Annotated in this window: 109 protein-coding genes, 1 tRNA gene, 1 other RNA gene and 1 pseudogene (1 of these 112 cut by a window edge); 53 read left to right on the plus strand and 59 right to left on the minus strand. The window is 60.0% G+C overall.

All coding sequences use genetic code 11. The features are described 5' to 3' along the window. Positions 1-51: 51 nt before the first annotated feature. Together smc and Q1A51_RS12680 are read right to left on the minus strand one after the other, a co-directional pair. Positions 52-3,507, minus strand: a complete 3,456-nt coding sequence (gene smc, locus Q1A51_RS12675; RefSeq protein ID WP_299599761.1) for a chromosome segregation protein SMC — start codon at positions 3,505-3,507, stop codon at positions 52-54. 128 nt (positions 3,508-3,635) lie between these two features. Further along, on the minus strand, positions 3,636-4,040 hold the full coding sequence (locus Q1A51_RS12680) for a hypothetical protein (protein ID WP_299599762.1): 405 nt from the start codon (positions 4,038-4,040) through the stop codon (positions 3,636-3,638). Between the two features lie 250 nt (positions 4,041-4,290). Here Q1A51_RS12680 and Q1A51_RS12685 point away from each other — a divergent pair, with 250 nt between their 5' ends. Next, the gene (locus tag Q1A51_RS12685; RefSeq protein ID WP_299599763.1) at positions 4,291-5,058 is read left to right on the plus strand and encodes an FCD domain-containing protein; all 768 of its coding nucleotides are present in this window, start codon (positions 4,291-4,293) and stop codon (positions 5,056-5,058) included. A 145-nt stretch (positions 5,059-5,203) separates the two neighbouring features. On the opposite strand, the gene Q1A51_RS12690 is transcribed toward Q1A51_RS12685, so the two are convergent. The 6 genes from Q1A51_RS12690 to Q1A51_RS12715 form a co-directional block, all read right to left on the minus strand. Next, complete coding sequence (locus Q1A51_RS12690) at positions 5,204-5,779, minus strand: F0F1 ATP synthase subunit B (RefSeq protein ID WP_299599764.1); 576 nt, start codon at positions 5,777-5,779, stop codon at positions 5,204-5,206. A gap of 4 nt (positions 5,780-5,783) precedes the next feature. Further along, positions 5,784-6,320, minus strand: a complete 537-nt coding sequence (locus Q1A51_RS12695) for a F0F1 ATP synthase subunit B' (RefSeq protein WP_299208164.1) — start codon at positions 6,318-6,320, stop codon at positions 5,784-5,786. 111 nt (positions 6,321-6,431) lie between these two features. After that, the gene (locus Q1A51_RS12700) at positions 6,432-6,656 is read right to left on the minus strand and encodes a F0F1 ATP synthase subunit C (RefSeq protein WP_015496525.1); all 225 of its coding nucleotides are present in this window, start codon (positions 6,654-6,656) and stop codon (positions 6,432-6,434) included. Between the two features lie 62 nt (positions 6,657-6,718). After that, complete coding sequence (locus Q1A51_RS12705; protein WP_299599765.1) at positions 6,719-7,477, minus strand: F0F1 ATP synthase subunit A; 759 nt, start codon at positions 7,475-7,477, stop codon at positions 6,719-6,721. A 15-nt stretch (positions 7,478-7,492) separates the two neighbouring features. Continuing rightward, positions 7,493-7,828, minus strand: a complete 336-nt coding sequence (locus tag Q1A51_RS12710) for an AtpZ/AtpI family protein (protein ID WP_299208162.1) — start codon at positions 7,826-7,828, stop codon at positions 7,493-7,495. A gap of 186 nt (positions 7,829-8,014) precedes the next feature. Continuing rightward, positions 8,015-8,917: a LysR family transcriptional regulator gene (locus Q1A51_RS12715; RefSeq protein ID WP_299599766.1), complete on the minus strand. Its 903-nt coding sequence runs from the start codon at positions 8,915-8,917 to the stop codon at positions 8,015-8,017. Positions 8,918-9,081: 164 nt separating this feature from the next. Between Q1A51_RS12715 and Q1A51_RS12720 the strand changes: the two genes are divergently transcribed. Genes Q1A51_RS12720 through Q1A51_RS12730 form a run of 3 tightly spaced genes read left to right on the plus strand, consistent with a single transcriptional unit; the run spans position 9,082 to position 10,579 of the window. Further along, a complete protein-coding gene (locus Q1A51_RS12720) occupies positions 9,082-9,234 on the plus strand; it encodes a hypothetical protein (RefSeq protein ID WP_299671365.1) in 153 nt (50 codons plus the stop codon). A 38-nt stretch (positions 9,235-9,272) separates the two neighbouring features. Next, positions 9,273-9,608 (plus strand): metalloregulator ArsR/SmtB family transcription factor, encoded by a 336-nt coding sequence (locus Q1A51_RS12725; protein WP_189368186.1) that lies wholly within the window; start codon positions 9,273-9,275, stop codon positions 9,606-9,608. Between the two features lie 50 nt (positions 9,609-9,658). Beyond that, positions 9,659-10,579 carry a glycosyltransferase family 61 protein gene (locus Q1A51_RS12730; RefSeq protein ID WP_299599768.1) on the plus strand — a complete coding sequence of 307 codons (921 nt, stop codon included), beginning with the start codon at positions 9,659-9,661 and terminating at the stop codon, positions 10,577-10,579. On the opposite strand, the gene Q1A51_RS12735 is transcribed toward Q1A51_RS12730, so the two are convergent. Beyond that, entirely contained in the window at positions 10,576-11,463 is an 888-nt protein-coding gene (locus Q1A51_RS12735; protein WP_299601049.1) for a DMT family transporter, read from the minus strand. The two genes, Q1A51_RS12730 and Q1A51_RS12735, sit on opposite strands and share 4 nt — an antisense overlap. Beyond that, positions 11,460-12,341, minus strand: coding sequence for a LysR family transcriptional regulator (locus Q1A51_RS12740; protein WP_299599769.1), 882 nt, complete (start codon positions 12,339-12,341; stop codon positions 11,460-11,462). The genes Q1A51_RS12735 and Q1A51_RS12740 overlap by 4 nt, the downstream gene beginning before the upstream one ends. Before the next feature lie 122 nt (positions 12,342-12,463). Here Q1A51_RS12740 and Q1A51_RS12745 point away from each other — a divergent pair, with 122 nt between their 5' ends. Both Q1A51_RS12745 and Q1A51_RS12750 read left to right on the plus strand, forming a co-directional pair. After that, positions 12,464-13,036: an NAD(P)H-dependent oxidoreductase gene (locus Q1A51_RS12745; RefSeq protein ID WP_299599770.1), complete on the plus strand. Its 573-nt coding sequence runs from the start codon at positions 12,464-12,466 to the stop codon at positions 13,034-13,036. 97 nt (positions 13,037-13,133) lie between these two features. Continuing rightward, complete coding sequence (locus tag Q1A51_RS12750; protein WP_299599771.1) at positions 13,134-13,598, plus strand: hypothetical protein; 465 nt, start codon at positions 13,134-13,136, stop codon at positions 13,596-13,598. On the opposite strand, the gene Q1A51_RS12755 is transcribed toward Q1A51_RS12750, so the two are convergent. Then, on the minus strand, positions 13,595-14,155 hold the full coding sequence (locus Q1A51_RS12755; protein WP_299599772.1) for a DinB family protein: 561 nt from the start codon (positions 14,153-14,155) through the stop codon (positions 13,595-13,597). The two genes, Q1A51_RS12750 and Q1A51_RS12755, sit on opposite strands and share 4 nt — an antisense overlap. Positions 14,156-14,270: 115 nt before the next feature. Here Q1A51_RS12755 and Q1A51_RS12760 point away from each other — a divergent pair, with 115 nt between their 5' ends. Then, a complete protein-coding gene (locus tag Q1A51_RS12760) occupies positions 14,271-14,669 on the plus strand; it encodes a c-type cytochrome (protein ID WP_299208144.1) in 399 nt (132 codons plus the stop codon). Positions 14,670-14,880: 211 nt separating this feature from the next. Here the strand turns inward: Q1A51_RS12760 and Q1A51_RS12765 are convergent, their stop codons facing one another. Genes Q1A51_RS12765 through Q1A51_RS12785 form a run of 5 tightly spaced genes read right to left on the minus strand, consistent with a single transcriptional unit; the run spans position 14,881 to position 22,469 of the window. Then, positions 14,881-16,989, minus strand: a complete 2,109-nt coding sequence (locus Q1A51_RS12765) for a phosphotransferase (RefSeq protein ID WP_299599773.1) — start codon at positions 16,987-16,989, stop codon at positions 14,881-14,883. A gap of 16 nt (positions 16,990-17,005) precedes the next feature. Further along, positions 17,006-18,796, minus strand: coding sequence for an ABC transporter ATP-binding protein (locus tag Q1A51_RS12770; RefSeq protein WP_299599774.1), 1,791 nt, complete (start codon positions 18,794-18,796; stop codon positions 17,006-17,008). Then, entirely contained in the window at positions 18,793-19,941 is a 1,149-nt protein-coding gene (locus Q1A51_RS12775; protein ID WP_299599775.1) for a glycosyltransferase family 4 protein, read from the minus strand. The genes Q1A51_RS12770 and Q1A51_RS12775 overlap by 4 nt, the downstream gene beginning before the upstream one ends. Next, on the minus strand, positions 19,941-21,182 hold the full coding sequence (locus tag Q1A51_RS12780) for a glycosyltransferase (protein ID WP_299599776.1): 1,242 nt from the start codon (positions 21,180-21,182) through the stop codon (positions 19,941-19,943). The genes Q1A51_RS12775 and Q1A51_RS12780 overlap by 1 nt, the downstream gene beginning before the upstream one ends. 30 nt (positions 21,183-21,212) lie before the next feature. Continuing rightward, positions 21,213-22,469 (minus strand): hypothetical protein, encoded by a 1,257-nt coding sequence (locus Q1A51_RS12785; protein WP_299599777.1) that lies wholly within the window; start codon positions 22,467-22,469, stop codon positions 21,213-21,215. Between the two features lie 287 nt (positions 22,470-22,756). Between Q1A51_RS12785 and Q1A51_RS12790 the strand changes: the two genes are divergently transcribed. The 12 genes from Q1A51_RS12790 to bluB all read left to right on the plus strand — a co-directional run bounded on the left by Q1A51_RS12790 (position 22,757) and on the right by bluB (position 31,321). Continuing rightward, complete coding sequence (locus Q1A51_RS12790; protein ID WP_299599778.1) at positions 22,757-24,373, plus strand: HAMP domain-containing sensor histidine kinase; 1,617 nt, start codon at positions 22,757-22,759, stop codon at positions 24,371-24,373. After that, positions 24,370-25,086, plus strand: coding sequence for a response regulator transcription factor (locus Q1A51_RS12795; protein WP_299599779.1), 717 nt, complete (start codon positions 24,370-24,372; stop codon positions 25,084-25,086). Before Q1A51_RS12790 ends, Q1A51_RS12795 begins: the two co-directional genes overlap by 4 nt. Positions 25,087-25,402: 316 nt before the next feature. After that, positions 25,403-26,902, plus strand: a complete 1,500-nt coding sequence (ffh, locus tag Q1A51_RS12800; protein WP_299599780.1) for a signal recognition particle protein — start codon at positions 25,403-25,405, stop codon at positions 26,900-26,902. Next, on the plus strand, positions 26,899-27,231 hold the full coding sequence (locus tag Q1A51_RS12805; RefSeq protein ID WP_299208125.1) for an NIPSNAP family protein: 333 nt from the start codon (positions 26,899-26,901) through the stop codon (positions 27,229-27,231). Before ffh ends, Q1A51_RS12805 begins: the two co-directional genes overlap by 4 nt. After that, positions 27,228-27,740, plus strand: coding sequence for a GNAT family N-acetyltransferase (locus Q1A51_RS12810; RefSeq protein ID WP_299599781.1), 513 nt, complete (start codon positions 27,228-27,230; stop codon positions 27,738-27,740). Before Q1A51_RS12805 ends, Q1A51_RS12810 begins: the two co-directional genes overlap by 4 nt. Next, positions 27,737-28,258 (plus strand): GNAT family N-acetyltransferase, encoded by a 522-nt coding sequence (locus Q1A51_RS12815; RefSeq protein ID WP_299599782.1) that lies wholly within the window; start codon positions 27,737-27,739, stop codon positions 28,256-28,258. The genes Q1A51_RS12810 and Q1A51_RS12815 overlap by 4 nt, the downstream gene beginning before the upstream one ends. After that, a complete protein-coding gene (locus tag Q1A51_RS12820) occupies positions 28,255-28,782 on the plus strand; it encodes a GNAT family N-acetyltransferase (RefSeq protein WP_299599783.1) in 528 nt (175 codons plus the stop codon). The genes Q1A51_RS12815 and Q1A51_RS12820 overlap by 4 nt, the downstream gene beginning before the upstream one ends. Beyond that, the gene (locus tag Q1A51_RS12825) at positions 28,779-29,342 is read left to right on the plus strand and encodes a GNAT family N-acetyltransferase (protein WP_299208118.1); all 564 of its coding nucleotides are present in this window, start codon (positions 28,779-28,781) and stop codon (positions 29,340-29,342) included. The genes Q1A51_RS12820 and Q1A51_RS12825 overlap by 4 nt, the downstream gene beginning before the upstream one ends. Further along, complete coding sequence (locus tag Q1A51_RS12830; protein WP_299599784.1) at positions 29,342-29,944, plus strand: GNAT family N-acetyltransferase; 603 nt, start codon at positions 29,342-29,344, stop codon at positions 29,942-29,944. The genes Q1A51_RS12825 and Q1A51_RS12830 overlap by 1 nt, the downstream gene beginning before the upstream one ends. Beyond that, positions 29,937-30,233 (plus strand): chorismate mutase, encoded by a 297-nt coding sequence (locus tag Q1A51_RS12835; RefSeq protein WP_299208114.1) that lies wholly within the window; start codon positions 29,937-29,939, stop codon positions 30,231-30,233. Before Q1A51_RS12830 ends, Q1A51_RS12835 begins: the two co-directional genes overlap by 8 nt. Positions 30,234-30,274: 41 nt before the next feature. Beyond that, positions 30,275-30,679: a 30S ribosomal protein S16 gene (gene rpsP / locus Q1A51_RS12840; RefSeq protein WP_299208112.1), complete on the plus strand. Its 405-nt coding sequence runs from the start codon at positions 30,275-30,277 to the stop codon at positions 30,677-30,679. A 15-nt stretch (positions 30,680-30,694) separates the two neighbouring features. Then, a complete protein-coding gene (gene bluB / locus Q1A51_RS12845) occupies positions 30,695-31,321 on the plus strand; it encodes a 5,6-dimethylbenzimidazole synthase (RefSeq protein WP_299599785.1) in 627 nt (208 codons plus the stop codon). Here the strand turns inward: bluB and Q1A51_RS12850 are convergent. Together Q1A51_RS12850 and Q1A51_RS12855 are read right to left on the minus strand one after the other, a co-directional pair. Beyond that, the gene (locus Q1A51_RS12850; protein ID WP_299208108.1) at positions 31,318-31,635 is read right to left on the minus strand and encodes a multidrug efflux SMR transporter; all 318 of its coding nucleotides are present in this window, start codon (positions 31,633-31,635) and stop codon (positions 31,318-31,320) included. The genes bluB and Q1A51_RS12850 overlap by 4 nt on opposite strands. A gap of 117 nt (positions 31,636-31,752) precedes the next feature. Beyond that, a complete protein-coding gene (locus tag Q1A51_RS12855; RefSeq protein WP_299599786.1) occupies positions 31,753-32,214 on the minus strand; it encodes a GNAT family N-acetyltransferase in 462 nt (153 codons plus the stop codon). A 302-nt stretch (positions 32,215-32,516) separates the two neighbouring features. Here Q1A51_RS12855 and Q1A51_RS12860 point away from each other — a divergent pair, with 302 nt between their 5' ends. From Q1A51_RS12860 to Q1A51_RS12890, 7 genes are all read left to right on the plus strand, one after another. Next, positions 32,517-32,654, plus strand: a complete 138-nt coding sequence (locus Q1A51_RS12860) for a hypothetical protein (protein WP_299592388.1) — start codon at positions 32,517-32,519, stop codon at positions 32,652-32,654. Continuing rightward, a complete protein-coding gene (rimM, locus tag Q1A51_RS12865; RefSeq protein ID WP_299599787.1) occupies positions 32,647-33,153 on the plus strand; it encodes a ribosome maturation factor RimM in 507 nt (168 codons plus the stop codon). Before Q1A51_RS12860 ends, rimM begins: the two co-directional genes overlap by 8 nt. Before the next feature lie 44 nt (positions 33,154-33,197). Beyond that, positions 33,198-33,989, plus strand: coding sequence for a tRNA (guanosine(37)-N1)-methyltransferase TrmD (gene trmD, locus Q1A51_RS12870; RefSeq protein WP_299599788.1), 792 nt, complete (start codon positions 33,198-33,200; stop codon positions 33,987-33,989). 93 nt (positions 33,990-34,082) lie between these two features. Next, entirely contained in the window at positions 34,083-34,463 is a 381-nt protein-coding gene (locus Q1A51_RS12875) for a hypothetical protein (protein WP_299599789.1), read from the plus strand. Between the two features lie 231 nt (positions 34,464-34,694). Continuing rightward, positions 34,695-35,084 carry a 50S ribosomal protein L19 gene (gene rplS / locus Q1A51_RS12880; RefSeq protein ID WP_189368162.1) on the plus strand — a complete coding sequence of 130 codons (390 nt, stop codon included), beginning with the start codon at positions 34,695-34,697 and terminating at the stop codon, positions 35,082-35,084. Then, positions 35,081-35,302 (plus strand): 50S ribosomal protein L31, encoded by a 222-nt coding sequence (gene rpmE / locus Q1A51_RS12885; RefSeq protein WP_189368161.1) that lies wholly within the window; start codon positions 35,081-35,083, stop codon positions 35,300-35,302. The genes rplS and rpmE overlap by 4 nt, the downstream gene beginning before the upstream one ends. 125 nt (positions 35,303-35,427) lie before the next feature. Continuing rightward, positions 35,428-35,814, plus strand: coding sequence for a hypothetical protein (locus Q1A51_RS12890; protein ID WP_299599790.1), 387 nt, complete (start codon positions 35,428-35,430; stop codon positions 35,812-35,814). Here the strand turns inward: Q1A51_RS12890 and Q1A51_RS12895 are convergent. From Q1A51_RS12895 to edd, 4 genes are all read right to left on the minus strand, one after another. After that, positions 35,811-37,103, minus strand: a complete 1,293-nt coding sequence (locus tag Q1A51_RS12895) for a PQQ-dependent sugar dehydrogenase (protein WP_299599791.1) — start codon at positions 37,101-37,103, stop codon at positions 35,811-35,813. The two genes, Q1A51_RS12890 and Q1A51_RS12895, sit on opposite strands and share 4 nt — an antisense overlap. 162 nt (positions 37,104-37,265) lie before the next feature. Continuing rightward, positions 37,266-37,631, minus strand: a complete 366-nt coding sequence (locus tag Q1A51_RS12900) for a c-type cytochrome (protein ID WP_299208087.1) — start codon at positions 37,629-37,631, stop codon at positions 37,266-37,268. Between the two features lie 283 nt (positions 37,632-37,914). Beyond that, positions 37,915-38,559 (minus strand): bifunctional 4-hydroxy-2-oxoglutarate aldolase/2-dehydro-3-deoxy-phosphogluconate aldolase, encoded by a 645-nt coding sequence (gene eda, locus Q1A51_RS12905; protein WP_299599792.1) that lies wholly within the window; start codon positions 38,557-38,559, stop codon positions 37,915-37,917. Next, positions 38,560-40,374 carry a phosphogluconate dehydratase gene (gene edd, locus Q1A51_RS12910; protein ID WP_299599793.1) on the minus strand — a complete coding sequence of 605 codons (1,815 nt, stop codon included), beginning with the start codon at positions 40,372-40,374 and terminating at the stop codon, positions 38,560-38,562. It abuts the gene before it with no gap. Between the two features lie 192 nt (positions 40,375-40,566). Between edd and Q1A51_RS12915 the strand changes: the two genes are divergently transcribed. Further along, entirely contained in the window at positions 40,567-41,376 is an 810-nt protein-coding gene (locus Q1A51_RS12915; protein WP_299599794.1) for a division plane positioning ATPase MipZ, read from the plus strand. A 2-nt stretch (positions 41,377-41,378) separates the two neighbouring features. Here the strand turns inward: Q1A51_RS12915 and Q1A51_RS12920 are convergent, their stop codons facing one another. Then, positions 41,379-41,816: a MarR family transcriptional regulator gene (locus tag Q1A51_RS12920; protein WP_299599795.1), complete on the minus strand. Its 438-nt coding sequence runs from the start codon at positions 41,814-41,816 to the stop codon at positions 41,379-41,381. A 68-nt stretch (positions 41,817-41,884) separates the two neighbouring features. Between Q1A51_RS12920 and hmgA the strand changes: the two genes are divergently transcribed. The 5 genes from hmgA to Q1A51_RS12945 all read left to right on the plus strand — a co-directional run bounded on the left by hmgA (position 41,885) and on the right by Q1A51_RS12945 (position 48,668). Beyond that, positions 41,885-43,240 carry a homogentisate 1,2-dioxygenase gene (hmgA, locus tag Q1A51_RS12925; protein WP_299599796.1) on the plus strand — a complete coding sequence of 452 codons (1,356 nt, stop codon included), beginning with the start codon at positions 41,885-41,887 and terminating at the stop codon, positions 43,238-43,240. A 202-nt stretch (positions 43,241-43,442) separates the two neighbouring features. Further along, entirely contained in the window at positions 43,443-44,699 is a 1,257-nt protein-coding gene (gene fahA, locus Q1A51_RS12930) for a fumarylacetoacetase (RefSeq protein ID WP_299599797.1), read from the plus strand. 73 nt (positions 44,700-44,772) lie between these two features. Continuing rightward, the gene (locus tag Q1A51_RS12935; RefSeq protein WP_299599798.1) at positions 44,773-44,994 is read left to right on the plus strand and encodes a hypothetical protein; all 222 of its coding nucleotides are present in this window, start codon (positions 44,773-44,775) and stop codon (positions 44,992-44,994) included. A gap of 451 nt (positions 44,995-45,445) precedes the next feature. Beyond that, entirely contained in the window at positions 45,446-46,624 is a 1,179-nt protein-coding gene (locus tag Q1A51_RS12940) for an amidohydrolase family protein (RefSeq protein ID WP_299599799.1), read from the plus strand. A gap of 376 nt (positions 46,625-47,000) precedes the next feature. Beyond that, the gene (locus tag Q1A51_RS12945) at positions 47,001-48,668 is read left to right on the plus strand and encodes an ABC transporter substrate-binding protein (protein WP_299599800.1); all 1,668 of its coding nucleotides are present in this window, start codon (positions 47,001-47,003) and stop codon (positions 48,666-48,668) included. A gap of 125 nt (positions 48,669-48,793) precedes the next feature. On the opposite strand, the gene Q1A51_RS12950 is transcribed toward Q1A51_RS12945, so the two are convergent. The 17 genes from Q1A51_RS12950 to Q1A51_RS13030 all read right to left on the minus strand — a co-directional run bounded on the left by Q1A51_RS12950 (position 48,794) and on the right by Q1A51_RS13030 (position 66,658). Next, positions 48,794-49,261, minus strand: coding sequence for a 3-hydroxyacyl-CoA dehydrogenase family protein (locus tag Q1A51_RS12950; RefSeq protein WP_299599801.1), 468 nt, complete (start codon positions 49,259-49,261; stop codon positions 48,794-48,796). Further along, the gene (locus tag Q1A51_RS12955) at positions 49,258-50,109 is read right to left on the minus strand and encodes a helix-turn-helix transcriptional regulator (protein WP_299599802.1); all 852 of its coding nucleotides are present in this window, start codon (positions 50,107-50,109) and stop codon (positions 49,258-49,260) included. Before Q1A51_RS12955 ends, Q1A51_RS12950 begins: the two co-directional genes overlap by 4 nt. Positions 50,110-50,208: 99 nt before the next feature. Then, positions 50,209-50,631 carry a thioesterase family protein gene (locus tag Q1A51_RS12960; protein WP_299599803.1) on the minus strand — a complete coding sequence of 141 codons (423 nt, stop codon included), beginning with the start codon at positions 50,629-50,631 and terminating at the stop codon, positions 50,209-50,211. Further along, on the minus strand, positions 50,628-51,089 hold the full coding sequence (locus Q1A51_RS12965) for a flavodoxin domain-containing protein (protein WP_299599804.1): 462 nt from the start codon (positions 51,087-51,089) through the stop codon (positions 50,628-50,630). Before Q1A51_RS12965 ends, Q1A51_RS12960 begins: the two co-directional genes overlap by 4 nt. Before the next feature lie 10 nt (positions 51,090-51,099). Next, positions 51,100-51,276, minus strand: a complete 177-nt coding sequence (locus Q1A51_RS12970) for a hypothetical protein (RefSeq protein ID WP_299555185.1) — start codon at positions 51,274-51,276, stop codon at positions 51,100-51,102. An 11-nt stretch (positions 51,277-51,287) separates the two neighbouring features. Beyond that, positions 51,288-52,736: a benzoyl-CoA 2,3-epoxidase subunit BoxB gene (boxB, locus tag Q1A51_RS12975; RefSeq protein WP_299599805.1), complete on the minus strand. Its 1,449-nt coding sequence runs from the start codon at positions 52,734-52,736 to the stop codon at positions 51,288-51,290. A gap of 51 nt (positions 52,737-52,787) precedes the next feature. Next, positions 52,788-54,446 (minus strand): 2,3-epoxybenzoyl-CoA dihydrolase, encoded by a 1,659-nt coding sequence (gene boxC / locus Q1A51_RS12980; protein WP_299599806.1) that lies wholly within the window; start codon positions 54,444-54,446, stop codon positions 52,788-52,790. A 99-nt stretch (positions 54,447-54,545) separates the two neighbouring features. After that, a complete protein-coding gene (locus tag Q1A51_RS12985) occupies positions 54,546-55,355 on the minus strand; it encodes an alpha/beta hydrolase (protein ID WP_299599807.1) in 810 nt (269 codons plus the stop codon). After that, positions 55,355-56,881, minus strand: a complete 1,527-nt coding sequence (locus tag Q1A51_RS12990; RefSeq protein WP_299599808.1) for a benzoate-CoA ligase family protein — start codon at positions 56,879-56,881, stop codon at positions 55,355-55,357. Before Q1A51_RS12990 ends, Q1A51_RS12985 begins: the two co-directional genes overlap by 1 nt. Positions 56,882-56,966: 85 nt before the next feature. Then, the gene (locus Q1A51_RS12995; RefSeq protein ID WP_299599809.1) at positions 56,967-57,839 is read right to left on the minus strand and encodes an amidohydrolase family protein; all 873 of its coding nucleotides are present in this window, start codon (positions 57,837-57,839) and stop codon (positions 56,967-56,969) included. After that, complete coding sequence (locus Q1A51_RS13000) at positions 57,836-59,608, minus strand: feruloyl-CoA synthase (RefSeq protein WP_299599810.1); 1,773 nt, start codon at positions 59,606-59,608, stop codon at positions 57,836-57,838. Before Q1A51_RS13000 ends, Q1A51_RS12995 begins: the two co-directional genes overlap by 4 nt. Next, on the minus strand, positions 59,605-60,063 hold the full coding sequence (locus Q1A51_RS13005) for a MarR family transcriptional regulator (RefSeq protein WP_299599811.1): 459 nt from the start codon (positions 60,061-60,063) through the stop codon (positions 59,605-59,607). Before Q1A51_RS13005 ends, Q1A51_RS13000 begins: the two co-directional genes overlap by 4 nt. After that, positions 60,063-60,824, minus strand: coding sequence for a crotonase/enoyl-CoA hydratase family protein (locus tag Q1A51_RS13010; RefSeq protein ID WP_299599812.1), 762 nt, complete (start codon positions 60,822-60,824; stop codon positions 60,063-60,065). Before Q1A51_RS13010 ends, Q1A51_RS13005 begins: the two co-directional genes overlap by 1 nt. Before the next feature lie 256 nt (positions 60,825-61,080). Further along, entirely contained in the window at positions 61,081-62,397 is a 1,317-nt protein-coding gene (locus Q1A51_RS13015) for a TRAP transporter large permease (protein WP_299601051.1), read from the minus strand. Positions 62,398-62,439: 42 nt separating this feature from the next. Continuing rightward, a complete protein-coding gene (locus Q1A51_RS13020; protein WP_299599813.1) occupies positions 62,440-63,006 on the minus strand; it encodes a TRAP transporter small permease subunit in 567 nt (188 codons plus the stop codon). Between the two features lie 73 nt (positions 63,007-63,079). Then, complete coding sequence (locus Q1A51_RS13025) at positions 63,080-64,087, minus strand: TRAP transporter substrate-binding protein (RefSeq protein ID WP_299601055.1); 1,008 nt, start codon at positions 64,085-64,087, stop codon at positions 63,080-63,082. Positions 64,088-64,243: 156 nt separating this feature from the next. Continuing rightward, positions 64,244-66,658, minus strand: coding sequence for an FAD-dependent oxidoreductase (locus Q1A51_RS13030; protein WP_299599814.1), 2,415 nt, complete (start codon positions 66,656-66,658; stop codon positions 64,244-64,246). 161 nt (positions 66,659-66,819) lie between these two features. Here Q1A51_RS13030 and Q1A51_RS13035 point away from each other — a divergent pair, with 161 nt between their 5' ends. Together Q1A51_RS13035 and Q1A51_RS13040 are read left to right on the plus strand one after the other, a co-directional pair. Continuing rightward, positions 66,820-68,343 carry a trimethylamine methyltransferase family protein gene (locus Q1A51_RS13035; RefSeq protein WP_299599815.1) on the plus strand — a complete coding sequence of 508 codons (1,524 nt, stop codon included), beginning with the start codon at positions 66,820-66,822 and terminating at the stop codon, positions 68,341-68,343. Between the two features lie 10 nt (positions 68,344-68,353). Then, positions 68,354-68,749, plus strand: a complete 396-nt coding sequence (locus tag Q1A51_RS13040) for an ACT domain-containing protein (RefSeq protein ID WP_299599816.1) — start codon at positions 68,354-68,356, stop codon at positions 68,747-68,749. A 461-nt stretch (positions 68,750-69,210) separates the two neighbouring features. On the opposite strand, the gene Q1A51_RS13045 is transcribed toward Q1A51_RS13040, so the two are convergent. Then, positions 69,211-71,553 (minus strand): calcium-binding protein, encoded by a 2,343-nt coding sequence (locus tag Q1A51_RS13045; protein ID WP_299599817.1) that lies wholly within the window; start codon positions 71,551-71,553, stop codon positions 69,211-69,213. 333 nt (positions 71,554-71,886) lie between these two features. Between Q1A51_RS13045 and Q1A51_RS13050 the strand changes: the two genes are divergently transcribed. The 7 genes from Q1A51_RS13050 to Q1A51_RS13080 all read left to right on the plus strand — a co-directional run bounded on the left by Q1A51_RS13050 (position 71,887) and on the right by Q1A51_RS13080 (position 83,519). Next, positions 71,887-72,408, plus strand: a complete 522-nt coding sequence (locus Q1A51_RS13050; RefSeq protein WP_299599818.1) for a hypothetical protein — start codon at positions 71,887-71,889, stop codon at positions 72,406-72,408. After that, positions 72,405-73,301 carry a DMT family transporter gene (locus tag Q1A51_RS13055; RefSeq protein ID WP_299599819.1) on the plus strand — a complete coding sequence of 299 codons (897 nt, stop codon included), beginning with the start codon at positions 72,405-72,407 and terminating at the stop codon, positions 73,299-73,301. The genes Q1A51_RS13050 and Q1A51_RS13055 overlap by 4 nt, the downstream gene beginning before the upstream one ends. Before the next feature lie 305 nt (positions 73,302-73,606). Further along, positions 73,607-73,840 carry a DUF6500 family protein gene (locus tag Q1A51_RS13060; RefSeq protein ID WP_299671370.1) on the plus strand — a complete coding sequence of 78 codons (234 nt, stop codon included), beginning with the start codon at positions 73,607-73,609 and terminating at the stop codon, positions 73,838-73,840. Between the two features lie 427 nt (positions 73,841-74,267). Further along, positions 74,268-76,157 (plus strand): SLC13 family permease, encoded by a 1,890-nt coding sequence (locus Q1A51_RS13065; RefSeq protein WP_299599821.1) that lies wholly within the window; start codon positions 74,268-74,270, stop codon positions 76,155-76,157. Between the two features lie 493 nt (positions 76,158-76,650). Next, positions 76,651-80,361 (plus strand): CHRD domain-containing protein, encoded by a 3,711-nt coding sequence (locus Q1A51_RS13070; RefSeq protein WP_299599822.1) that lies wholly within the window; start codon positions 76,651-76,653, stop codon positions 80,359-80,361. Between the two features lie 63 nt (positions 80,362-80,424). After that, complete coding sequence (locus tag Q1A51_RS13075) at positions 80,425-82,152, plus strand: type I secretion system permease/ATPase (RefSeq protein WP_299599823.1); 1,728 nt, start codon at positions 80,425-80,427, stop codon at positions 82,150-82,152. Beyond that, positions 82,149-83,519 carry an HlyD family type I secretion periplasmic adaptor subunit gene (locus tag Q1A51_RS13080; protein WP_299599824.1) on the plus strand — a complete coding sequence of 457 codons (1,371 nt, stop codon included), beginning with the start codon at positions 82,149-82,151 and terminating at the stop codon, positions 83,517-83,519. Before Q1A51_RS13075 ends, Q1A51_RS13080 begins: the two co-directional genes overlap by 4 nt. 12 nt (positions 83,520-83,531) lie before the next feature. On the opposite strand, the gene Q1A51_RS13085 is transcribed toward Q1A51_RS13080, so the two are convergent. Together Q1A51_RS13085 and Q1A51_RS24340 are read right to left on the minus strand one after the other, a co-directional pair. Then, on the minus strand, positions 83,532-84,242 hold the full coding sequence (locus Q1A51_RS13085; protein WP_299599825.1) for a LysR substrate-binding domain-containing protein: 711 nt from the start codon (positions 84,240-84,242) through the stop codon (positions 83,532-83,534). A gap of 36 nt (positions 84,243-84,278) precedes the next feature. Then, a pseudogene (locus tag Q1A51_RS24340) lies at positions 84,279-84,452 on the minus strand (LysR family transcriptional regulator); the annotation flags it as partial. 480 nt (positions 84,453-84,932) lie between these two features. On the opposite strand from Q1A51_RS24340, the gene Q1A51_RS13090 reads away from it, so the two are divergent. Then, positions 84,933-85,220, plus strand: coding sequence for a hypothetical protein (locus tag Q1A51_RS13090; RefSeq protein WP_299599826.1), 288 nt, complete (start codon positions 84,933-84,935; stop codon positions 85,218-85,220). A gap of 556 nt (positions 85,221-85,776) precedes the next feature. Here the strand turns inward: Q1A51_RS13090 and Q1A51_RS13095 are convergent. Next, positions 85,777-85,853 (minus strand) — tRNA-Met (locus tag Q1A51_RS13095). Positions 85,854-85,900: 47 nt separating this feature from the next. Beyond that, entirely contained in the window at positions 85,901-86,950 is a 1,050-nt protein-coding gene (gene hemE / locus Q1A51_RS13100; RefSeq protein WP_299599827.1) for a uroporphyrinogen decarboxylase, read from the minus strand. A gap of 66 nt (positions 86,951-87,016) precedes the next feature. Between hemE and hemC the strand changes: the two genes are divergently transcribed. Next, positions 87,017-87,973 carry a hydroxymethylbilane synthase gene (gene hemC / locus Q1A51_RS13105; RefSeq protein ID WP_299599828.1) on the plus strand — a complete coding sequence of 319 codons (957 nt, stop codon included), beginning with the start codon at positions 87,017-87,019 and terminating at the stop codon, positions 87,971-87,973. Positions 87,974-88,110: 137 nt separating this feature from the next. Then, the gene (locus tag Q1A51_RS13110; protein WP_299599829.1) at positions 88,111-89,697 is read left to right on the plus strand and encodes an acyl-CoA dehydrogenase family protein; all 1,587 of its coding nucleotides are present in this window, start codon (positions 88,111-88,113) and stop codon (positions 89,695-89,697) included. 215 nt (positions 89,698-89,912) lie between these two features. Here the strand turns inward: Q1A51_RS13110 and hemF are convergent, their stop codons facing one another. The 4 genes from hemF to clpS form a co-directional block, all read right to left on the minus strand. Further along, on the minus strand, positions 89,913-90,806 hold the full coding sequence (hemF, locus tag Q1A51_RS13115) for an oxygen-dependent coproporphyrinogen oxidase (RefSeq protein ID WP_299599830.1): 894 nt from the start codon (positions 90,804-90,806) through the stop codon (positions 89,913-89,915). 66 nt (positions 90,807-90,872) lie between these two features. Beyond that, a complete protein-coding gene (locus Q1A51_RS13120; RefSeq protein WP_299599831.1) occupies positions 90,873-91,676 on the minus strand; it encodes an SDR family oxidoreductase in 804 nt (267 codons plus the stop codon). 4 nt (positions 91,677-91,680) lie between these two features. Continuing rightward, positions 91,681-92,664 carry a methyltransferase gene (locus Q1A51_RS13125; RefSeq protein ID WP_299599832.1) on the minus strand — a complete coding sequence of 328 codons (984 nt, stop codon included), beginning with the start codon at positions 92,662-92,664 and terminating at the stop codon, positions 91,681-91,683. 9 nt (positions 92,665-92,673) lie between these two features. Beyond that, the gene (gene clpS, locus Q1A51_RS13130; protein WP_299208534.1) at positions 92,674-93,027 is read right to left on the minus strand and encodes an ATP-dependent Clp protease adapter ClpS; all 354 of its coding nucleotides are present in this window, start codon (positions 93,025-93,027) and stop codon (positions 92,674-92,676) included. 110 nt (positions 93,028-93,137) lie between these two features. Between clpS and Q1A51_RS13135 the strand changes: the two genes are divergently transcribed. Both Q1A51_RS13135 and Q1A51_RS13140 read left to right on the plus strand, forming a co-directional pair. Then, on the plus strand, positions 93,138-93,836 hold the full coding sequence (locus Q1A51_RS13135) for an HAD family hydrolase (protein WP_299599833.1): 699 nt from the start codon (positions 93,138-93,140) through the stop codon (positions 93,834-93,836). A gap of 207 nt (positions 93,837-94,043) precedes the next feature. Next, positions 94,044-95,489: a D-alanyl-D-alanine carboxypeptidase family protein gene (locus tag Q1A51_RS13140; protein ID WP_299599834.1), complete on the plus strand. Its 1,446-nt coding sequence runs from the start codon at positions 94,044-94,046 to the stop codon at positions 95,487-95,489. Here the strand turns inward: Q1A51_RS13140 and Q1A51_RS13145 are convergent. Then, a complete protein-coding gene (locus tag Q1A51_RS13145) occupies positions 95,486-96,295 on the minus strand; it encodes a M90 family metallopeptidase (RefSeq protein WP_299599835.1) in 810 nt (269 codons plus the stop codon). The genes Q1A51_RS13140 and Q1A51_RS13145 overlap by 4 nt on opposite strands. Then, positions 96,292-97,167 carry a LysR family transcriptional regulator gene (locus tag Q1A51_RS13150; protein ID WP_299599836.1) on the minus strand — a complete coding sequence of 292 codons (876 nt, stop codon included), beginning with the start codon at positions 97,165-97,167 and terminating at the stop codon, positions 96,292-96,294. Before Q1A51_RS13150 ends, Q1A51_RS13145 begins: the two co-directional genes overlap by 4 nt. Positions 97,168-97,392: 225 nt before the next feature. Here Q1A51_RS13150 and Q1A51_RS13155 point away from each other — a divergent pair, with 225 nt between their 5' ends. Beyond that, complete coding sequence (locus Q1A51_RS13155; RefSeq protein ID WP_299599837.1) at positions 97,393-97,629, plus strand: DUF6552 family protein; 237 nt, start codon at positions 97,393-97,395, stop codon at positions 97,627-97,629. 56 nt (positions 97,630-97,685) lie between these two features. Here Q1A51_RS13155 and Q1A51_RS13160 read toward each other — a convergent pair whose 3' ends face one another. The 5 genes from Q1A51_RS13160 to Q1A51_RS13180 all read right to left on the minus strand — a co-directional run bounded on the left by Q1A51_RS13160 (position 97,686) and on the right by Q1A51_RS13180 (position 104,186). Further along, positions 97,686-99,263, minus strand: a complete 1,578-nt coding sequence (locus tag Q1A51_RS13160) for an ABC transporter ATP-binding protein (protein WP_299599838.1) — start codon at positions 99,261-99,263, stop codon at positions 97,686-97,688. Continuing rightward, entirely contained in the window at positions 99,263-100,438 is a 1,176-nt protein-coding gene (locus tag Q1A51_RS13165; protein WP_299601062.1) for an ABC transporter permease, read from the minus strand. Before Q1A51_RS13165 ends, Q1A51_RS13160 begins: the two co-directional genes overlap by 1 nt. Before the next feature lie 5 nt (positions 100,439-100,443). Continuing rightward, positions 100,444-101,535 carry a microcin C ABC transporter permease YejB gene (locus Q1A51_RS13170; protein WP_299599839.1) on the minus strand — a complete coding sequence of 364 codons (1,092 nt, stop codon included), beginning with the start codon at positions 101,533-101,535 and terminating at the stop codon, positions 100,444-100,446. Positions 101,536-101,539: 4 nt separating this feature from the next. Further along, positions 101,540-103,492 (minus strand): extracellular solute-binding protein, encoded by a 1,953-nt coding sequence (locus tag Q1A51_RS13175; protein ID WP_299599840.1) that lies wholly within the window; start codon positions 103,490-103,492, stop codon positions 101,540-101,542. Positions 103,493-103,682: 190 nt separating this feature from the next. Continuing rightward, a complete protein-coding gene (locus Q1A51_RS13180) occupies positions 103,683-104,186 on the minus strand; it encodes a c-type cytochrome (protein WP_299208552.1) in 504 nt (167 codons plus the stop codon). A gap of 138 nt (positions 104,187-104,324) precedes the next feature. On the opposite strand from Q1A51_RS13180, the gene Q1A51_RS13185 reads away from it, so the two are divergent. Beyond that, entirely contained in the window at positions 104,325-105,155 is an 831-nt protein-coding gene (locus Q1A51_RS13185) for a prephenate dehydratase (protein WP_299208554.1), read from the plus strand. A gap of 64 nt (positions 105,156-105,219) precedes the next feature. On the opposite strand, the gene Q1A51_RS13190 is transcribed toward Q1A51_RS13185, so the two are convergent. Further along, positions 105,220-105,687 carry an SRPBCC family protein gene (locus Q1A51_RS13190; RefSeq protein WP_299599841.1) on the minus strand — a complete coding sequence of 156 codons (468 nt, stop codon included), beginning with the start codon at positions 105,685-105,687 and terminating at the stop codon, positions 105,220-105,222. Between the two features lie 36 nt (positions 105,688-105,723). Then, positions 105,724-106,695 carry an NAD(+) diphosphatase gene (gene nudC / locus Q1A51_RS13195; protein ID WP_299599842.1) on the minus strand — a complete coding sequence of 324 codons (972 nt, stop codon included), beginning with the start codon at positions 106,693-106,695 and terminating at the stop codon, positions 105,724-105,726. Positions 106,696-106,844: 149 nt separating this feature from the next. On the opposite strand from nudC, the gene Q1A51_RS13200 reads away from it, so the two are divergent. Together Q1A51_RS13200 and ffs are read left to right on the plus strand one after the other, a co-directional pair. Next, positions 106,845-108,662, plus strand: a complete 1,818-nt coding sequence (locus Q1A51_RS13200) for a 5'-nucleotidase C-terminal domain-containing protein (RefSeq protein WP_299599843.1) — start codon at positions 106,845-106,847, stop codon at positions 108,660-108,662. Positions 108,663-108,712: 50 nt separating this feature from the next. After that, positions 108,713-108,810, plus strand: an RNA gene (ffs, locus tag Q1A51_RS13205) — signal recognition particle sRNA small type. Positions 108,811-108,881: 71 nt separating this feature from the next. On the opposite strand, the gene Q1A51_RS13210 is transcribed toward ffs, so the two are convergent. Next, positions 108,882-109,745 (minus strand): alpha/beta fold hydrolase, encoded by an 864-nt coding sequence (locus Q1A51_RS13210; RefSeq protein ID WP_299599844.1) that lies wholly within the window; start codon positions 109,743-109,745, stop codon positions 108,882-108,884. A gap of 84 nt (positions 109,746-109,829) precedes the next feature. Here Q1A51_RS13210 and Q1A51_RS13215 point away from each other — a divergent pair, with 84 nt between their 5' ends. From Q1A51_RS13215 to Q1A51_RS13225, 3 genes are all read left to right on the plus strand, one after another. Then, positions 109,830-110,378, plus strand: coding sequence for a TetR/AcrR family transcriptional regulator (locus Q1A51_RS13215; RefSeq protein WP_299208564.1), 549 nt, complete (start codon positions 109,830-109,832; stop codon positions 110,376-110,378). A gap of 109 nt (positions 110,379-110,487) precedes the next feature. Further along, on the plus strand, positions 110,488-112,275 hold the full coding sequence (locus Q1A51_RS13220) for a DNA polymerase III subunit gamma/tau (protein WP_299599845.1): 1,788 nt from the start codon (positions 110,488-110,490) through the stop codon (positions 112,273-112,275). Then, positions 112,275-112,504 carry the 5' portion of a hypothetical protein gene (locus Q1A51_RS13225; protein WP_299599846.1) on the plus strand. The gene runs 187 nt beyond the window's last position, so the window shows 230 of its 417 coding nt (coding positions 1-230); it begins with the start codon at positions 112,275-112,277; its stop codon lies beyond the right edge, outside the window. Before Q1A51_RS13220 ends, Q1A51_RS13225 begins: the two co-directional genes overlap by 1 nt.

Here is a 112,504-nt window from a genome sequence, read left to right on the forward strand (position 1 = left end):
AAAAGCGAAAGACCAGTCTGAGTTAAGCGGTTGCACGCACGACTCACCGCCTCACGCAACGAGCGTCTCCGCCTTCTTCAGGTCCACCGACACCAACTGGCTCACGCCCTGCTCGGCCATCGTTACCCCAAATAACCGATCCATCCGCGCCATCGTCACGGCATGGTGCGTGATGATCAGGAACCGCGTATCGGTCCGGCGGCACATCTCGTCCAGCAGGTCGCAGAAACGCGTCACATTCGCGTCGTCCAGCGGCGCGTCCACCTCGTCCAGCACACAGATCGGCGCCGGGTTCGCCAAGAACACGGCAAAGATCAGCGCCATGGCCGTTAGCGTCTGTTCCCCACCCGACAGCAGGCTCAGCGTCGACAGTTTCTTGCCGGGCGGCTGACACATGATCTCAAGGCCCGCCTCAAGCGGGTCCTCGCTTTCGACCATGACCAAATTCGCCTCACCGCCACCAAAAAGGTGGGTAAACAGCAACGAAAAGTTCGAATTCACCTGCTCAAAGGCGGTCAGCAACCGCTCGCGCCCCTCTCGGTTCAGGCTCGCAATGCCGCTGCGCAGGGTCTTGATGGCCTCTTCCAAATCGGCCTTTTCACTGACAAGCGTATCATGCTCTTCCTGCACTTCCTTGGCGTCTTCCTCAGCCCGCAGGTTCACCGCACCCAGCGCATCACGCTGACGCTTCAGGCGCCCCACCTCGGTCTCCAACGCCTCCGCACCCGGCATCTGGTCCGGTGTCACATCCAGCGCGGTCAGCAACTGGTTCGGCGTCATCTGCTGCTCTTCAGCAATCCGCTCGGCGGCATAGGACACGGTCTCGCCCGCCGCCTCTGCCCGCGCCTCGGACCGCGCCCGCGCCTCGCGCGCCTCAGAGGCCAAACGCTCGGCTTCACGCTCGGCAAGCGTCGCATCGCGCAACACGCCCTCACCCTCGGACAACGCGTTGGCGGCCTCTGCCTTGCGGGCCTCGGCCCGCGCAATCTCTTCGCTCAGCGCCTCACGCTTGGCGGCCAACTCGGCAGGCGCCGCCTGCGCCGTCTTCAGATCGGCCTCCGACGTGACCTTTCGGTCCACCAGCTCCGCCGTGCGCCGCTCCGCCGTCTCCAAGCGGTGCTTCCAGCCGCTCACTTCCTTGGTGATCTCTTGCGCGCGCTTCACACGCGCCTCACCCGTGCGGCGCAGATCATCATGGGCCGACCGGCGCGACATCATGGTGATGCGGGCCGCCTCGACGGTCATGCGCAGGTCCTCAACCTCGGCCCGCGCCACCTCCAGATCAGGCAAGTCGGCCAACGCCGTCTCCGCCTCGGACACGCGGGCACGGGCGGCCATCGCATCCTCTTCATGGCGGGTCACCGCAAGACCAAGGGACTCCAACCGCCCCTCGGCCAGGTTGCGATCCGCCTCTGCCCGGCTCAGTGCACGGGCAGCATCCGCCACCATCCGATCAGCCTCACGGCGGGCATGGCGGGCCTGCTTGTCGGCCTCGGTCAACTCGGCCATGCGGGCCGTCAGCGCCTCATGCGCCTGCCGCGCCCCATCTGCGCGGGACGTGGCACGCTCCAGCGACTGCTTCAACTCTTCCAGCCGGTTCAACTGCTGCAAGCGCAAGGCCGCCGCACTCGGCGCATCCTCGGCCCAGGCACGGAACCCATCCCAGCGCCACACATCGCCTTCCTGCGACACGAGCCGCTGACCGGGCTTCAACAAGCGCTGCAAACGGGCCGCATCGTCCGCCTCAACCAACCCGATCTGCGACATCCGACGGACTAGAACATCCGGCACCGACACGTGCTGGGTCAGGGCCGTGACACCGTCCGGCAAGGGCTGATCAGTATCGTACGGGGGCAACACCGCCCACCCCGACGGACCATCTGCATCGACCTCTGGCGCACGCAGATCATCCGCCAAAGCCGCACCAAGCGCCTTTTCGAACCCCTGCTGCACCTGCAAGCGGTCCAGAATCTGACCACCCTCGGCCGTGTCCCGCTCCACCAGCTTGGCCAGCGCACCCGCCTCGGCGCGCAGGGCATTCATCTCGCCCTCGGCCTCGGACCGCTCGGCCCGTGCATCCGCCTCGCGCGACTGGGTCTCGGCCCTTGCTTCCTCGGCTGAAATCAAAGCTGCATCGGCACGTTTAGCCGTGGCCTCGGCCTCGGTCGCGGCAGCCTGTGCAGCCTCGAAATCTACACCCGCCTTGTCCAGCGCCGCCCGGCTGGTCGCCACGGCGGCTCGCGCCTTCTCGGCCTCGGCCTCTGATTTCGCCTCAACCTTACGGCTGTCTTCCAACAAACGCTGGGCAGACCCGTGGCGGGCCGCCAAGCGGGCCACATCCTCGGTCTTGTCAGACTGATCGCCCTCGCGGGCCTGCAAAACCTGCCCGGCCTCGCGCGCCGCCTCGGCGGCCGCGGCCAGCAATCCCTCGTGGCCCTCGCTCGCCTTGGCAATCTCGGCTGCTTCCCACTCAAGTCGTTCGATGGTCTCGCCGGCGTCCTTGTTCAACCCACCTTCGCGTTCGATGTCTCGGGCCAGTTGGGCAATGCGCCCCTCAAGGGTCTCAATCGCCTGCTCTGCCTGATGCTCCTGATCGGACAGCGTGTCGCGCTGGACGGCCAGACGCTGCAACACGGCAGCCGCAATCGCGTCTTCCTCGCGCATGGGGGGCAAGGCATCCTCAGCAGTCTGCCGCGCCTTGGTCGACACCTGCACAGCCCCCTGGGCTTGCGCCGCCGCAGTTGTCCGGCCCTTCAATTCCTCATCCGCAGCCGCGCGCGCATCATCCGCTTCGCGCCAGCGACGATACAGCAACTGCCCCTCGGCCTTGCGCAGACTGTCACCAATCTCGCGATAGCGCGCCGCCTGTCGTGCCTGCCGCGCCAGTTGGGACAACTGCGCCGCCAACTGTTCAATCACATCATCCACGCGGGCGAGGTTCTGTTCTGCACCCTTCAGCTTCAACTCGGCCTCGTGCCGCCGTTGATAGAGGCCCGAAATGCCCGCTGCCTCTTCCAGAATCCGGCGCCGGTTCTTGGGCTTGGCGTTGATCAACTCGGCAATCTGCCCCTGCCGCACCAGCGCTGGCGAATGCGCGCCCGTAGAGGCATCGGCAAACAACATCTGCACATCGCGCGCCCGCACATCCTTGCCGTTGGTCTTGTAGGCGCTGCCCACATCCCGCGTGATCCGGCGCACGATCTCAAGCACATCCTGATCGTTGAACCCCGCCGGGGCCAGACGCTCGGAGTTGTCGATATGCAGGCTGACCTCGGCAAAGTTGCGGGCAGGCCGCGTGGCCGCACCGGCAAAGATCACGTCTTCCATACCGCCGCCACGCATCGCGGTGGGGCGGTTTTCGCCCATCACCCAGCGCAACGCCTCCAGCAGGTTCGACTTGCCGCACCCATTCGGACCCACAACACCGGTCAGCCCATCCGCGATGATCAGATCGGTGGGATCCACAAAGGACTTAAAGCCCGTCAGTCTGAGTTTCGAAAAGCGCAAGCGCGCACCTCTGGCCTGAGTCTCACTGGAGTGGCATCGTGGACGGTGTTCCGCAGCCCTGTCAACGCCAACACCCCAGAATGTGCGGGATGCCGCGGGTTATCCACAAGATATTGCGGTTTGTGACTTCAGATGACGGTGCAATCCACGTCCAAAACGAGTTCATGCGTCGCTGGGCTGACATAGCTGTCCAGCGTGTAACAGCTGTATTCGCCTTGTGGCTTCAGCCGATCAATCGGTGGGCCACCCTTGCCGCAATCCAGGATGCCAGTGGCCAGCGCCTGATCGCCCCGCACTTCCTTGACCTTGCAGCCGCTCACCAACTCCATGGCCTTGGCCGCGCGGTGACGGATCGGGCCAAAGCGGGGGGCGTACTCCATATTCGTGCGCAACGCCTCGGCCAGACGCCCCCGGACACGCACATCAAAGGTTGATCCGTCAACAGTGACCGTCGTGGCGGGCAAGCCGCGAAAATGGGGACTGGGCGTGTTGCAGGCGGCCAACGCCATCAGGAAGGGCAGTATCCAACGCATTTGCGTACATGAGCAGGCCTACGGTTAAGAATGGATTAATGCATGCAGCGTGCGTTGCGTTAATCTCCGCTCCTGCGTCCGTTTGGGGTGTACAGGGGGTGTACGGATGCTGCACGGGGGGTGACACCCTGTTTTGGGCGGTAATCTCCATGAAAACAGGGTAAATGCGGGCACCGACTCAGGGCACATTCACGCAATTGCACCCCCGGGCCATTGGTCATATGATTTTACCAATTCGACCGGAGTCCTCATGCCCTTTCGCCCTGTCCAACCCGACAAACTCTCCGCCGCCGTAATCCGGCAGATCGAGCAATTGATCCTGCGCGGCATCCTGCGGCCCGGCGAACGGCTGCCCCCCGAACGCGAGCTGGCCGAGCGCATGGGCGTCTCCCGCCCCTCTCTGCGTGACGCCATCGGGACCCTGCAGGAAACAGGCCTGTTGGTGGCGAAACCCGGTGCCGGAGTCTATGTGGCCGACGTTCTGGGATCGGCCTTTGCCCCTGCCTTGACCGAACTTTTCGCCCGCCATGACGAGGCGGTCTTCGACTACCTCAGCTTCCGCAGGGACATGGAAGGACTGGCCGCAGAGCGCGCGGCGCGGCTTGCATCAGACACGGATCTGGCGGTCGTGCAGAAGGTGTTCGAAAAGATGGAAGCCGCCCATCCCAAGCGCAACGGAGAGGAAGAGGCGCAGCTTGATGCGCAGTTCCACATGGCGATCATCGAAGCCAGCCACAACGTCATCATGCTCCACATGATGCGGTCGATGTACCAGCTGCTTAGGGACGGTGTGTTCTACAACCGGCAGATCATGTTCAAGCAACGCACGACACGGCAGGCCCTACTGGACCAGCACCGCCAGATCAACGAAGCGCTACAGGGCCGCGAACCCGACACGGCGCGGACGGCTGTGCATGCGCATCTGGACTATGTTGAGCGGGCGCTCCGCGATCAGCAAAAGGCCGAACACAACGAAGAGATCGCCAGACAAAGGCTGGATCACGAAACCGGAATGTAATCCAAAGGACGCGCTGCGCGCGACGATATTTTTTAGGGGCTCTGCCCCGCCGCTCACGCGCCTCCCCGCCGTATTTCCAGTCAGAAGAAACAAAAAACCCCGGTGCATTTGCCCGGGGTTTTCAATTGGTTGCGGTGTCGACCCGTCAGTGCAGACGTGCGTCTACCTCGGCAATGGCGTCGTCGATCAGCTTGTTGCCGTCCGTTGCCGTTATCTGCTTGGCGATCACGTCACGTGCGGCTTGCACAGCGACCACAGCAGCGGTGTCACGCACCTCTTTGACGGCACCAGCTTCGGCAGAAGCAATCTGATCCGTCGCTGCAGCAAGGCGGCGCTCGATGGACACTTTCAGGTCCGCACGCGCTTGTTCGGCGGCAGCTTCCGCGTCCTTCTTGGCCTGCTCGACAATCTTGTCCGCCTGTCCCTGCACCTCCTTCTGCTTACGCTCGTATGACGCCAGCAAAGTCTGTGCTTCTTCACGCAGGGCGCGGGCTTCATTGATCTCGGACTGGATGCCGCTTGCGCGGTCGTCCAGCATTTTCGAGATCATGCCGGGCACCTTGAAATAGAACAGGACAGCGATGAACAGGATGAAGGCAACCAGAACGATGAAGTCCGTGTTGCTCAGCTTCCAGAAATCCGCCGAGAACGGGTTTTTCGATGCGGCCATGGCCGGACCAGCAGCCAGAACGGCCAGCGATGTCAGGGTGAGATAACGCATGATCTTAACCTTTCATCCGGGCTGTGACAGCCGCCGTGATGGATTTGGCATCGGCCTTGCCACCCATGAGGGCCACGATGTCCTTGGCGGCGTCCTTGGCCACCACTTTGACGGCTTCCTGCGCTCCGGCGCGAATGTCGGCAATCGCCTTTTCGCTCTCGGCCGCCTTGGCAGCAATCTCTGCGTCCGCCTTTTCGATGGCGACGTCCAGATCGGCCTGGATGGCCGCCTTGGTTTCACCCGCGATGCGTTGCGCTTCGGCACGTGCGTCGGCCAGTGCCTTGTCATAGGCCGCCTCGGCCGCCTCCGCCTTGGCCTTCAGATCTTCGGCCGCGGCGATGTCATTCGTAATGGTACCCTGCCGTTCGGCAAGGATGGCCGCGATCCGCGGCAGGGCCACGCGCGACAGCACGAAATAGATAACGACGAGGGTCACAAGCAACCAGAACACCTGGTTGTCGAAGGTTCCCACGTTCAGCTGCGGCATACCCGGAGGCGCGCCAAGAGCCACCTCACCTGCAGCGTTTGTATTTTCTGCCATAACAGTCGTTCCCCTGAGGTAGCCCTGCGATCAGGGCCGAATTGCGAGCCATACATCGGGCAGCGTGACTGTATCACGCCGCCCAACCGTAAGGAATGTCGCCAGAGAAGCTTAGACGGCGAACATCAGCAGCAGAGCGACGAGGAACGAGAAGATCCCCAGGGCTTCTGCAAAGGCGATGCCGATGAACAGGGTCGCGGTCTGACCGGCGGCTGCCGATGGGTTGCGCAGAGCGCCAGCGAGGAAGTTGCCAGCGACGTGGCCCACACCGATAGCGGCTGCGCCGGAACCGATTGCTGCCAGGCCTGCGCCGATGTGTGCGAGTTCACCTTCCATGAGAATTCTCCTTACGATTGGAAGTTAGTAGATGTGTCCGGCGGGATCAGCCCCGCCATTCATTAGTGATGCGGGTGCAATGCGTCCTTGAGATACACGCATGTGAGGATTGTGAAGACGTAAGCCTGGATGGCCGACACCAGCACTTCGAGCCCGTAGATCGCCATAACGCCAATGATGGCGACAGGCGCGATAGCTGCGACTTGGGCAAAGCCAGCGAACACTTTCAGAACCGCGTGGCCCGCCATCATGTTGCCAGCAAGACGAATGGAGTGGCTGACGGGACGCACGAAATAAGAAATGATCTCGATCACTGCCAGAACGGGACGTAGCGGCAGCGGCGCGCTGGAAACCCAGAATAGCCCGAGGAACGAAGCGCCGTTTTTGACAAACCCCAGTATGGTGACGGCGAAGAACACACCAAAACCAAGGATTGCGGTGACGGCGATATGCGACGTGGTCGTGAACGACATCGGGATCAGGCCAAGGAAGTTGGCACAGAGGATGAACATGAACAGCGTCATGATGTAGGGAAAATACTTGATCCCGTCCTTGCCGGTCACATCCTCGACCATCTTGTAGACAAAGCCATACATCAGTTCGGCAATGGATTGGCCGCGGCCCGGAACAGTGGCGCGCTTGGACGTGGTCAGAACCATCAGGCCGATGATCGCAAGGATCGCAAGGGCCAGCCACAGCGTCACGTTGGTGATGGTGTACCAATGCACGTCATAGCCACCACCGAACAACGGTTTGACTTCGAACTGATCCATCGGGTGGAATGAAAGGCCACCACCTTCACCGTGCGCTTCGTCTGCCATCCGGCTTTCTCCGTCCTAGCCCCGCGGGGCGTCATCCTTGTCGGCCTCTTCGGCCTCTCGCATGCTCTGAACCTCTTTCGCGCTGCGCATCATTGTTTTGACACCGGCCGCGAAGCCCAGAAAAATAAATATGATCATGAGAAACGGAGAGGTGCCAAACAGTGCGTCCAACCCGTATCCCATGCCAAACCCGATCCCCAGACCGGCCACTAGCTCAATCACCATCCGCCAGGCCAGCTGAGCCTGAGAGTGATGATCCGGTGTGCGAGGTTTCGGGGCGTGCTCTTCCTTAACAGCGTCGATTTTGGCGCTCAGGGCCTTCAGTCGGTCTGCGTCTTCGGGGTCGGTCACGCGCCTTTCATCCCGTCATTTGGTTCGAGGTTTGGATATGGCGCGGGGCGACGCGAGTCAACGCAGGGCGAACGCGCCGAAAATACCACATTACCCTTTGTTTTAATTATATATTCTTCGAATCCCTTCGACGCAGGACAACCCGCCGCACCTTCCGAAACCGGCAAATTGAGCCAATTCCGTCATTCAACCATCTGGTTGATTTTCATCCGAGCGCAGCGCCCGTGTATGATCCAGCAGCCATGTGCGCACGGATCGGACGGCCTTGCGCCGCCCCGCTTGTCCACTGGTCAGCAGATGGAACGCCCCCAGCCGAAATCCGACATCCGACAGGCGCACCAAACGCCCGGATACAACCTCCACAGCCGCACAATCCGCCGACCCCATATAAAGACCGGCACCGTGTATCGCCGCTTCGAACGCAAGCGGCATGCGCGCACGCCACTCCCCCTCGTTGACAAGGGCGGGATCAAACCCGGCAATCGCGCACCATTTCGTCCAGACAAGTTCGTGCCGATCTCTGAACAGTTGATACTGACCCAAATGTTCGACGCGGATGCGATTGTCGGGAACTAGCCCCGGGGCGGCGTAGGGAAACAGCTTTGCATCGCTGATCAAGTCCGATGGCACATCCAGGACGCCCTTGTGGGCAAAGCGGATGGCCATATCCGCCTCGAACCTATCCAAATCCGCCAATTGATCCGAAGCGATCAGACGCAACTCAATCTCCGGCAGATCGTTTTGAAGCTTTCGGAGCAGCGGCGCGATCACCTTGGTTGCGAAAAGCGGTTCACTGTTGACCACCACGCGCCCCGCTGGCGTGTCTGCCAAGCCCTCGGTCGCTTCCGCGATCACATCAAAGGCCGGGCGGATCCGCTGCATGTAATGGCCGCCCTCGGCGGTCAGCGCGACACCGCGGGACACATCCCGGAACAACTGGACCCCCAGCCGCGCCTCCAGACCCCGCACATGGCGGCTGATGGCCGAATGGCTCACGCCCAATTCTTCTGCCGCACGGCTGAAACTTTCGTGGCGGGCGGCCGCTTCAAAGGCGCGCAGCGCGTTTAGCGGAGGCAATGTGCGGGCCATATCGCTCACCTGTGCAAAAACTGCACAAGTGATGTCAGGGAACTCTGTTTGTGGCAATGCCGAAGTTCGGGCAAACTGCAAGCATTCCTCAACACACGAGGCTTCTCATGCTTACCATCCGTCAAAACGCGCTTTTGCGCGCCCTCTCCACTTGTGCGAATTTCATGCAATCCAAGCGCAAGATCAAACCAACCAAGGGCACCGCGTTGCCGCCGATGACTGACCAAATCGCACGCGATATCGGGCTGACACCGCATCAACGCGCGCTCATGTCTCACCGCTGGCCCTCGCGTGAAAGCAGACACCCATATCTCTGATCGCTTCCCCTTGGCCCCGGTGCCCGGTATGACAGGCCATGGCCGATCCGCTAGACACCGTCTTTTCCGCACTCGCCGACCCAACCCGGCGGGCGATCCTGACGATGTTGCTCGAGGATGACATGGCCGTCACCGACGTGGCCGAACCGTTCGAGATGTCGCTTGCTGCGATCTCCAAGCACCTGACGATCCTGACACGCGCCGGGCTGATCCAGCAGGAAAAGCGCGGGCGCGTAAAATGGTGCAAGCTGGACCCCGACGCCATGCGCGGGGCCTCGGTCTGGATGCAGGGCTTCGGCCAGTTCGAACCTGTGAACATGGATGCGTTCGAACGGTTTCTCGCCGCAGAGTTGTCAGAGGGTGACCCGCTCTGACCGATGTCACGACCCAGCTGCCGGATACTCTGCCACCAGCGCGCGTTCGCATGGTGCGGGCCGCGCTTGTCATGCCCAACATGGTCGAGGGTGACGATACCCCGCACGGTGTGTTCGACAGGCGCGGGTCATTCTTGCCCCTGTCACAGGCCCGCCTGTCCCGCGGACGGGTGAGCGCCGCCCCACCTCTGGAACCTGCGGCAGACCATCTGCCGGGCACACATCTCTATGCCGGGTTTGGACACACGCATTTTGGCCACTTCATGCTGGAAAGCCTCGTGCGTCTATGGGCGCTCGATCACCTTGATACCCCACCGGATGGTTTGGTCGTTCCGACGCGCGCGCACATGCATATGGAACCCGTTCTGAGCGGTATTCTGGCCCCCGTTGTTGACCGGTTCTGCGATGGCATCCCGTTGCGCGTCATAAGAACACCGACCCAAATCGACAGGCTGGTCTTGCCGACACCGGGGTTCGGCCATGGCCCCTGGCTGACCGGTACGCCGGAATTCCGCGCATACACGCAGAAGCGATTTGCGCAGATCAAAGTGGACGGCCCCGAGAAACTCTATGTGTCACGCACAGGTTTGAAGCGCGACCACCAGCGCGTTGATCGCGAAGACGAGATCGAGGCAATGATGGAAGAGGCCGGATATTTCGTCTTCCATCCGCAAAAGCACCCGCTCGAAACACAGCTTGGCGTTATCCGCGCCGCACGCAGCATCGTCGGGTCGGACGGATCGGCATTCCACCTTGCGCCATTTGCAATGCGATCAGACGCACGTGCAGCGATCTTCATGCGCCGCAACCGGCGCGAGATGCTGTCTTATCTCTCCACCCAAATGCAAAGCTTTGCAGGCCCGAAACCGGTTGTCATCGACCCGCGCCAACGCCCCCTGACCGGTGAAACACCTGCACCACTCTGCGTAGATACGCTGCGGACAGCCTTGTCCGAGAACGGGTTTCTCTAGGCGCGCTCTTCATCCCTCAACAACAGGGACAAGGCGACGATGGTCAGCCCCACGCCAACCCAAACGACGCCCGGCGGCACGCCATTGCCCAGCGCAACCTCCCACAGGATCACCCAACTGGGCGTGAGGTACGTATAGGCCATGACCTTGGCCGACGGCAGGCGCAGGGTTGCAAATTGCAGCAGTACAAAGGTCGCCGCTGACGCAAAGAGCGACACATAGACAAGGGTCACCCACACAATGCCGGGCAAGTCCGCCCATGGCGTCGCCACCAGATCGCGCCACCCCCATAGCGTCAGCAAAACGGCCCCCGCAATCAGCATGCCAAAGGTGAACACGACCGCGGGCTCCCCCCGGTTCATCTTGCGAACCATCGGCGTATAGATCGCGTGACTGACACAACCGAAGAAATAAATAATCTCGCCGCGCCCGACCTCGAACGCCAACAACGCCGGCAGGTCTGCCCGAAAGATCACCCAAAGCGCGCCCGCCGCCCCGACAGCAAGGGCAAACGCCATGCGGGGTGTCGTGATCTGGCGCAGCAAGACATAGCCAAAGACGCCTGACATGACCGGGGTAAGTGTAAAGACAGCCGCTGCACTGACGGGTGCTGCCGTTTTCAGCCCCTCGAACATCAGCACGAAGTATATGGCAAAAAGCCCGCCCAGCAGCGCGTAGCGCCAAGGTGCCTGCAAGGCCGAACGTGGCACGCCACCCCGCATCACCACGGCCACCCCAATCACCAGGGCCGCGATCCAGAAGCGCGCCGCATTCAGGGCGGCGGGCGCGATTTCATTGGCCGCCATGGCGCCCAACGAAAAGGATCCGGCAACCAGCGCCGAAAACAGCAACATGGCCGCATGGCCGCGCAGTCCCGCGTTCACAGGACGTGCCAATCCTTGGATTTTTCCTTGAGGAAGGTCAGGAACGCCTGAACCTTGTTGGTGCGGTGGAGATCAACATGGGTCACCAGCCACAGCGGTGACGACCAATCCTCGCGCGGGGGAATGATTTCGACCAGATTGGGATTGGCCCGCGCCTCAAGCACAGAAAGGAACCCGATGCCTGCCCCGGCCAGCACCGCCTGTTCAAGCGCGCGCACATCGGTTGAGCGAAAGGTGATATCGTCCTCTGACACCTGGCTGCGCAACCACTTGTGGAACGGCGCGCGGTTGTCGGCAGAGTCGTGACTGACAAAACGGTGCCCCTTGGCCTTCCCAATATCTTCGGGATGTCCGTGTTCCGCGACATAGGCCTTGGTTGCATATATCCCCATCGATTGACGCACAAAGGGCTGAACGACATTGTCCGGCTGATCCGGCGCATTGCCTGCACGGATCGCCACATGCGCCTCACCATATTCAAGGCGGAACAGGCGCTCTCCCGTCAGGTAACGCACAACAACGTCGGGATGCTTGTGCTGGAATTCGGTCAATACGGGCGCCATGCGGGGCGCCATGTTCACCAGCGACGTGACAACCAGCTCACCGGACACTTCGGTCCCGCGCCCCTTGATACGCCCGACAAGCTGACTGAACTGGTCATCGGTGGCCTGCGCCACGCGGAAGAGATCATCGCCCGCCTCGGTCGGGGTGTAGCCGCGGGCATGGCGCTGAAACAGTTTGACGCCCAACCGCCCCTCAAGGGCGTCGATGTGGCGGATGACGGTGGCGTGGTGGACGCCCAGAACCTCGGCCGCCCCGCTCACCGTGCCCATGCGGGCCACTTGATAGGCGGTCTTGATCTCGTCCCAATTGTCCATCGGCCAAAAACTCTTTGTGCAAATCCTAACAGATGCTGTTGAGTTTCAGGAATTGCGTTCGAATTTGCAAGGGCCAATTCTACCGGCACACGACACATACATCCCTTACCAAGGACCCGACCATGACCATCCTGCACATTGACAGCTCCGCCCGCACCCAAGGCTCCGTGACCCGTGACCTGACGGCCGACATCGTCGCGAAACTGGGCGGCGACGTGATCCGCCGCGACCTGACCGAAGCCCTGCCGCACATCAACGAAACATGGGTGAACGCCAACTTCACACCCTCGGATGACCGCGACGCAACACAGCGCGATACACTGGCCCTGTCCGACAGCCTCGTGGAAGAACTGAAAGCCGCGGACACCATCGTCATCGGCGCACCCGTCTATAATTTCGGCGTTCCCGCAGCGCTGAAGGCTTGGATCGACCTGGTTGCCCGTGCCGGATTGACCTTCAAGTACAGTGAGACCGGGCCCGTTGGCCTGCTGGAAGGCAAACGGGCGATCATTGCCGTGGCCACTGGCGGCACACCCGTCGGCAGTGACATCGACTTTGCCACCGGCTACCTGAAACACGTCTTGGGCTTTATCGGCATCCATGATGTCGAAGTGATCGCCGCAGACCGCGTCATGGCCAACGGCGACGCGGCAGTCAAAGACGCCAAGGCCGAGATCGAGAAACTCGCAGCCTGACAAACAGGCATCTGTTACCATCACCCCGCCCCCAAGCATCACTTGCGGGGCGGGCTTACCATTGCGGGCCGCGCTACAGTGCGGATAGCGTCAAGACATGACTGTTCTACGCAACATGCCGACGCAATTGATCCTGGCACATGCGCCGTGGCTGCTTGGCGGTGCGTTGATCATCTGCATCGTCGCCTGCGCAGCGGCAGGCCTTGTTCTGATGGCCGCCGGGGAAACCAGCGGCTTGCTGACTGTGCTGCTGGGCGCAGGTGTGCCGCTGGGGATCTTCGCAATGGCCATCAAGCGCGATCAGGTCATCTTTGACGCGCATGCGGGAACCGTGACCGTCCAGCGCCGCACACTCTTCAAATACAAAAACGCCGTCTACAGACTCGAGGCCGTGCGCCGCGCCGAGGTTGACGATTTCTCGGACACAGCCCGCCCGATCCTGACCTTCCACGATGCCAGCGCCCCCTATCCGCTGGTCGAGGCCTACATGTCCGGCAATGGCCCGCGCCGGTCCGCCACTGCAATCAACGACTGGCTGAAAGCTTATCGGCGCACGGCTTAACGTCCGCCCCAAATGTCAGCGTCGCTGAGACCCATATCGGTCAAGTCCGGCGCGCGGCGCTGCGCGTCGTCGTCCCAAGCCATATAAAACTCGTCCAACTGCGGCGGTGGAACCGGGGTCATACTCAAAAGCGCATGGACCTGACCGCGATGATGAATCTGATGCTGGATCAAGTGTAGAAAAGTACGATCGAACCGCTCCTCCTGAACGCCGCGGTCGCGCGCTATCTGAATCAGGCGCGCAGGGTCCGACAAGGTCGCGTCCTCGGTGACCGCAATCAGGCGGCGATCCACATCACGCTGCGCCGCGCGCAAGATGGACATATCGGGATGCGGCACCTCCTCGACAAAGGCAGCCGGACCGACACAGGCACCTTCCAGCGCCGACACATAGAACAGGTCGACAATCAGGATATGATTGAGCGTGGCAATGATTGACCCGAAGAAAGAAGGAAGGGGCGCCGTCAGCTCATCCGGGTCCAGTGCCGCGCATGCGCGATGCAGACGATAGTTCGACCACGCATTGTTGTAGGCTTGCGGTGCAAAGAGGGGTGTCATCGTGAAATACCCTTTCCAGTTTCGCCTAAGCAGAATCCGTCAAAAATTGATCAAGATCACAGCGCGCTGTCCGTCAGCCCTTATCTTGTGATGCGTACCAGACAGGAGACGGACCATGAAGCAGCTCATCGCCACCTTCGCCCTGATATGCACCGCACCGCTGACCGCACTGGCTCAGGACATAAGCACGGGTGCCACGCTCTACCAGCGCCATTGTGCAACCTGCCACGGAGTCGAAGCAGATGGCAAAGGGCCTATGCGTCCGGCCCTCCTGCTCCAACCGCCGAGCCTGCTTGACCTTGCGGCCCGCAACGATGGCACCTTCCCCATCATACGCGTGGTGTCGCGGATCGACGGGCGCGACCCGCTGGTCAGCCACGGCTCACCCATGCCGGTCTATGGCTGGTACTTCGAAGGCGAGGATACAGCCATCAAGGCCGAGACCGGCCAACCGATCCTGACCAGTCAACCCATCGTTGACCTGATGGCCTATTTGGAAAGCATCCAGGAGTAAGGCAGGTGGCTCGTATCAATGTGCGTGCGGTCTGGGTCCGGTGAGGGCCCAACCCTATTGATACTGCTTTGAGTCCCGATGTCCGGTTTGCGCTGTTATTAGGCCAACGGCAAAAACGTATGTGTTCGGCCTGAAACCTCAGTGATCAAAGTCATTGCCTTGTAAGTCGCATCCGGAGCGCCGCGCGCCCCCGAGACTCCTCGGGTGACGCCTAAGTGCCGTCCGACAGCTTTTTCCGACACAGTGTCCCTATAGCCGAAATTGTGTGTCGGCGTTCCGGAAACCGTGTGGCAATAGCGATATGGCGCGCCAGAGAAATCCAGCGAAACGAACCAATGCGGCGTGGATCCGGCAATGGCGCAGAGAGGCGATACCCGCTCAGAAAGGCATCCTCGAGCGCATCAAAGTGTCCCGCATCGTTGCCGCGCCGCAGGGCAAGCTCATCGAGGTGAGCCAGGAAATTCCCAAGGTCGATTGCGGCATCGCCCTGTGCATAAAGATCCAGATCCACCAACCAGACCGTGTCTGGTCCGACAAGGACCTGGTCGAAGTAGAAATCACGGTGCAACCCGACTTCCGGCGCCGGTGGAAGTCGGGCAAGTCGCGCTTTGGCAAGAGACAGAATATCTTTGTAACCTACTTCTAACAGCGCCTTCTCCAAAACAGCCAATTCATCTGCGTGCGTCCATCGCCGTTCGGTTTGAGCCGGTGTGAGATGCAGCCGGGCGAGCGCACGCCCTGTCCCTCGCATCGCGTTCAAACAATCGCAGTTTGGATCATCCAACATATCGCCAAGCGAGCGGCCGGGAACGACCTGCTGCAGCCACAGCGCCAGGCTGTCCGCTGTGCCTGCCACCGGCGGGACACCGACCCCGTCGCTTCCGTCCAGCCCTGCCGAGCGCAGTTTTGCCTGAATGCGGGGCGCGTAAAGATCGATGCCCTTGGCGCGCACCTTGCCCAACAAGACATTACCGTCCGGCATGTCATATCGGACCAAGGCGCGGCGCCCGGGTTTGAGCCTTGCCAGTGCAACCTCCACGGGCCTTGCGCCCAGAGCAGCGTGCACATGCTCAGGGTCAAGCGCGCTGGACAAACTGGGCAGTGCGCTTGGTGCTTTCGGCATCTGAGACGTCTGACAGAGCTGCTCAACGCGGTCGAGGACACCGCCAAGGTGGCGGTCCCAATCGGGCCTCCGGTCGCGGAACGCTTCGACAGCAAGCGCGAACAGAGCATGCGCGCGATGTGCAATTATACTCTCCCCCTTGGGAAGTGGTCGGACAGCGGCATAGCCTTCAATCAAAGCCCTACGCGCGTCCTCAGTCAGCGGGCCCCCGATCTCGTCGAAGTCAAGCCTTGCCAATGCACTTCCCAGATCGCGCGCCGCGGGACCACACGCGGCGCGGTCCCAATCAAGGATCACGGTGCCGAACGTCTCCCGCACCACCTGATCCGCGGAAAAATCGCCGTGAATCGCCACCATGCCGTCTGCCACCAACGTGGGCAACCGCTCGGCCAGGTACTGTGCCCGTGCTTTTAAGCTGGGTTGAAGATTGCTTATGGCCCGGACCGTTCGGTGCGGCTTGGGGGCGCTCAACCCAGGCAGATTTTTTGGATCACCCGCCGCGTGATGTCTCGCCAGCATTGCCCCCGCCAGGACGAAATCACGGGGTTCGGACAGTGGCGAAAGCACATGACCTTGTGTCCATGCAGTCGCGATTGCCAGGTCGGTCGGCGAGGTTGCGATCACCGCTGGTCCGCCCATGGTCTCGGCATAAACAGCGCCGGCAACAGCGCGGTCGAAGTCTGCCTGCCTTGCGTGCAGCTTCAACACTGCGCGTGACCCCTTTGGTCCATCGGCGCGCAACACGATCCGGCGCCCGGGCTTGTACCTGAGGATCTTGAGCGTGTGGTGGGAAAGCCCAAGACTGTGCAGTAGTTCTGCACGGGACTTTTCGGCAGACAATTTGCGTGCGTTGGGCAAACGCCTTTCCAATGCCAGCGGAACAAACACTGTAAATGCGTCATCGAAATAGACCGCCTTCTGGGCTTTCTTGTTCCACTTTGGGCGGCTTCGGATATCCGGCCAGCGGACAGGCGGGTACGTCATCGCCGCCCAAGCCCCAAGACTGCCGTCCCTAGGGACAAGCCCTGCGACGCAATTCGTCCCCGGTTTGTACTTGAGGTAGCTATGGCGCAGCTCACCCAGTCCGAGTGTTTTGGCGAGGGGCGCGGCGTTCAGAACCGCACCAAGGCCGGGCAAATCTGGATCCTGCGCACACAGGGCTGCATCGACGGGCGACAAGTCAACTGTCCACGGCATAGTTTGTCACTCCGGACTAGCTTGCTTCGGCAGCGGCCAGCCAACCGCCCGCCGCGCGCAACGCGGATGCATCCCCAGTTTCCGCCACTCCGCCGCCCGAGATCGTTGCGATACGGTCAAACCGCGATGCAAGTATGAGGTCGTGGGTGATCAACAGCGTCGTACGCTCTTCAGATACCGCATCAATCGCTGCAATCACCGACGCTGCGCTTTCACGGTCCAGCCCTGTGGTCGGTTCATCAAGGATCAGAACCGGTGTCCGGCGCAAGAAGGCCCGCGCGAGTGACAGACGCTGGCGCTGGCCGCCCGAAAAGGTCGCTCCGCGTTCGGCCAGCATCGTGTCATAACCATCGGGCAACGACATGATGAAGTCATGCAGCACAGCGCGACGTGCGGCGTCTTCGAGCTCTGAGTCATTTGGGTCGCGATCAAGGCCAAGGGCAAGGTTGTCCCGGACTGTCCCTGACATGATCAGGGGGTCCTGCGGCACAAACGCAACCTTGGATCGCAATGATTGCAGCGTGAGATCACGAATGTCTGTGTCATCAAGCGTGATACGCCCGTCCTGCACGTCGTGAAGACGCAAGGCGAGCGCTGCAAGCGTCGACTTGCCCGCGCCCGATGGCCCGATCACCGCGACGCGCTCTCCTTCGTTGACGGTCAGGTTAAGCCCATCAAAAACTTTTGCGCCGTCTTGGTGAGCAAAGTGCACGTTTTCGAAACCGAGTTTGCCGCCCAGATCGGACGGGGCGGGGCGCGCATCGGGCCTGTCGCGCACAGCGTCTTCGCGATCCAGCAGATCGACAACCCGCTCTGCGGCGGCCAAGGCCTTTGCCAGGCGCGCGGCGTACTTCGCGTAGCCTCGGACGGGCCGAAATGTGTGCTTGAGGTAACTGACAAAGATCAACAGATCCCCGGGCGTGATCCGCGCATCAAGAACCTGCAAAGTTCCGTAGTAAAGCACTGCGACAAGGCCCAACCCCGCCAGCACATCGACCGACCGCTCCAACCGTGCGGTAAGGCGCGCGCCCTTGACGCCCTCGCGCATTTCCTTTTCGTTCGCGCCCGAAAACGCCTTGTTCATGTGCTCTTCCAATCCAAGCGTCTGAACAGAAGCGATTCCGGCCAGCGCCTCGGACGACGTGGCAGCCAGGGCCCCCTGCCGCTTGCGTTGCGTCCGGCTGACCTTGCGGATGCGGACAGTCAGCAATCGCGACAGCACCCACAGCAGGGGCAGCGGGGCCAATGCAACAAGGGCCAGCCGCCAGTCGAGCCAGAGCATAACGCCGACCATACCGCCAAAGATCAGGATATTGGCCAGAAGCGGCATGGCCGCTGTGACCATGGCATCCTTCAACATGCCAACATCGCTCACCAGCCGTATGGTCAGATCGCCGGTCCGCGACTTGGTGTGAAATCCGATGGACAAAGACTGAAGATGCCGGAACAGGTCCGCACGCACGCGCGTCAGCATTCGGTTGCCCACTACGGCGAAAACAATCGTTGCAAGATAGTGAAAGCCCGCACGCAGAAGGACAGCAAGCAACAGTCCCCCGGCACACAGCGCAAGCAGCAGCATCGGATCGATCAATGTCGCCGCCGGTGCGTTCGCACCCGGCACGGGGACGACTGCATCAATGACAAATTTGAGCGGCCAAGGTTCGGCCAACCGCATCAAGGTCGACAGGACAAGCGCACAAACCGCGCCACACAAAGCCAACACATGACCGCGCATATACGGGCGAAACCGCCGCAATACGGCGCCAAGCCCGAGGCCCGCTTCCGAGGTTTCAGATGCTTTGCTCATGCCGCCCGCGCTTTGCCATCCAGCGCGCGGGTCAGGATATGATCCGCGGTGGCATCCCATGTGTGATGCGCCAGAACATGGGCACGCGCAGCCTTGCCCATGGCTTGCGCCCAGGGCAAATCAGCCGCCAGCTGGGCCAGAGCTTGGGTCAACCCATAGGCATCCCCGGGTGGCGTTATCAGACCGGTTTCAGTGTCGGTCACAAGCAGTGCCAGATCGCCCGTGTGAGTGGTGACAACCGGCAACGCGGCAGCCATGTATTCGTAGATTTTGAGAGGCGAGAAATAGAAATCCTCCATCGCGTGATAGGGTGCAGTCCCGACGTCCATCCGCGCCAGCGCCGAGGGCACATCTGCGGCAGGCAACAGCCCCGTGATCTCTGTGGCACCTGACAGACCATACTCCCTGACTTGCACCTCGATCTGCGCCCGCTCCGGACCATCCCCGACAATCAGCAGCCTTGCATCCGGCACGACGTGCCGAAGCTGGGCAAAGGCCTGAACCAGAGTGTTCAAGCCGTGCCAAGGTTTCATCGACCCGAGGAAACCCACCGTAAACGGTCGCTCTGGCCGGGGCCTTGGCGCGGGAAAGCGTGCGGGGTTCACTGCGTTCGGCACCACGATCACATCCGTCCCGCCCATGTCCCGCACATATTGCGCGACAGGTTCCGTGACCGCACACGACAGTCGGGCCGCCTGTGTGGACCGCTGGGCAGCAGTTTCCGCTTGCTCTGGCAGGGCCAATTGCCGATGCGCCGCTTGTTCGGCGATGAGGGGTGCATTGACCTCAAGCACCCCGGGCCGGTCATTTCGCGCGGACCACTCCATGGCCGCGCAGGACATCAACGCATGCCGTTCGTAAACGAGATCGGGCTGCAGCATATCCAGCGCGTTGGCCAACGTGTCGTTTGTAGCCAGAAGCGCACGCGCACGGCTTTCGGCATCGCCTTTTGGCGCGGGTGGCAGAGGATGCAGCTCAACGCCAGCCAGATCGGACGGCGGCGCGCCCTCGGTGCGCGGCGTCAAAAGTGTGACCTTGGCGTCCCGTTTCAAGAATGCGCGCAGCATTTCCTGAACGTGGATCGACGCGCCCTTGGCCCCCCAGACCGGAATGCCTGGATCGGTGCAGACATAGGCAATGTGCATCAGGCCACCTTCTTGCGGTTCCGCCGTGCGATCGACTTGGCAAAGATCGCGCGCAGGGCACCGGCGCTGTTGGCGATGTCGAAATCGCGTTCAATCAAAACGCGGGCTTGCTGCGACACGCTCTGGCGCAAGCTGACATCGTCGAGCATCCGCGCCAAAGCCGCGGCAAGTGCTTCGGGATCACCCTCGGCAACCAGCAATCCGGTTTCCCCATCGCGGACGAGTTCAGGGATGCCAACGACGTCGGTTGAGACAACGGGCAGACCGACGGCCATCGCCTCAAGCAGAACTGTCGGCAAGCCATCGCGATTGCCATCCGAGCCAACGACGCAGGGGCAGGCCAGAACGGCCGCGTTTCGCATCAGGCTGATCACCCCGGCTTGTGGACGCGGCCCCTCAAGCTGCACGCAATGGGCCAAATCGGACTCTGCGATCTGGGCACGCAGGTGCTCTTCTTCATCACCCGCGCCAACGATGCGGCAGGTCACGTTCCGACCCTCACTGCGCATCATGCGCAGTGCCTCGACCAGAACATGGAACCCCTTTTTCTCAACCAACCGGCCAACGGCAAGGATTTCCTGCGCCTGCGGTTCAGGCGCTGTCCAGGAAAACCGATCAAGATCCAAGCCGTTATAGACCCGCACGGCACGGGGCGCGGCAAAGGTGTCCCTCAGATATCTAAGGTTATAGTCGGATACGGTGACAGCCATGTCCGCATCCCTGAACTTGAGGTCGAGATGCTGAGGAGCGTTGTAGTCGTGGTATATGTCCTTTGCATGGGCCGTGAAGGAATACCCGATCCCGGCCATCGCAGCGGCCAGCCGCGCAACCGAGGTGGCCACGGTTCCGAAATGGGCGTGCAGATGGGTGACACCACGCTGTTGAACCTCAACCGCCAGATCAAGCGCCTGCGCAACATCCTGACCCGATACAATCCCGTCGATCTCGGACAATACATTCAACGCGGCTGGCCGCTCCTCACATGCCGCAGACAGACGCTGCCAGAACGGCTCGGGTCCGGAAAACTTGTCACGCAAGCGGGTCACCGGCGCGCGCACCTGACCGAGTTGATCCTGAAAATGTGTTTCCTCAACAGGGCGTAAAGCGAAGATTTCGATTTCTTGCCCCACAGCTTCATGCGCCAGAATTTCATTCACGATGAATGTTTCAGAGTACCGCGGATAGCGTTTCAGCACATATCCGACGCGTGATGTGGGCGGATAGTTCGATGTCGATGACATGGCATTGATCCTTTCTCCGAGGTTGTGGCTTCAGGCAGCCGAGACAAACCGCTCTGGTCCGGGTTTGTGGTTGCGCTGGATGGCTGCATCCGTTGGTTCATCGGTCAATATCGCTCGGACCATTTCCTGGGCCCTGATCAGTCCGTTCATGTCTGGCGCTGCTCCGCGCTGTGGCGCAGGATGAACGAGCCAATCTCCAAGGGATGTTGGGGACAGGTCCTCAGGCAAAAGCATCGAAACCAGACCGCGCGCTGCCAGCCGTGTGGTGCGCATCACCTGCTCTCGCCGTGGGGTGCAACGCGGGACGATCAGGGATGGCGCATCGAGTGTCAGAAATTCCATTGTGGTGTTGTAACCACCCATGCCAACCAGGCGGGCCGCTCCTGCCATCGCTGCAATGGGCTCGCGCACGAAGGGCAGCACGGTCATATCATCGCGCGCCGCCGCATGTTGCAAAACGCCGTTCCGAAGTGTCTCTGGCATCTGTGTCCCGGTCACGAGGACACCGCGATGCCCGGGCGGCATCGGCGCTCGGACAAACGCTTCGCACAGATCCGCACCATCGCGCCCGCCACCCACCGCGCAGAACACGTAAGGACGCGGGTCGCTGCCGGCGATAGTGTCTCGATCAATTGCCGCCTGCTTGGTTTCGCGGCGCCCAGAAGGATCAAGAAGGCCCAGATAGCGCGCGCGCCCCGCGAACCTCTCGCCCATGCCACAATCGTTCAGAATGTCATAGAGTTGTGGATCGCCATAGATCCAGACCTGGTCATAGAACTTACGCACTGTCTCGAAATTGCGCTGCCGCAACCACTGGCGCCGCACCACCCGACTATCGTCAATCACATCGCGCAGGCCCAGCACAATGCGGCAGCGCCCCTCGCGCGACAAGGCCGCAAGGGTGCTGTCCAGTTCAAACTGCGCACCGCGCGGCACATTGTCGACAATCATCAGATCGGGGTCAAAACCCGCGGCAACGCTCTTGATGATACGACTGCGCATCCGGGCCAGCCGCCCAACATCATCTCCAAGCTCTCGTGGCCTGTAGCTGCCATCGCTCTGTTTGGCGTAGGCGGGAAGCGTCACGCAATCGGTGCGCGGCGGAAGGGCAAAGGCACCCGCCTCTCGCATGCCACCGATCAACAGGATCTCGGGTTCCAGATCCAGTTCCGACAGAGCACTTGCAATCAACAAGTTGCGGCGGAGATGTCCGTAGCCCAACGTATCATGCGAATAGAGCATGATCCGCGGCGCACGCTTGGCCGAAGATGTGATTGTTCGCGGCATGCCAAAATCCTTCCAAAAAACCATGGGGTTACGCCCCGTTTGCAGCCAAAGATAAAGGTGCGCAAATACCCTTCAAAGCGCGATCCTCGCTGCATCTCCTGTCACAAAACTTTCATAGAGATAGCTAGGCGCCCCCCGCCGCCTCGTAAAATTAGAATTCACTAAGAGAACCCGGAAGGCGGTGGTTTTGGCGGCTTTTGGCCGTATTTAGGGGTATGTTGACCAAAACCAGCACATCGCACGCCGCATCCGGTGAATTTCTGACCAACCGTGAACGCCCATTGAACATGAGGTTCGGGACAAAGATCGTTCTGAGCCTTGCATTGGTCGTTCTGTTGACCGGAATCGTAGCGCTCAGCCTTCTTGTCTTTTTGCGCATCAACGACGCAGCCTTGCGAGAGATGCGCGCGTCGTACGATCAGACCTTGGCGGTCAAAACAATGGAGAGCGCGGCAAACGATTATTCGGAGCAGATTGCCGAACTTCTGACCCTTGGCCCCGAACCGTCGGAGGTTGAAGCCGCGCACGATGTCCTGCTTGGAGCGATCCAGACCATGGAAGCCTCCATCCATGCAGAGATCGAAGCGCTTGTGCGCATTCGGGACTTTGAAGAGTTGGTCGACGAGGAGGCCGAACTGAAGGTCATGGCCGAGCTGCGCACAATTGTCGAAAAAATCGAAGAAAAGCGCATTCAGATCGGTACCGCTCTGGTCAATCGGGACGAGGAAACGGCCCGAAGGATCTATCGTGAAGATGTCGAGAAACGCCTGGATGACGCGCTCGATCACCTTTTGGCGACAATCGTCACGCGAGAAATCCGGGAGGTCGGCGGCGCGATAGCCTCCATGGACGTCCTGATCGAACGCATGCGCGCCGCCGCCTATGGCCTCGTTGCAGTGATGGCCCTACTTGTCATTATTCTCGGTGTTTTCTTCTTTCGAAGTGTTCTGCGGCCGGTTGATGCCCTGTCGAAGGGCACGGATGCGGTGGCAAATGGTGACCTCAGCTACCGCGTTGAAATCACGCAAAGGGACGAGCTTGGTCGCCTGGCCGATCAATTCAACGCCATGACGGACAAGATCGCGCAGCAGCGGAATGCCCTGCTGTCCGCAAAATCTGGTCTGGAGGCAGAGGTGGCGGCCCGTACAATCGAACTGGAAGACGCCGCGGCGCGGCAAAAAGACCTTGCGGAAGGGCGCGCGCGTGTCCTTGCAGATTTGAGCCACGAACTACGCACGCCTCTGACGGTCGTGCGTGGCAAGGCCGAGATAGCGCTGAGCGACCCGGACGCGACAGCCGCAGACATGCGTGCGGCATTGGAACGCGTCCGGGTCAAGGCCGAGCAGATGAGCCGCTTGGTCGAAGATATGTTGTTCGTGGCCCGCAGCGAAGCCGGAGCCATCCCCATAGAAAGGCTGCGCATCAATATGCAGGACGTTCTGGCCGACACTCTGCTGGACAGCCAGGAACTGTCCCGTCGTAAGGACATCGCCATACGACCACACCAACCAACCGAACCGGTCGTTGTTCAGGGCGATGCCGAGCGGTTGCGGCAAGCCATCCTTATTCCGTTGGACAATGCTGTTCGTATCGCACCTCCAGGAAGTGTGGTGCACGTGGATCTGACCTGCGAAAAAGATCGGGCCGTGGTCAGGGTATCTGATCGTGGACCTGGGTTTGTCGTCGAAGAAACCGAACACGCGTTCAGCCGTTTCTGGCGTGGACCCGTGCGCAGCGGCAAGTCAGCACGCGGCAGCGGGCTGGGTCTGGCCATCGCCCGTTGGATCATGGAACAGCATGACGGTACCATCAGCATTGAAAACCATAGCGAGGGTGGCGCGACGGTGCGATTGGACATGCCATTTGATGCGGAAGGTATGACTGCAGCAGGGACAACGCCGTGAGCACCGCGCGCATTCTGGTCGTCGAGGACGATCCCGAGATCAGCGAGATGATTGCCGACACTCTGCGTCGGCGCGGGCACGTTGTTGATGTAACACACTCCGGCGCGGAATTTGTGCAGCGGCTAAAAGACGGGGATTACTCTCTTGTCATACTCGACCGGCTGTTGCCCGACGCCGAGGGGGCTGAATTGTGTCGTTCATTGCGCCAGGCGGGCGATGACGTCCTGGTATTCATGATCACGGCGCAGGACGCGCTAGAGGACAAGCTCGAAGGCCTTGAAGCGGGTGCTGATGATTATCTGACCAAGCCCTTTGCGTTCGCGGAAATGGCCATGCGTGTCGAAACCCTATTGCGGCGGGCGGACCGCACTGCTGGCGCTCAAGACGAAGAACTCCGCATTGGGCCGCTGTGTCTTGACCGTGCGCGCAAAAAAGTGACGGTCGACGATGCGCCCATTGAGCTTACAGCGACAGAGTTTTCATTGCTGGCGCATCTGATGCAGCACACGGATCGTCCTGTCGACCGGATGGAACTCCTCAACGCTGTGTGGGGGTATGATTTTGATCCCCAAACCAACGTTGTCGAGGTCTATATTTTGTATCTGCGACGCAAGTTGTTGCGTGCAACAAAAGATGTGGTTCTGCGGAACGTCCGCGGGTTCGGATATGTCTTGGAGATTGAGAGCGACGCGCTGGAGCAAAGTTCGCAATAGGTGAACAGCCATCTCTCAAATCGACGCAACAACAGAAGCGGTCGTCCTGATGGGCAACTCCTATGGCGGCTGTGTACCGCGAAGCAGGCCTTCTACCCATATCCGGCCACAACTCTTGACTCACGTTCGACAGTGACATAGGCCCGCCAGCAACCCGGAAGCGTAGAACTTCCGGTCCCTTGGGATGTCCCGGGATCGCCCTCCGTCAGCGCGTTGCGCCCACGGGGGTGCTTTTCGTTTGGATCATTTCCTTGGGGTCTGCACCGCCTGCACTTACCTGTCAGGCAAATGTCAACGGTCGAAAGGATGAAGGCCCATGTTTGAAAATCTCTCCGAACGCCTCTCCGGTGTCTTCGACCGGCTGACCAAACAGGGCGCGCTGTCCGAGGAAGACGTCAAAACCGCCCTGCGCGAGGTGCGCGTGGCCCTGCTGGAAGCCGACGTATCGCTGCCCGTCGCACGCGATTTCGTCAAGGCCGTACAGGAACAGGCAACAGGTCAGGCCGTCACCAAATCGGTCACCCCCGGCCAACAGGTCGTCAAGATCGTGCATGACGCGCTGATCGACACCCTCAAGGGCGAAGGTGATCCCGGCGCGCTCAAGATCGACAGCCCCCCGGCCCCGATCCTGATGGTCGGCCTGCAGGGCGGCGGTAAAACCACGACGACCGCCAAGCTGGCCAAACGGCTCACCGAACGCGACGGCAAACGCGTACTCATGGCATCGCTCGACGTGAACCGCCCGGCGGCCATGGAACAGCTGTCAATCCTCGGCGCGCAGATCGGCGTCGACACCCTGCCCATCGTCAAGGGTGAGAACCCCGTCCAGATCGCCAAACGGGCCAAGACCCAGGCCAGCATGGGCGGCTACGACGTCTACATGCTCGACACCGCCGGTCGCCTCTCCATCGACGAAGAGTTGATGACGCAGGTCGAACAGGTCCGCGACGTCGCGACGCCACGCGAAACCATCCTCGTGGTCGATGGCCTGACGGGCCAGGACGCCGTCAACACCGCCCAGAACTTCGACGACCGCATCGGCATCTCGGGCGTGGTCCTGACGCGGATGGACGGTGACGGGCGCGGTGGTGCCGCCCTGTCGATGCGCGCCGTCACCGGCAAGCCCATCAAGTTTGTGGGTCTGGGCGAAAAGATGGACGCGCTCGAAACCTTCGAGCCGGAACGCATCGCGGGCCGCATTCTCGGCATGGGCGACATCGTGTCCCTCGTCGAAAAAGCGCAGGAAACCATCGAGGCTGAACAAGCCGAAAAGATGATGAAGCGCATGGCCAAGGGTCAGTTCAACATGAACGACCTGAAGATGCAGCTTGAACAGATGATCAAGATGGGCGGCATGGAAGGCATGATGGGCATGATGCCCGGCATGGGTAAAATGGCCAAACAGGTGCAGGACGCGGGCTTTGACGACAAGATCCTCAAGCAGCAGATCGCCATGATCCAGTCCATGACGAAAAAGGAACGCGCCGCGCCGCAAATCCTGCAAGCGTCCCGCAAGAAACGCATCGCTGCAGGCTCAGGCATGCAGGTCAGCGACCTCAACAAGCTGCTCAAGATGCACCGCCAGATGTCCGACATGATGAAAAAGCTCGGCAAGGGCAAAGGCGGCATGATGAAAAAAGCCATGCAGGCCATGATGGGCAAAGGCGGCGGCATGCCCGACATGGGCAACATGGACCAAGCCCAGCTTGAGGCCGCGGCCAAACAGCTTGGCGGCAAGATGCCCGGCGGTCTGCCGGGCCTTGGCGGCGGCATGCCCCTGCCCCCGGGTCTCAGCGGGTTTGGGAAGAAGAAATGATCTCCTGCACCGTCCGATACGAAATTGACCCCGACAAGCTCGACGCCTTCGAGATCTATGCGCGGTTCTGGCTGAAGAAGATCCCGGAAATGGGCGGCACCCATCACGGCTATCACATGCCCTATGAGGGCCCGAACGACATCGCCTATTGCCACTTTTCCTTTGCCTCGCTTGCCGACTACGAAGCCTACCGCGCGGCCATGTGGGACGATCCCGATTGTCTCAAGGCCTACAAATTCGCGACAGAAGCCAAGTGCATCCGCCGATACGACCGCTCCTTCACCAAGCCCCTGCTCAAAGGCGCAACGGTCGAGGAACTGGGCCTATGATCCCGACCGTCACCACAGACCGGCTGATCCTGCGCGGCGCGCGGCGCGACGATTTCGACGCGTTCGCAGACATGCTCGCCTCGGACCGCGCCGTGTTCATGGGTGGCCCCTTTGACCGCGCCGCCGCGTGGCGGCTCTTTGCCATGAACCTTGCCGGCTGGCCGCTGGACGGCTTTGGCGTGTGGATGATCACCGACCGCACAACCGGCGCATTCATGGGCGACGTCGGCATCTCGCACCCTGACCGCTTCCCTGAACCGGAACTGGGCTGGACCCTGACGGCAGCAGCAGAAGGCAAAGGGTTTGCCACCGAAGCCGCCCGCGCCGCCCTGAACTGGTACTGGGCCAACACCGACGCGCAAAGCGTCGTCAGCTACATCACACCCGGCAACACCCGCTCCGAAGCGCTCGCGACCAAGCTAGGCGCGACGCTTGACGCAAACGCACCCCTACCCGACGGCGAAACGCCCGCAGAAACGGCGGTCTTCCGTCACCGGAGGGCCGCATGATCACCCTCACCGGCACCCCCGTCCTCACAACTGAACGGCTAACCCTGCGCGCCCCGCAACCACAAGACGCCGAGACATTCATAGCGTTCTACAAAACCGACCGCGCCAAATACGTGGGTGGCCCGAAAGACGACCGCCGAGGATGGGATTTCTTCTGCACCGAAATCGGCCATTGGGTGATGAACGGCTTTGGAATGTTCGTCGTGACATACCACAATGACGACACGCCCCTTGGCATCGTCGGCCATTGGTATCCGAACACGTGGCCCGAAAAAGAAGTCGGCTGGGTCCTCTTCGACGCCAAGCACGAAGGCAAAGGCATTGCATTCGAAGCGGCCACAGCCTGTATCGACCATGCATGGAACACCCTGAACTGGGACACGATCGTCAGCTACATCGCCCACGGCAACGACGCCTCCGTCGCCCTTGCAGAACGTTTGGGTGCTGTTCGCGATGACAAAGCCGAAGAGCCGGGCAAAGAAGCCTATGTCTACCGCCACCCGAGGCCCGCGGCATGACCGTCACGTTCTCCGCCCCCACGCTCGAGACCGAGCGCCTGATCCTGCGTGCGCCCGAGCTGTCGGACTTTGATGCGCTGGCCGCATTCTATGCCTCGCCTCGTTCCAGTTTCGTCGGCGGACCGCAAAGCCGCGAGCTCAGCTGGCGCGCACTGGCCCTCGAAGCAGGCCATTGGGTCCTGCGCGGCTTTGGCCGCTGGACCCTTATCGAAAAAACAACAAACACCCCGGTAGGCATCGTTGGTCTCTGGCACCCGGAAGGCTTCCCCGAACGCGAACTGGGTTGGGACCTGTTTGATGGCGCAACGGGCAAAGGCTATGCGACCGAAGCCGCAATCGCAGCGCGCGACTACGCCTATGACACGCTGGGATGGACGACACTCACCAGCCTGATCGCAATTGACAACGAAGGGTCGCGCCGCGTGGCTGAACGCATGGGCGCCACGTATGACAGCGATTTCACCCACGAACGCCACGGCCCCATGCAGCTGTGGCGCCACCCGGGACTGGAGGGGCGGGCATGACCCTTCCCTGCGAAACACCGCGCAACGGGCCAGCAGCCCTGTTTGCCATCGCGCTGCAAGGCCATCTGCCCACGCTGTCGACCGACCGGCTGCTGCTGCGCGCGCCCCGCGTGACCGATTTCGACACATATGCGCAGATCGCTTGCTCGGGCCGTGGCGAGCACATCGGCGGCCCGATGAGCCGCGAAGACGCATGGACCGACTTCTCCCAGATGACCTCCACGTGGCTCTTGCACGGACACGGTCTCTGGACCATCGGCCATGCCGGCGACATTTCCGGCTTTGTCTTGCTGGGGTTTGAAGCGGGCGATCAGGAACCCGAACTGGGCTTTATGCTCACCGAAAAAGCCGAAGGCATGGGCATCGGTTTTGAAGCTGCCCAAGCTGCCCTCACCCACGCCTTCGATACACTCGGTTGGTCCACACTGGTCAGCTACATCGACCCCGCGAACGCGCGCTCGATCAAGCTGGCGCAACGCCTCGGCGGCCTGCCCGATGGCGAGATCACGGAAGATGGCGAAACAAGCCTGATCTATCGTTACGTGCGAGAGGTGATGTGATGCCCCACACCGCCATCCCAACCATCGAAACCAGGCGGCTCGTCCTGCGCGGCCCGCAACCGCAGGATTACCCGAACTTCAAGGCGACCTTCGCCTCCTACCGCTCCCGCTTCATGGGCGGGCCGCTGAACCCCTACGAGGCATGGATGCTCTATGCCGCCGAAATCGGGCACTGGGACATCCGCGGCTTCGGCATGTGGATGATCCACGACAAGGATACGGATGACACCTATGGCATGGCCGGAGGCTGGCAGCCCGCAGGCTGGCCCGAACGGGAAATCGCCTGGATCATCTGGCCCGACAAGGCGGGCAAGGGCTATGCGCTTGAAGCCACACATGCCGTACGCGCGCACTACTACGCGGGCGGCTGGGACGGCGCGGTCAGCTATATCGACCCGATGAACCTCGACAGCATCCGGCTGGCCGAACGGTTGGGCGCGGTCAAAGACAAGGACGCGCAAACCATCGACGGCTCCGACGCCGTCTACCGCCACCCCACACCCGCAGCGCTTGATGGTACGCAACTCGCGCACGGGATCGAAATGGAAATCGGCCACTACGCCGACCCGATGTTCAAACCGAAAGGATGGGCGCTTGACTGATGCCATTTCCAAGGCCGCCGAAGTGCTGGCCGACCACCGCGCCAGCATCGACCGGCTCGATGCGATCCTCGTCTACACCCTGGGCGAGCGGTTCAAACACACGCAGGCCGTGGGGAAACTCAAGGCCACACACGACCTTCCGCCCTCCGATCCCACGCGCGAAGCTGCGCAGATCGCTCGGCTCGAAGATTTGGCAAACCGGGCCGATCTGGACCCCGAATTCGCCAAGAAGTTCCTGAACTTCATCATCGCTGAAGTCATTCAGCACCACAAGAAAGCTAAAGAATAACAGGCTGGTAGCCTGAAACGCCATTCAAAGGAGAAACAACAATGGCCATGAAAATCCGTCTTGCCCGTGGTGGCTCGAAAAAGCGTCCCTTCTACCGCATCGTGGCAGCCGACAGCCGCATGCCGCGCGACGGCCGCTACATCGAAAAGCTGGGCACATATAACCCCCTGCTGCCCAAAGACAGCGAAGAGCGCGTGAAAATGAACATGGAACGCATTCAGTACTGGCTGGGTGAGGGCGCACAGCCCACCGACCGCATCAGCCGTATGCTGGAAGCCGCAGGCGTGCTTGAGAAAAAAGAACGCAACAACCCCAACAAGGGTGAGCCCGGCACAAAAGCCAAAGAGCGCGCAGAAGAAAAAGCCGCCAAGGCTGCTGAAGCTGCCGCAGCACCTGCTGAAGAAGCGCCAGCCGAAGAAGCACCGGCAGAAGAAACAGCAGAGTAATCAGGGGTTGGCGCTGTGGACACATTTCCAGATGAGTTTCGCAGCCAGCTTCTGAACCTGATGGCGTGGCGGCGCGATGTGCGCCGCTTCCGCACCGATCCCGTGGACGAGGCAGTGCTGATGCGCTGCCTCGACACATTTCGGTTGGCCCCTTCCGTGGGCCTGTCCGAACCCTGGCGCATCATCCGCGTGCAAAGCGAAACGGCCCGCGCCGCAGCGCTTGAGAACTACAAAGCCGCCAACGCGCAAGCGCTGGCCGGGTACGATGGCGAACAGGCCGCCAGCTACAGCCAACTCAAACTGTCCGGCATGGCCGAAGCGCCTGAACACCTTGCCATTTTCTGTGACGACAGCACAGAACAAGGCCACGGCCTTGGCGCAGGCACCATGCCCGAAATGCGACGCTATTCCGTGGTGGGGGCCGTCACACTCATGTGGCTCGCGGCCCGATCAGAAGGCTTGGGAATGGGCTGGGTGTCGATCCTTGATCCCGTCCAATTGTGCCACGATCTCAATGTGCCCAAAGGCTGGTCACTCGTTGCCTACATGTGCGTCGGCTGGCCCGAGGACCAATCCGACACGCCCGAACTCGAACGCGTCGGATGGGAACACCGGCACGACATGATCATCGAAACACGTTAACCCGCCGAAATCTTCAGCCCCGCAACCCCGGCCACAATGGCAAGGGCAGAGATCACTTTGAGCGGCGTCAGCGCCTCTCCCAGAAACGTATACCCCAAGGCGACGGTTCCGAGCGTCCCGACAGCGGTCCAGATCGGATAGGCCACACTGACGGGCAGATCGCGCAGGGCAAGCGTCAGAAATCCGATCCCCGCGATCACGGCCACCACAGTCACTACAGTGGCCCGGGCATTTGTGAACCCATCCGCGTATTTCATGCTCATCGCAAAGGTCACTTCGAAAATGGCCGCCAGACCAAGGTAGAACCACGCCATTCTGAAAATCCTGATTTTGGAACCGATTGGTCCCAAAATCTAAACCGTCACATTCGGGATGCAAGGGAAAAAGTGAATTGGCATGGGCAGACAGTGCCGCCTACGCCATGCCAACCGTCAGGCCAGCATCTTGGTAAATGTGACCTTGTCCTCATCCGGCCCAAAGAAGGCCGGAATGGTTGCCACATGATCGTATCCACGCGCACCGTAGAAGCGGCGTGCACGGTCCTGATCTGGCGTCTGGGTGGTGTCGATCACCAGCAAACGCGCATCGGCCAGGGCCGCTTCAACGGCGTGGATCAACACCGTTCCCGCACCCGCGCCATGCAGATCGGGGGATGTCGCAATCGCGCGCAGGTTCCACGTACGGTCCGTCAGTGCCTCGCTTTGCACAAAGGCAAAGCCGACCGGCACGCCGCCCTGTTCGACCACAAGCCAAAGATCATCGCTGTCGCCGCTCAAGCCGGGGGCCATCATGTCGGGCAACATGTCACCCGGAAACAGCGTGGCCTCGGCAATAGGGGCAAGAAACGGGATGTCGGTGTCACGCGCAGCGCGCGTCTGAAAGAGGTCTGGCATAGCCATCCTTTCGTCAAGAATTGAATGATTTGAGAGGGTTCACATCACGTGAACGCGAAAGGCAGGGCACACACCAACAGCGCCGCGACAGCGACGGATTTGTTTCTGCTTGCATCGTTTGCACGACGCCATGGGCATGTGCCCGTCTATACCGACATAAAATCTCCATTTCCGCACCACCGGGCGCGGATGTCCTGCACCTAGCCGCCCCAGCGTCGCCAAAGCAAGCACGGACTGGACAAAACACGGTAACGTGTCGCAAATGCCCCGGATGGCCCAGCGCCCTGCAGAGAGTGAGCCCTATGTTCGGATTGATCCGCACGCCTATCCTGATCCTGATCGCCTTCCTGGCGGGCTTGATGTTTGAACGCAGCCAGGGGGCAGAGGCGTGCACGGACCAAGGCGGCGTGATGCGTGACGGAGTGTGCTGGAATGAGTGATGATGTGATCTGTGTCGGCGTGATCAGCGGCGCCTACGGTGTGCATGGCGAGGTGCGGTTAAAGTCGTTCTGCGCCCTGCCCGAGGACATCGAAACCTATAGCCCGCTCACGACCGAAGACGGCAAGCGCTCATTTTCCCTTGCGCTCATACGTCCCATGAAAAATGGCTTCGTCGCCCGCATCGCCGAGGTTGCGACCAAGGAGGAAGCCGACGCGCTCAAGGGAACGCAACTTTTTGCCCGCCGCGACCAACTCCCGCACCTGCCGGATGATGAATTCTACTACACGGATCTCGTGGGACTCGAGGTGTTCGACACCGGCGGCACGTCTTTGGGTCACGTGAAATCCGTACAGAACCACGGCGCCAGCGACCTGCTTGAGGTGCACATGCCCGGGGCCACGGCGACGGTCCTCTTGCCCTTTACCAAGGCCGCCGTGCCGACCGTGGATCTGGCTGCGGGACGCATCGTGGCCGACCCACCCGAAGGGCTGTTCTGATACCGGGCATTTCCCTCGGCCTTCGGATCGCATAACAGACGCCTATGTCCACGCCCTCCAAATCCCATGGCCGCAAGGCCATCCGACCGACACTGAAACCATCCTCCCTGATGGACGAAGCCCCCGATCTTGTCGGTGTCTGGCAGGCCCGGATCGTCACCCTGTTTCCCGAAACCTTTCCCGGCGTGCTGGGCGCATCCCTGACGGGCAAGGCTCTGCAGGACGGCAAGTGGCAACTGCACACCCACGACCTGCGCGCGCATGGAGTTGGCAAGCACCGCAATGTCGATGACACCCCGGCGGGTGGCGGAGCCGGCATGGTGCTGCGCGCCGATGTGGTCAGCGCGGCACTGACCGAGGCACAGGCCCACGCCCGCGGGCGATGGCCCATCCTCTACTTGTCCCCGCGGGGACAACGCTTTGATCAGGCCATGGCCCGCGATCTGGCGCGCTGCGACGGCGTCACTATGCTCTGTGGCCGGTTCGAAGGCGTCGACGAACGGGTGCTAGAGCACTGGGGCATCACCGAGGTTTCTCTTGGCGATTTCGTGATGACCGGGGGAGAGATTGCAGCGCAAGCCATGCTCGACGCCACCGTGCGGCTCTTGCCCGGCGTTCTGGGCAACGCCGAAAGCGCAGTCGAGGAAAGCCATTCGAACGGCCTTCTGGAACACCCGCAATACACCCGCCCCGCCTCGTGGGAAGGGCGCGACATTCCCGATATCCTAATGTCCGGTCATCACGGCAAGGTGGCAGAATGGCGACGGGAGATGTCAGAGAAGCTGACACGCGAACGGCGGCCCGACCTATGGGAAAAGCACCGCAACTCACGCTAAACTCAACCAGTGCGCAGAAAATTGATTTAAGTTCGGCTCAATTTCGCCGCAAAATCTCGAAAAAATAGAATATCGGCGCAACAGGGCAGACATATGCTGAAATTCTTAGCAAAACCGAGCTTCGGGGCAAACGCAGAACCTGAAAAGCCATACACGCGGTTTGGTGGCGAGACCCGCAAGCGGGTCAACACCCTGCGCCTGACACGGTTTGAGCAACATAGCACGGTCCCGGACAACCGCGTTGGGGTGACACCTCAAAACCCCCTTGATCTCGCGACGGACATCCAGAGGGCCAGGGCGACACCCTCAGAGCTGATCAACGACGCAGCCCACCTGCATTCCACCGATCAGATTCCGCTTTGGGTCCTTAAAAAGGCGCTCCCTGCCCGCTTCGCCGGAACTCAACCGCCCCTCGAAGCAACAGATCCGTCATCATTCGACGAGTTCTCTGCCGCTGACCGCGCACCCTCTTGATCGCCGTCAAACCTACGCCTATACACCGCTCAGCCTGACTCGGTTTCTCCGAATTGGGTTGCTTGTGCTGTGGCGCCTTCTTCGGCGCTTTCCAGCAGCACCTGCATCTGAACAAAAGGAATGATGACCTGACCTCTGGCGGGCGCAATGGCGGACCCGGTGAAGACACAGAGCTCTGAGGCGCGACAAACCTTCGTGGGCAAACCACGAGCATGATAGGAGTGATGGTCAATGGACCTGATCGCACAGCTAGAGGCGGAACAGATTGCCGCCCTGGGGAAAGACATCCCCGACTTCAAAGCCGGTGATACCATCCGCGTCGGCTACAAGGTGACCGAAGGCACGCGCACCCGTGTGCAGAACTACGAAGGCGTCTGCATCGCCCGCAACAACGGCTCGGGCATCGCCGGTTCGTTCACCGTTCGCAAGATTTCGTTTGGCGAAGGCGTGGAACGTGTGTTCCCGCTGTTTTCGACCAACATCGACAGCATCACCGTGGTCCGCCGCGGTCGCGTGCGTCGCGCCAAACTGTACTACCTCCGCACCCGCCGCGGCAAATCGGCCCGGATCGCGGAAGTCTCCAACTACAAACCCAAGAAGTCCGAAGGAGCCGAGGCATGAAGGCCGATACGCATCCCGACTACCACATCATCGACGTCAAGATGACGGACGGCACAGTGGTTCAAATGAAATCGACATGGGGCAAGGAAGGCGACCAGCTGTCGCTCGACATCGACCCCTCCGTGCACCCCGCATGGACCGGCGGTTCGTCCCGCCTGATGGACACCGGCGGCCGCGTGTCCAAGTTCAAGAACAAATACGCCGGTCTGGGCTTCTAAAGCATCCACACTACATAAAAGACAAAGCCGCTCCAACGGGGGCGGCTTTTTTCGTTCAGGGCCAAAGCATCTTGCCGCGCGGCCCCGCCGTCGCGATAGTATCCCGATCCATCTGGAGGACGGCGATGCGCACCGCACCACTCATCTTGGCACTCTTGATCGCGGCCACACCAGCCGCGGCCCAGGCGGATATCCAAACCGCCACCAAACGCGCCAAGTCCGGTCAATTCGATGCACAAGGCGCAGTGCGCTGCGCACAAGAGGTCGGACAGGATCTTGGCACCTGTGACGCCTCGGTCGCCCGCGCGACAGGATCGGCAGCGGTGGTTGTGACCTTTCCCAACGGCTTTGCTCGCACACTGACATTCTCGGACGGCGCATTCCTGCGCGGCAATGCGACAATGTCGGGGGTCGGAACGGATACCGACTGGCAGCTGACCAATGGCACCTACCATATCCGGGTGGATGACCAGCGCTTCGACATCCCCGAAACGCTGGTCACTGCAGATTAGCCGCCGGGCGTCAGCTTATAGATCGTACCTTCGTCGATGGACGTGTACAGGCTGCCATCCGGCCCCATAACCACCGACCGGAACCGGCCCGACTCCATCGGCAGGGTCATCTCGGTCACGTCCTCCACATCCGCAACATCTTCGTTGAATTGGATCACGTCGAGGCGTTGCCCAATGGGCGTGCCGCCAAATCCGATCCCCATGATGCCGACAACCATCGCGCCATTCCACTCGCCCCAGGCGTCCCCCTCCAGGAACGCGGCCGAGGACATCCCCTGCGACCAGCCATTGTTGTTCCAGACCGGTGGCATGGCATCAGGATAGGTATCGAAATCGGTCATCGGCATAAACGCCGCACGCTCGTACCGGTTCATGCCCTCTTCCTGGTTGGGGCTGTAGCCACAGTAATTGTCGGGGCAATCGCCACGCCCAGCCACGTTCGGGCGCGGGTCCCACCCGGCATTGCCACCGTTTTCCAGAATGGTGATTTCATCCGAATGCCATGGTCCGTGTTCTGCCGTGATGGCCTGTCCCGTCTCGGGGTGGAACGCGATACCCTGCACGTTGCGGTGCCCGTAAGTGTACGTCCGCGCGTCAAAGCCTTCAGGCGGGCTGTTGTCGGCATGGGCATTGCCGTCAGTATCGATCCGGATCACTTTCGATCCCATCATCGTCGGGCTCTGCGGCACCTCGCCATTATGGGTGTCACCCGTTGTCAGCCACAACGCGCCATCCGCGCTGAACCGCACGCGGCCCCCGTTATGCGCTCCAGGTCCCCCGAACGGGTGATCGGACGCCGCCATTTTGTAAGGCACATCGTCGATGATGTCCGTCCGATCCGACACGCTTGTGAAATCATCGCTGACCGTGAATCGCATCAGCCGGTTGGTGTGCGGGTCCGACATGTTCGATGTGGAATAGACATAGATGCGCCGGTTGTTGGCAAAGTCGGGGTCAAAGGCGACGCCCATCATGCCCGCCTGCCCTTCACAGAACAGGTCAGCGCCATTGGCCGCATATCCGGCCGTGTCGGCAACGCCGTAAAGCGCAGTCACAGTTCCATCCGGCATCCGCACGGACAGCCCCTTGCACTTTTCCGTAAACAGCATCGTGCCATCGTCGAGGAACGCCATGTCCCAAGGGTTTTCGAGGCCATCAAGCACAACCTCGTGCGTCAGACTGGTGGTGTTCATGCCGCTCTGGGCCAGCAGCGGCGATGATGAAATAGCCGTCGCCGCAAGCAGTGATGCAATGACCGATAGTTTGGAATGCGTGGTATAACCGGACATAGTTTCCTCCCTTAAATGGTGTCATTCGCCATCCGGAGGGTGCTCTTTGTTTTTATGTCCGGACAAGCCAGACTTTCACGGTATGGTGGTGCCATACGCTGGTCAATGTTTAGTTTACCCAAGGGCAACTTTATGCCGGTGCATCCATACGGATACGAACGGTCAATCGAATGCCGTCGCCACATAGACCGAAATATTGACAATATCCTCGTCCGACAGCCGCTTGGCATGAGAAATCATCAGGATCGAATTGGGCCCAATCTTTTCACCGGCGCGATACCTTTCAAGCTGCGTGGCGATATAGGCAGGGTCCAGGTCAGCAAGTGCAGGATAGCTTGAGGCCCCTTGTGCCTTGTTGCCATGGCAAGCCCGGCACGATTTTCGAAAGATGTCCTGCGCCGCGTCCACGTCGATCACTTGGTCTTCGGATATCGCGGCGGCGCTGGCGCTGCTTTCGGTCGTGGTGTCCGCCCAAGTGGCACACGCCCAAACGCTGATCGCAACGGTCAAAAGGCAGCGTATTAGCATCAACACGGGTCTCCTCTCCTTGCACAATCCCTCAGTAGTAGAAGGTCCAGCGCAATTCGTCCAATGCCCGTCCGCGTCGGGAACGCGATCGGATGGTCTATGGACTGCTAGGAGAGGCGGGGATTTTGCACCAAAGACACCTCGCCCATCCCGCCTGTCTCCAGAACAGGCGAGCCCACATCCAATGCCAGCTACTGCGGTGAAAACCCTAACAGTTCCTGAATCCGCCGCTGTAACCCATTGAAATTTCAAAGGCTGGAATATGTCCCACGCCGGGACACCCCTACCGCGACAGGGCCGCAGCCTCCTTCGCGAGGGCCTCGATCCCGGCCCAATCCCCAGCTGTAACCAGGTCCTTGGGGGCCACCCAGGACCCCCCGGCACAGACCACATTCGGCAGGCTCAGATAGCTATTCGCATTCCCCATGCTCACCCCTCCCGTCGGGCAGAACGATATCTGCGGCAAGGGCGCACCAATGGCCTTCAAAGCAGGGGCACCACCCGAAGCCTCAGCCGGAAAAAACTTGAGCATGTCATATCCACGCGCGAACAAACACATCGCTTCAGACGCAGTGGCGGCACCCGGCAGCAAGGGCAACTCCTCGGCCTCGCAGGCGGCAATCAGCGCCTCGGTGGCACCCGGGGATACCCCGAACTGCGCGCCAGCCTCCTTGGCCGCCTTCACGTCATCCGGTGTCACCAAAGTCCCGGCACCAACAACCCCACCTGACACCTTGGACATCGCAGCGATGACATCCAATGCGGCTGGCGTGCGCAGGGTCACCTCAAGCGCGGGCAGTCCACCTGCCACCAGCGCCTCGGCCAGAGGTTGGGCATGGGCGACATCGTCCACCACAAGCACCGGCACAATTGGCGCAAGGTCACAGATTTCACGGGCACGCACGGCAGCGGCTTTGGCAGTCAGCATTCAAAAGTCTCCAAATACGGTTGCGCCAGTATTGGCGGACCCGACGGTATTGCGGAAGGCGTGGAACATGTCGCGCCCCGCCCCCCAGTGATTGCCCGAAAGATCGGCGGTGGCATGCGGACGGTCAAGCACACCTTCAGTCAGAACTTCAAGCTGCCCGGCCTCGGCATCAACACGGATCAGGTCGCCATCTCGCACTTGCGCGATCACGCCTCCATCCAGCGCCTCGGGGCAAACATGGATGGCCGACGGCACCTTGCCCGATGCGCCAGACATGCGGCCATCCGTGACCAGCGCGACCTTCTGCCCACGGCCCTGCATGATACCCAGTATCGGTGTCAGGCTGTGCAATTCCGGCATCCCATTGGCTTTGGGGCCTTGGAACCGAACCACGATAACAAAGTCACCCTCGCCGAATTCGCCGGCCTTGAACGCGGCCTTCACGTCGTCTTGTTCACGGAACACGCGCGCTGGGGCTTCGACGATCCGGTGTTCCGGTGCCACGGCTGAGATTTTCATGACCCCTGTTCCCAAGTTACCGGCAAGGCGGCTCAGCCCACCGGTTGCCTGAAACGGATCAGCCGCAGGGCGCACGATCTTGTCGTTCAGGCTTTTGCCCGCACCCGCTTGCCAAGTCAGTGCACCGTCGATCAGCTTGGGTTCCTGCGTGTAATTCTCCAACCCCTCACCCGCGACGGTTTGCGTGTCATCGTGCAGCAAGCCTGCGCCCAGAAGCTCGCCAATCATGAAGCCAAGACCACCCGCCGCATGGAAGTGGTTCACGTCCGCCAGACCGTTGGGATAGACGCGCGCGATCAGCGGTGTCACCTCGGACAGGTCGCAGAAGTCTTCCCAATCCAGCACAATGCCCCCGGCCCGCGCCATGGCGATCAAGTGGATCAACAAGTTGGTAGAGCCACCCGTCGCATTCAGGCCAACAATCCCGTTCACAAACGCCTTTTCGTCCAGGATATTGCAGACCGGCGTGTAGTTGTTGCCCAAGGCCGACAAGGACAGCGCGCGCTTGGCCCCTTCAACCGTAAGCGCATCGCGCAGCGGCGTATTCGGGTTGACGAAGGACGAGCCCGGCAAATGCAGGCCCATGAATTCCATCAGCATCTGGTTGGTGTTGGCCGTGCCATAGAAGGTACAGGTGCCCGGACCATGGTAGGCAGCCATTTCCGACGCGAGCAATTCCTCACGCGTCGCTTCGCCCGCCGCGAACCTCTGGCGGACCTTGGCCTTTTCATCATTGGACAAGCCGCTGGTCATCGGACCTGCAGGGAGGAAGACAGCTGGCATGTGACCAAAGGACTGGGCCGCGATGATCAAACCCGGCACGATCTTGTCGCAGACGCCCAGAAAGACGGCGGCATCGAAGACATTGTGGGACAGCGCCACGCCGGTCGCCATGGCAATGACATCGCGCGAAAACAGGCTTAGTTCCATGCCCGCCTCGCCTTGGGTCACACCGTCGCACATGGCGGGCACACCGCCCGCCACTTGCGCAGTTCCGCCCTCCGCCCGGATCGCGTCGCGGATCAGGGTCGGGTAGGTCTCGAACGGCTGATGTGCCGACAGCATATCATTGTAGGCCGTGACAATCCCAAGATTGCCAACGCTTGCTTCGGCCAGCCGGGACTGGTCAGGACCAGCCGCGGCAAACGCATGGGCCTGGCCGCTACAGGACAGGTGCGCGCGGGCCGGACCTTGGGACTTGGCCGTAGCCATCCGATCCAGATACCGACGTCGTGTTGGTGCGCTGCGTTCGATCACACGTTCAGTCACGCGCTCAAGTGTAGGGTGCAGGGGCATCGTGCTCTCCTATCTCCTCATCTCGGTTTGGCCACATCTTATCACAGAGCGCCTGATAGCGCTAACAGCTTCGTTGTGCAATCACCGCGCCACGGTGCCGCAGGAAAGTTTCCATGCCCGCTTTCAAAGGGTGTGAACACAACATATAGTGGCCCAAAATTCGCAAAGCGGATGTGCGGTAAGGGGACAATCATGGCGCATATCATTGTTGTCGGCAACGAAAAGGGCGGGGCTGGCAAGTCCACCGTGTCGATGCATGTGGCCACAGCACTGGCGCGCGCTGGCAAGAAAGTCAGCGCACTCGATCTTGACCTGAGGCAACGGACATTCGGACGCTATGTCGAAAACCGCCGCACGTTTCTGGCGTCGGCTGACCTCGACCTGCCGTCACCGGATGTGCACGACCTGCCCGAGATCGACGCGTCGCAACTCAAGCCCGGCGAGAATATCTATGATCATAGGCTCAGCGCGGCGGTGGCGACGCTCGAACCCGACAATGACTTTATCCTAATCGACTGCCCCGGCTCTCACACGCGGCTCAGTCAGGTCGCGCATTCGCTGGCCGACACGCTGATCACGCCCCTGAATGACAGCTTTGTCGATTTCGACCTGCTGGCGCGCATCGACTCGACGGGTGAGAAGATTCTTGGTCCCTCGGTCTATTCCGAGATGGTGTGGAACGCCCGTCAGTTGCGCGCGCAAGCGGGCCTGAAGCCCATCGACTGGATCGTTCTGCGCAACCGCATGGGCGCCCAGCGGATGGTCAACAAGGAAAAGATGGAACGCGCCATCAAGATGCTGGCCAAGCGTATCGGCTTCCGCATCGCACCCGGCTTTTCCGAACGGGTCATCTTCCGTGAACTGTTCCCGCGTGGGCTAACCCTACTCGATCTCAAGGACATCGGGGTGAAGCAACTGAACATCTCGAATGTGGCGGCGCGACAGGAATTGCGGGACCTGATCAAGGCACTGAACCTGCCCGAGATCGAGGTCGACTTCTGATCCTAGTCTCGCTGCGCCAGACGCAACAACAAGCCACGCAACATGTTCGCTTCTTCAATTGAAATACTGTCTGTCAGGGCTGCATCGTAGTCCTGCGCGATGCCCTTCAAGTCGCGATAGACCTGCTGCCCGGCCGGTGTCAGGGTCAAGTATTCGACGCGTCGATCCTTATCTGCGCGCGTGCGGGTCAGGTATCGGCGCTCCGCCAGCCTTTGCACTGCGCGGCTGATCTTGGTCTTGTGCATCTGCGCACGCGCACCAATGTCGCTGGCCGTCATGCGACCGTAGATGCCCAGGTGAAACAGCACCCGCCACTCGTTCCGCAGCATCCCATACTTGTCCTTATAGACCTTCTGGAACTCAAGGCTCGACGCCTCGGCCGCCTGGTTCAGCAAATAGGGCAGGAACTGGCGGACATCGAAGTCTTTGGCTGATTTCATTGGGGCATCGCTTGTTAGTTACAAAAACAACTATTACATCGGCAACCAATTCCGCAAGAGGGATCGCCATGAACCGCCAATCCGCGCCGCATTCCATGATCCAGGCCCCATCCGGGGCAGGTATCACCGAAAGGTACATGCCGGGCTTCGGCAATGATTTCGAAACCGAAGCACTGCCGGGTGCCCTGCCCGAAGGAATGAACTCGCCCCAGAAATGCAATTACGGGCTTTATGGTGAGCAATTGAGCGGCACCGCCTTTACTGATGTGCGGCCCGAACGCACGTGGTGTTACCGCATCCGCCCCTCCGTAAAACACTCCGGTCGGTACAACCGCATTGACCTGCCCTATTGGAAATCCGCACCACACATCCCGGAAGACGTGACCAGCTTGGGGCAGTATCGCTGGGATCCCGTGCCGCACACCGATCAGGACCTGACATGGCTGACCGGTATGCACACCATGACGACAGCGGGTGACGTGAACACGCAGGTGGGCATGGCGAGCCATATCTATCTGGCGACTGCGTCGATGAAGGACGCTTATTTTTTCTCCGCCGACAGCGAGCTTCTGGTGGTTCCACAAGAAGGACGGCTGCGCTTTTGCACCGAATTGGGGATCATCGACGTTGCACCGCAGGACATCGCGATCCTGCCACGTGGTCTTGTGTACCGAGTCGAGGTGTTGGACGGCCCCGCACGTGGCTTCGTCTGCGAAAACTACGGCGCAAAGTTCGAATTGCCCGGGCGCGGCCCCATTGGTGCCAACTGCATGGCGAATCCGCGTGACTTCAAGGCCCCTGTGGCCGCGTTCGAGGACCGCGAGGTTCCCTCGACCCTCACGATCAAATGGTGCGGCCAGTTCCACGAGACGGAGATTGGTCACTCACCTCTGGATGTGGTGGCATGGCACGGCAACTATGCTCCGCTGAAATACGACCTGAAAACCTACTGCCCTGTGGGTGCCATCCTGTTTGACCACCCCGACCCGTCGATCTTTACCGTGCTCACCGCGCCCTCCGGCCAACCGGGCGTCGCCAATATCGACTTTGTGCTGTTCCGCGAACGCTGGATGGTGGCCGAAGACACATTCCGCCCGCCGTGGTATCACAAGAACATCATGTCGGAGCTGATGGGCAACATCTATGGCCAGTACGACGCCAAACCGAAAGGGTTCGTGCCAGGAGGCATGTCCCTGCACAACATGATGCTGCCCCACGGACCGGACAAAAACGCGTTCGAAGGGGCCAGCAACGCCGACCTTGAACCGCAGAAACTGGACAATACAATGTCCTTCATGTTCGAAACCCGTTTCCCCCAGCACCTGACCCAGTTCGCGGCGCAAGAGGCTCCGCTTCAGGACGATTACATCGACTGCTGGACAGACATTGAAAAGAAATTCGACGGGACACCGGGTAAGAAATGATTGATCCTGGGCTGATCGTTATTGCCGTCGTTGCCTTCGTGTTCTGCTTCGCAATCTGGAGCTGGATCACAGCGATATTTCGGCGTCGTGAAGGAAGCATCGGCAGCATGCCCGGAAGACGACAAGAAGGCGGCAGCCTGACAGATCACTCGGATTAGGCCGCTTTGATCACACAAATCTCAGAACCAAACGGGCAGCAAACATGACCTTAAGGACCAGCTGGGTGACCAGCGCCAATGATGCAGGCACCGATTTTCCCCTGAACAACCTGCCCTATGGTGTCTTTTCAACCGATACACTTGATGCGCGCTGTGGCGTGGCGGTCGGTGACATGATCCTCGATATGTATGCCGCCGAGGAACAAGGGATTGTCGACCTCGCGGACGAGCCGCTGTTCGATGTCCCTTTCTGGAACGAACTGATGGAACAAGGTCCCGCCGTCTGGACCGCCCTACGCAATCGGTTGGCGGACCTGCTGGCCGAAGGGTCGAAGGATCGGGCATTGGTTGAACCCATTTTGGTGCCGATGGCCGATGCGGTTCTGCATATGCCACTTGTCGTGTCGGAGTTCACTGACTTTTATGCGGGCCGACATCACGCCACGAATGTGGGAACCATGTTTCGCGGTGCCGAAAACGCACTGCCGCCCAACTGGCTGCATATCCCGATCGGGTACAACGGGCGCGCCTCTTCCGTGGTTGTCTCGGGCACCGACATCCGCCGCCCTTGGGGTCAGTTGAAATCGCCAGACCATGACTTACCTGCATTCCTGCCCTCACGCCGTTTCGACTTGGAGCTGGAAATGGGTGCCATTGTCGGCATGGCCTCGGACGGTCCCATCTCGGTTGACGAAGCCGACGCAGCCATCTTTGGCTATGTGCTGCTGAACGACTGGTCCGCGCGCGACATCCAAGCGTGGGAATACCAGCCGCTCGGCCCGTTTCAGGCCAAGGCAACCGCAACCTCAATCAGCCCATGGATTGTAACCAAGGCGGCCTTGGAGCCCTTCCGCACCTCCACGCCCGACCGTGAATTCGAGTTGCTCGACCACCTCAAGGACACCGGCCCAATGCTTTATGACATCGATCTGAGCGTCAGGCTTGCCCCGGAGGGCAAAGAGGCCACAACCATCGCCCAAACCAACTACCGCGAGATGTATTATTCCTCGGCCCAGCAACTGGCGCATCACAGCACATCGGGCTGCCCGATGAATGTGGGCGACCTTTTGGGGTCTGGGACCATCTCTGGCCCGAGGAAACCAGAGCGCGGCAGCCTGCTGGAACTGAGCTGGGGTGGGAAGGAGCCACTGACGCTCGATACCGGAGAGACACGCACCTTTCTGGAAGACGGCGATACGCTGACACTTGCAGGACATGCGCGGGGCGACGGATACCGTATCGGCTTCGGCACATGTGCCGGAACGATCCTTGCAGCGCTGGACGATCCGTACAAACGCTGATGTGTGTCTTTTGGCTGGCAAAACGTCGCGTTCGTGGCGGCGTCACTGTCGATATCAGCGGAGGCACAATACCATGACGAACAAACACTGTCCGACCCGGGGTGATCTGTTGTTCCGATTCTGGTTCTCGCTTGCGGGCTTTTCCCTCCTGATCGGTGCCTTGGTCTTTCGTGGCATCCCGCAAGGCCCCGCCGGGTGGGAGGTCATTGGTCTGGCCACGCTGTTCTTTGGCGGCACCCTGGTCTGGACCTTGTGGAAGCTGATCCGGCGCGATCACAGCGAGTGCGCGGAATAGAAACAAGGGTTTTCAGCTTCAAAACCGGCAACGGACCGAAGGTCTTGCGCATTTGTCCCCGCGGGGACAAATCCAGCAGCGCTGGCGCTAAATGGCGTTGATGTCTGACCGGCGCCATCCGAACACTCCCACAGCCCAGCAAAAAGAATTGCCAAACCATACAGGCGATCAGGCACGCAGCGGGGGATTTCAAACACGCATACTTGCGCTGCACATCGAAATTTGAAACCGTCACGGTGTATCTCTGGCACGGGTTCAATGCTCAAACGCCGCTGAAATCCACTTCCACGAAAGGGAAGGACATGAAGACGCGGTTCCTCGCCCGCGCCACGGCAACATCCTCAAGACCAAACAGATCAACGCATCAACAGGCGTCCATCAGACGGTGCGCTGCAGGCGGGTTCCACCTTTTGTTCAGGGGCAGCATATTTTTTGACCTTGATGAGCGTATATGACTGACATTCTGGTTCCCAGGTCCATGATTGCGGATCCACATCGTTTTGGTGGGGTGGCGCATGGTGACTGCGTGCACGGCGCGCCGGTTGTGAAAGACGGGCGGTTGATGGCACTTGATGCACCAACGGGCACAGCAACCCGGATGGTGCTGCCCAAACTGGTCGAACCGCATTGCCATCTCGACAAGTGCTACACCATCAGTCGGTTGGGTCAGGTGGGCGGCGACCTGCATCATGCCCTCGCCAGCCAGCGTGCGGACAAAGTGCATTGGGACGAAGACGACATTCGCGCGCGCGCGACCAAGGGGGTGAAGGAAGCGCATCAAAACGGCTGCGGGTCGATCAGAAGCCACGTGGATTGGGGTGATGAACCCGCACCCCCACTCTCTTGGTCCGTTCTGGTCGAACTGGCCGAGGATCACCCAAGCCTGCAGCTCTCGGCCCTGACCAGTATCGAACAATGGACGTATCCGGAGTTTTCCAACACGGTCGGCAAGGTATTGTCTTTCACGGACGGTGTGTTGGGGGCATTTGTTCACGGGCACGAAAAGACACGCGCCGGGTTGGAGGTCCTGTTTGCAACGGCATCCCAACATGGCCTGATGCTGGACTTCCACGTAGACGAAGGATCGGGCGGCCTCAACGGTCTGGAACAGATCGCTGATGTGGCGCTGGAGGCCGGCTTTGACCGCCCCATCCTGTGCGGCCATTGCGTAAGCCTGATGGACAGACCTTTACACGACGTACAACGCATCGCGGACAAACTCGCGCGCGCAGGCATCACGGTGTGCACGCTGCCAATCACCAATCTGTACCTGCAGGGCCGGACCGATGGCACACCAGACCGGCGCGGGATCACCCGGCTGAGAGAACTGCGGGACGCGGGCGTGCCCATCGTCGTGGGTTCCGACAATGTTGCAGATGCCTTCTGCCCTGTTGGCGCGCATGATCCCTGTGCCGCATTGGCGCTTGCCTGCGTCGCGGCGCATTTGGACCCTCCCATGGGGGATTGGCTGCCCGCAATCACGACGGATGCGGCGCATGCTCTTGGAGGGGCGGCCGTTACAGTAGATGGTGCCCACTTGACCGACATGCTGACATGCGACGTCACGCACACCGCCGATCTGCTATCTGGTCGTGTGCCGCTGCGGCCAGCGCTTGACACGCTCATGTGATCGCAATTGCGGGCCAGACCGGCTTCATTGGACAAGCGCAAACCTGCTCGTAACAACAAAAACAGATCCTGACAGCCATCCCCCGCACTCAACCGGCGAAACGACCAATGACGTGCCCATATCCAGTCAAAAGGCGGTTTTGGGCCCGAGAACGGCGTAGAATCACAAAAACATCGGAATCTTGTCGACTATTTCTATGTGCACGGCCCCCGACGATGGGGTTGACGCCATGCGCCCGATCGTTTGAACTCCGGGCGTCTCCCGGGAAGGGGTGGCGAAAAAACGCAGGATAACTGCAACACCAAAAGGTCGGGCACTCACCCTGACCACATAAGGACGCGAACATCTGTTCGTGACGCCAACAGAGAGGAAGAACATGACCTTTGTAACACGTACCGGCAAGCCGCTGCCGCAATCCATCTTGGATTCGGCTGGCAAAGTCGGCACCGATCCGATCAACCGCCGCGAGTTTCTGGCCACGGCCAGCAGCTTTGGCGCCACAGCCGCCGTTGCCTATGGCATGCTCGGCATGAGCGCCCCTGCCGCGCAGGCCGCGGGCCACAAGGAAGGCGGCACGCTCCGCTACCAGACCGAGGTTCGCGCGCTCAAGGACCCGCGCACCTATGACTGGTCACAGATTGCCAACTTCTCGCGTGGCTGGCTGGAATACCTGGTCACCTACGAAAACGACGGCACCTTCCAGCCGTCGCTGCTGGAAAGCTGGGAAATCAACGATGATGCCACCCTCTACACCCTGAACGTCCGCAAAGGCGTCAAGTGGAACAACGGTGAAGACTTCACCGCCGAGGACGTGGCCCGCAATATCGCAGGCTGGTGCGAGAAGGACCTCGAAGGCAACTCGATGGCCGGTCGCTTCAACACACTGATCGACTCTGACACGAACAAGGCCATTGAAGGCGCCATCGAAGTGGTTGATAGCCACACCGTCAAGCTGAACTTGCCCGCCTCCGACATCTCGCTTATCGCGGGCATGGCGGACTACCCGGCGGCCATCGTGCACAGCTCGTACACAGCTGACACCGCGCTCAGCAATCCCATCGGCACCGGCCCCTACCTGCCTGAGTCGCTCGAAGTGGGCGTCAAAGGTGTGCTGGTGAAGAACGTCGACCACACCTGGTGGGGCACTGAGGTCAACGGTGGCCCCTACATGGACCGCATCGAGTACATCGACTACGGCACCGACCCGGCAGCCTGGATGGCGGCATCGGAAGCCGATGAAGTTGACATGAACTACTCGGTTGATGGCGATTTCGTTGACCTGATCGCGTCCATCGACGGCATGGTGCAGAACGACATCGTGACCGCCGCCACCCTGGTGATCCGGCCGAACCAGCTGGCCGAAGTCGATGGCAAGCGCATCTACGAAGACGAACGCGTGCGCCGCGCCATCACCATGGCGGTCGACAACAACATCCTGCTCGAACTGGGCATCGGTGGCCGTGGCGAAGTGGCCGAAAACCACCACGTCGCACCGTTCCACCCGGAATATGCCGAACTGCCCGCGATGGAGGTAGACCCCGCAGGCGCCAAGGCCCTGATGGACGAGGCCGGCATGGGCGATTTCGAGCACGAGTTGATCTCGATCGACGATGGCTATCGCAAGGACACCACCGATGCGGTCGCAGCCCAGCTGCGCGACGCAGGTATCAACGTCAAACGGACGGTGCTGCCTGGCTCGACCTTCTGGAACGATTGGGCCAAGTACCCGTTCAGCTCCACCAACTGGAACCACCGCCCGCTGGGCGTCCAGATCTGGGCGCTGGCCTATCGCTCGGGCGAAGCGTGGAACGAGTTTGGCTGGTCCAACCCCGAGTTCGACGAGAACCTGAAAAAGGCGCTGGCAACAGCGGATGTGGAAGAACGCCGCAAGCTGATGGCCATCGGCCAGAAGATGATCCAGGACGCGGGCGTTACGATCCAGCCCTACTGGCGGTCGCTGACCAACCACACCAAGGAAGGTCTGGTGGGTGGCGAACACCACATCACATATGAATTCCGTCCGGCGCAGGTCGCCTGGACCTGATCCATGGGATCACGGAATTGGAAGGGGCCGCCATTGCGCGGCCCTTTTTGTTACTAAAAAGCCGAACAAAAGGGATGGTGGGCGGGGCGTATTTGGCGCAGCCAAACAGCGTCAGCCCAGCGCTCTCAGATCACCGCCAACCGATCCGCTGGGAAATGCAAAAGGCGCACGGCTGAATCCATATCCGCGCGCAATTCCTCCCGCATCTCTTCGTGTAGGCGGGTCACCAAAACGTCCCCGGCCAGTTCTGTGCGCGACACCTTTGCAAACCACGCCTCTTCACAGATCAGGTCCTCGATCAACGGGTCGATGACGGCACCACCGCCGCCGGGATACCGATAGTATCCCCAACCGAACCGTTTTCCCAAGCGCCCCTCGGCGACCATGCGCGGCAACACCGGCGTCACATCAACCCCATCGCGGACACGTAGGACCACATCCAGACCAATCAGATCTTGCGCTTCGCACGGGCCAAGTCCGTACCCCCAGGCCACCAGCGCCTCGTCAAGTTCCCAAGGGGTTGTGTGCCGGTACAGCAGCCGCTCGCAAGCGCGCCAGAAGGCATCCTGTAGCGGAGCAACTGCTGCGCTCACGCCCCCAAGCCTTCCAGGAAGCGGTGCTTGGCGATGATGGCCAGCAACTCGTTCACCGACATTGATACGGGCTTGGACGATGTATCGACCTGCGCCAAGGCCCGTTCATATGCCGGGGTCCGTGTGGTCAAGAGCGCCTTCAGTTGCTCCATGGCCGCCGGGTTCCCTTCCATGGGCCGCAGATCGCCCTGCGCGCGTACACGGGTCATATGTTCGCCCGCGCTGGTGCGCACCCAAATGGTGTGGAAGCGTTCCAGCACCATGTCATAGGTCGCCTTGTCGCCAACAATGCCGCCAGCCACGGCAAGGATCAACTTGTCATGACGGGCCACGACCTGGGAGACTGCCTCGGTCTCAAGCGCGCGGTATCCGTCTTGCCCATACAGGCTCATGACTTCGGACAAAGGCATTCCTGCCTTGGCCTCGATCTCCTGATTCAGCTCGACGAACGGTATCTTCAACTTGTCCGCAGCCAAGCGGCCCAAAGTCGACTTCCCCGCCCCGCGCAAACCAACCAGGCAAATACGCTGGGCGCGCAAGGCCATAGGGTTCTGTGGGGCCAGCAAGGCGCGCACACGCCCTTGCACCTGCGCCGGGGCGGCCTGATACAAACGCGCCACCCGCGCCACGTCTCCATCCATCGGGGCGGTTTCGGACAACAAATCCTCGATCCGAACATTCAGCGCAGTCGCGACGCGCTCCAACAGAATAACGGAAATGTTGCCTTCCCCCGCCTCAAGCTGGGCAAGGTAGCGGGGGGATACGCCCGACCGCTCGGACAGTGCACGTCGCGGCAGTCCCAGCGCCTCGCGCGCCGCGCGAACGCGGGTGGCGAGGCGTGCAATCATCGGAACAGCTCCGTCGGGTATGGGTCTTGGTGAAGTCATGCGCACGTTTTTTTGGTCTTATCAGGATGTTGTAGGGCGCATTGCCGACTGATCAACTATTCAAACGTCGCATATGTGGGGGGCAATCACTGCGCGCAGCTCCGGTGGCGCGGAACAGCTCTTGAACTGGTCTGCGATGACAAAAACACAAGTGAACGTGCCTTCGAAGCACAGCACCCCGTTTTGATACCCATCCACCCGAAAAGTCACGGATTTCTCCCCCAGGCGGCTGGGCCAGACAGAACAAATCAGACGGTGACGGGGTGTGACGGGCGATCGAAAATCCATGCTCATATGGACGAATGGCGTGCCAATATTGCGGTCCAGTTCAAGCTGATACCAGCCATCCCCGCCCAGATGCGCCTCCCACCACGCGTTTATGGCGTCCAGCGCAAACCAGGGCAGGCGAGCGGTATAGGCAATCTTGGCCGGGTCACAATCGCCCCATGTGACCCGGATTTCATGTTCGAACGCTGCGCTCAAGCAGCCTTGTCCGCCGCCATCAGGCCCATGATCCCCTGCACCCAGGGCAGCGCCACATCCTCTGGCATGTCAAAGCCCGACGCATCATGCAGGCCGCGTTCACCGACCTGAACAGCACCTTGCGCTTTCAGCATCTCGCTCAGTTTCATGGACCCGTGATTGAACGTCTCGGCAAAGACCATGTCGCCCAAGCCGAAAATCGCAAAACGCACACCGTTCAGGTCCGGCTTGCCTTCGGTCAACGCGTCTTCAAACGGCAGCGCGGTCGATGGCAGGTCACCGTTGCCATAGGTCGAGGTCACGATGATATAGAACGCACCCTTCTCCATCGCGGCCGGGTTCACGTCAGCAAGGCTCTGGATATCGCAGTCGAACCCCTCGCCCAGTTCCGTCTCGATGTCTTCACACAACATCTCGGAATTGCCCGTCTCGGACCCGTAGTAAATTCCAACTTTCATTCAACGCTCCCTAATGCACGCGTTCGGGTTCCGCGGCTTTGTATCGGCGGCACATTTCGTCTTGCTCGTCCCGCGTCAGCATCATGTAAAGCGCAAGGCACATTCCGGTGCATCCGTCGCATTCCAGCGCGCAAAATGGGCGCCGGACCGGTGCATCGTCTGTCAGGGCTGTTCTGTCGATCTGCATAACATCCTCCATCAGGCCATATGCAGCTTAACATATTCGAAATCCCCTGGCTTGTTGTCGATTCCCACACGGGGTGGCGAAATCCAGCTCGCGTACTTTCCGGGCTCATAGCACGGCTTCATCAAGGACTGGATAAAGGCGCCATCCTCCTTGGTCGGCAGCCACTCGGACGCACGTGCATCCCATTCTTCCTGGCTGACAAAGGTGCCGTCCGGCGTGATCGGCTGGTTCGCAAAGATACCGATTTTCCGGTGGAAACCCTCATGGGGCAGTTTAAGTTCAAACTCGATGCCCGTGCGCGAAATCTGCTTGTTCCAACGGCGCAAACCACCAGAGGCATCGCGCACATAATCGTCCCGCAGTCGCATGTTGATGGCCGTCAGGGCCGGCACATCCTCAGTGACGATCTTGCCATCGACGATGCTCGCCACCTTGTAAGTGTCATTCGTCAGCTTGTGATCATCCTCGATCCGCTGCTCCATATAGCGGCCCTTGATACCGGCATTAAAGGCGTTGGCGGCATTGGTGCTGACCTCTTGCCCGAACAGGTCAAGGCTCAGCGTGTAGTGCAGGTTCAGCTTCTTCTGGATCGTGGGCAGGTCAATCACACCCAGATCGCGGATCTTGTCGATGTCATAGGGATCATCGATGCCGTTGGCTTTCATCGCTTCAAGCGTCGCCTGAACAGTCCGGGTCACGCCCGTCTCGCCCACGAACATGTGGTGCGCTTCCTCGGTCAACATGAAGCGGCAGGTACGTGACAGCGGGTCAAACCCCGACTGCGCAAGGCTTTCCAACTGCATCTTGCCATCGCGGTCGGTGAAATATGTGAACATGAAGAAGGACAGCCAGTCCGGTGTCTCTTCGTTGAAGGCGCCCAGCATCCGCGGTGCATCCTCGTTGCCCGATGACCGGACCAGCATGTCATCCGCTTCCTCACGCCCATCCTTGCCAAAATATTTTTGGAGCAAATAGACCATTGCCCAAAGGTGTCGGCCTTCCTCGACATTCACCTGAAACAGGTTCCGCATGTCATACAGGCTGGGTGCCGTCAGGCCCAGGAAACGCTGCTGTTCAACCGACCCCGGCTCGGTATCGCCCTGAATGACGATCAGGCGCTTGAGCATATTGCGATACTCGCCCGGCACCTCCTGCCAGGCAGGTTCGCCATAGTGTTCCCCCATGGGAATGCGACGGTCCTCAACCGCCGGGGCCAGCAGAACACCCCAGCGATATTCGGGCATCTTCACATAGTCGAACTTGGCCCACCCCTTGGGGTCCACGCTGACGGCTGTACGCAGATAGACCATGCTTTCCTGAAAATTCTGCGGGATCAGGTCATTCCACCAGTTGATGTAACCGGGATGCCATTTCTCAAGGGCTTTCAATACCTTACGATCCTGGCTCAGCCCCACATTGTTGGGGATTTGGGTGTCATAGCTGACATTCATCACAGTCATGTCTTCATCTCCTCCATCCGTGGTGGGCAATCTGCCCACCAACCGCGCGGGTTACACCCGCTCCATGTTGAAATCACCGCGCACACCGGTCCCATACCGCTGCAACGCACCATCTTCGCCAACCGCATTGGGCCGGTTGAAAATCCAGTTCTGCCAGGCGGTTAGACGGCCAAAGATGCGCGTCTCCATCGTCTCGGGCCCCGCAAAGCGCAGGTTCGCCTCCATCCCCGTCATGGCATCGGGCGAGAAGCTCGCACGTTCCTCAAGGAAGATGCGGATTTCATCCTCCCAGTCGATGTCATCGAGGATTTCGGTCACAAGTCCCGCGTCATCCGCCTCTTCTGCTTCCAACGGCTCGCCAATGCGGTCGTGCAGTCCCTCCGCATCGTCCGAGCCATAAAACCGTGTCTGCAACCGGGTCAGATCATTGCCCATCGGGTAGGCTCCGAAATTCCCTTCGCTCAAGGTGATGGTCGCAAGGGGCCGATTGTCCCCTTCGAATTCGTCTTCCATCATGTAGGACCGATCGACTGCCCACACCAGCTCGGCCAGCACACCGGCAAAGCAGCTCCCATGCTCGACCAGCGCCACCAAAGACCGCGAGGTTACGTCGACCCGCTTCAACACCCGCTTCCAGTAGTGCCGGATTTCATTGCACAGCCAGTGATCCGGGTTGTCGAGGATCAGCGCCTCATGCGCCAGAACAACCTCCGGATCACCTTGCGAGCGGATCACCCACAGGCCAGCCTCCATCTCGTTCAAGCGCAGATGCAGAATGGCGTCCTCCAACTCCCGCGCCAAGCGCAGGATGTAGGACTGATCACCTTCCGCCACCAACGCATCAACATCCGCAGGGGCATCGCCCTCCGGCCCTTTGATCAAAACCTCCGCCCGCCGCGCTGCGCGATCCACGGTCACCTCAACCAGCCCATAGATCACCGAGCCATCGTCAGACACCGTCCGCTCCAATGGCCCAAGCGTAATCCCCTGCGCCACATCCGGCTTGTCCGAGGCGGAGGCGAACTCAGCCGCCCGCGCCGCCACGACCTCGTCAAAGCGGGCATTGGGCACAGCCTCATCCACCAGCTTCCATTGCACGGCCCGCTTGCCCTTCACACCTTCCTCGGTCGAACAGAACACATCCGCCCGATCCCGCCGCACCATGCGCTTATCCGTCACGCGGGTCAGCCCGCCAGTACCGGGCAAAACCGCCAACAGCGGCACCTCGGGCAGCGCAACCGAAGAGGTCGAATCATCTGTCAGCATGATGTGATTGCACGCCAGCGCCAGCTCATACCCCCCACCGGCACAAGCCCCTTTGACCGCTGCCACATATTTCTGCCCACTCTCGGCCTCAGCCGCTTCATAGGCATTGCGCGTCTCGTTCGTGAACTTGCAGAAATTGACCTTGTGAGAATGCGCCGCACCGCCCAGCATCCGGATGTTGGCACCTGCGCAAAACACCCGGTCCTTGGCGGATTTCATCACAACCACCTTCACCTCCGGATGCTCGAACCGCATCCGCTGCACCACATCATTCAACTCGATGTCGACGCCCAGATCGTAGGAATTCAGCTTCAACTGATACCCATCGAACAATCCGCCATCTTCATCCACATCCATCCACAGGGTCGCCACCGGGCCCTCATACTCCACACGCCAATGGCGATAGCGGGACGGATCAGTGCGAAAGTCGATGGTCTGGGTCATGAATCACATGCGCCTTGCAAGATCGAAAGTGGCATTATGCTACATCAAAGAACTGCGAAAATGCATAATATACCACTTCATGGGGTATTTTAGTGCATTTTAATGCGCCTCCGAGAGGGCATCTTCCAGCGCGATCAACGTCTCGCAGAACCCTACCACCGCGGGCGTCACGATCTCGGGCGCATCCTGATGCGGCGCGTGCCCTGCACCATCCACGATCAGTGCTTCAACGGGGGAATAGGCCCGTTCCTCGACCTCGCGCACCTGCGCAAGGGTTCCATAGGCATCCTCTGCCCCCTGCACGACCAGCGCCGGAATGCGCCAGTGATCGATGGCATCACCCACATTCCAATCGGCGAACCCCGGATCGGTCCAGGCATCGTGCCAGCCGTAAAAGGCCACATCCGGATTATCGTGATGCCGCGCCAACCGGTCTTTCAGGTCACCGGTTTCATAGGCCACCTTCGCAGCGCGAATGGCCTCCAACCCCTCAGGCTCCGTAAAGAAGTGCGGCGCGATCAGGATCAGTCCCCGCACACGCATATCCGACACCGTCCCGGCATAGATGCCCGCAATTGTCGCGCCGTCCGAATGGCCCAGCAACACGGCATGTTCAACTTCGGCCGCATCCATGAGCGGGCCCAGAACATCCACTGCCTCGCGGCTCATATAGTCCAGCGGTCGCGGCAAGGAGATGGTGGAAGACCGACCATATCCCGCGCGGGAATAGGCCAGCACTCCCATTCCTGTCGCCGCGGCCAGCTCGGCAGGCCAGTCCCGCCACAGCCCGACAGCTCCAAGCCCTTCGTGCAGCATCACCAGCGTTGGCGCGTCACCGGGCGCAGGTCCCCAACACGCATAATCCAGCACCTGTCCCGCAACCGAAACCGTACCTGCCGACCACTCCATCACACATCCTCGCGCAGCTTGAAGCGTTGGATCTTGCCCGTCGCCGTCTTGGGCAGGCTGTCCACACATTCGACCCAGCGCGGGTATTTCCACTTGCCCACGCGGTCCTTCACATGATCCTTCAGCACCTCTTCAAAGCCCTCGGGGCGCTGTCCATGCGGCACGACAAAGGCCTTGGGTTTGTCCAACCCGTCGGCATCCTTCATCGCCACAACTGCGCACTCCAACACGGATGCATGAGACGTAATGGCCTGCTCCACCTCGAAGGGGCTGACCCAGATGCCGGACACCTTGAACATGTCATCCGTCCGACCGCAGTAAACATATCGGCCATCTTCGCGGCGCTCATATTTGTCGCCAGTCCGCGTCCATACGCCCTCGAATGTCTCTCTCGTCTTGTCGCGTTGGTTCCAGTAGCCTCCCGCGGCAGAGGCCCCGTTGACCAGCAACTCGCCCACTTCGCCCGCGCCAACATCCGCGCCATGCTCATCCACCAGCCGGACCTCATAGCCCGGCACAGGCACACCCGACGTGCCGTAGACAACATCGCCCGGTGCATTGGATAGAAAGATATGCAGCATCTCGGTTGATCCAACCCCATCCAGGATTGGCACACCGGTCAGCTTATCCCAGCGGGTCCCGACATCCTCCGGCAATGCCTCGCCAGCCGAGATGCACCTGCGCAAGGGTGCATCGGGTGTCCCTTCCGTCTCCATATGGGCAACCATCGCGGCATATAGCGTTGGCACACCGCAGAAGACGGTCGGCTGTTCGTTAGCAATCACCTGCACCATGACATCCGGCGTGGGCCGCCCGCCAAAGATCACAACCGTTGCCCCAACCGACATGGGAAAGGTCATCGCATTGCCCAGGCCATAGGCGAAAAAGAACTTGGCCGCTGAAAACACCACGTCATCTTCACGCACCTGCAAGACCTGTGCGCCATAGGTGTCGGCCGTGGCCCGCAGGGCCGAATGGATGTGATGCACGCCCTTGGGTTGCCCGGTCGAGCCCGAGGAGTAAAGCCAGAAGGCCGTCTCGTCGTCCTTGGCCTCGAACGGTGCAATCGCGCCGTCAGCCCCGGCCATGAAGCTGTCGTAGGCCTCAGCTCCGTCCCGGGCATCGCCGATCACCACGACCCGGCGCAGGTACGGATTGTCCGCCAGAACGGGCGCCACGACCTCCCACATCGCCTCCGACACAATCAACATCGCGGCGCGACTGTCGCGGAGGATGGCGTCATAGACCGGAGTCGCGAGCAACGTGTTCAACGGCACCGGAATGACCCCGACCTTGAGCGCGCCCCAGAACAGGATCGGAAACTCGATCTGATCCAGCACCAGCATCGCAACCCGTTCCTCGGGCCTGATATCTGCCGCTAGAAACGCCGCTCCGGCGCGCCCCGATGCGTCAGCCAGCGTGCCATAGGTCAGGCTGCGTCCCGTGCCGACCTCACGAAAGGCAACCTTGTTGCCCCGCCCCTCGGTGACGTGTCGATCCACGAAATACGATGCCGCGTTTGCCATGCGTCCCCTCCCAAAGACTCATGAAGATGCTTTATCCTGCATCCCGCGCCCAATTGCCGCAACTACACGACAGACTATGCGCAATTTACTGCAACCCCAGCAAGCGTGCCGCATTATCCTTCAAGATACCGGGCCGCACCTCATCCTTGATGTCGATACTATCAAAATCGTTCAACCACCGCTCGGGTGCGATCATGGGCCAGTCCGATCCAAACAGCACCTTCTTACGCAAGATCGAATTACAATACCGCACAAGGATCGGCGGAAAATACTTTGGCGACCACCCACTGAGGTCGATATAGACATTCGGCTTGTGCTGCGCGACGGCCAGCGCCTCTTCCTGCCAAGGGAATGACGGATGGACCAGGATGATCTTAAGGTCCGGGAAATCCACAGCCACATCATCCATATACATCGGGTTCGAATATTTCAGGCGCATCCCGTTGCCACCGCGCATGCCCGATCCAACCCCAGTCTGACCGGTATGAAACAGCGCAATACCGCCCTCATCCTCGATCACCCGATAAAGGTCATAGGCCATGCGATCATTGGCAAAAAAACCCTGCATGGTCGGGTGAAACTTAAACCCCTTGATGCCAAAGTCGCGTATCAGCCGCTTGGCTTCGCGCACTCCCATCTTGCCCTTCCACGGGTCGATACTGGCAAAGGGGATCAGGATATCGCTGTTCTCCGCTGCAATCTCGGCGACCTCTTCATTGGCGTAACGGCGATAGCCCGTCTCCCGCTCCGCATCGACGGGAAAGATCACGGCGGCAATGTTCTGCGCCCGGTAATGTGCTGCCGTTTCCGGCACGGTCGGCGGATGTTTCCAGGGCGCACGGAAATACTCCGCCATGGTCGATTGCAAATCGTCATAACCGTCATCGGCATGACACCCGCACGGCTCTTCCGCATGGGTGTGGATGTCGATGGCGCGGATCTTTTCCAGATCAATCATAGAACAATACTCGAAGGATCGTTGTCGTCATAAAGCCGGTCCACCAGGTGGGCCCGGCGCTCCAGCAGCTTGGCAAAGTTGATATTGCCCTTGGCCGTCACCTCGCCCGCACCAATATCCGGCGGGTCGACCAAAACCAGCGCGCGCGCCACGACCCGAGCGGAACCGGAGACAGTTTCAGCGCGCCCTGCCATACGCTGCAGTATTCTTTCGGATGCTGCGCAGCATAGCGCCGCATTATCGACCTGTCCGTCACGCGCCTCAGGCCCCGGCACGATCAGAATCCCAACTTCATCCCGCCCCGCGCCACACACAATCACATCCTGCGCCAACGGACCAAGCAGAGCCAGGATCTCCAACCGGATTTGCGCCGCCTGCACCCATATCCCCGTGCTCAGCTTAAAGTCCTCGGACAACCGCCCGTCAAAGCGCAAGCCCTTGCCCATATCGTCCGGATCGACAAAACGCATCGCATCTCCGGTGATGAAAAACCCCTCATCATCAAAGGCTTCTTCGGTTTTCTCGCGGGCAACGTGGTAACCAGAGAACACATTGCCCCCTTTCACCCGCACGTCCATGCGCCCTGTCCCATCGTCGATCATCTTCACGGTCACGCCCGTCATCGGTACGCCGACGATGCCAGCGCCCTTGGCAGGCACATGCTGCAAAAGCGCGGCAGGCGCCGTTTCTGTCAGCCCCCAGCTTGACGTGATCAGCGGCATCCGTCCTGCTGTCTCCATGGCCATACGCTCTAGTATGTTCCACGTCTCCTGAGGCAGCGACGCACCGGCATAAAAGATCATATCAAGGTGGCGGAAATAGGTCTCACGCAGTGCCGCATCCCGCTCCATCGCCGCAACCAATTGGGCAAACCCAATCGGCACATTGAACGAGATCGTGCCAGACACCAGCCCCAGGTTCTCGACCGTGCGCGCAAACTTCGCAGGGATCGGCGCACCATCGTCAATATACAGCGTGCCGCCGTTCGACAGCACCAGATTGAAATTGTGCGAGCCGCCAAACACATGGTTCCACGGCAGCCAATCCACCAACACCGGCGGGCGGGTAGAAACAAAGGGCAAACCATCCCGGATCTGCGCCTGATTGGTGGTCATCATCCCGTGAGTCGTCACCACGGCCTTGGGGTCGGATGTAGAGCCGGAGGTCAAAAGCAGCTTCGCCACGGTCTCGGGCCCAACACCGGCATGGGCCGCATCCACATCCACCGACCCGGTCAAACCGTCCAATGCAGTCGCACGTCCGGACACCACACGTGACACCAGCTTGGGGCAGTCAAACATATCCAGCGCAGGGCCAAACGCGTCATCATCGGCCGCATAGACCAACGCGGGCTTCACCAGGTCGCGCACATACTCCAACCGCGCTCGGGCTGCCGGGATCAGGCTGTATTGCGCGGCCACGGGAACAGTCACCAGCCCGACATATTGCGCGGCCAACGTCAGCAACGCATGGTCAACCGAATTGCCAGACAGGATCAGGATCGGCCCATCGACACCGCGCGCCAACAGGCCAGCGGCCAGATCGCGCACGCGGGCATGCGCATCTGCATACGTTACCCTATGCCAACCGTCACCAGACCGCTCGGCCAGAAACACCGCATCCGGTGTCCGCGCCGCCCACCGATCCAGCCACACTCCCGTACAGCGATCGACGGCAGACATCTCGTATCCGGACCGCAACAGGATCGATCCGTCGGCACGATCCTCCCGCACCACCTTGTGCGGCCGCAGGCCCAGATGATCCGTCATCCCCGCCCCTCGATCCGCATCAGCGCTTTCTTCACCGCGGCAATCTCGACCTCGCGCAGCCCGTCCAGCATGCGCCGGTCATGTGCGCGCACCGCCGCCCGCGCCTTTTCATAAACCTGCCGCCCCGCCAACGTGCATTGCAGGGCATAGGCGCGGCGATCCGTCTCGCTCGGGGCGCGTGTCACCCACCCGGCCTCTTCCAGCTGGTCCACATAAACCACCACATTCGCCCGCTCGACAGACAGCGCCTCGGCCAACTGACTGGGGCGCAGGCCCGGGTTCTCAACAATCATCGACAACGCGGAAAAGGTCAGCATACGCAGCCCGAAGGGCTCCAACGTCCGCGCCAGATCCGCCTGCAACACATTGAACGCGCGCTTCATGTTGTAGCCGACAAAGTCGCGCAGCGCCGCGTCCGACACCTCTGCCTCTTGCTGATCCTTGGGCCTTTCCATCACCGAAACCTCGGGCTGCGTTTTTCAAGAAAGGCCGCCAAACCTTCAACAGCATCGGGCGAGGTCTGCGACAACGCCGTGGCAAGGCTTTCGACAAACAACCCGTCCTGCCGCGACATGTCTGCGATCCGCGCAATCCCTTGGATCATCATGTAATTCGATAGACGCGCGTTCCCGGCAATCTGCGCGGCAATCTCCATCGCCCGGGACAGCGCCTCCCCCGGACCAACCGCATAATGCGCCAGTCCCAGCGCCACGGCCTCTTCGGTTCCGTATTTGCGCCCGGTCAACATCATCTCGGTCATCCGGTCTGGCCCAAGGATACGCCCAACCCGCACCGTCGCGCCTCCTCCGACAAAGATCCCGCGCCGCCCCTCGGGCAGTTGGAACATGCAATCAGGCTCGGCAATGCGCACATGGGTCGACGTGGCCAACTCCAACCCACCGCCAATCACAGCACCCGTCATGGCCGACACAACGGGCAGGCCAGAGCCCTGCACCTTGTCCATCACCGCATGCCATCCGCGCGAATGGTGCAACGTGCCCTCCGCATCGCGCGCCACATGCTCCGACAGGTCCAAACCGGCACAGTAATGCCCGCCCGCCCCCGTTACGACGGCAACTCGCACACCCTCCGGCGGCGCGGAAAAGAACGCATCAATCTCGGCCAGAAGCCCATCCGACATGGCGTTGCGCTTGTCCGGGCGATTGAGCGTCAGAACCGCAATCGCCTCCTGAACATCCACCAGTAAATCCGGCATGCACACCCCTTTAGTTATACTACATAACTATCCAAGCACACCTCCTCCATTCCGGCAAGCCCGCCCTTAACGGCCCATTAAGGTTAACGCACCGCACGCGGCCTTAACCCGGCGCGGCCCGCCGAAAACGCTCAAGCCGGTGTACGGGGGGTGCACAGGGGGTGCACGCATGGTGACAGGCCCATCGCCCTTGTTTTCATGGCGTTAACGCCTGTGTCAGGCAAAACCTGCCGCTCAAGCCACCGAACGTTGCGCGTCAGGGGATCAGGAACAGGGTAATGGCCGGGAAAGCGACCAGCAGAATCACCCGAAAAATATCCGACCCGACAAAGAACAGCACCGCCTTATAGGTCTCGGTCATCGGCGTCTCGCGATCCATCGCATTGATGATGAACAGGTTCATTCCCACCGGCGGCGTGATCAAACCAACCTCCACGACGATCAGCACCAGAATGCCAAACCAGATCGCCACATGCTCGGGCGTCATCCCGAAATCGAGGCCCGAGATCACCGGGAAAAAGATCGGCACCGTCAGCAGGATCATCGACAGGCTGTCCATCACGCAGCCAAAGATCAGGTAGAACAACAGGATCACGCTCAGCACCAGGATGGGCGTAAACCCTTGGGACAAAACGAAATCAGCCAGCCATTGCGGCGCGCCCGACAGGGCAAGGAAGTTATTGTAGAGCGACGCGCCCAACACGATGAAAAAGATCATGGCCGTGGTTTTGGCAGTCCCGATCAGGGCTTCGCCCAGCACGCGCCACGTCAGGTTGCCGCCTATCAGCGCAACCAGCCCCGTGCCCGCAGCGCCTACAGCGGCGCCCTCGGTCGGGGTGAACCACCCGGCATAGATCCCGCCGACCACCAGCGCGAAAATCGCCAGAACCGGCCACGTCTCGGCCAGCGCCTTCCAGCGTTCCGCCATCGGCACCGCCGCGCGGGTGCCCGCGCTGTCCGGATACAGCCGCACATAGATCGAGATGGTGATGACGTAGCCAATGGCGGCCAGAATGCCGGGGATAAAGGCGGCCAGGAACAGTTTGGCAATGTTCTGTTCGGTAATGATCGCATAGATCACCAGGATCACGGACGGCGGGATCAGGATGCCCAGCGTACCGCCCGCGGCCAGGGTCGCAGTCGAAAAACCCCCTGAATATCCGTATCTTTTCAGCTCTGGCAGCGCCACGCGGCTCATCGTGGCGGCCGTGGCCAGTGACGATCCGCAGATCGCCCCGAACCCTGCGCAAGCCCCCACAGACGCCATCGCAACCCCGCCCCGGCGGTGGCCCAAGAAACTCTCGGCCGCCTTGAACAGCGCGGTCGACATCCCCGACAGGGTCGCGAATTGCCCCATCAGCAGGAACATCGGGATGATGGTTAACGAGTAGTTGGAAAATGTGGTGTATGTCTCGGATTTGAGCTTGGCGAGGATTGGCGTCGGGTTGCCGTTCATCGCGAATATCCAGCCCAACAGGCCCATCAGGAACATGGCCAGCCCAATCGGCGCCCGCAAAAAAATCAGGCCCAGCAAAATGGGAAACGACCAGAAGCCCAGTTCCAGCCGGGTCAGGCCCAGAAATTGGACAATCTCGCGAATCCAGTCCATGGCCCGTTAACCCTCTGGCAAGATGTGGCGCCCCGTCGCGGCTTCCACCAGCCGCGCCCAGGCGCAGTAAACAGCCGTCAGGCTCGCAATGGCCGCGGCCCCGACGCTCGCGGCATAGGCCCACCAGACCGGGAATTGCAGGAACAGCGTCGTCTCACCATTGCCCAGATAGCGCAGCATGCCTTCGTACAAACGCAAGGCGATAAAGACGATGACAGCAGCCAGCACCACCTCCCAAAAGGCGCGCAACCAGCCCAAGGGGCGGCGGGGCATGGCAGAGGTAAACACATCCACAGTCGCGTGATTGCTATAGAACTGGCAGACGGGGAAAAAGGCGAAAATGGCAAAGGCGACCCCGGCCTCGGTCAATTCATAGGTGCCGTTGATCTCGTCCACGCCGGTCGCCACCAGCCACTCACCAAGGGACACCATCCAACCATCGGCCATGGAATGCCCCAGCTTGGACAGCTCCCGCCCGATTATGGACAGGGTGGTCAGCAGGATCAGAACCAGCAGAACGATCCCCCCGATCACCGCCGACATCCGCGACAGCCATTTCACCACCTCGTGCATATCCGCCTCATTTTATTGGAAAATCGGGCCGCAGCATCTCTGCCACGGCCCGATTTCAAAGGTTAAAAAAGGATCAGCCCTCGTAGGCATCCATCAGCGCGCGCGCTTCATCGATCAGGGCCTGACCGTCGATGCCTTTGCTTTCCATATCAGCCACCCACTCGTCATAGATGGGTTGGGCCGCGGCACGCCATGCCTCCAGATCATCGCCAGACACGGTCACGATGCTATTGCCATTGTCCACCGCTGCCTGACGGGCAGGACCATCTGAATCCGCCTGCGTGCCACCGGCAAAGATACTGAATTCCAGACCCGAGTTGTCGTCGATCACCTTCTGCAGATCAGCAGGCAGCGACTCGTAGCGGTCCTTGTTCATCGCCAGCACAAAAGTCAGCGTATATAACGCATTACCTTCAAACTCGGTGTGATTGCCGACAAGCTCCGGCACCTTCAACGCGGCTGTCACCTCCCACGGAATGGTCGTGCCATCGATCACTCCCTTGCTCAGCCCTTCAGGCACGGCAGGCACCGGCATACCAACGGGGGTCGACCCCATCTTTTCCAGCAGGCTGTTCACCGTGCGCGACCCGCCACGGATCTTCAAACCTGCCATGTCAGCGGGTGTTTTCACTTCCTTGTTCACATGGATCATACCCGGTCCGTGCACCCACGTTCCCAGGATATGTACGTCCTTGAACTCGGTATCTTTCATATGTTTTTCAAACATTTGCCAGTAGGCGGACGACATCGCGCGGGCGTCTGTCATCATGAAGGGCAGCTCGAACACTTCGGTGCTGGGATAGCGTCCGGGAGTGTAACCAACCACGGTCCAAACGACATCCGCCACACCATCAATGGCCTGGTCCATCAGCTCGGGCGGTCGCCCGCCCAGCTGCATGGATGGGTAACGATCCACCTTGATCCGCCCACCCGAGGCTTCTTCGACATTGTCAGCCCATACATCCAGCACCAGCTTGGGCACATTGGCCTGCGCGGGCAGGAACTGGTGCAGGTTCAGCGTAACCTCTTGCGCCAGCGCGGCTGTGCCGGACCCGATGGCAAACGCGGCGGCGCCGACCATGTTCAGAAATGATTTGCGTGTAAGTGACATGAATTTCCTCCCTTATCCGGTCGGGCACCTACGGCCTGACTCGCTCTTCCAGAGAGATTGTTATGCAACGCAACTAAATCTGTCACCCGCCTTTGTAACTATATCGCCGCTTTTGGCCGATGCCTGTCAGGCACGCGGACGGGTCGTCTCGGGATCATAAGGACCGGGTGCAATGACCTTGCACGGCACAAGCTCACCCAGCATATCCACCGTGATTTCAGTGCCTTGCGCTGCCAGATCAGGGCGCACAAAGGTATAGGCAAGGTTCATCCCCACTCGGTGCCCCCAATCGCCCGAGGTCACAGTCCCCACGACAGTGTTATCCTGCATCACCGACGCCCCCGGTTGCGCATGCGAGGTGGTGCTATCGATCCGCAAACTCACCAGCTTGGCGGTCGACCCCTTGGCCTGCCGCGCTTCCAACGCCGCCTTGCCCACGAAATCTTTTTCCATCTTCACGAACCGATCCAGCCCGGTCTCGAACGGATCAAACTCGGTGATCAGGTCGGCCTTCCAATGCAGATACCCCTTCTCCATCCGCATGGACTCGACCGCCCGTGCCCCGAACAGGCGCAGCCCATGCGCCTCACCCGCCGCCCGCAGCGCCAGATAGGCCGCGTAAAGCTGGTTGTTTGGTACATGGATTTCATAGGCCAGTTCACCGGAGAAGCTGACTGACATCACGACCGCAGGCGCAATCCCCACAAAGGCGCGGCGCACTGACAACCAGGGGAATGCCGCCGCTGACCAATCGCCACGAGAGGCGGCTGACAGCACATCCCGCGCCTTTGGTCCCGCCAGAACAAGGATCGTCCAGTCGTTTGTAAGCGACTGAAACGACACATCAAACCCGTCCGCATGTGCGCGCAGCCAGTCCATGTCATGCCATTCGGCAGCGGCAGCCGACCCATACCAGACGGGGCCATCAGGGATGTTCGCAATCGTCGCCTCACCTTTCACGCAACCATGATGGTTGAGCAGATAACCGAGGCCCACCTTCCCCGCTTTCCGCGTCACCCGGCCACAGATCATGTGATCGAGGAAGTCATGTGCATCCGGCCCCGTGATCTCAATCCGGTTGAACCCGTTGACCTCAGCCAAGCCAACACCGGTCTGCACCGCCTTCACTTCCTCGGCGACGACATCAAAGGCCTCGTCAAACTGGAACCCATGCGTCACTTCAAAATCTGGCGTGGGCTTGAAGTACTCGGCCCGTTCCCAGCCGTTCACGACCGTGAACTCCGCGCCTTCTGCCGCCAATACAGGGGTCAGTGGTGTCGTCTTCATTGGCCTCCCGGCGGGCCGATGTTCATTCGGGAAATGGAACCGAAACTCGTTCTGATAATCCTCTATCGCCTTCAGTGCGGTCAGTTCCACATTGCCATGCCCCGTGAACCGGCGGGGATCGAGGCACCATGTGTCATAGCACGCCTCGCCATGCACGATCTGCTGCGCCAATAGCCAACCATGACCGCCCCCTTCACCCAGCCCAGCGCGCAACCCAATGATGCAAAACGCATTTCTCTTGCCCGGGATCGGCCCCACCAAGGGCGCCCCGTCGATAGTATAGGTGATCGGACCGTTGACGACATTCTTGATCCCCACCTCTGTCAGCGCAGGCATTCGCTCAAACGCGCCCTCCAGCACATCCGTGATCCGGTCCAAATCATCCGGGCACAAATCGTTCGAGAAATCGGGCGAAATCCCGTCCATGCCCCAGGTCTTGCAGTCCTGTTCGTAGAACCCCAGCAACAATCCGTTCTTTTCCTGACGGCAATAGTAATCGCTGATCGGACAGCGCAGCAGCGGCATCCGGTGACCAGCAGCAACGATGCCGGGGATCTCGTCCGTGACAAAGTACTGATGCTCCATAGACGTCACTGGGTGATGGACACCCATCATCGCGCCAACCTCGTTCACCCGATAGCCACAGGCGTTCACGACCACTTCGCAGGCGATATCGCCCTTATCTGTATGAACGATCCAACTGTCATTCTTGAGCTGCGTCAGGCCAGTCACATTCGTCTGCCGGTACACCTCGGCCCCGGCCTTGCGCGCCCGTCGCGCAAGCGCCTGGCAAAGCGAAGCGGGGTCAATATCCCCGTCATTGCCGTCCCAAAGCCCACCCAGCAGATTGTCGGTCGAGATCAGTGGATGCCTGCGCGCGCACTCCTCGGCATCGATCACCTCGAACTCCACTCCCATGCCCCGCGCCATGGACGCGAAATGGCGATACCCATCCATCTGCGCCTCGGTGTTGGCCAACCGGATGCCGCCATCCCCGTGATTGTACTGCACCGGGTAATCCGGATCGTCGCGCAATTCCTGATAAAGGTTGATGGAGTGCGTCTTCAGCCCGACCATCGTCTGGTTCATGCCAAAGTTCGTCACCTGCGCCGCCGAATGCCACGTCGTGCCACTGGTCAGTTCGTCCCGCTCGACCAGCACCACATCGGTCCATCCTTCCTGTGTGAGGTGATACAAGGTGGAACACCCGGCAATACCGCCGCCAATCACAACGGCACGGGTCTGGGTTTTCATGGCAACGCTCCGGCTCTGAATACGTGCCCGAACAATGGGGGCAGCGCCAGCGCGGTCAATCACAGCGCCTCACCTTCATTGTTCTGAAAACATGTATTTGCCGTCATCAAATTCAAAGCGGAGGACTTGCATGCGCGCCAAACATCGCAACCCCTGATCGCATGTCCGATCCGAAACCCATGCGCAAAGGACGCTCAGCCCGGAAGAAAGCCCGGGCTGCAGGCCCACCAACGAACCCGGCCCCGCCAGGACAAGCCGGCGGCCAGTACCGCCCCCTGTCGGACACAGATGTACAAAGCATCCACAACGCTGCCCTGCGTCTCTTGGCCGATCTGGGGATGGGAGATGTTCCTGACCGCCTGCGCGAAACACTGGAACAGGCCGGGGCACAGACGCTGCCTAATGGGCGCGTTGCCCTGCCCCGCACGCTGGTGGAAGAGGCCATTGATCAGACGCCCAAAACATTCCCCCTGCATGGCCGCGATCCTACCCGTACCATCGAGGTTGGCGGCAATGCGGTACACTTCGGCACCGGGGGGGCTGCAGTGCAAACACTCGACCGGCAAACCCGGCTCTACCGTCCTTCAACGCTCAAGGACCTGCACGATTTCACCAGGCTCCAAGACACACTGACCAATGTCAGCTGGTTCACCCGCTGCTGCATCGCGGGCGACATGCCCGATGAGTGGTTGCTGGACATAAACACTGCCTACGCGCTGATGCGAAACACGACCAAACCCGTTGCGACAGCCTTTACACTGGCGGAGCACGTCGCCCCCATCGTCCACATGTTCGACATGGTGGCCGGGGGCGACGGTGCCTTTGCAAAACGGCCCTTCGTCAAGGCGCATATCAGCCCCGTCATATCGCCCATGCGCTTTGGGGCAGATGCGGTCGAAACAGTCTATGCCTGCATCGACCACAACATCCCGGTCAGCTGCATCACGGCGGCACAGGCCGGGGCAACGGCCCCTGCGACACTCGCCGGTTTCCTCGCCCAATCGCTGGCCGAAACGCTGGCCAGCCTGGTCATGGTGCACGCCATCAAACCGGACCACCCCATGGTGTTCTCGAACTGGCCGCTGGTCATCGACCTGCGCACCGGCGCCTTCGCTGGCGGGGGTGGAGAGATCGCCGTGATGAACGCCGCCTCGGCCCAGATCATCAACCATCTCGGTCTCGTGTCCGGCGTGGCCGCCTCCATGACGGATGCCAAGGCGCTTGACGCGCAATACGGCCAAGAAAAGGGCCTGACCTCGCTTGCGGCGGCCCTCGCGGGCGGCAACCTGATCTATGAAAGCTCCGGCATGACAGCGGCTCTTCTGGGCGCCAGTTTCGAAGCCTTCGTGCTGGATGACGAGATGCACGCCGCCACCTACCGCATCCTGCGTGGCGTCGAAGTATCGGACGACACGCTCGACCTTGCGGGCATCCATGCGGCGGTTCTGGGCGAAGGCCACTTCCTCGGCGGGCCTGCCACCATCGCCGCGATGGAGCGGGACTATGTCTATCCCACCCTCGCCGACCGCGAGACGCCAAAGACATGGGAAGACATGGGCGCACTCACGGCTTGGGATCGGGCAGCCGCGCAGGTGGACGACATCCTTGCCAATCACCATCCATCCTATATCGATGACATAGCCGACGCGGCCATCCGTGCGGCGTTCGACATCCGATATCCCTGAAAGGCGCGCCATGACCGTCAAAGACACCCAAGCGATGATTGCGGGTATGACGCCGATCATCGTCCCCGGCGACTGGGTCTTCTGTGCAGTGAGTGGCACGGGCACCATCCCACCCGACGCATTCGCGGTGATCCAGGAAGCCGAAGGCACAACCCTGATCCTGCCCGAAGAAACGGCCAAGGCGGATGGCTATCAAAGCAGCGCGGTCATGCAACTGATCACCCTTCAAGTGAATTCCGACCTCGAAGGGGTCGGCCTGACCGCTGCGGTCGCAACCGCGTTGGCAAAGCAGAACATCCCATGCAACGTGGTGGCCGGATATCACCACGACCATATCTTTGTGCCAAAGACACAAGCCGGAATCGCCTATGCTACGCTATTGGATGTGCAGAACGCCGCACACTGATCGTGTAGTCGTTCCTTTTTACCAGAAGCGCTTTTGTGCATTGGGACAGACAAAATGTCATACGCGTGGTGCGTGTAACAGCTTGAGTCCAAAGTGCCAGTTGCACTGCATCGACCGTATGAGGGCAAATGCGCGGAAACCGGTAATGCCGTGTGGCGACAAAAGTATTGCATGATGTAAGGTGACCTGGTTCAGAGTTTCCAGGTCCGAAGCGGGTCACTACACCAATTTCGGTTCGCGAGCCGAAGAGGCTTACCGCAGTGAATGAATAAGAAATGGCAATCGAGTCGTAATACTGGCGTGAAGACCACGCCTAATATGCGCGATCATTCCGTCCAAAAAGAGCTGCTCCATTGGGCCAAAAGGCTGGTCGTCAAATTCGACAAAGATGTAACTGTGGGCTTTTTTGGTGCGCCGCCTGTCCAACGCCGGCCGCTTCTCCTCTGAAGGCGAACCTACCCTCAGACAAACGTCACGTCGTCAAAGAGCAGGCTCACGTTTGTCACGTTGTTGATCGTCAGCGTATTACCGTCGCCAAAGTCGAGCACCAGATTGCCGTCTACAACGCTGGAATAATTGGCCAAATCGCTCCCCACAGGTATTGTCTCGTACAGTAGATCAGCATCGATCTCGAGCGCGTCCACAATCAGCGAGTAGTCGCGGATCCTATCGTTGCCGCTGTTGAACACGAACACATCCGCGCCCTGACCACCGCGCATCAAGTCATCGCCGACCCCGCCTGACAGCGTGTCGTTGCCGGAGCCACCCTCAAGGTTGTCATTACCAGAACCGCCTTCGAGACGGTCAAAGCCGTTGCGGCCAAGGATCAAGTCGTCGCCATCGCCTCCGAGCATGGTGTCAAAACCAAGTCCGCCGATCAGAGTGTCGTTGCCGGAGCCACCTTCGAGACTGTCGTTGCCAGCACCAGCACTCAGCGAGTCCGCACCCGCACCACCCAAGAGCGTGTCCTGCCCGCTGAGTCCGAGCAATGTGTCATTGCCACTGCCCCCATCAAGGCTGTCGAAGCCGATCCCGCCGATCAGCGTGTCGTTGCCAGAACCGCCGTCCAATGTGTCGTTGCCAGCGCCAGAGCTTAGGCTGTCATTGCCATCATTCCCGTTCAATTGGTCAAAACCGTCGAGTCCCAGCAGTGTGTCATGGCCTGACCCGCCATTGAGTTGGTCTGACCCGATGCCTCCGTGAACGTCATCATTGCCGGCGCCAGCGTACAGGGTATCGTTGCCAGCGCCGCCGAGGATCGAGTCATTGCCCGAGTACCCCTCAATAGAGTCATTCCCAAGCTCACCCATCAGGGTATCATTGATATCTGTCCCCATGATGGTGTCGCTCACCGCATTTTGGTCGTCGCCACGAATGAAAACACCGGTGGTGCCGCTCACTTGGGTAAAGACAAACTGGACGACCTCATATGGCTCCAGATCAACTTCAAAGGTCCAGCCTCTATCCGGATCAAGCTGATCATGATTCAGCAGCTCGAGTTGGCCTTGCACGTTGCGATCAGTCGCTGCGGCCCCGGACGACCCGAGGATGGTCGCATAAACGTGCACGTTGCTCATGTCCCCAAAAACCTGGGAGTAATTGGCAACAAAGGTCTGCTCATAGTCTTCGCCAGACGCAAAATAAGCCACCACGCGCCCGGCATGATCATCACGAAACGTCATCGTATAACCGGCGCGGTTACCGGCATCATCTCGCGGGACAAGTCCTCCGGTTTCGATCTGCGTACCGATCAGCGTCTCTGACATCATGCGAAACAACAGGCCCGTCGGCGTCAGCAGCTGCGCGGTACCATCCTGCCCAAGCACAACTTCACCGGTCCTGTTTTCCGCAGCCCAAATGTGGGTGACATCAACACCGGCCTCCATCATCTCATTGAAAATACGCAACAAGCCAGCCGACCGAGCCAAGCCCTGAATACCGAGGGCGCTCGCGCCTTCGCCGGGGTCACCGATGTTCCACTCTGACACCATAATGTCGAGATTGCCCCAGTGATTACGGATCCAATCCAATTCGTTCGAAACGCCAGCACCTACGGCCATTGGATCACCGTTGGAAGCTCCAGCGTATAGATGGCTGATCACACCATCTATTTGAGACATCAGTTCATCTGAGAACTGGCCGCGGATGTCACGGTCATCGTCTAGCGAATTCCCGGCCTGTACAAAGATCCGTGGGTTGCTTCCCCCAGTGTTCTGCAATGTATCGTATACAACTTCGGCAATCGCAGCGGATAGCGCACCAAACTCCTCCGGAGTCCAAAGCTGCCTGTCTGGAGGCACGTTTGCACTAGTACTCAGCCAGGTGTTGTATTCGTTGCCAATCTCGATGGCATCCAGCAGTTCACGGTGTCCGTTCAGTGCTGAGTGGTTCACCAAATCTTGGACAAACTGCGCAATCTCGGTTTGAGCAGCCAGGGACAATTCTCCGGTCGCAGTGTCAAATTGTTCCCAGTAAGTCGACGTCGGGATGACAATTGTCGCTCGGATGTTTTGTTGGCTCACATACTGCAAAAAGTTGGTGAGGCTCACCAGCGGATCGTTTGGATTGAACCCGCCACCATCCGGATCGGACAAATCAAATTGCGTTTCCGCAATATTGCCACCCGGGTAGCGCAGATTTCCAATACCCACTGCTTCGATAACGTCTATTGCGTTGTTATTCAGGTCGAGGTCGTTGTCATTGTCTGGCCTGTTGGCCAGCAGGTTTGTTCCGAATATGTCAGATGTGATGACATAGCCTTCGGTCACCCAAGCATCATCATACGTGTAGTCAATCGTAGGCAAATCGTTACTCTCAGTTTAGGTTACAACTTTGGCAAGAGGTCTTTCCGAAAGCAATGATGGGACGTAAGTTGCAGCATGAATGGCTGCATTAATTTATTGCAATGCATGAAAGGGGCATGCTCAGCGAATTTCCACATCCATCCTTGCTGTTCTTTTTTGCTACCGCAACGCGTAACAAACGGCCACCCTGACAAAAATTTCGACGTCAGGTTTGCCCCGCTGAGCCGCCGGTGATCTGCGTAGAATAAAAGTCAGCTTTTCATGATTCCTATGGCCTTCAACGATGGGCTTGCGGGCGTTTGAGCAACTGCGAACCGATTGAGATTGCTAGGATTGAATATCTCCACGACCTTCGTGTGGATCGCCTATTTCTTCGCGTTACAGATGATCGAACCCGCCGTGGTCTTCACCATTTTCTCTGCTCTGACACCCGTCGCCATTCTTGCCGCCGTTTGGTTCGGGGTGTCGGAGGCCTCGCCGCTGCGAAACCGCGCTGAAGGGTTCGGCTTGCTCGTGGTGGTCCTTGCCAGCGCCTATATATACGCCATCACTATGCTCGGGCGGTCAGGCTTGTTGCGCGGTGACTGGACCATCGCAGTCGTCGTTGTGATCGGCTTCGCAATCATGGCGTTTCCAGTCTTTGCAATTCAAAAGCCGATCTCGCTCATGTCCACCCTGACGCTTGCGGCAATCACCGCGCTCGGACCGGTATTTGTCTTTCTGTTCCAGATCGTTGAAGGTCGCGTGGACTATGCCCCCGCGACCATGACCAGACTTACGATCTACTTTGCGGGCGCGATCCCCGCGGCCTATGGAGGGGCGAGACGCCCGGACAGAAAGGCTGCGCAAGTATGACTGCAACAGCACCAACATATCGCACCGGCTTTGCGGTTGGCGCCGTGATCATCGCGGTGCTGGCCCTGTCGCTTGGCGATGCGATCATCAAGGCCACCGGCCTCGATCTACCGCTCTGGCAGATGTACATCCTGCGTTCTGCGCTCGTTCTCCCGGTGCTTTGGTGGCTGGCGCGGCGCAAGGGGCCGATTGCCTTCACTTCCCTGCTTTGGGTCATCCTGCGCAGCCTTCTATTGGTCGCCATGTGGCTCAGCTACTATTCCGCTCTGCCGCTCATGCCGCTGTCTCTCGCGGCTGCGGCCTACTACACATCGCCGATCATCATCACGGTTCTTGCCGCCCTGCTGGCAGGGCGCAGGCCAGCGCCGCGTGTCATGCTGGCGGTCGTTCTGGGGTTTGGGGGTGTGACTCTTGTTTTGCGGCCTGACGCTTCGGGCTTCGATCTGGCGGCGCTTCTGCCGCTGTTGGCGGCGCTGCTCTACGCCTGCGCAATGGTGCTGACCTCGCTGAAATGTCGTGATGATAATCCCTTCGCGCTCGCCTTGGCTCTGAACATCGCCTTCATCGTTGCGGGGGCCGGTCTGGGCCTCTTCTCGGGTCAGGAAGGGTCGTTCATTTTCGGCCCATGGCAGAGCTTCGATCTCGCGCTCATCGGAACCGTCGCCGCACTCTCTGCCGTGATCCTTGTGGGCAGCGTGGGCGCGGCCATCGCCTATCAGAATGGGCCACCCGCGACGGTGGCAGCCTTTGACTACAGCTATCTCGTTTTCAGCCTGATCTGGGGTGCGCTGTTCTTCACGGAATTGCCGGACGCACTGTCTTTGGCCGGTATCGCCATCATCGTTCTGGCCGGGTTCCTGTCCCTGCCGCGCGGCAAAAGCGTGACAGCATGATACGCGCCCCGAAGCTCGCTGCTCTGGCCGTTGTGATCCGGGAAAACACAGTGCTTATGGTGAAGCCGCGCCGCAGAGCTGGATTGTGCGACGAATGTCGGCAAAAGAGCTCTCCAGCCAACTGACCGTTACTGTCAAACATCGGCTTCGGCCCCACCTGGCTTGACGCGGTATAGCCCTGCAACGCCTGCAATGCGCAGCCAGTCTTGCAATCAAGCCAACACGGTCAGCCCGCCCCACAAAGCGACTTCGGTTGCAGAGAGCGCGTGTTCTTTTTATGTTCTGTTCTGCAGCACTGGAACAGAATGGGTATAGTTGGCATGCGATCCACCTTGAGAACCAGGGCAATCAAGATCTGCAACGAGAAGATTGCCAAGAAAGGGGAAAAGGTCGGCCTTTCTTTTTACGCATTCTTTGCCAACAAGAATGACGAACCTGAGTTGCTGATGGAAGCGGCGGAATGGTGGATCAAAACACATGAGTTGGATCATTTTGAGAAGGCCGTGAAAGTCCGTGATATGATCAGTTCCGGCGTTTAAGCAACGGTGGCTTTGTCCCGCTGACCTGCCATCGTGATCTAACTCCCAGGTCTCCTTTGAGCTGCAAAGCAGCCGTTCGGCCAGATTGCAACATCCGTCGATGTGGGCTTGAAGCAGCCGGTAGGCGATAGCGCGGCAACTATGTCGCCAGAGACCAGTCCACGCGCCACTGGCATATCCCTGCGGATCTTGATGCAATCGTACTCCGCGGCAATGCAGCAGTCACCAAAGCTGAATTGATCATCTGCGCCGTGTTTTTGCTGACGGAATAACCGCGACCTGGATAAATGAGCATCGATAACGATTGCTTCAATTGCTGCTTGGCGAAGAACAGCATCACGAAATCGACCACTGGCCAAAAAAGTCGGCAGGACTGGCTCTATGCGTATCGGGCAACCGCCGTTATGCTGCCGCACGGGGAGAAGTGATGGAAGCGACAGTTCTGACGTTCGAAATGATGGCGGTCCTGGGGCTGCTGGCTTTAACTGTATTTCTGTTTATCTCCGAGATCATTCGCATCGATTTGGCCGCAGTCCTGGTCATGGTGATCTTGGGTGGGCTGAGCACTTTGCCCGGACTGGCCAATCTCTCGAACCGGGCTGACCTTTTTGCGGGATTTTCGTCAAACGCGGTCATCTCGATCATCGCTGTGATGATCATCGGGGCCGGGCTGGATAAAACTGGCCTGATGTCCAAAGTTGCTACGTTGATATTGAAACGAGGCGGCACGACCGAGGCGCGGATTATCCCGATCGTCTCTGGCACTGTCGGTGTTATCAGTTCTTTCATGCAAAACGTTGGCGCGGCCGCATTATTCCTGCCCGTCATCAGCCGAATATCCGCCCGGACCGAAATACCAATGAGCCGTTTGGCGATGCCCATGGGGTTTTGCGCAATCCTTGGCGGGACGATCACAATGGTCGGGTCCTCTCCGTTGATCTTGCTGAACGATCTCCTGATTTCGGCGAACCGGACATTGCCATCCGATCAACAGATGGAGCCGTTTGGCCTGTTTTCGGTCACGCCCATCGGCATGATGCTGGTACTGACCGGCGTTCTTTACTTTGTGCTTCTGGGCCGTTGGATTCTGCCCGGACAGCGAGGGCGCGGCGAGGACGCGGGCGCTGCGCGGTCGATGCAGACCTATGTCGAGAACACCTATGGGCTGCGCGCCGATATGTTCGAAGTGCGCGTGCCAGAAGGGTCAATCCTGATCGGTCAGAAGCTGGCGGATATCATGGTTGCACATCATATCTATATTCTCGGCACGTCTTACAGAGGCCACAAGGTCATCGCGCCAATGGCCGATACCACAATCGAGGCACCCGCACGCTTGGCTATTCTGGGCCTGCGGCGGGTGCTGCAGGATGAATTCGCTGAGCCGTATGGTCTGGAAATTTTGCCCGGGTTGGACGTTTTCGCCGATGACTTTGCCGCGACAGAATCTGGCGTCGCTGAAGTCGTCATCCCACCGGGCTCGACCGTCATAGGTCAGTCGCCCATAGAACTCCGCCTGCGTCAAACGCATGGACTGTCAATTCTGGCGATCCACCGAGGTGAAGATACGCTGAGCCATGTTGAAACCGATGACCACGTTGCCACCCATATCGGTGAGGTCCTTCTACAAGCAGGTGACACACTGGTGGTCCACGTCCAATGGGAGCGGCTGACCCGGCTCAAGTCCGATCAGGACTTCGTCGTCGTGACATCGGATTTCCCCCAAGAGGAATTGCGCCCACACAAGGTAAACTGGGCACTCGGTTTCTTTTTGATGACGCTGGGTCTCATTCTGTTTACCGACCTGCTGTTGTCACTTTCTTTGTTGGCTGGCGCAGTAGGCATGATCTTGTCACGCGTGCTGTCGATCGATGAAGCCTATGAAGCGGTCAGTTGGAGCACGGTCTTTCTCCTGGCGTCGCTGATCCCGTTGGGGATCGCGGTACAAAACACCGGCACGGCGGCTTGGATTGCAGAGCAAATCCTTTCCCTGTTGAATGGCTGGCCGCTTTGGTCTCTGCAGGCTGGTTTGGCAGTGCTGGCGACGATCTTTACGCTCGTGATGTCGAATGTTGGCGCGACGGTATTGCTGGTGCCGTTGGCTATCTCCATTGCGATCTCTTCCGGAGGAGATCCGGCAGTCTTCGCACTGACAGTTGCAATTTCGACCTCAAACTCCTTCCTGATCCCAACACACCAAGTCAATGCGCTGATCATGGGTCCCGCAGGCTACCGGGTTGTGGATTTTATCCGTTCAGGAGGAATTATGACCGTGTTATTCCTGATAGTATCCATGATCGGGCTCACGCTCTTCATCTAGTGCGGCTTGGTATGTTCCCTCAGAAAGTTTAAATCGGGCGGCCCGTTATGCGGCGACAGGTTGGCCGCTGTATTGCAGCGCTGCACGGTAGGATGAAAGTCTGGAAAGGACTGTGCTTGCCAAAGTCGAAAGCGCATGTTTCCAGAGTACTGAAATGGGATGTCGGTCGGATCGTTGGGCGCGCGAAAAATCGGCAAGTTCCCGATGTCAGGCATGCTCTCCTATGACTTTGTCAGTAAACTCCGCGAACAGTTTCGTGAATTGTCGTCAACGATTAACCTGTACGCCTTTGTATTTTGATGCAAAACATTTGATTTTAAACGTAAGTTTCTTCACGTATCTCACGACTGTCGTGACTATTTCTCGTTCTTATACACGGTATTCGGACCAAGAATTTCCAATACATCCATGCATCCGCACTTGGTTGAACAGCGGAGAGGCCACAGTCTCGGTCTGATCTCCGCAGCAACCAAATCTCAAGCGGAGATCACCCATGCTTTCCGAACTACTTGCAAGCCTGCGCGCCAGACTGCTGACGACCTCGTCACTGGCCCAGGAAACTGTTCGAGATGGACAGACACTGACCAACGGCTTTTTCCAAAGTACCGTTGTCGACAACACCCCTGCCTTCGTGCTGAACAACGACCTTTCCCGGTTTCTGAACTTTGGCGAGGTTGAAACCAACGGCGCACCGTCCGCCGTATCGGTCGAGGCCGAGGACGTTCAGGTCTTTAACTTCCGCACAGGCAGCATCGAGGCCAATGGCCCAGACGCCACAGGCATCGAAGTGACAGACGGCTCCAGCGCCGACATTCGCAACTTCGGCAGTGTTGCGGGCGAGTTGAATGGTGTTGAATTCAGCGGTCCAAACAGCTCGGGCACGCTCGACAACTTCCGTGGTGGTGTCATTTCGTCCGACAGCCGCGCGGTTGAGATCGAAGGCGAAGGGATCAGCGTTCGCAACTTTGGCGACATTGTTGGCACCGACAACCAGCGCAACGGTACCATCTACACCAACGCAACAGCAGAAGATGTCAGCATCTCGAACTTCACAGGCGGTACGATTGACGCTGGTGAAGGCAACGATGGCGCCGGCATTTCGTTCCAGGTTGGCGACGAAGCGGGCGACGTGGTGTCGAACTCCGTCTTCAACGGCTTTGGCGCCACCATTCAAGGGCGCGGTCAAGCGGCCTCGAACACCGGCGGCGCGGGCGACGGCATCCGCGTCAACAACGGCGCAGAGGGCACAGTGTCTGACACGGACATCGTGAACTCGGGCCTCATCTCGTCCGAAAGCAACAACGGCACGGCGGCAGGTATCCGTATCGCCGACGGCGCCGCAGCTGAAGGTCGTATCCTGAACACATCCACCGGTGTGATCGAAGGGGTGCGCAATGGTCTGTATATCGGCGAAGCCGAGCATGATCTTGACGTCCTTAACTTCGGGACGATCCAATCGGACAACCGCGCGGTGAACATCGATGGGACCGGCGTTGATCTGACCAACGCGGGCGACATCCTGGGGAAAGGCGACCAGCGCAACGGCACCGTTTACGCCGATGGTACGGCGGATAACTTCAACGTGCGGAATCTCGCAACCGGAACAATCGATGCCGGTGAAGGCAACCAGGGCTCTGGCTTTGGGGCCGAGATCGGCGGTGCTGCGGATGGCGCCAACACGTTCACGCTCGACAATGACGGGATCATTCAGGGCCGTGGCAATGCGCCAGCGGGCAACAACCCGGCAGGCGACGGCGTGCGGATTGGCAATGTTGGCAACACCGGCACGACCGACGCCACCATCACCAACTCGGGCGAGATCCTGTCCGAAGGCGCAAACGGCACTGTCGCAGGTGTTCGTGTCGTCAATGGTGTGAACTTCCAGGGTGAGCTGTCTAACTCGGGCTTGATCGCTGGTGTTCAAAACGGTGTCTACTTCGGGACAGGCGACCACACTGGCGGTTCGTTTGTGAACGAAGCAGGCGGCGTCGTGTCCTCGGACAGCCGTGCGCTGAACATCGACGGCACGGGCCTGAGCGTTGAAAACGCGGGTTCGATCCTTGGTACAGCCGATCAACGCAACGGTACTGCCTATGCCGATGGCACTGCAGATGACTTTTCCGTCGTCAACAGCGGCTCCATCGACGCCGGTGTCGGCAACCAAGGCTCCGGGTTCGGTGCTGAAATTGGTGGTGCTGCAGACGGGGTGAACAGCTTCACGCTCGACAACTCCGGTACGATCCAAGGCCGTGGAAACGCAGCTGCGGGGACACCGCTGGCTGGCGATGGCATACGGATCGGCAACGTGGGCAATGTCGGCACAACCGATGCCATCATCAACAACTCCGGTGCCATCAGCTCCGAAGGCGCCAACGGAACGGTCGCAGGTGTTCGTGTCGTAAACGGCATCGACTTCAAAGGTGAGTTGAACAACGCTGGGACCATCTCCGGTGTGCAGAACGGTGTCTACTTCGGCACGGGTGATCACACGGGCGGGTCCTTTGTGAACTCTGGTGTAGTGTCGTCTGACAGCCGCGCGGTCAACATCGATGGTGAAGGTCTGGAAGTTGTGAACTCCGGCACGATCCTCGGCACCGGCGATCAGCGTAACGGCACAGTCTATGCCGACGGTACAGCCGACAACTACACCTTCACCAACACCGGTGTTGTAGATGCCGGACTGGGCAACAACGGTTCCGCCGTGTCATTGCAGACCGGCGACGTGGACGGTGATGTTGTGTCAGCCGCCATCTTCAACGAAGGTATCCTGCAAGGTCGCGGTGACGCGGTCGAAGGCAACACTGTTGGTGACGGTCTCCGTTTGTTCAGCAACCAGGAAGACGCGAGCTTTGCCGGACTGGTGCAAAACGAAGGCGTCATCGCGGGGTCCGAAGACAGCGACGCCGCAGCGGGTATCCGCATCGACGGTGGCCTGAACCTGCTGGGTGCGATCCTGAACGAAGGCGAAATCACCGGTACGGTCAACGCCATCGACGCAACCGAAGCGGGCGACGTCACCTTCGTCAACGATGACGACGGTGTGGTGAACGGCAACGTGCTGCTGGGCGCCGGAGAAGACATTGTTGTCGACCTTGGTCAAATCAACGGTGTTCTCGACGGTGGCGCAGGCGATGACGTTCTGATTGCCGGACAAGGCGACAACGTGATCGTCGGTGGCCTTGGCAACGACTTCATCGAAGGTGGCGCAGGCATCGACACGGCTGACTTCTCCGATCAGGACGTTGCCGTGACCGTGAACCTTGGTGCCAACGGAAACGGAACTGCCACCCGCGAAACCGGGTTCACGGTCTCTGTCGAAAATGTTGCAGTCGGTGCATCTTTGCAGCCCACCGAAAACATCAACGACGCGGCCGGATTTGTAGCAGAGGCCCTTGCCGGGAACCTGTACTACAACATCCACACGGCGGATTTCCCGGGCGGTGAGATCCGTGGCCAGTTCGAAGTTGTCAGTGATGAGGGCGACGGGCATGCGCGTGTCATCGAACTGGTGGCGACACTCGACGCAAGCCAGGAACCTGGTCCGACCTCCGACAGCGACGCGACAGGCACGGCGACACTGACCATCTCGGTCGATGAAGCCACCGGCCAGGTTGTCTACTCTTCGGAACTGACAGTGACGGGCCTGAATGAAGCAGACCTGCAAACCCCGGTTCCGGGTGTCGTGTCGGCCATCCACCTGCACAACGCACCTGCCGGGATCAACGGTCCCATCGCGCAGGACACGCTGGTGGACGCTGGCGCAACCATTGACGCAAATGCCCCCACGGGTGTGTCCGGTCTGGATGTCATCGGCGAAGTGGTCGAGACCGACATCCTCAGCTCGATCGAGAACGTGATCGGGTCGGACGATGGCGACGTCATCATCGGGTCCAATGCCGATAACACCCTGTCGGGCGAAGAAGGTGATGACCTGCTGAACGGTGGCCAAGGGGACGACCTGCTGCTCGGCGGCGAAGGCTTTGACACCTTCACATTCGAAGGGGTGTTCGGCAACGACACGGTGGGCGACTTTGAAGTCGGCGTGGACCGGTTGGACTTCTCCGACTTCGGCCCAGACTTCGCCGAGAGCCTCGTTGTGTCGCAAGACGGCGACGACGCCCTGCTGACCTTCTCTTCGGACGCCTCCGTGCGCCTCGAAGGGGTCAACAGCAGCGACTTCTCCGACGACGACTTCATCGCCTGATCAAAACACACCGAGGTGGCGGCACATGCCGCCACCTCTTCACGCTGAAAAGAGATCACCCAAATGTTTCAGAAAAAATCCACCGTTAAATCCGCATGGGGCAAGCTGCGCAGCGGCTTTGTCGCCATCGGCTTCTTCAGCATGATCCTGAACCTGCTGATGTTGGCCGGCCCCCTCTACATGTTGCAAGTCTATGATCGCGTGCTGACCAGCCAGAACATGGACACCCTCATTGCCCTCAGCATCCTGCTGGGTGGTGTTTTCCTGGTTACCGGTCTTCTGGACCTGATCCGCATGCGTATCCTCAGCCGCCTTGGCGCGCGGTTTGAGCTGGAAATTGGCGCACCGATCCTCCAGGCTTCGATCCGCCGCCGGGTTCAAGGTAAGGCCAGTGGCGACAACCCCGCCACCGACGTGAACGGCATGCGCGACTTCATTTCGGGCCCTACGCTGGTCGCATTCTTTGACGCACCATGGATCCCGCTTTACCTCGGTGTGCTCTATGTCCTGCATCCCTACCTTGGCGCTCTTGGTCTTGCTGGCGCGCTGTTCCTGACACTCATGGCCCTGATCAACAACGCGCGTTCTGCCGATGTTATGCAAGACGCTGGCGAGGCGCGCGCCAGGTCCGACGGTTTGTTCACCTCCAGTGAACAGAATGCAGAGCTTGTCCACGCAATGGGTATGACTGGTGATCTCGCCCGGCGTTGGACAGCTCTGCAACACAATGCGCATCACCTGAAATCCCGTGTGTCTGACCGGCTGGCCAGCTTTTCGGTGATATCCAAGACGACCCGCATGGCCTTGCAATCGGGCATGTTGGGTTTGGGCGCCGCCCTTGCCGTCAGCGGTCAGGCCACTGCCGGTGTGATGATTGCCGCCACCATCGTGCTGGCCCGTGCACTTGCGCCCATCGATCAGCTGATCGGTCAGTGGCGCACCTTCCTGGCCGCCCGTGGGTCGTACAAGACCTTGCGCGCCCTGTCCGAAACCTACCCCGAGCCACCCAAGCGGTTGGCACTGCCGCGTCCGCAAATCTCACTGAACGCAGCTATCGCGCAGGCGGGCCCGCCCTTGGCGCAAAACGCCACCATCGGCGGGATCGAGTTTGCCCTGTCGGCTGGCGATGTTTTGGCCGTGATCGGTCACAGCGGGTCCGGCAAGTCAACGCTGGCAAAGATGCTGGCCGGGATCTGGACCCCGCAACGCGGAGCCATTCGTCTAGATGGTACGCCCATGGCCAAATGGGATCCCGAAGAGCTGGGACAGTTGGTGGGTTACTTGCCGCAGGATGTGCATTTGTTCGATGGGACCATTCGCGAAAACATTGCGCGGTTTTCAACGTCGATCGACGACAGCAAGGTGCTGGCCGCGGCCGTCGCCGCCGATGTGCATGGTCTGATCAGCAGCCTGCGCGACGGCTACGCGACAGAGATCGGCAATGGCTTCCATCTGTCCGGCGGTCAACGCCAACGGATCGCACTTGCGCGCGCGCTCTATGATGATCCGTTCATTCTGGTTCTGGATGAGCCGAATTCCGACCTGGACGCCCAAGGCGAGGCGGCACTGCGCAACGCCATTCGCGGCGCCAGCGCACGCGGGGCCGTCACCTTCGTGATGACGCATCGCCCAAGCACGTTGGAGGCCGTCAACAAGGTCCTGACACTCAACAAAGGTACGCAAACCGGCTTTGGCGACAAGGAAGACATCCTGCGTCCGCGCCAGCAGAGCACACCGGTGGCCCAGATGACTGCCGCACAACTGGCCGCTGTGAAAGGAGAAGCACAATGACAACTGCACTCACCCCCACCCGCAAAACCGGCGTTCTGCGCCTCGAAGAGTACAACCGCGTTCAACCCAAGGCCTCTGGTGCTGGTATCACCGGCTTTGTGATCTTTGGGCTGTTGGCCGTCATCAGTTTTCTTGGCGGTGCCGCCTATTGGGCAACGGCGTCAAAGCTGGATGGCGCAGTTGTGGCCCAAGCAAGTTTTGTGGTTGAAGGCAACCGCAAGACGGTCGAGCATCTGGATGGCGGCATCGTCCGCAACATTCTTGTCAGCAACGGCGATCTGGTCGAAGCGGGCCAGACCCTACTGGAGCTGGACAGCACAGATCTCGGCGTCGATCTGGACGTGATCGAAAGCCAGCTCAGCGATCTATCAGTGCGCCGTGCGCGGCTGATGGCTCAGCTGCAGGAAGCCGATACATTTGATCAAGCGTCCGTTGCGCAGATGATGCGTGTCGAACTGGACCCCGCAACGTGGGCTACGGCATTCACCACCCAGAAGCTGCTATTCGATGCAGAACGCCGGTCGCGCGATGCCGAAGAGGCGTTGACAGCACAACGCATCGCCAATCTCGAGGATCAAGTGAGCGGCCTGCAATCGCAACGCGCCTCCAACACCCGGCAGCTGAACATCACACGCCAGGAGCTGGGCAACCTGCAAACTCTGCTGGACAAGGGACTTGTTGCTGCGGCCCGCGTGAATGCGCGCCGGGTCGAAGTCGAGCGCCTGATCGGCGTGGACGCGGCTCTCTTGACCCAAGAGGCACAGGCCCGCAACCAGATCAGCGAACTGCAACTGGCCAGCATCGGCGCACGCACCTTACGGGACGAGGCAGTCTCGACCGAACTGGCGCAGATCGACGCGTCACTTGCCACGCTCAAGCCGCAGTTTATCGGCGCCTCGGAACGGTTGAAGCGTGTGGCAATCACTGCGCCCGTCAGCGGGCGTGTGGTCGAGATGACGGTGTTTACCGCAGGCGGCGTTGTCCGCCCGGGTGCGCCCATTCTGGACATCGTGCCGATTGACCAACCGCTTGTGGTCGAGGCGCGTGTGAATACGGCCGACATCGAAAAACTCTATGTCGGTCAGTCCACACGCGTGCGTCTGTCTGCCTTTGATCAGGGCGATGTGCCCGAGGCAGAGGGCCGCATCATCGACATCTCTGCCGACAGCCTCGAAGACGAGCGCACCGGAGACTACTATTACACCGCGCGTGTCAAACTGGATGACGTCCAACCCCAAGAGGTGGCCGCGCTGGATCTGGTGCCGGGTATGCCCGCCGACCTGTTCGTGAACACGGGCGAACGCACGGCCCTCAGCTACCTGACCCAGCCGCTGAGCGACCGGTTGGCGCGGACCTTTATCGAGTAGGAAAAGGAAGCGTCACGCCCTGAATGTGGGCGTGACGCCTTTGGGTGGATTCTCCTGGATATAGGCCCCGATCTTGGCGAGCAGTGGTTTTCGGGGGCAGTTCAATCGCGAAGCGGCGCCAAGGTTGCGAAGGTTCCCGGGGGCTTCAAACGGGATAAAGGACAACGGCCAATTGTCCTGGCGGAACTGCTCAGCGGCGAGGGCCGAGACAATAGTGCAATCGTCCGAATGACAGATATGCCGGCAAATAGTCTCGAAGCGCAGCGCGGTAAGATCGAACTTTTTGGAGCCACGGGATGCCTGGTCAGGTGTTGGTAACCGATCTTCCAGTTCGTATCCGAACGAATGCGGCAGACGAATGAAGTCGTGTATTGGCACGTCTTCAGGCCGGATGGATGGCAGGGGCGCAAGCGGGTGACCCTCGTTAACCGCCAAATAAAGTGGCTCTTCCCAGATCGACGTGAATTCGAGCGTCGGATTGTGATTGAGTTTCGCCACCAAGGCCACGTCCAGGCTGTGATCCTCGACCATCTTCAACATGTTCTGCGGCAGGTCTTCGATCATTGTGACCCGCATTCGTGGAAAAAGGACGCTGAACAGTTTTGAGAAGTAGTCCGTCAGATACGGGGCCAGTGTCGGGGTCAGGCCGATGTTAAAGGGCACCGCTTCGGGGTCGCGAAACTCGGTAGCCGTGTCTTTGATCCGTTGAGCGCTGATCAACATCTCGTTGGCAATTTTTATGATGCGTTGGCCGCAGACTGTTGGTCTAACCTCGCCGCTCAGGCGGAGGAACAGATCAGTGCCCAGCTCTTTCTCGAGTTTTTTGATTTGGTTTGACAGAGCGGGCTGCGAGACGTTGCAATACTCCGCAGCGGCGCTGAAGTTACCACACTTCGCAACTGCAGCCACGTATTCTAAATCTCGTAAGTTCATTACTTCCCGTAATATTTGTGTAATTTTCTTCTAAAGGACCTTTCTTGCGATAGAAAGAACCGTCCGCCGGAGCGAACCAGACGGTATTGGAAGACAGCACACGGCGGGGTTCGCTGTTTGAAGACAGGCATTTGGCTGCGTCGGCTGTATGTCGGAAATGTCTGTGGCTGCTAAGTTCGCCTGCTACCTAATTTGCACATGCGGTGAACGGTCGGTTTCGTGAAGCTGCGCCGTATTTGATACCTCGGCCACGGTCCGCTTCGGGCTGGCACCATTCAACCGAGCCAAACCGTCAGATGTCTGCTCCGAGCCCTAAGGGGTCCCGGCCGAACTTTTTCATACTCGAACAGCAGTTTTCTTTGGCCTAACGACGCGCTGCAGAAAATATCAGCTTCGAGCCCAAAATGCTTGATGCTGCATGATGCACCAATGACCGAGATGTCAATTGAACAGCCCGTCGTTGCCCATTATTTGTGACTTATGCCCTCCGGTTTTTTCACCATCGAATTTGTGCTGTTTGCAAACTGCTTCTTCAGCTTTGGGGTCGCCATTTATTGGCAGGCAGTAGTCATTTTCAACTTGTTTGGCGTCTCGAATTTGGACGATGCGTATGTCCCGCGGAAGGCCTGGGGCAATCCAAATAGTATGGAAAGCAACCTGTTACGATTTCTTGCGGGCAAGATTTTTCCAGACCTGAGACGAAAGTGGCTGAAAGCTATTGCATATGCTCTGGTGAGTTTCTTAGCGATGTCTTTAGTCGTCAAATAATTAGTCGCTCGGCAAAACCGCCCATGAGGTGAATGTGGAAGAGCATAGGTTTCGCAAAGCTGCCATTCACCTTGTCGCTCCTAACGGCAGCTTTGTCCCGCATAGTCGACCTTGAACGTGCCCAGCACAAGCCCTTGGGGTGGTGTCGCATCGAACATTCGGTAGCGTATTATGGTCGCCAAGCACATTCCACAGAAATTCCGTTCGGGGCCAGTCGCCAAAACACCAGCCCGCCGGGACGGGCTTGTGTCGGACCGGCGCCTTCGGCTTGATTCCGGTCTGGTCAGTGACCTGAATGAACACGTTTCGTCCGGCAGGTCTAACGTATGGGCCGTTCCAGCGATGTCCGATTCGAGCTGGCATCCATCATCGTCCTCAACGCACCGAACGTCAGGTTCGGCACAACTCGGCGTGATGTCGAAGGGACCGAAACAGGTGAACGTGGTGGCGTGGGGGAAGACTTGAACTCCCGCACTCAGTGTAGCGCCAAAGGCGATGCGCGTAAGTCGGGCCCTCTACGGCGCGGACCCTGTCAATTCGTCCAAACGGTTGGATGTGGTGGCGTGGGGGAGACTTGAACTCCCGACCTCTCGATTATGAGTCGAGCGCTCTAACCAGCTGAGCTACCGCGCCATGGAGGCGTGACCTATGCCAGCGCCTCAGAGTCGTCAAGCCAGAAATCAGGACTTTGTGGACCGGACCGTTTCGATCATCAACGCCACGTTGTCCGGGTCCGCATCCGGGGTGATGCCGTGGCCCAGGTTAAAGATGTGCGGCCCCTTGGAAAACGCCTGCACTATGGCCCGGGTCTCGTCCACCAACGCCTGACCACCGGTCACCATGTGCGACGAAGCAAGGTTGCCCTGTACACAACCATCCACCTGAACGTGCGCGGCAGCCCATTCGGGCGACACGGAATTGTCCAACGCCACGCAATCCACGCCGGTCGCTTTGTGAAACCCGACATAGCCCTCGCCCGCCTCACGCGGGAAGCCAATGACCGGGATGTGCGGATAGCGCGCCTTGAGCGCGACCGTGATCTCGGCACAGGGGGTAACAGCATATTTCTGAAAAGCCTCGCCCTTCAACGACCCGGCCCAACTGTCAAAGATCTTCACAACTTCAGCTCCTGCCTCGATCTGCGCAGCGAGGTATTCAACTGTTGCGGCGGTGACCCGCGTCATCAACGCATCAAAAGCCTCCGGCGCGCCCTCGCGCATCGCATGAGCCGGACCCTGATCCGGCGTGCCCTGACCTGCGATCATGTAGGTCGCAACAGTCCACGGCGCCCCGGCAAATCCAATCAATGTCGTCTCGGTGGGCAATTCACGCCGCAAGATTTTCACCGTCTCATAAATCGGGTTCAACGTCTCGTGAATGTCATCCACCGACTTCAACGCCTCCACACCTGCCTGATCAGTGATGGTCGACAGGCGCGGCCCTTCGCCCGTCACAAACCACAGATCAGCGCCCAGCGCCTGCGGCACCAGCAGGATATCCGCAAACAGAATGGCCGCATCGAAACCGTAGCGCCGAATGGGCTGCAACGTCACCTCAGCCGCCAGCTCCGGGTTGTAGCACAGCGACAGGAAATCACCGGCCTGCGCACGGGTCGCGCGATACTCGGGCAGATACCGCCCAGCCTGCCGCATCATCCAGATGGGTGGCGTCGGCAACACCTCACCCGCCAAAGCCCGCAAAATGGTCTTGCCGGTCCCGCCATCTTTCATCACACACGCCCCTGTCTCTTCGTTTCCAGTTGTCAACATAAGTTGACACATCTAAAAGATAAAGTCATGACCGTGCGCCTACCAACTCCATCCGCCCCCCTCAAGATCGGAACCCGCGGATCCCCCCTCGCCCTTGCCCAAGCCTATGAAACGCGCCAGCGTCTGAGCAGCGCCTTCGACGTGCCTCAAGGGGCGTTCGAGATCGTTGTGATCAAGGTCACGGGCGACAACCGCTCAATGATCGCCGCTGACCGCCCGCTGAAAGAGATTGGAAACAAAGGCCTCTTCACACGGGAAATTGAAGATGCGCTGCTCGATGGCAGCATCGACATCGCCGTGCATTCGACAAAAGACATGCCCACGATCCAGCCGGATGGGTTGATCCTCGACACCTTCCTGCCGCGCGAAGACGTTCGCGACGCCTTCATATCGCACAGCCTGACACAGATCGCCAACCTCGCCGAAGGTGCCACGGTCGGCACCTCATCCCTGCGCCGCCGGGCGCAACTCCTGCACAAGCGCCCCGACCTGCACGTGGTCGAGTTCCGCGGCAACGTACAGACCCGGCTTCAGAAACTGGCAGATGGTGTAGCGGACTGCACATTCCTCGCCCATGCGGGGCTGAACCGGTTGAACATGACCGACGTACCAGCCACCCCCATCGAACCAACCGACATGCTGCCCGCCATCGCCCAAGGGGCCATCGGGATCGAACGGCGCACCGATGATGCCAACACAGCCGAAATGCTGTCGGCCATCCATGACACCCCAACGGGCCAACGCCTCGCCGCCGAACGACAGTTCCTATTCACGCTCGACGGCTCATGCGAAACACCCATCGCCGGACTTGCTACGCTCGACGGCAACACCCTGACACTGACAGGCGAAGTCCTGCGCCCCGACGGATCGGACGCGATCAGCGGCACGCGCAAGGGTGCCATCGCCGACGGGGCAGCCATGGGCACAGACCTCGCCCAAGACCTTCTCAAAACAGCAGGCCCGGGCTTCTTCGACTGGCACTGATCCCATTTCACTTTGCCAAGTAAACTTCGGGGGAGGTCGCAGACCGGGGGCAGAGCCCCAATGAGCGGGGCATCAGATCAGGGTCCCGGCACGGTCCGGTCTTGACCGACTCAGGCGCAAGGCCTCACGCTTGTCCCATGCCCACACCGCGCCGCCATCTGCCCACGCATGAGGTCGAAAACCAGCCTGATCCGCTGGGCGACGTGAACCTGTTTGCAGGCGATCCCATTCTGGTGACGATCGCGCCTGATCACCTGACGGAGTACGGCGCAGCATTGGGGCGGGCCGACACACGGGCAACAGGGCAAGCGGCCAATCGCCATACACCAGAATTAACACTCTTCGATACCGGCGGGCGGCGCCTGGACGAGGTGACATTTCACCCCGCCTATCACCAGATGATGTCGCTCAGCCAAGGCGCAGGCTATGCTGCCACCGCCTGGGACGGCGGCAGCCACATGGAACATGCTGCCATGGTCTACATGGCCAGCCAGGTCGAGCCGGGTCATTGTTGCCCGCTGACCATGACCTATGCAGCCATACCTGCCCTGCAGGCGGACGCGGGACTGGCCGCCACCTGGGTGCCGAAACTGACGGCGCGCTCTTATGACCCGAGCATCCTGCCGATCGATCAAAAGACATCCGCGACACTTGGCATGGCGATGACCGAGAAACAGGGCGGCTCCGATGTGCGCACCAACAGCACAAAAGCGATACGCGCAGGAGATCACTGGCGGCTGACAGGCCACAAATGGTTCTGCTCCGCCCCCATGTCCGACGGGTTCCTGACCCTCGCCCAAACAGATCAAGGGCTGACCTGTTTTTTGGTCCCGCGCTGGCTCGACGGCGACCGAAACGCGATCCACCTCATGCGGCTCAAGGACAAGCTGGGCAACAAGGCCAACGCCTCGTCAGAAATCGAGTATCACGATGCCCTCGCTTATCAGCTCGGCAACGAAGGGCGCGGGGTGCAGACCATCATCGAAATGGTGCACCACACGCGTCTGGACACCGCCATCGCACCGGCGGGCCTGATGCGCGGTGCGCTGACTCACGCCATGCACTGGGCACGACATCGCCGGGCCTTTCAGAAAACGCTAGTCGACCAGCCTTTGATGGGGGCGGTGCTGGCCGACCTGATCCTTGACTGGCAGGCTGCGACCCACCTTGGGCTGCATGTCGCCGCAGCCTTCGATGACCCAAATGCGCGCCCCTTTTCCCGCATCGCTGTGGCCCTCGCCAAGTTCCTCAATAACAAGCTGTGCCCGCGCGTGACGCTGGAAGCGATGGAGGTGCTGGGGGGCATGGGATATGTCGAGGATACCCCGATGCCGATGTACTACCGCGAAGCCCCCCTTAACAGCATCTGGGAAGGGTCCGGCAACGTGATCTGTCTCGACATCCTGCGCACCATTGCGCGCGAACCAGAGGCCGGAGCCACCCTAACGGAGGATCTGCACAAGGCCACCGGGCAGGATGCCCGCTACGATCAGGCCCTCAAAGACCACCGCGCCCACTGGCCTGCCCTGCCTGCCGAACACGAAGCGCGCGCCTTTGCCGAGCGCACCGCGCTTCTTCTGGCGGCATCTGTCCTGATCCGCCACGCCCCCTCTGCCGTGGCTGACGGGTTCATCGGTACCCGCATCCACGCACCATTCGGTCAGATCGCTGGCAGCGCCACTGGCCTCGACATTGCAAGCATCCTGGCAAGTTTCGAAAGCTGAAAGGGTCGGCGGGCGGGCGCCTTTGCGCAAAGCGCAAACAGAGCCGCCCACCGACATCAAAAAAACCGCGCCCCGTCGGGCACGAGGGTGCCACGCGCAGGGTTAAAATAGGCATATCGAACCGTGCGGCGCTCAACCCGCTGAAAACACGACGCATTCACAGATCGGTTAAACTTCGGACAAGGCCCCGAACACCTTGTCCCCGCGGGGACAAATCACACCCACTTCGCCAAAGGCGGCAAGGACATCAGCACGGCGTTGGCGTCATGCCCCGTCTCAAGCCCGAATTTGGTGCCCCGATCATAAACCAGATTGTACTCGGCATAGAGCCCGCGATGCACAAGCTGCTTGTGCTTATGATCCTCGTCCCAATCCTGCACCCGGCGCTTTTCGACCAGTGGCACATAGGCAGGCAGAAAGGCTCGCCCGATGTCCTGGGTCAGCGCAAAATCCGCCTCCCAATCGCCGGTGCAATGGTCGTCCATGAAGATGCCCCCAACGCCCCGCGCGCGGTTACGGTGGGGAATATAGAAATACTCGTCTGCCCATTCCTTGAGGCGCGGGTAATGCGTGTCCCCATGGGGATCCAGATGCGCCTTCTGCTGGGCGTGAAAATGCGCCGTGTCATCCGCGTACTCGATGCAGGGGTTCAGGTCAGACCCGCCACCAAACCACCATGCGTGGGGCGTCCAAAACATGCGCGTGTTCATGTGCACCGCAGGGCAATGCGGGTTCTGCATATGCGCCACCAGACTGATACCCGAGGCCCAGAACCGCGGGTCGTCCTTCATCCCCGGAATGCCCTTGCGGGCCGCCATGGCATTCTGTGCGCGTTCACCCAGCGTGCCATAGACCGTCGAGACATTTACACCGACCTTTTCGAACACACGGCCGCCGCGCATGACGCTCATCAGCCCGCCGCCCGCGTCCGAGCCATCGTCCGACGTGCGCTTGGTGTCCGTCACCTCGAACCGACCGGGTGAGTCATCAGACATCGGACCAGTGCCATGGGTGTCTTCTAGCTTCTCAAAGGCAGCAACAATATCGTCCCGCAATTGACGGAACCACGCAGCGGCGCGGGTTTTCTGGCTGTCGAATTGTTCGGTCATGACGCGCTGTCCTGTTTGATTGACAGTTTTCTAGCCCAACGGTCCCCGCGGGGCCAAGCGCAAACTCTAGTGCGCGGGCGCGTCGACGGGGTCGAGCAAGCTGCGGCCACCGTCCACGGTCATGACCTCGCCGGTCATGAACCCTGATCCATCCGATGCCAGGAACTGCACCGCATCCACCAATTCCGTCGGGCTGGCGATGCGATGGAGGGGGGTGTGCCCCTCGATATCCTCACGCCAGTCGGGGTTTTCGCCGATCGCGGCCTTGAGCGACGCCGACATGACCGAACCGAAGGCAACGGCATTCACGCGGATGCGTTGCGGCGCCAGCGCAAGCGCCATGGAGCGCGTCATCTGCTCCAACCCGGCCGAGGCAATGGAGTATCCCAACAATTCAGGGCGGGTCTGATGCGCGGCGATGGAACTGAGGTTGACGATGGACCCAACACAGGTTGCTTCCTCGTTGTCCTTGGCCTGTTTGATCATACGACGCGCAACCTGCTGGCTGAGCCGCAGGGCGGTCATCAGGTTCTGTTCCAGCAAAGTTTCGACCGACGTGTCTTCGGTGTCCAGTGCGTCGGTTTCCATGACTTGACGCGATGCATTCACAAGAATGTCGATCTGATCAAAAGCATCAATGGTGGCCGAGACCAGATTGGCGATGGTCAACCGTTGCCGCAGGTCGCCGGCGAAGTACCGGATGTTCCCCTCTTCCGCGACATCACCCAACTCTGCGTGCAGCCGCTTTTCATCCATATCGGCACACATCACGTTCGCACCGCGATCCGCAAAATGCCGCGCGATGGCGAGGCCGATGCCATTGGCAGCACCCGTCACAATCGCTGTCTTGCCATTGATGGAAAAGGACATGGGGCTACCCCTTGTTTTTCTTTGGCCGTTCGGCCCGCACCAGTTTGAACCGCGCATCGCCGTCCAGATCAACCACTTTGGTGAAATGGGACGCAAGGGCATCTTCGTAGGGCAAGTGCCGGTTGGCGACCATCCACAGCGCCCCGTGGGGACGCAGGATGCGCGCCGCATTGGCAATGAAGGCCCGCCCGAGGGACGGATCGGCGCTGCGCGACTTGTGGAAAGGCGGGTTCATGATCACCGCATCGACCTTTTCAGGCGGCGACCACACGGTAGCGTCCGCCCAGTGAAACTGTGCGCGCGCGTCAGTCACGTTGTGGCGGGCACATTGCAGCGCCATGTCGTGTGCTTCGACAAGGTGCACCGCTTTGACATCACGGGTCAGGATGTGGGCAGAGAGATAGCCCCAACCTGCGCCGAGATCGGCAACTGTGCCGACCATGGCTTCGGGCAATGCCCCGACCAGCATTTCAGACGCGGGATCGACACCATCGGCTGAGAAAACACCTGGTGCCGTCCAGAACCCACCCGAATGCAGTTCGGGGCCGCGTGCCCAATCCGAGAAATCGGCACCACCAGCCATCCAATAGATCTTGCCATGCGCCTTGGAGATAGGCGCGCCCACCTCGATCCGCTTGCGCAGAGCTTTCAACATGGAATCGGCGCCATCCGTCTTTTGCCCATCGACGATCACAAGGCCATCGGTTTGCGCCATGGCAGCTGCAACAAGCGATTGCGCCTCGGCCCGCGCGCGGGTCAGGCAAACGATGCTGGCAGCAAAGCGGGTGTCTTTGGGAAGTTCGGGCGAGACGGTGTAACCCATCTGTTCAAACCGATCGCACACCATGACCAAAGGCGACACGATATGAACGCTACCCGTTGGCAGCGCGGACAGGTCGGCATCCTCGGACGGGTGCAGAACGGCCACGGGGCCATCGCCCCATGCGTCCATCGCATCGAGCGCCAGAGGCAGACGATCACCTAGCACCTAGGCGGCCTATTCCTCTTTTTCCATTGTGCATTGCAGCGGATGCTGATGCCTGCGGGCAAAGTCCATGACCTGCCCCACCTTGGTTTCGGCAATCTCGTGGCTGAAAACGCCCACAACGGCGAGCCCCTTCTTGTGCACGGTCAGCATGATCTCGAACGCCTGTGCGTGATTGAGGCCAAAAAACCGTTCCAACACATGCACCACGAATTCCATGGGTGTGTAGTCGTCGTTCAAAAGCAGCACCTTGTAGAGCGGCGGGCGCTTGGTCTTGGGCTTGGTTTCGGTGACAATGGCGGTATCGCCATCCTCATCCGCCGGACCTGCCGACTTGGGTGCCATCATGTGCATGTCAGACTGCATGCGCGTCCTCATAAACGGGAATCTCTTGGTGAGCTTGGATCACCCTATATAACGCAAGCGCGTATTTAGGAAAGAGGGCGGTGCGGGAATGTCGCGTCATGGTGATCCCAATGGGCTTTGAAACCGCGTGTATCGCGTTCGATGCAGACGACACGCTTTGGCACAATGAGCGCGTGTTCAAGCTGACGCAGGAGCGGTTTGCCGAGTTATTAGCACCGCATGTCGATGTGCCAGACCTGGATGCGCAATTGCTGGCTGCCGAGCGGCGCAACATTGGGCATTATGGCTTTGGCGTCAAAGGCTTTGTCCTGTCGATGATCGAAACGGCGCTTGAGGTCACCGAGAACAGGGTGCCCGGGGATGTCATTGGCGATCTGATCGCGGCCGGTCAGGACATGCTGCGCCATCCCATTGACCTGTTGCCTCATGCAGACGAGGCCGTCGCCCGGGCCAAGGAACATGGCCCGGTCCTGTTGATCACGAAGGGCGATCTGCTGGACCAGGAGCGCAAGCTGGCGCAATCCGGTTTGGGTGATCTGTTTGACGGGGTCGAGATCGTGTCGAACAAGACCCCGGCTGTCTATGCCCGCATATTCGACCGCTTTGGCGGTGCAGACCGTGGCATGATGATTGGGAATTCGATGAAATCTGATGTGCGCCCGATGATTGATGCGGGCGGTTTCGGTGTTTTTGTGCCCCATGATCTGGCCTGGGATCTGGAGGCCGCTGATGCGCCGGAGGGGCACCCGCGATATGCCGCCCTGCCCGATTTGGGCGCCCTGTCTGACTTTCTGAAAACGCGGCGGTAGACCGCCGCCACATTCCTGCCACAATCGCCCTTTTGGGGCCATGCGTTGCCGCATCCCCCACATGTTGTTTGATGCGAGTGCAGAAAAACGGAAACGTGAGCCGCATCAACACTTTATCGAAACTGCGACCTGTGCTAGCTTCGCGGCAATTACAAAAAAGGTCAGTCGAATAATCGACGGCCAGAGGCAGACATAGGCAGGTTTACCGTGAAGGTTCGGCGCGCACAGCCGGCCCGGCTAGGGCTTATTCTTTTTGCATTGTTGTGGATGGTGGTCATTGTGCCCGCCTCTGTCATGGCTGCACCTTACGCGGCGTTCGTAATGGACGCCCGGACGGGTGAAGTACTGCATTCTCGCAACGCAGACACGCAGTTGCACCCCGCATCGCTGACCAAGATGATGACGCTTTACGTCGTCTTTCAGGCCGTTGAGCGGGGTGAGATCACCATGGACACCGAGGTGAAGGTTTCAAGGAAGGCCGCCGCCGAGGTGCCATCGAAACTGGGCTTGCGGTCAGGATCGCGCATCAAGCTGCGCTATCTGGTCCGCGCCTCTGCCGTGAAGTCGGCCAATGATGCGGCCACGGCCATTGCCGAGGCCATTTCAGGATCCGAGGCCGCGTTTGCGCGCCGCATGAACCGGACGGCCAAATCGTTGGGCATGACCCGCACGACCTTCAAGAACGCCCATGGTCTGACCGAGAGTGGCCATATGTCCACGGCCCGCGACATGTCGACCCTTGGGCGGCACCTGCTGTATGACTATCCGCAGTATTACAACCTGTTCTCGCGCACCTCGACCAATGCGGGGATCGCCACGGTGAACAACACGAACCGTCGTATGCTGGCCAACTACAAGGGCGCGGACGGGATCAAGACCGGTTACACCCGTGCCGCCGGTTTCAACCTTGTTGCGTCGGCCGAACGTGGGAATGAGCGCATCATCGCAACCGTCTTTGGCGGCAAGTCCACTGCGTCGCGCAATGCCAAGGTTGCAGAGTTGTTGGACCTTGGGTTCCGCCGTGCGCCCAGCCGTGCGCCGCTGCGCAAACCATCCAAACCCAGCTATGTGCCCGGGGATGAGCCCATCATCGTTGCAGGAAACCAGGATGCCCCACGAGGGGCTGGCAAGATCATTCGCCTGAGCGGCGCGGTCAAGACAAGCTATCGCCCAAAGATGCGTCCTGGCAGCGCGGCCCCTGTTCTGGTGGCAGAAGCGCCAGTCGCCTCGACCGTTTTGCCGGATGACATCCAGACCGCTCTGGTCGCTGCGCAAGTGTCCGAGACAACGGCACCAGCGGCCGCCACTGCGGTCTCTGCCGCGTTGGCACCGACAGTCCGCCCAGAAGCGCGACCAACCCAGGTGGCGTTGAAAGCAGAACCCGAGGTCGTGACCCGTGTGTCCACGTCCGGGGGTCGCCATTGGGGCGTGAACGTGGGCCGCTACGGCAGTCGCTACAAGGCCGAGAAGGTGCTGTTGCAGACGGCATTGACCGAGATGTCATCGCTGGATGGCAGCTTGCGCAAAGTTGTCCGCCGTCCCACGGGCTTTGATGCCAATTTCATGGGCATGACCCGTGATGGGGCCGATCTGGCCTGTCGTCGCCTGCAATCGCGCAACATGACCTGCTTCATGATTGGGCCGCAATCCTAGGCCCAATCGGCTGGATCAACGTTCAGCAGCTTGGAAAGTTGTAGGTAGACTTCGGGTTCCGCCTCCTGGAGCGTGTGCGGCTTTTCAAAAAACAGCTCGACCGCGACGGCAAAGAATTCTTCGTGGCTGGTTGCACCATAGGCGTCGATGGCCGTGCGACGTCCGGCCTGCGTGTTGGCGACATGGCGGTCATAGGCTGCGACGATCACCTGCGCCCAGCGGGCAAAGCTTTGGCCTTCGGCCATGGGCGGGGCACCGTCGGTCTGACCCGACAGGTCATCCAGCTGATGCGCGAATTCGTGCAGCACCACGTTCAGTCCATCGCTGTCGTTCAGCCCGCCCTGCTGCACATCCCGCCACGACAGCACGACAGGTCCACGTGACCAGCTTTCGCCGAGGCGCACCACCTCCTCCTCGGTCACGACATAGCCATCTTGCACTGTTTGCTTGGATTTGAACGCGCCGGGATAGATCAGCACGGTCGTCAGATGCTTGTACCAAGCATCTGTCCCGACAACGAGCAAGGCAGCCTGCCCCGCGATGCTGAGCGCGATGTCGTCCGTCACCTCCAGCCCGTCACACCCGACCAGTTCGACCTGGTTGAGGAACAACGCGACCTTGCCCTCGAATGGTTCCTTGAGCGCACGCGGCAGTTTGCGGATCAGGGGCACCTGCGCCCGGATGATGCGCCATTCGGCCTCTGTCAGGCGCGAGGCGAGCACCTCTTGCTGCCATTGCCGTTTCGACCATGCGCGCCACACCAACAGACCACCGATCAGTGTAAGAAGCCCGAGAAACAGGATCATTCTTTCGCCGCCTTTCTGATCCATCGAATAAAATCCCGCAGCGCAGGGCGAAGAACGCCGGGGCGCGTAACGAGATGATACCCCGCGCCATCGACCGCATCCTCGTGCAGGACGACCAGCCGTCCGGCTGCGATGTCAGCAGCCACAAAGTTGCGAACCGTGACGGCAAGCCCCTGCCCGTCTCGCGCACCATCAAGCATGAGGTTTCCAGGCACCTGCGTCACCGGGCCCCTTGGCATATCAGCAGCACCGCGCTGGGACAGCCATCTCGAGCTTTCCGTGGTCCCGATCTCTTCCAGCCACGGCAATGCACCAAGGCTGGACGGGTCGGACACATCGCGCCCGGCAACAAGGTCGGGGGCCGCGACCACCACCATCGATGTCGGGACCAGAAGCTCGCTGTCGAGCCCATCCCATCCACCAACGCCGTAGCGGATCGAAAGATCGACACCGCCCGGCGACAACTGCACGATGTCCGATGTCGGGTTGAGCACAAGGTTGATCTCGGGATGTTTCACCCGGAACTCGGACAGGCGCGGCATCAACCAGGCAGAGGCAAAGCTGGGTGTGGGCGATATATGCAGCGGGCGCGCCGCCTCTGCCCCGGTTACAAGTGCCACGGCCCGGGTGATGCTGGCAAAACCGTCAGCGCAGCCTTGGGCCAGAATTTCTCCATCGGGGGTCAACCGCATGGCCCGCCCCGAGCGATCAAAGAGGCTTACGCCCAAATGGGCCTCAAGCGCGCGAAGCTGTTGGCTGACGGCGGCATGGCTGACCGACAGCGCTTGCCCCGCCGCAACCACGCTGCCCGTATCCACATAAGCGGCAAAGGCCCGAAGGGCTGCAAGCGGGGGAAGGCTGCGCCATTCCATATGTCAGCTCAGATTACACATGAGTATTCCAATTGAGTCGCATACGGAGCGCAATGGATCAATATATAATCATGTTCCTTAACCGCCCAAGAGGTGTTCCATGCTTAACATCTATGCTCAAACTTTCATGACAGCGGCCCGCCAACGGCGCTGTGTCCGGGTTAACCTTCCCAAAACCCGTTGGTGGCACGGCAAACGCACCAAATGCATCGATCTGGAACGGCTATGAACGCACTTGTAAGGCGCTCAACCGAGACAAACACGATCAAATGGGGCGCGTCAGTCATTCAGATCTTTGGCTATGGCGCAACGGCCATCGGGCTGGCGCCCCTGAACATGTATTTGTTCCTGGCCGGGCTGATCGGTTGGCTGATCGTAGGCTGGCGCTGGAACGACATGGCGATGACGCTGATCCATGTCATCGCGCTGGCGGCCATGGTGATTGGACTGGCCCTGGCCTGAAGGGACGGTGGGCGGGGTGTCGTTGACCCAAAAGAGGCAACGCACGTCGCCCTCCGTCAATGCGTGGCTTGCAACAGCAGGCGCGTATAGTCGGTCTGAGGCCGCTCGAACAGGTCTTCTGCCACGCCTTGCTCGACGATATCCCCCTGCTTCATCACCAGCATTTTGTGGCTCATCGCCCGCACCACCTTGAGGTCATGAGAGATGAACAGGAACGCCAGCCCGTACTTCCGCTGCAGCCCGCGCAACAGCTCAACAATCTGCACCTGCACCGTCATGTCGAGGGCCGAGGTCGGTTCGTCCAGCACCACCAACTTGGGCCGCAGCACCATGGCGCGTGCAATGGCGATGCGCTGGCGCTGACCGCCGGAAAACTCGTGTGGATAACGATCCATGGTCATGGGATCGAGGCCCACCTCGGTCATCACCTCGGCCACCACCTCGCGCGCGCTGCGCCCGTCGTCGATGCCATGCACACCTAGCCCTTCAGCGATGATCTGCATCGCCGTCATCCGGGGTGACAGAGACCCAAACGGGTCCTGGAACACGATCTGCATATCCTTGCGCAGCCGCCGCAGCTCGCGCACGGACCACGCACGGATGTCCTGCCCCATATAGACGATCCGCCCCTCGGACGAGATCAACCGCATGATGGCAAGCGCCAACGTGGTCTTGCCCGATCCGCTTTCACCCACGATGCCCACGGTTTCGCCCGCGTGTACCCTGATGGTGGCGTCGTTCACCGCCTTCACATGACCGACCGTCTTGCGCAGAAGACCAGCAGTGATGGGAAACCAGACTTTGAGGTGTTCTGTCTCGGCCACCAGTTCCGCGTCCTGAGGCACGGGAGACGGCTGGCCCGTCGGTTCCGCGCTGAGCAGCTTCTGTGTGTAGGGGTGCTTGGGCGCGTCGAAAATCTCTTTCGTCGGGCCGGTTTCCACGATCTCGCCATTCTGCATGACGCAGACGCGATCCGCGATGCGCCGCACGATGCCGAGATCGTGGGTGATGAACAGGAGGCCCATGCCTTCGGCCGCCTTGAGATCCGCCAGAAGGTCGAGGATTTGTGCCTGGATGGTGACATCAAGCGCCGTCGTAGGTTCATCGGCGATCAGGACGTCCGGCTTGTTGGCCAGCGCCATGGCGATCATGACGCGCTGGCGTTGCCCGCCCGACAGTTCGTGCGGATAGGCATTGAGACGGCTTTCGGCGTCCCGGATGCCGACTTTGTCCAGAAGTTCGAGAATGCGCGCGCGCGCCGCATCCCCGGCGATCCCCTGATGCAGAGCGAGGCTTTCCCCCAATTGCTTGGCAATCGTATGCAGCGGGTTCAGCGACGTCATCGGTTCCTGGAAGATGAACGAGATGTCATTGCCCCGCACCTTGCGCAGCAGCCGTTCGTCCGCCCCGATCATTTCCTGATCGTCATAGGTGACTGAGCCTGTGACCTCGGCGCTGTCGCCCAGCAGGGACACGGTAGAGAGGGCGGACACCGATTTCCCCGACCCGGACTCGCCCACCAGCGCGACCGTCTCACCCCGGTCCACATGGAAGGACACGCCCTTGACCGCCTCGGTCAGTTGCCCGTCCTGGCGGAAGCCGACGCACAGGTCTTTGACTTGGAGTAGCGCCATTAGGAGAAAGTCTTTCTTGGGTCGAACGCGTCGCGGATGCCTTCGAAGATGAAGATCAGCAGGCTGAGCATCACGGCGAACACGGTAAAGGCGGTGAAGGCAAGCCACGGGGCTTGCAGGTTCTGTTTGGCTTGCAGCGTCAGTTCCCCAAGCGAGGGGGCGGAGGACGGCAGGCCGAACCCGAGGAAGTCGAGCACAGCGAGGGACGAGATCGTGCCCGTGATGATGAACGGCAGCATCGTCAGCGTCGCCACCATGGCGTTGGGCAGCATGTGCCGGAACATGATGGTCAGGTTGCTGACGCCCAGCGCCCGGGCCGCGCGGACATATTCGAGGTTCCGGGCGCGCAGGAATTCGGCGCGCACCACCCCCACAAGCCCTGTCCAGCCGAACAGGATCAGGAGGAATACGAGCAGCCAGAAACTTCGCCCCAGGATCGCGAACATGATGATGATGACATAGAGGCTAGGGGTGGAGGACCAGATCTCGATGATCCGCTGGAATATGAGGTCGGTGCGCCCGCCGAAATAACCCTGGATGGCCCCTGCGAAGATGCCGACGATAGCCGAGGCCCCTGTGACCACGAGGGTGAACAGGACAGACAGCCGGAAACCGTGGATCACGCGTGCCAACACATCGCGCTTGGTCCCGTCCGTACCAAGCAGGTTCTCGCCGTTGGGTGCCAGCGGGGCAGCACCCGGGCGGTCCACAGCGGTGTCGAAGCTGTAGGGAATGAGGGGCCAGATGGTCCAGCCCTTGGTGATCGCTTCGCCGTCGATTTCACCGTCTTGCGCGTCTTCGATCACGCCCTCAGGGTCATCGAAACACGTATCCAGCCCGCCCGATACGATCAGGCATTCGACTTCGGGGTCGCGGTAGCTGGCCTCGGTTCGGAAGTCGCCGCCAAAGGCGGTTTCGGGGTAGAAGTTCCAGATCGGGGTGTAGAATTCGCCCTGATACCGCACAAGGATCGGTTTATCGTAGGCGATCAGTTCCGCCACCAGCGACAGTCCGAACAGGATCGAAAAGATCCACAGCGACCAGTATGCGCGGCGGTTTTTCTTGAAGTTCCTCCAGCGACGCTGGTTCAGCGGCGACAGGGAGAAGAACGGGCGGCGTGGGGCTGGCACCACTGCCGTGGGCGTGGTGTCCGTATCGATTACGGGGTCCGGCATCGCCATCAGCCCTCCCTCCGCTCAAAGTCGATGCGCGGATCGACCAGCACGTACATCAGGTCCGAGATGATACCCACAAGCAGCCCCATGAGGCCAAAGATGTAAAGCGTGCCGAAAACGATCGGATAGTCGCGCGCGACCGCCGCCTCGAACCCGAGCCGCCCAAGGCCATCGAGCGAGAAGATGGTTTCGATGATCAGTGAGCCGCCAAAGAAGACGCCGATGAACACCGCCGGGAAACCAGCGATCACGATAAGCATGGCGTTGCGGAAAACGTGGCCATAGAGCACGCGGCGCTCAGACAGGCCCTTGGCGCGGGCGGTCATCACGTAGAGCTTCTTGATCTCGTCTAGAAAGCTGTTCTTGGTCAGCAGTGTCAGCGTGGCAAAAGCGCCAATCGTTCCTGCCAGAACCGGAAGGGTGATGTGCCAGAAGTAGTCTGCCACTTTGCCCAACGCGCTAAGGTCATCGAAATTATCCGAGGTGAGACCGCGCAGCGGGAAGATTTGGAAGTAACTTCCGCCCGCGAACAGCACGAGCAACAGGATGGCGAACAGAAAACCGGGGATCGCATAGGCCGCGATGATGGCGCCCGATGTCCAGGTGTCGAAGGGGGTCCCATCCTTAACCGCCTTGCGAATGCCGAGCGGTATCGACACGAGATATGCTATGAGCGTGGACCACAGCCCCAGCGTGATCGACACCGGTAGCTTTTCGATGATCAGGTCCACGACGCTGATAGATCGGAAGTAACTGTCCCCAAAATCAAAGCGGGCATAGTTCCAGATCATGTTCAGGAAGCGCTGGATAGGCGGCTTGTCAAAGCCGAATTCCCTCTCAAGTTCGGCGATGAATTCAGGCGGCAGGCCCCGCGCGCCGACATAGGTGCTGTCGGATGCTGTATTCAGTTCATCGGCCCCAGCATCATTGTTGCCCCCGGCAAACCCACCAAAGACGTCGCCCCCACCCTGGGCCCGCGCAATGGCTTGTTCCACGGGACCACCGGGCACGAATTGTGTCAGGGTGAAGTTGACCAACAGGATGCCCAGCAAGGTCGGGATGACCAAGAGCAGCCTGCGCAGGATATAGGGGCCCATTGCCTTACCTCAGCGCGCCGGACGCTTTGAGATCAGCGGCCTTGTCTTCGTTCACCCACCAGAAATCGAGGTAGCCAAGGTTGTAAGGCGGGATGACCGGCGGATGTTCGTACATATCGTAATAGGCGACCCAGTGGTTCGGGTTGTACCAGACGGGCACCATGAAGAATTCATGGCGCAATGCCCGGTCGAGCGCCATCATTGACGCGGTTTCTTCTTCTTGCGTTTCTGCCCGCAGAGACACTGCGATCAATTTGTCGATCAATGGGCTGGCGAGTCCGGCGGGGTTGAACAGGGAAAACGCCGCGTCCTCGGACCCGAACCGTTGCTCAAGTCCCGTACCCGTACCGATAAAGGCCGAATAGCTGTCATAGATAAGGTCATAATCGCGGTCGCGTTCACGCGAGGTGAATTGCGATGGGTCCACACGTTCCAACGTGATGTCGATGCCCATATCGGACACATTCGACACAAAATTCTCCATAACACCGGTCAGCGTTGGCGATGCGGAGCTGTTGAACAGGAAATTCAGCGTCAATTTTTCACCATCTGCATTGCGACGTAACCCATCGCTGCCGACCTCCCACCCTGCATCATCAAGCAAGCGCATGGCCTTGCGCAGGTTGCGGCGGTCGCGCAGGGTTTCGGGATTGGATGTATGTGGCGTACGCGCGGGTTCTGTCAGCATCTCCTCTGGTACGATGTCGCCCAGAGACTGCAAAATCTCCAACTCGATACCCGTTGGCGCATCGGTGGCCATGACGGGCGTGCCTTGGCTGAAGGAGGCGCGCTGTTTGAACAGGCCATATTGCAGGCTTTCGTTGGTCCATTCAAAATTGTAGCCAAACGCCACTGCCTCTCTGACGCGGCGGTCTTTCAACGGATCCGAGGCGAGGTTGAAGATGATACCGGTGGGCGTGGGCGGCGCGCCGTCTCTAAGTTCCTTTTGCACTACGGCACCTGATTGCACCTTGGGGAAGTCGTATTGCGTGGCCCAGATACGGCTGTCGCCTTCGGCGCGGAAGGTGTATTCGCCTGCCTTGAAGGCTTCGAACGAAGCAGCGCTGTCGCCGAACATTTCAACCCGGAGGCTGTCAAAATTGTTCCGCCCCACATTGAACGGCAGGCCGTCGCCCCAATAATCCGGATTGCGCTTCAATACGATACGGCGCGAGATATCGACGTTGTCGACCATGTAGGCGCCAGAACCCGGCGAAATGTCGAGACGGGTTTCGTTCAGCTTGGCGCCTGTTTCCTCGTACCACTTCTTGGACCACGCGGGCACGCCCCCCACTTGTTCGATCAGCGTCCGGCGCGAAACGCCGTCGGTGAAGTAGAATTTGATCGTGTGATCATCAATCACCTCGACCTTGGGGATCAGCTTGCGCACCGCATCTGCGTAGGACTTGAACCCCTGATCCAGCAGCAAGTTGTGGCTAAAGGCGATGTCGTGTGCCGTGACCGGTGTGCCATCCGAAAAGCGTGCCTCGGGCCGCATGTAGAATTTGACCCAGGATTTGTCTTCTGGATACTCCAGCCGTTCGCAGAGCAGGCAGTAGTATTCACCGTAGGTGTCTGCCGGGGCCGCACCGCCGCCCGGTGCCTCGCCCAGCAGGCTTTCATACATGAAGATTGAGAAAGCATGTGCGCGGCCCTGACGCGCATAGGGATTCATGGAATCCAACGTCCCGACAAAGGCGATCGCCAATTCACCGCCCTTCGGCGCATCCGGATTCACATAGTCGAAATGCGGGTAGTCCGCTGGATATGTCAGATCGCCATAGAAGGAGTACCCGTGCGACGAGATGATGTTCTCATCCCCTTCCGCCCGCGCCGTGCCGGACAGAGCCAGCGATACCAACAAGCCAAGGATCGTCAGACCGCCCCACAGGATGTGTTTGTCCCGCGTCTTACTTACACGGGCCCGTGCCTGGGCATGTCTGCGGTTGGGTTGCATTGGTACTCTCCTGTTCGTGGCATTCAGGGCCGTCTTGTCGTTGGAGGTAAGCTAAATGCCCAACATGCCAATATGCAACTTGAGATTCCGTGATCACGATGCCCGGCACGTGAGAACGTTGAAACAATTGGCAAGAAAAAAGCCGCAAGCGAGGTGCATGCGGCTTTGACTTGGTTAGATTTTGAAACAATCAGTCTTTGATGGTTTCGAGATAGGCAATCAGGTTGGCGCGATCTTCGATGTCGCGCAGGCCGTTGTAGCCCATGGACGTGCCGGGCGCATAGCTGCGCGGGTTTTCCAAGAACCCGTTCAAGTGCTCAGGTGTCCAGGTGTCAACCACTGCGTTCAACGCACCCGAGTAACCAAACCCATCCGCGGCCTCAACCGCGCGTCCGACAATACCATGCAGGTAAGGACCCGCACCGTTTGCACCGGCTTCAAGCTTGTGACACGCGCTGCACTGACGGAAAACGCGTGCACCTGCCCCTGCATCCGCGGCTGCGTAAACGTCTGCAAAGGCCACCTCGACCACCTCTTCTGCACCCTCGTCAGCGCCGGTGTCGATGACATACGCTTGTTCGCCGTGACCATCGACATGGTACAGCTCTTCCGCGGCCCATTTGCCGAGCAAAAGCACCAGCAACGCACCACACAGGCTGGCCGCAATCTTGGTAAAGGTCATGGTGTCGAACATTTGGCTTCCGATTCCGTGGCTTTTGATATTGTTCCGGCGGGTATCTACGGCTTCCCCTTGTCACTGGCAAGGTATAGAAAGCGCGACCAATCGCCCTGCCCGACCGAAGTGCAGCGGCCCGGCAGCAAAGGACAAACGATGTCGACACGGATTGCGTTCCAGGGTGATCTGGGCGCCTACGGCCATGAAGCCGTTCTGAAAGCCCGGCCAGATGCCACTCCGGTCCCCTGCCATGCCTTCGAAGATGTTATTGCCGCCGTGCGTGATGGCGCCGCTGACATGGCCATGCTTCCGGTGGAAAACACCACCTATGGGCGCGTGGCCGATATCCATCGCCTGCTTCCACAAAGCGGCCTGCATATCGTGGATGAGGCGTTTGTTCGGGTGCGGATCGCGCTGATGGCCCTTCCGGGTCAGACGCTGGACGATATCTCGCTTGTTCGCGCACATCCCGTTTTGATCCCACAGGCGCGCGCTTACCTTGATACGCATGGTATTGCGGCCGAGGCAGCGCCAGACAGTGCAGGTGCTGCGGCCGCCATCGCAAGGGAAAGCGAGAGGGGCGTCGGCGCACTGGCGTCTTCGGTGGCTGCGGATATTCACGGTCTGAATGTCCTTGCCCGCGATATCGAGGATCAAGGGCACAACACCACGCGCTTCTTGCTGATGGCGCCCAAAAAGGACACGGCGCGCCGCGCCGACACCATGATCACCACGTTTGTCTTTGAAGTGCGGAACATTCCGGCTGCGCTCTACAAGGCCATGGGTGGATTTGCGACAAATGGCGTGAACATGACCAAGCTGGAAAGCTACATGGTCGGTGGCGCATTTACGGCCACGCAGTTTTACGCCGATGTCGAGGGACACCCCGACGATCCTGAGCTGGCACGGGCACTTGAGGAGCTGGACTACTTCACCAACCGGCTCGACATCCTTGGGGTGTACCCAGCAGCGCCCGGTCGGGATTGATCACGGGTCGGTGGGCGGGCGCCTTTGACCCGTAAGGGTCAAACAGAGCCGCACAGCGACAATATCAAGCGCTGCGTTCCAGACGCTCTTCGAGCCCTTTGGCGTAGTCTGCAACCCGCAGCTTGAAGCGCTTCGTCAGTGACGTCTTGGCCAGTTTCAACGACTGTATGAACAGCCGCGTGGACAGCGTCAGGGGCACAATGTCCAGTGCCAGCGCCATGCGCGTCCGGCTGCGTGACAGGGCCAGCAATTCGACTGAAAAGGTGCCGCTGATCCCTGCAGATGTGATATCGAACACCATCTCATTCGGCGCGTCGTAACGCGTAAGCTCAAGGTCCATTTCACGCCGACGACCACGCATCTTGAAATACACTTTCCAGCGCATGCCGACACCGGCCTGTGTCAGAGGGTCCACGCGCTGCACCTCGGCACCGCGGCGCATCGCCTGACGTTCGAAACCGTCAAAATCGTTGAGGGCTGCGAACACCTTGTCGATATGCGCAGCCACGTCTTCTCGGGCCGAGAGCTTCATTTCATATGCCTGTTATTTCCCGGATTCAGTCTCCCCTCAATCAAGGGTGTCCGCAAGCCAGTTCTCAAGTAAAAAGTGTGCAATTGCCCCTTTGCGTGCGGGAAGGACGGTTTTGTGCTCGCCTGCGAAGATCGCGAGCATCTCTTCGCGCGTGACCCATATGGCGTCTTCGATCTCGTTCGGATCGATCGTGATGTCACGGCTCAACGCTTCGCCTTGACAGCCGAACATCAGAGAAGCCGGAAACGGCCATGGCTGGCTCGAAAGATATTCAACAGGCCCCACACGAATGCCCGCTTCTTCAAATACTTCACGTCGCACTGCCGCTTCGAGGGTTTCGCCCGGTTCTACGAACCCGGCCAGCAACGAATACATACCCTCCGGCCATCCGGGCGACCGGCCCATCAGGACCGAGTTCCCATGGGTGATCAGCATGATAACCACTGGATCCGTGCGCGGGAAATGATGTGCGCCGCAAGAGAGACAGGTGCGTTGCCAGCCCGCTTGGGTCATCTCCGACGCCGCGCCACACTTGGCGCAGAAGCCGTGGGTATCGTGCCACCCAAAGACGGCTTTGGCTGTCGCCGCGAGTTCGGCGTCGCGCGGTGACAGCCATGTCATGGTGCGCCGCAATTCAGCAAAAACCTCGTCTTCGGCACAGGCAGGGTGGTGTTGCTCTGTCGGGTCCAGAAACCCGCCCAACGTCGACAAGTCCAGATCATCTGGTGCCCAGCTGGACACGTCCAAGGCAAAGCGCGGCGCACTATCTTCGCTCCCAAGAAACACGGCAGTTTTCATGTCTGCGACTTCACAAGCGGGGTGATCCATCGCAAGGCGCACCACAGATGCCGGTCGGGTACGTTGGATCAACGGTTTGCCACGCCAAATCAGAACCGCGCGCGCCGTCGGGTCAACCAGCGCCCCGGCGATAGCCTCGGCATCGCCCCGCATCTCTGCCGCCCGGTCCAGGTGGGACCCCCCGAATGTCACGGTCTCAGCATGTTTCATGCCTGCCCTCGCATTTTTTTCATTTGCGCCTTGCTTGGCATGCGCCAGACGGTGACGCAATGGGACGGCGTATGGTCCAACGCGGATGTTTCCGAACCAAATGTTTTTTTTGCTTGCCTTGAACTCAACCGTAGGGTGCAAGTTGCAATATGACCCTGCCGACCACTTGTTTACGCATCGCCGCCACATCCGACGTCCATATGCACCTCACCGGATGGGATGCACTGCGCAACACCCACACGCAAACCAAGGGTATGGATCGATTGGCGAACCTGATCCAAGACGCGCGCAGGACGGCTGCCGGCGGTTTTATTCTAGTCGATAACGGGGACGCACTGCAGGGTACTCCACTGGGCGATATTTGCGTGGATGCGCCAGAAAACCATCCATGGCCAGCCATTCTAAACGCTCTGAACTATGACGCTGTCGGCCTCGGCAACCATGATCTTGATTTTGGGCTGCCGTTCCTGAACCAAGTGATGGGTCAGGCCCATTGTCCTGTGCTGTGCGCCAATGAGACAACCAATGCTGTCACATGTGCTGCCCCCTTCGCCATCGTTGAACGCAATGTCCTCTGTTCAGACGGTGAGGGTCGCCTGCTGCGTGTCGGGCTAACATCGGTCCTGCCGCCGCAAACCGCCGTGTGGAACCGGCGTTGTCTGGACGATGCAGTGCAATTCGAAGGCGGCGTCGAAGCCGCTGGCAAAGCAGTCTCAGCCTTGCGCGACGCAGGTGCGGACGTTGTTGTCTTCTTGTGCCACAGCGGACTGAACGACGGCGTCGATTCGACTGGCGAGAATTTTGGGGCGGCGATCGCTGCAGATGTGCCAGGCGTCGATGCAATGATCCTGGGACACACCCATCTGCGATTTCCTGGACCAGACCACTCAGGGCTCGACGGGGTGGATGCCATCAACGGCACAGTGTTTGGTGTGCCAGGGGTGATGCCGGGACACGCAGGTACAGAACTGGGCGTGATTGATCTGACGCTGGTGCATGGGCGGAACCGATGGCAGGTCGACGGGCATGCCGTGCGGCGTTCTGGTGTCCGCATCGATGATCCCCAGGATCAGACATTGGTGAATATCACCAGCCCTTTGGTTGAAGCCGCGCGGATGCATCTGGACAAGCCAATCGGGACGACACCCGAACACTTGCACACCTGGTTTTCGATGCTGCGCCCGTCCCCGACAGAAGCGCTGGTCGCGCGAGCGTTATCAGGCACGATTGCCAAAGCTGTCGCTGGCACGGACCTCGCCAACTTGCCCGTTCTGGCAAGTGTTGCACCGGCCGCACTGGGTGGCAGGGCAGGCCCGGACAACTATGTCAACATTCCATCAGGCCAATTGTGCGAACGTCACGTGGCCATGTTGTGCCCTTATCCCAATACGGTTTGGGCTGCTGTCCTAACCGGCGCAGCCCTGCAGGACTGGATTGAGCGCAGCCTCGCCTTTTTCAATCCGGTCGATGGCGAGGGAGCTGCTTTGGTGAACCCTGACTCTCCGGCTTTCAACTTTGATGTGTTGCATGGAACGGAGGTGGAGGTGGATTTGCGCGCACCCGCAACGTTCGAAACCAATGGTCATCGCGTGCTGCCAGACGCATCTCGCGTGAGACAATTGGCGTATGGAGGCCAATCGGTGCACCGGCAAGATCGCTTCGTGGTCGCCATGACGAGTTATCGTGGTGCCGGTGGAGGTAATTACCCTGGCATCGGTCCGCAGACAGAGATTGTGCAGACGAATGTGGAAGTGCGGCAAGCACTGCGGGCTGCAATGGCCGGGGACATACAGTCGGCCATTGTACCTGGCTCGGACCCTTGGAGATTCACGCCCAACCAAGGCGTTCGCCGCATCATCCAGACATCACCGGTGGCAGAGGACTATCTGTCCTATATCTCGGACTTTGATCCGCGGCCCTTGGGTTTGGACGAAAGCGGGTTTCTTCAGGTCCAAGTCTCGATATGACTAATTGTGCACCTCTTGCGCCGGATGGGTGCCCGCTTTATATGACCTCTTGAGAGGTTGGCGCGGGCAGGCGCCTCGCCAACCCGGTCAGATCCGGAAGGAAGCAGCCGTAACGAGCCCCGCTTGGGTCGTTGTCAATCTCTCACCAAAGCGCAGCGTGGTGCGCGTCGGCCCGGCAGCGCATCTGAAAGGCGCGGGAGGGCGGTCTCCAATAGCGGACTAATCCTCAAGCAGCACTGGCCAGATCGCTTTGTTCCGGCGCGAGAATGCGCCGAGATGTCCGACGCTTTTGACCCCCTGGTCCCGTGGATCGATGACGACCGGTTCAGTCCCATAGACCTTTGCCAGCCTTGCCACCTGTGGCGGTGGGATCAGATCGTCGTCAGTGAATGCGTGCAACCGCACTCTCGCACTGCTTTGCCAATTCGGGGCCGGCAAGCGTGGACCAATATCCGCATCGTAGAACGAGCGCGATGTGCACCATTTGCGCCATTGCCAGAACACACCTGATGGCAAGTCTTCGCCAAAGCGGAGTGATTTGCCGGGCATGTAGCCACAGATCAGCGTTGCCAACGGGCCCATGGCAAACCAAAAATTCAGCGCCAGCGCGCGGTAGGGCCACGGGTGATCGTTGTGATGCACCATACCAGATGCCACACCGATGACGCGTGCGACATCGTCCATTTCCGGCTGGTTCGGCAACAACATCGCCCCAAGGGAATGCCCAATGACCCACAGCTGGGTCTCCGGGACTTCGCGGCGCATGGCACGGCGGGCAGCGACCTGATCGCGGATACCCCAGTCCGTCATGTCAGCCTGCACCCGGCGCATCGGCCCCGCATAGGAGCGCCCAAGGCCGCGGTGGTCATAGGTCAGCACAGCCATCCCCCGTTCCGCAGCCAACCAGCGCGCGAAATGGGTGTAGAAAGTCTGCGGCACACCCGTAGCACTGTTTAGCACCACCGCGGCGAAGGGACGTTGCTTTGGTCGATACATCCGCCCGACCAATTCTGCGCCGTCCTGCGTCTTGAAAGCCAGCGACCGTTCGGTCACCGCACGTTGAGTTGGAGCCGTATCGAACATGGAGCATCTCCTTGTGGCAGCGCTAGACCATTTGGTCTAATTGCAACGCTGGACCAATCGGTCTAATGCTGTCAAGATCAAAGAATGAACGACCGACCACTTCCAACCAAGGATCGCCTGATCCTGTCAGCCGCCACATTGTTCCGCACACGTGGCTACCACGGCGTAGGGCTGGCCGATTTGCTGGCCGATGCCAAGGCGCCCAAGGGGTCCCTGTATCACCATTTCCCCAATGGAAAATCCGACCTTGCCATGGCTGCGGCCACGTCGGCGTCGGACGAAATGCTGCGCCTCATCGCGGCGAGCTTTGACGGCGCCGAAAGCTTCAATGACGGCGCAAAGACCCTGTGTTTCAAGCTGGCCAAACTGTTCGACATTACGGGCTGGGACACCTGCCCCATCGCGGCCACTCTGTTCGAAGGCCCAGACAACGAAGATTTCCGAGACCATGCCAGCCACATCTACGAAGGCTGGATCGCCGAGGTTCAGGACCACGCCGCGCGGCTGGGCCTGAGTCCAGAGGAGGCGCAGGCCAAATCGGAACATCTGTTCATGCTGATACAAGGTGGTTGGGCACTGGCACGAGCACGGCGCAGTTCCGACGTTATCCGGAAGATGACGGATCGGCTGTAACAACGCAAATGGCACCGGCATTTTCCAAGCCACTTGAATCGATAGGCAAGCGCAGCGATCCCGCGCCTGATCTGACAGCAATGGTGGACGCCGCCCGCCCTGCCCCGTAGTGTCCACAGGTCACTCCGAATCCGCGCGAAGGCCCATGTCAGAAGAGACCCAGAAATATCAGGTGCTGGCCCGTAAATACCGGCCCGAAACCTTTGCCGACCTTGTCGGTCAAGATGCCATGGTGCGCACGCTAAAAAACGCGTTTGAGGCGGACAGGATCGCGCAAGCCTTTGTGATGACTGGGATTCGCGGGACGGGCAAGACGACCACGGCACGGATCATTGCCAAGGGGATGAACTGTATCGGCCCCGACGGCGAGGGTGGACCGACAACAGAACCCTGTGGGCAGTGCGAACATTGCGTGGCGATCATGGAAGGGCGTCATGTCGACGTGCTTGAGATGGACGCCGCCTCGAACACATCCGTGAATGACATTCGCGAGATCATTGATTCTGTTCACTACCGGGCCGCGTCGGCCCGCTACAAGATTTACATCATCGACGAGGTGCACATGCTGTCCAACAGCGCGTTCAACGCGCTGCTGAAGACGCTGGAAGAGCCGCCCGCCCATGTGAAATTCATCTTTGCCACCACCGAGATCCGCAAGGTCCCGGTCACCGTCCTGTCCCGATGCCAGCGGTTTGACCTGCGCCGGATCGAACCAGAAGTAATGATTGCGCTGTTGCGCAAGATCGCTGGCGCCGAAGGGGCAGAGATTGCAGATGATGCGCTGGCCTTGATCACACGCGCCGCGGAAGGGTCGGCACGAGATGCAACCTCGCTTCTCGATCAAGCGATTTCCCATGGTGCCGGTGAAACGACAGCCGATCAGGTGCGCGCCATGCTTGGCCTTGCTGACCGGGGCCGCGTGCTGGACCTGTTCGACATGATCCTCAAGGGTGATGCCGCCGGGGCGTTGACCGAGCTGGGTGCACAATACGCCGACGGCGCCGACCCCATGGCGGTGCTGCGTGATCTGGCCGAGATCACACACTGGACCTCGGTCGTGAAGATCACGCCTGAGGCTGCCGACGACCCGACCATTTCGCCGGACGAACGCAGCCGGGGCCTGCAGATGGCGGAAACGCTGCCGATGCGTGTGCTGACGCGCCTTTGGCAGATGCTGCTCAAGGCGTTGGACGAAGTGGCAAGTGCGCCCAACGCGATGATGGCTGCCGAGATGGCGATTATCCGGCTGACCCATGTGGCGGACCTGCCCAGCCCGGGTGATCTGGTGAAAAAGCTGCAGGACAGCCGACCGCCTGCCGCGCCCGTTGGGAATGGTGGCGCCACAGGCGCAGGAACGCCATCGGGCGCGCAGGCAGTGCAGCAGGCCCAGACACGGATGGCGACGAACCCATCGGCCCACGGGCAGGCAACCGCTCTGGCGCAGGACCCGGCCGAAGCGCTGGCCCGCTATCCTACCTTTGAACATGTGATTGAACTGATCCGGTCGAACCGGGATGTGAAATTGCTGGTCGAAGTCGAAACGACGCTTCGTTTGGCGGCCTATCAGCCCGGGCGGATCGAATTTCAGCCAACCGAGGACGCGCCGCGGGATCTGGCGCAGCGTCTAGGTGCCCGACTGCAGCTGTGGACCGGCAACCGTTGGGGCGTGTCGATTGTCAGTGACGGCGGTGGCAAGACAATTGCCGAGGTGCGCGATGCCGCCGATCTGGAGCTGAAGTCCAAAGCTGAAGCACACCCGCTGGTGCAGGCGGTCATGGAGCAGTTTCCCAAGGCCAGGATCACCGCAATCCGCACACCCGAAGAGATTGCGCAAGAGGCCCACATCGAAGCGCTGCCAGAAGTGGACGATGAATGGGACCCCTTCGAAGAGGACTGATGCACCTCCTGTCCCCGCGGGGACAGGGTTGCGGGCTTGGAATCACTGCAACTATTTTTCCGAACATCGTGTGGGCAAATGTCTGCGACAAGGTGCGCCCCTATTGGGATGGAACCCATGTCAATATGTTCGAAGAGGTCTTTGGTCAGCTTTCAAACCCATTCACGGCAATTCTGGTCGGTCTTTCGATTGCTCTCGTTTTGCAGAAAAAACTGAAGCTTATGCTTCT

This window comes from uncultured Tateyamaria sp., from assembly GCF_947496075.1.
GTDB lineage: Bacteria > Pseudomonadota > Alphaproteobacteria > Rhodobacterales > Rhodobacteraceae > Tateyamaria.

Excerpts from the sequence above, each read along its gene's own strand:
- Q1A51_RS12680 (WP_299599762.1), bottom strand. The coding sequence starts at position 4,040 with ATGCGTTGGATACTGCCCTTCCTGATGGCGTTGGCCGCCTGCAACACG.
- Q1A51_RS12685 (WP_299599763.1), top strand. The coding sequence starts at position 4,291 with ATGCCCTTTCGCCCTGTCCAACCCGACAAACTCTCCGCCGCCGTAATC.
- Q1A51_RS12690 (WP_299599764.1), bottom strand. The coding sequence starts at position 5,779 with ATGCGTTATCTCACCCTGACATCGCTGGCCGTTCTGGCTGCTGGTCCG.
- Q1A51_RS12695 (WP_299208164.1), bottom strand. The coding sequence starts at position 6,320 with ATGGCAGAAAATACAAACGCTGCAGGTGAGGTGGCTCTTGGCGCGCCT.
- Q1A51_RS12700 (WP_015496525.1), bottom strand. The coding sequence starts at position 6,656 with ATGGAAGGTGAACTCGCACACATCGGCGCAGGCCTGGCAGCAATCGGT.
- Q1A51_RS12705 (WP_299599765.1), bottom strand. The coding sequence starts at position 7,477 with ATGGCAGACGAAGCGCACGGTGAAGGTGGTGGCCTTTCATTCCACCCG.
- Q1A51_RS12715 (WP_299599766.1), bottom strand. The coding sequence starts at position 8,917 with ATGGCCCGCACATTGCCTCCGCTAAACGCGCTGCGCGCCTTTGAAGCG.
- Q1A51_RS12720 (WP_299671365.1), top strand. The coding sequence starts at position 9,082 with ATGCAATCCAAGCGCAAGATCAAACCAACCAAGGGCACCGCGTTGCCG.
- Q1A51_RS12725 (WP_189368186.1), top strand. The coding sequence starts at position 9,273 with ATGGCCGATCCGCTAGACACCGTCTTTTCCGCACTCGCCGACCCAACC.
- Q1A51_RS12730 (WP_299599768.1), top strand. The coding sequence starts at position 9,659 with ATGGTGCGGGCCGCGCTTGTCATGCCCAACATGGTCGAGGGTGACGAT.
- Q1A51_RS12740 (WP_299599769.1), bottom strand. The coding sequence starts at position 12,341 with ATGGACAATTGGGACGAGATCAAGACCGCCTATCAAGTGGCCCGCATG.
- Q1A51_RS12745 (WP_299599770.1), top strand. The coding sequence starts at position 12,464 with ATGACCATCCTGCACATTGACAGCTCCGCCCGCACCCAAGGCTCCGTG.
- Q1A51_RS12750 (WP_299599771.1), top strand. The coding sequence starts at position 13,134 with ATGACTGTTCTACGCAACATGCCGACGCAATTGATCCTGGCACATGCG.
- Q1A51_RS12755 (WP_299599772.1), bottom strand. The coding sequence starts at position 14,155 with ATGACACCCCTCTTTGCACCGCAAGCCTACAACAATGCGTGGTCGAAC.
- Q1A51_RS12760 (WP_299208144.1), top strand. The coding sequence starts at position 14,271 with ATGAAGCAGCTCATCGCCACCTTCGCCCTGATATGCACCGCACCGCTG.
- Q1A51_RS12765 (WP_299599773.1), bottom strand. The coding sequence starts at position 16,989 with ATGCCGTGGACAGTTGACTTGTCGCCCGTCGATGCAGCCCTGTGTGCG.
- Q1A51_RS12770 (WP_299599774.1), bottom strand. The coding sequence starts at position 18,796 with ATGAGCAAAGCATCTGAAACCTCGGAAGCGGGCCTCGGGCTTGGCGCC.
- Q1A51_RS12775 (WP_299599775.1), bottom strand. The coding sequence starts at position 19,941 with ATGCACATTGCCTATGTCTGCACCGATCCAGGCATTCCGGTCTGGGGG.
- Q1A51_RS12780 (WP_299599776.1), bottom strand. The coding sequence starts at position 21,182 with ATGTCATCGACATCGAACTATCCGCCCACATCACGCGTCGGATATGTG.
- Q1A51_RS12785 (WP_299599777.1), bottom strand. The coding sequence starts at position 22,469 with ATGCCGCGAACAATCACATCTTCGGCCAAGCGTGCGCCGCGGATCATG.
- Q1A51_RS12790 (WP_299599778.1), top strand. The coding sequence starts at position 22,757 with ATGAGGTTCGGGACAAAGATCGTTCTGAGCCTTGCATTGGTCGTTCTG.
- ffh (WP_299599780.1), top strand. The coding sequence starts at position 25,403 with ATGTTTGAAAATCTCTCCGAACGCCTCTCCGGTGTCTTCGACCGGCTG.
- Q1A51_RS12805 (WP_299208125.1), top strand. The coding sequence starts at position 26,899 with ATGATCTCCTGCACCGTCCGATACGAAATTGACCCCGACAAGCTCGAC.
- Q1A51_RS12810 (WP_299599781.1), top strand. The coding sequence starts at position 27,228 with ATGATCCCGACCGTCACCACAGACCGGCTGATCCTGCGCGGCGCGCGG.
- Q1A51_RS12815 (WP_299599782.1), top strand. The coding sequence starts at position 27,737 with ATGATCACCCTCACCGGCACCCCCGTCCTCACAACTGAACGGCTAACC.
- Q1A51_RS12820 (WP_299599783.1), top strand. The coding sequence starts at position 28,255 with ATGACCGTCACGTTCTCCGCCCCCACGCTCGAGACCGAGCGCCTGATC.
- Q1A51_RS12825 (WP_299208118.1), top strand. The coding sequence starts at position 28,779 with ATGACCCTTCCCTGCGAAACACCGCGCAACGGGCCAGCAGCCCTGTTT.
- Q1A51_RS12830 (WP_299599784.1), top strand. The coding sequence starts at position 29,342 with ATGCCCCACACCGCCATCCCAACCATCGAAACCAGGCGGCTCGTCCTG.
- rpsP (WP_299208112.1), top strand. The coding sequence starts at position 30,275 with ATGGCCATGAAAATCCGTCTTGCCCGTGGTGGCTCGAAAAAGCGTCCC.
- Q1A51_RS12850 (WP_299208108.1), bottom strand. The coding sequence starts at position 31,635 with ATGGCGTGGTTCTACCTTGGTCTGGCGGCCATTTTCGAAGTGACCTTT.
- Q1A51_RS12855 (WP_299599786.1), bottom strand. The coding sequence starts at position 32,214 with ATGCCAGACCTCTTTCAGACGCGCGCTGCGCGTGACACCGACATCCCG.
- Q1A51_RS12860 (WP_299592388.1), top strand. The coding sequence starts at position 32,517 with ATGTTCGGATTGATCCGCACGCCTATCCTGATCCTGATCGCCTTCCTG.
- rimM (WP_299599787.1), top strand. The coding sequence starts at position 32,647 with ATGAGTGATGATGTGATCTGTGTCGGCGTGATCAGCGGCGCCTACGGT.
- trmD (WP_299599788.1), top strand. The coding sequence starts at position 33,198 with ATGTCCACGCCCTCCAAATCCCATGGCCGCAAGGCCATCCGACCGACA.
- Q1A51_RS12875 (WP_299599789.1), top strand. The coding sequence starts at position 34,083 with ATGCTGAAATTCTTAGCAAAACCGAGCTTCGGGGCAAACGCAGAACCT.
- rplS (WP_189368162.1), top strand. The coding sequence starts at position 34,695 with ATGGACCTGATCGCACAGCTAGAGGCGGAACAGATTGCCGCCCTGGGG.
- rpmE (WP_189368161.1), top strand. The coding sequence starts at position 35,081 with ATGAAGGCCGATACGCATCCCGACTACCACATCATCGACGTCAAGATG.
- Q1A51_RS12890 (WP_299599790.1), top strand. The coding sequence starts at position 35,428 with ATGCGCACCGCACCACTCATCTTGGCACTCTTGATCGCGGCCACACCA.
- Q1A51_RS12895 (WP_299599791.1), bottom strand. The coding sequence starts at position 37,103 with ATGTCCGGTTATACCACGCATTCCAAACTATCGGTCATTGCATCACTG.
- Q1A51_RS12900 (WP_299208087.1), bottom strand. The coding sequence starts at position 37,631 with ATGCTAATACGCTGCCTTTTGACCGTTGCGATCAGCGTTTGGGCGTGT.
- eda (WP_299599792.1), bottom strand. The coding sequence starts at position 38,559 with ATGCTGACTGCCAAAGCCGCTGCCGTGCGTGCCCGTGAAATCTGTGAC.
- edd (WP_299599793.1), bottom strand. The coding sequence starts at position 40,374 with ATGCCCCTGCACCCTACACTTGAGCGCGTGACTGAACGTGTGATCGAA.
- Q1A51_RS12915 (WP_299599794.1), top strand. The coding sequence starts at position 40,567 with ATGGCGCATATCATTGTTGTCGGCAACGAAAAGGGCGGGGCTGGCAAG.
- Q1A51_RS12920 (WP_299599795.1), bottom strand. The coding sequence starts at position 41,816 with ATGAAATCAGCCAAAGACTTCGATGTCCGCCAGTTCCTGCCCTATTTG.
- hmgA (WP_299599796.1), top strand. The coding sequence starts at position 41,885 with ATGAACCGCCAATCCGCGCCGCATTCCATGATCCAGGCCCCATCCGGG.
- fahA (WP_299599797.1), top strand. The coding sequence starts at position 43,443 with ATGACCTTAAGGACCAGCTGGGTGACCAGCGCCAATGATGCAGGCACC.
- Q1A51_RS12935 (WP_299599798.1), top strand. The coding sequence starts at position 44,773 with ATGACGAACAAACACTGTCCGACCCGGGGTGATCTGTTGTTCCGATTC.
- Q1A51_RS12940 (WP_299599799.1), top strand. The coding sequence starts at position 45,446 with ATGACTGACATTCTGGTTCCCAGGTCCATGATTGCGGATCCACATCGT.
- Q1A51_RS12945 (WP_299599800.1), top strand. The coding sequence starts at position 47,001 with ATGACCTTTGTAACACGTACCGGCAAGCCGCTGCCGCAATCCATCTTG.
- Q1A51_RS12955 (WP_299599802.1), bottom strand. The coding sequence starts at position 50,109 with ATGATTGCACGCCTCGCCACCCGCGTTCGCGCGGCGCGCGAGGCGCTG.
- Q1A51_RS12965 (WP_299599804.1), bottom strand. The coding sequence starts at position 51,089 with ATGAAAGTTGGAATTTACTACGGGTCCGAGACGGGCAATTCCGAGATG.
- Q1A51_RS12970 (WP_299555185.1), bottom strand. The coding sequence starts at position 51,276 with ATGCAGATCGACAGAACAGCCCTGACAGACGATGCACCGGTCCGGCGC.
- boxB (WP_299599805.1), bottom strand. The coding sequence starts at position 52,736 with ATGACTGTGATGAATGTCAGCTATGACACCCAAATCCCCAACAATGTG.
- boxC (WP_299599806.1), bottom strand. The coding sequence starts at position 54,446 with ATGACCCAGACCATCGACTTTCGCACTGATCCGTCCCGCTATCGCCAT.
- Q1A51_RS12985 (WP_299599807.1), bottom strand. The coding sequence starts at position 55,355 with ATGGAGTGGTCGGCAGGTACGGTTTCGGTTGCGGGACAGGTGCTGGAT.
- Q1A51_RS12990 (WP_299599808.1), bottom strand. The coding sequence starts at position 56,881 with ATGGCAAACGCGGCATCGTATTTCGTGGATCGACACGTCACCGAGGGG.
- Q1A51_RS12995 (WP_299599809.1), bottom strand. The coding sequence starts at position 57,839 with ATGATTGATCTGGAAAAGATCCGCGCCATCGACATCCACACCCATGCG.
- Q1A51_RS13000 (WP_299599810.1), bottom strand. The coding sequence starts at position 59,608 with ATGACGGATCATCTGGGCCTGCGGCCGCACAAGGTGGTGCGGGAGGAT.
- Q1A51_RS13005 (WP_299599811.1), bottom strand. The coding sequence starts at position 60,063 with ATGGAAAGGCCCAAGGATCAGCAAGAGGCAGAGGTGTCGGACGCGGCG.
- Q1A51_RS13010 (WP_299599812.1), bottom strand. The coding sequence starts at position 60,824 with ATGCCGGATTTACTGGTGGATGTTCAGGAGGCGATTGCGGTTCTGACG.
- Q1A51_RS13020 (WP_299599813.1), bottom strand. The coding sequence starts at position 63,006 with ATGCACGAGGTGGTGAAATGGCTGTCGCGGATGTCGGCGGTGATCGGG.
- Q1A51_RS13025 (WP_299601055.1), bottom strand. The coding sequence starts at position 64,087 with ATGGTCGGCGCCGCCGCGTTTGCCATCGGGTCCGGCACAGCCGCGCTG.
- Q1A51_RS13030 (WP_299599814.1), bottom strand. The coding sequence starts at position 66,658 with ATGAAAACCCAGACCCGTGCCGTTGTGATTGGCGGCGGTATTGCCGGG.
- Q1A51_RS13035 (WP_299599815.1), top strand. The coding sequence starts at position 66,820 with ATGTCCGATCCGAAACCCATGCGCAAAGGACGCTCAGCCCGGAAGAAA.
- Q1A51_RS13040 (WP_299599816.1), top strand. The coding sequence starts at position 68,354 with ATGACCGTCAAAGACACCCAAGCGATGATTGCGGGTATGACGCCGATC.
- Q1A51_RS13055 (WP_299599819.1), top strand. The coding sequence starts at position 72,405 with ATGACTGCAACAGCACCAACATATCGCACCGGCTTTGCGGTTGGCGCC.
- Q1A51_RS13060 (WP_299671370.1), top strand. The coding sequence starts at position 73,607 with ATGGGTATAGTTGGCATGCGATCCACCTTGAGAACCAGGGCAATCAAG.
- Q1A51_RS13065 (WP_299599821.1), top strand. The coding sequence starts at position 74,268 with ATGGAAGCGACAGTTCTGACGTTCGAAATGATGGCGGTCCTGGGGCTG.
- Q1A51_RS13070 (WP_299599822.1), top strand. The coding sequence starts at position 76,651 with ATGCTTTCCGAACTACTTGCAAGCCTGCGCGCCAGACTGCTGACGACC.
- Q1A51_RS13075 (WP_299599823.1), top strand. The coding sequence starts at position 80,425 with ATGTTTCAGAAAAAATCCACCGTTAAATCCGCATGGGGCAAGCTGCGC.
- Q1A51_RS13080 (WP_299599824.1), top strand. The coding sequence starts at position 82,149 with ATGACAACTGCACTCACCCCCACCCGCAAAACCGGCGTTCTGCGCCTC.
- Q1A51_RS13085 (WP_299599825.1), bottom strand. The coding sequence starts at position 84,242 with ATGTTGATCAGCGCTCAACGGATCAAAGACACGGCTACCGAGTTTCGC.
- Q1A51_RS13090 (WP_299599826.1), top strand. The coding sequence starts at position 84,933 with ATGCCCTCCGGTTTTTTCACCATCGAATTTGTGCTGTTTGCAAACTGC.
- hemE (WP_299599827.1), bottom strand. The coding sequence starts at position 86,950 with ATGAAAGATGGCGGGACCGGCAAGACCATTTTGCGGGCTTTGGCGGGT.
- hemC (WP_299599828.1), top strand. The coding sequence starts at position 87,017 with ATGACCGTGCGCCTACCAACTCCATCCGCCCCCCTCAAGATCGGAACC.
- Q1A51_RS13110 (WP_299599829.1), top strand. The coding sequence starts at position 88,111 with ATGCCCACACCGCGCCGCCATCTGCCCACGCATGAGGTCGAAAACCAG.
- hemF (WP_299599830.1), bottom strand. The coding sequence starts at position 90,806 with ATGACCGAACAATTCGACAGCCAGAAAACCCGCGCCGCTGCGTGGTTC.
- Q1A51_RS13120 (WP_299599831.1), bottom strand. The coding sequence starts at position 91,676 with ATGTCCTTTTCCATCAATGGCAAGACAGCGATTGTGACGGGTGCTGCC.
- clpS (WP_299208534.1), bottom strand. The coding sequence starts at position 93,027 with ATGCAGTCTGACATGCACATGATGGCACCCAAGTCGGCAGGTCCGGCG.
- Q1A51_RS13135 (WP_299599833.1), top strand. The coding sequence starts at position 93,138 with ATGGGCTTTGAAACCGCGTGTATCGCGTTCGATGCAGACGACACGCTT.
- Q1A51_RS13145 (WP_299599835.1), bottom strand. The coding sequence starts at position 96,295 with ATGATCCTGTTTCTCGGGCTTCTTACACTGATCGGTGGTCTGTTGGTG.
- Q1A51_RS13150 (WP_299599836.1), bottom strand. The coding sequence starts at position 97,167 with ATGGAATGGCGCAGCCTTCCCCCGCTTGCAGCCCTTCGGGCCTTTGCC.
- Q1A51_RS13155 (WP_299599837.1), top strand. The coding sequence starts at position 97,393 with ATGAACGCACTTGTAAGGCGCTCAACCGAGACAAACACGATCAAATGG.
- Q1A51_RS13160 (WP_299599838.1), bottom strand. The coding sequence starts at position 99,263 with ATGGCGCTACTCCAAGTCAAAGACCTGTGCGTCGGCTTCCGCCAGGAC.
- Q1A51_RS13165 (WP_299601062.1), bottom strand. The coding sequence starts at position 100,438 with ATGCCGGACCCCGTAATCGATACGGACACCACGCCCACGGCAGTGGTG.
- Q1A51_RS13170 (WP_299599839.1), bottom strand. The coding sequence starts at position 101,535 with ATGGGCCCCTATATCCTGCGCAGGCTGCTCTTGGTCATCCCGACCTTG.
- Q1A51_RS13175 (WP_299599840.1), bottom strand. The coding sequence starts at position 103,492 with ATGCAACCCAACCGCAGACATGCCCAGGCACGGGCCCGTGTAAGTAAG.
- Q1A51_RS13180 (WP_299208552.1), bottom strand. The coding sequence starts at position 104,186 with ATGTTCGACACCATGACCTTTACCAAGATTGCGGCCAGCCTGTGTGGT.
- Q1A51_RS13185 (WP_299208554.1), top strand. The coding sequence starts at position 104,325 with ATGTCGACACGGATTGCGTTCCAGGGTGATCTGGGCGCCTACGGCCAT.
- Q1A51_RS13190 (WP_299599841.1), bottom strand. The coding sequence starts at position 105,687 with ATGAAGCTCTCGGCCCGAGAAGACGTGGCTGCGCATATCGACAAGGTG.
- nudC (WP_299599842.1), bottom strand. The coding sequence starts at position 106,695 with ATGAAACATGCTGAGACCGTGACATTCGGGGGGTCCCACCTGGACCGG.
- Q1A51_RS13200 (WP_299599843.1), top strand. The coding sequence starts at position 106,845 with ATGACCCTGCCGACCACTTGTTTACGCATCGCCGCCACATCCGACGTC.
- Q1A51_RS13210 (WP_299599844.1), bottom strand. The coding sequence starts at position 109,745 with ATGTTCGATACGGCTCCAACTCAACGTGCGGTGACCGAACGGTCGCTG.
- Q1A51_RS13215 (WP_299208564.1), top strand. The coding sequence starts at position 109,830 with ATGAACGACCGACCACTTCCAACCAAGGATCGCCTGATCCTGTCAGCC.